Annotated in this window: 111 protein-coding genes and 1 pseudogene (2 of these 112 running past the window's edge); 79 read left to right on the top strand and 33 right to left on the bottom strand. The window is 65.1% G+C overall.

The features are described 5' to 3' along the window. The 18 genes from ACRARG_RS03820 to cysE all read left to right on the top strand — a co-directional run. A protein-coding gene (locus ACRARG_RS03820) for a hypothetical protein (protein WP_432688649.1) crosses the window boundary here: on the top strand, positions 1–92 show its 3' portion. The gene continues 361 nt to the left of window position 1, outside the view; the window shows 92 of its 453 coding nt (coding positions 362–453); its start codon lies off the left edge, out of view; the stop codon is at positions 90–92. Beyond that, complete coding sequence (locus tag ACRARG_RS03815) at positions 28–1,371, top strand: DNA-packaging protein (protein WP_432691313.1); 1,344 nt, start codon at positions 28–30, stop codon at positions 1,369–1,371. The genes ACRARG_RS03820 and ACRARG_RS03815 overlap by 65 nt, the downstream gene beginning before the upstream one ends. A 75-nt stretch (positions 1,372–1,446) precedes the next feature. Beyond that, a complete protein-coding gene (locus ACRARG_RS03810) occupies positions 1,447–2,616 on the top strand; it encodes a phage portal protein (protein WP_432688648.1) in 1,170 nt (389 codons plus the stop codon). Continuing rightward, the gene (locus tag ACRARG_RS03805) at positions 2,613–2,849 is read left to right on the top strand and encodes a GTA head formation protein, RCAP_rcc01685 family (RefSeq protein WP_432688647.1); all 237 of its coding nucleotides are present in this window, start codon (positions 2,613–2,615) and stop codon (positions 2,847–2,849) included. The genes ACRARG_RS03810 and ACRARG_RS03805 overlap by 4 nt, the downstream gene beginning before the upstream one ends. A 24-nt stretch (positions 2,850–2,873) precedes the next feature. Then, on the top strand, positions 2,874–3,410 hold the full coding sequence (locus tag ACRARG_RS03800) for an HK97 family phage prohead protease (protein ID WP_432688646.1): 537 nt from the start codon (positions 2,874–2,876) through the stop codon (positions 3,408–3,410). Positions 3,411–3,431: 21 nt separating this feature from the next. Beyond that, a complete protein-coding gene (locus tag ACRARG_RS03795) occupies positions 3,432–4,622 on the top strand; it encodes a phage major capsid protein (RefSeq protein ID WP_432688645.1) in 1,191 nt (396 codons plus the stop codon). Between the two features lie 125 nt (positions 4,623–4,747). Then, entirely contained in the window at positions 4,748–5,344 is a 597-nt protein-coding gene (locus tag ACRARG_RS03790; protein ID WP_432688644.1) for a head-tail connector protein, read from the top strand. Next, positions 5,344–5,676, top strand: a complete 333-nt coding sequence (locus ACRARG_RS03785; protein WP_432688643.1) for a head-tail adaptor protein — start codon at positions 5,344–5,346, stop codon at positions 5,674–5,676. The genes ACRARG_RS03790 and ACRARG_RS03785 overlap by 1 nt, the downstream gene beginning before the upstream one ends. Next, positions 5,673–6,086 (top strand): DUF3168 domain-containing protein, encoded by a 414-nt coding sequence (locus ACRARG_RS03780; RefSeq protein ID WP_432688642.1) that lies wholly within the window; start codon positions 5,673–5,675, stop codon positions 6,084–6,086. Before ACRARG_RS03785 ends, ACRARG_RS03780 begins: the two co-directional genes overlap by 4 nt. Before the next feature lie 17 nt (positions 6,087–6,103). Next, the gene (locus tag ACRARG_RS03775; protein ID WP_432688641.1) at positions 6,104–6,517 is read left to right on the top strand and encodes a phage major tail protein, TP901-1 family; all 414 of its coding nucleotides are present in this window, start codon (positions 6,104–6,106) and stop codon (positions 6,515–6,517) included. Between the two features lie 10 nt (positions 6,518–6,527). After that, positions 6,528–6,851, top strand: a complete 324-nt coding sequence (locus tag ACRARG_RS03770; RefSeq protein WP_432688640.1) for a GTA-gp10 family protein — start codon at positions 6,528–6,530, stop codon at positions 6,849–6,851. After that, entirely contained in the window at positions 6,848–7,060 is a 213-nt protein-coding gene (locus tag ACRARG_RS03765; RefSeq protein WP_432688639.1) for a rcc01693 family protein, read from the top strand. The genes ACRARG_RS03770 and ACRARG_RS03765 overlap by 4 nt, the downstream gene beginning before the upstream one ends. Further along, positions 7,047–7,703 carry an RcGTA-type gene transfer agent tail tape measure protein gene (locus ACRARG_RS03760; protein ID WP_432688638.1) on the top strand — a complete coding sequence of 219 codons (657 nt, stop codon included), beginning with the start codon at positions 7,047–7,049 and terminating at the stop codon, positions 7,701–7,703. The genes ACRARG_RS03765 and ACRARG_RS03760 overlap by 14 nt, the downstream gene beginning before the upstream one ends. A 19-nt stretch (positions 7,704–7,722) precedes the next feature. After that, on the top strand, positions 7,723–8,352 hold the full coding sequence (locus ACRARG_RS03755) for a phage distal tail protein, Rcc01695 family (RefSeq protein ID WP_432688637.1): 630 nt from the start codon (positions 7,723–7,725) through the stop codon (positions 8,350–8,352). Beyond that, entirely contained in the window at positions 8,349–9,227 is an 879-nt protein-coding gene (locus tag ACRARG_RS03750; RefSeq protein ID WP_432688636.1) for a phage/gene transfer agent baseplate hub protein, read from the top strand. The genes ACRARG_RS03755 and ACRARG_RS03750 overlap by 4 nt, the downstream gene beginning before the upstream one ends. Further along, on the top strand, positions 9,224–9,655 hold the full coding sequence (locus ACRARG_RS03745) for an NlpC/P60 family protein (RefSeq protein WP_432688635.1): 432 nt from the start codon (positions 9,224–9,226) through the stop codon (positions 9,653–9,655). The genes ACRARG_RS03750 and ACRARG_RS03745 overlap by 4 nt, the downstream gene beginning before the upstream one ends. A 4-nt stretch (positions 9,656–9,659) precedes the next feature. Continuing rightward, positions 9,660–13,538, top strand: coding sequence for a baseplate multidomain protein megatron (locus tag ACRARG_RS03740; protein WP_432688634.1), 3,879 nt, complete (start codon positions 9,660–9,662; stop codon positions 13,536–13,538). A 130-nt stretch (positions 13,539–13,668) separates the two neighbouring features. Next, the gene (cysE, locus tag ACRARG_RS03735) at positions 13,669–14,472 is read left to right on the top strand and encodes a serine O-acetyltransferase (RefSeq protein WP_432688633.1); all 804 of its coding nucleotides are present in this window, start codon (positions 13,669–13,671) and stop codon (positions 14,470–14,472) included. 136 nt (positions 14,473–14,608) lie between these two features. Here cysE and ACRARG_RS03730 read toward each other — a convergent pair whose 3' ends face one another. The 4 genes from ACRARG_RS03730 to ACRARG_RS03715 form a co-directional block, all read right to left on the bottom strand. After that, a complete protein-coding gene (locus ACRARG_RS03730) occupies positions 14,609–15,385 on the bottom strand; it encodes a transglutaminase-like domain-containing protein (protein ID WP_432688632.1) in 777 nt (258 codons plus the stop codon). A 255-nt stretch (positions 15,386–15,640) separates the two neighbouring features. Continuing rightward, positions 15,641–16,192 carry a peptidylprolyl isomerase gene (locus tag ACRARG_RS03725; RefSeq protein WP_432688631.1) on the bottom strand — a complete coding sequence of 184 codons (552 nt, stop codon included), beginning with the start codon at positions 16,190–16,192 and terminating at the stop codon, positions 15,641–15,643. Next, the gene (locus ACRARG_RS03720) at positions 16,185–16,691 is read right to left on the bottom strand and encodes a peptidylprolyl isomerase (protein ID WP_432688630.1); all 507 of its coding nucleotides are present in this window, start codon (positions 16,689–16,691) and stop codon (positions 16,185–16,187) included. Before ACRARG_RS03720 ends, ACRARG_RS03725 begins: the two co-directional genes overlap by 8 nt. Positions 16,692–16,838: 147 nt before the next feature. Then, positions 16,839–17,867: a trans-3-hydroxy-L-proline dehydratase gene (locus tag ACRARG_RS03715; protein ID WP_432688629.1), complete on the bottom strand. Its 1,029-nt coding sequence runs from the start codon at positions 17,865–17,867 to the stop codon at positions 16,839–16,841. Positions 17,868–18,022: 155 nt separating this feature from the next. Between ACRARG_RS03715 and ACRARG_RS03710 the strand changes: the two genes are divergently transcribed. From ACRARG_RS03710 to ACRARG_RS03680, 7 genes are all read left to right on the top strand, one after another. Further along, complete coding sequence (locus tag ACRARG_RS03710) at positions 18,023–19,210, top strand: phosphoglycerate kinase (RefSeq protein ID WP_432688628.1); 1,188 nt, start codon at positions 18,023–18,025, stop codon at positions 19,208–19,210. Between the two features lie 104 nt (positions 19,211–19,314). Further along, complete coding sequence (locus tag ACRARG_RS03705; protein ID WP_432688627.1) at positions 19,315–20,202, top strand: fructose bisphosphate aldolase; 888 nt, start codon at positions 19,315–19,317, stop codon at positions 20,200–20,202. Positions 20,203–20,489: 287 nt separating this feature from the next. Continuing rightward, positions 20,490–20,789 (top strand): FtsB family cell division protein, encoded by a 300-nt coding sequence (locus ACRARG_RS03700; RefSeq protein ID WP_432688626.1) that lies wholly within the window; start codon positions 20,490–20,492, stop codon positions 20,787–20,789. 214 nt (positions 20,790–21,003) lie between these two features. Further along, positions 21,004–22,032, top strand: a complete 1,029-nt coding sequence (pdhA, locus tag ACRARG_RS03695; protein WP_432688625.1) for a pyruvate dehydrogenase (acetyl-transferring) E1 component subunit alpha — start codon at positions 21,004–21,006, stop codon at positions 22,030–22,032. A 12-nt stretch (positions 22,033–22,044) separates the two neighbouring features. Beyond that, on the top strand, positions 22,045–23,424 hold the full coding sequence (locus tag ACRARG_RS03690) for a pyruvate dehydrogenase complex E1 component subunit beta (protein ID WP_432688624.1): 1,380 nt from the start codon (positions 22,045–22,047) through the stop codon (positions 23,422–23,424). Positions 23,425–23,550: 126 nt separating this feature from the next. Beyond that, positions 23,551–24,861, top strand: a complete 1,311-nt coding sequence (locus ACRARG_RS03685) for a pyruvate dehydrogenase complex dihydrolipoamide acetyltransferase (RefSeq protein WP_432688623.1) — start codon at positions 23,551–23,553, stop codon at positions 24,859–24,861. A gap of 272 nt (positions 24,862–25,133) precedes the next feature. Beyond that, positions 25,134–26,018: a sulfotransferase domain-containing protein gene (locus ACRARG_RS03680; RefSeq protein ID WP_432688622.1), complete on the top strand. Its 885-nt coding sequence runs from the start codon at positions 25,134–25,136 to the stop codon at positions 26,016–26,018. Between the two features lie 17 nt (positions 26,019–26,035). Here the strand turns inward: ACRARG_RS03680 and ACRARG_RS03675 are convergent, their stop codons facing one another. From ACRARG_RS03675 to ACRARG_RS03665, 3 genes are all read right to left on the bottom strand, one after another. Beyond that, positions 26,036–26,476 carry a DUF4174 domain-containing protein gene (locus tag ACRARG_RS03675; protein WP_432688621.1) on the bottom strand — a complete coding sequence of 147 codons (441 nt, stop codon included), beginning with the start codon at positions 26,474–26,476 and terminating at the stop codon, positions 26,036–26,038. Positions 26,477–26,650: 174 nt separating this feature from the next. Next, a complete protein-coding gene (locus ACRARG_RS03670; protein ID WP_432688620.1) occupies positions 26,651–27,466 on the bottom strand; it encodes an isocitrate lyase/PEP mutase family protein in 816 nt (271 codons plus the stop codon). A 157-nt stretch (positions 27,467–27,623) separates the two neighbouring features. Then, positions 27,624–27,974, bottom strand: coding sequence for an MmcQ/YjbR family DNA-binding protein (locus tag ACRARG_RS03665; RefSeq protein ID WP_432688619.1), 351 nt, complete (start codon positions 27,972–27,974; stop codon positions 27,624–27,626). 79 nt (positions 27,975–28,053) lie between these two features. Between ACRARG_RS03665 and ACRARG_RS03660 the strand changes: the two genes are divergently transcribed. From ACRARG_RS03660 to ACRARG_RS03645, 4 genes are all read left to right on the top strand, one after another. Beyond that, positions 28,054–28,788, top strand: a complete 735-nt coding sequence (locus ACRARG_RS03660; protein WP_432688618.1) for a metallophosphoesterase family protein — start codon at positions 28,054–28,056, stop codon at positions 28,786–28,788. A gap of 405 nt (positions 28,789–29,193) precedes the next feature. Then, complete coding sequence (gene cysS / locus ACRARG_RS03655) at positions 29,194–30,615, top strand: cysteine--tRNA ligase (protein ID WP_432688617.1); 1,422 nt, start codon at positions 29,194–29,196, stop codon at positions 30,613–30,615. A 400-nt stretch (positions 30,616–31,015) separates the two neighbouring features. Beyond that, positions 31,016–32,653: a citramalate synthase gene (cimA, locus tag ACRARG_RS03650; protein ID WP_432688616.1), complete on the top strand. Its 1,638-nt coding sequence runs from the start codon at positions 31,016–31,018 to the stop codon at positions 32,651–32,653. An 18-nt stretch (positions 32,654–32,671) separates the two neighbouring features. Next, positions 32,672–33,436, top strand: coding sequence for a squalene/phytoene synthase family protein (locus ACRARG_RS03645; RefSeq protein ID WP_432688615.1), 765 nt, complete (start codon positions 32,672–32,674; stop codon positions 33,434–33,436). A 4-nt stretch (positions 33,437–33,440) separates the two neighbouring features. Here ACRARG_RS03645 and ACRARG_RS03640 read toward each other — a convergent pair whose 3' ends face one another. From ACRARG_RS03640 to ACRARG_RS03585, 12 genes are all read right to left on the bottom strand, one after another. Next, complete coding sequence (locus ACRARG_RS03640) at positions 33,441–34,136, bottom strand: SDR family NAD(P)-dependent oxidoreductase (protein WP_432688614.1); 696 nt, start codon at positions 34,134–34,136, stop codon at positions 33,441–33,443. Between the two features lie 159 nt (positions 34,137–34,295). Further along, the gene (locus ACRARG_RS03635) at positions 34,296–35,315 is read right to left on the bottom strand and encodes an LLM class flavin-dependent oxidoreductase (protein WP_432688613.1); all 1,020 of its coding nucleotides are present in this window, start codon (positions 35,313–35,315) and stop codon (positions 34,296–34,298) included. A gap of 283 nt (positions 35,316–35,598) precedes the next feature. After that, the gene (locus ACRARG_RS03630) at positions 35,599–36,045 is read right to left on the bottom strand and encodes a MarR family winged helix-turn-helix transcriptional regulator (protein ID WP_432688612.1); all 447 of its coding nucleotides are present in this window, start codon (positions 36,043–36,045) and stop codon (positions 35,599–35,601) included. 31 nt (positions 36,046–36,076) lie between these two features. After that, positions 36,077–36,778, bottom strand: coding sequence for an ABC transporter ATP-binding protein (locus tag ACRARG_RS03625; protein WP_432688611.1), 702 nt, complete (start codon positions 36,776–36,778; stop codon positions 36,077–36,079). After that, positions 36,771–37,541 carry an ABC transporter ATP-binding protein gene (locus ACRARG_RS03620; protein WP_432688610.1) on the bottom strand — a complete coding sequence of 257 codons (771 nt, stop codon included), beginning with the start codon at positions 37,539–37,541 and terminating at the stop codon, positions 36,771–36,773. Before ACRARG_RS03620 ends, ACRARG_RS03625 begins: the two co-directional genes overlap by 8 nt. Then, entirely contained in the window at positions 37,538–39,400 is a 1,863-nt protein-coding gene (locus tag ACRARG_RS03615; protein ID WP_432688609.1) for an ABC transporter permease, read from the bottom strand. Before ACRARG_RS03615 ends, ACRARG_RS03620 begins: the two co-directional genes overlap by 4 nt. A gap of 184 nt (positions 39,401–39,584) precedes the next feature. Continuing rightward, a complete protein-coding gene (locus tag ACRARG_RS03610) occupies positions 39,585–40,793 on the bottom strand; it encodes an ABC transporter substrate-binding protein (RefSeq protein ID WP_432691312.1) in 1,209 nt (402 codons plus the stop codon). A 74-nt stretch (positions 40,794–40,867) separates the two neighbouring features. Beyond that, complete coding sequence (locus tag ACRARG_RS03605) at positions 40,868–41,941, bottom strand: aromatic ring-hydroxylating dioxygenase subunit alpha (RefSeq protein ID WP_432688608.1); 1,074 nt, start codon at positions 41,939–41,941, stop codon at positions 40,868–40,870. A 229-nt stretch (positions 41,942–42,170) separates the two neighbouring features. After that, positions 42,171–42,749 (bottom strand): amino acid synthesis family protein, encoded by a 579-nt coding sequence (locus ACRARG_RS03600; protein ID WP_432688607.1) that lies wholly within the window; start codon positions 42,747–42,749, stop codon positions 42,171–42,173. After that, complete coding sequence (locus ACRARG_RS03595; RefSeq protein ID WP_432688606.1) at positions 42,746–43,330, bottom strand: amino acid synthesis family protein; 585 nt, start codon at positions 43,328–43,330, stop codon at positions 42,746–42,748. The genes ACRARG_RS03600 and ACRARG_RS03595 overlap by 4 nt, the downstream gene beginning before the upstream one ends. Continuing rightward, complete coding sequence (locus tag ACRARG_RS03590) at positions 43,323–44,192, bottom strand: UPF0280 family protein (RefSeq protein WP_432688605.1); 870 nt, start codon at positions 44,190–44,192, stop codon at positions 43,323–43,325. The genes ACRARG_RS03595 and ACRARG_RS03590 overlap by 8 nt, the downstream gene beginning before the upstream one ends. Next, positions 44,189–45,634 (bottom strand): 6-hydroxynicotinate reductase, encoded by a 1,446-nt coding sequence (locus ACRARG_RS03585; protein WP_432691311.1) that lies wholly within the window; start codon positions 45,632–45,634, stop codon positions 44,189–44,191. Before ACRARG_RS03585 ends, ACRARG_RS03590 begins: the two co-directional genes overlap by 4 nt. Positions 45,635–46,173: 539 nt before the next feature. Here ACRARG_RS03585 and ACRARG_RS03580 point away from each other — a divergent pair. The 4 genes from ACRARG_RS03580 (at position 46,174) to ACRARG_RS03565 (ending at position 53,643) form a co-directional block, all read left to right on the top strand. Beyond that, positions 46,174–47,007: an FAD binding domain-containing protein gene (locus ACRARG_RS03580; protein ID WP_432688604.1), complete on the top strand. Its 834-nt coding sequence runs from the start codon at positions 46,174–46,176 to the stop codon at positions 47,005–47,007. After that, positions 46,997–49,717, top strand: a complete 2,721-nt coding sequence (locus ACRARG_RS03575; protein ID WP_432688603.1) for a molybdopterin-dependent oxidoreductase — start codon at positions 46,997–46,999, stop codon at positions 49,715–49,717. Before ACRARG_RS03580 ends, ACRARG_RS03575 begins: the two co-directional genes overlap by 11 nt. 2 nt (positions 49,718–49,719) lie before the next feature. Next, complete coding sequence (locus tag ACRARG_RS03570; protein ID WP_432688602.1) at positions 49,720–51,780, top strand: hydantoinase/oxoprolinase family protein; 2,061 nt, start codon at positions 49,720–49,722, stop codon at positions 51,778–51,780. Positions 51,781–51,954: 174 nt separating this feature from the next. Then, positions 51,955–53,643, top strand: coding sequence for a hydantoinase B/oxoprolinase family protein (locus tag ACRARG_RS03565; protein WP_432688601.1), 1,689 nt, complete (start codon positions 51,955–51,957; stop codon positions 53,641–53,643). 31 nt (positions 53,644–53,674) lie between these two features. On the opposite strand, the gene ACRARG_RS03560 is transcribed toward ACRARG_RS03565, so the two are convergent. Further along, positions 53,675–54,280, bottom strand: coding sequence for a TetR/AcrR family transcriptional regulator (locus ACRARG_RS03560; RefSeq protein WP_432688600.1), 606 nt, complete (start codon positions 54,278–54,280; stop codon positions 53,675–53,677). Further along, positions 54,268–54,798 (bottom strand): dihydrofolate reductase family protein, encoded by a 531-nt coding sequence (locus ACRARG_RS03555; RefSeq protein WP_432688599.1) that lies wholly within the window; start codon positions 54,796–54,798, stop codon positions 54,268–54,270. Before ACRARG_RS03555 ends, ACRARG_RS03560 begins: the two co-directional genes overlap by 13 nt. Before the next feature lie 254 nt (positions 54,799–55,052). Here ACRARG_RS03555 and ileS point away from each other — a divergent pair, with 254 nt between their 5' ends. Continuing rightward, positions 55,053–57,962 carry an isoleucine--tRNA ligase gene (ileS, locus tag ACRARG_RS03550; RefSeq protein ID WP_432688598.1) on the top strand — a complete coding sequence of 970 codons (2,910 nt, stop codon included), beginning with the start codon at positions 55,053–55,055 and terminating at the stop codon, positions 57,960–57,962. Between the two features lie 113 nt (positions 57,963–58,075). Here ileS and ACRARG_RS03545 read toward each other — a convergent pair whose 3' ends face one another. The 3 genes from ACRARG_RS03545 to ACRARG_RS03535 form a co-directional block, all read right to left on the bottom strand. Continuing rightward, positions 58,076–59,461, bottom strand: a complete 1,386-nt coding sequence (locus ACRARG_RS03545) for a calcium-binding protein (RefSeq protein ID WP_432688597.1) — start codon at positions 59,459–59,461, stop codon at positions 58,076–58,078. Between the two features lie 305 nt (positions 59,462–59,766). Next, positions 59,767–61,260, bottom strand: a complete 1,494-nt coding sequence (locus ACRARG_RS03540; RefSeq protein ID WP_432688596.1) for a calcium-binding protein — start codon at positions 61,258–61,260, stop codon at positions 59,767–59,769. 174 nt (positions 61,261–61,434) lie between these two features. Then, entirely contained in the window at positions 61,435–62,445 is a 1,011-nt protein-coding gene (locus ACRARG_RS03535) for a ketopantoate reductase family protein (RefSeq protein ID WP_432688595.1), read from the bottom strand. Between the two features lie 272 nt (positions 62,446–62,717). Here ACRARG_RS03535 and ACRARG_RS03530 point away from each other — a divergent pair, with 272 nt between their 5' ends. From ACRARG_RS03530 to preA, 5 genes are all read left to right on the top strand, one after another. Next, entirely contained in the window at positions 62,718–64,886 is a 2,169-nt protein-coding gene (locus tag ACRARG_RS03530; protein WP_432688594.1) for an anthranilate synthase component I, read from the top strand. Positions 64,887–65,079: 193 nt separating this feature from the next. Next, entirely contained in the window at positions 65,080–65,403 is a 324-nt protein-coding gene (locus ACRARG_RS03525; protein WP_432688593.1) for an H-NS histone family protein, read from the top strand. 276 nt (positions 65,404–65,679) lie between these two features. Next, the gene (locus ACRARG_RS03520) at positions 65,680–67,014 is read left to right on the top strand and encodes an NAD(P)-dependent oxidoreductase (RefSeq protein ID WP_432688592.1); all 1,335 of its coding nucleotides are present in this window, start codon (positions 65,680–65,682) and stop codon (positions 67,012–67,014) included. 4 nt (positions 67,015–67,018) lie between these two features. Next, the gene (locus ACRARG_RS03515; protein WP_432688591.1) at positions 67,019–67,405 is read left to right on the top strand and encodes a VOC family protein; all 387 of its coding nucleotides are present in this window, start codon (positions 67,019–67,021) and stop codon (positions 67,403–67,405) included. A 3-nt stretch (positions 67,406–67,408) separates the two neighbouring features. Further along, positions 67,409–68,713: an NAD-dependent dihydropyrimidine dehydrogenase subunit PreA gene (preA, locus tag ACRARG_RS03510; RefSeq protein ID WP_432688590.1), complete on the top strand. Its 1,305-nt coding sequence runs from the start codon at positions 67,409–67,411 to the stop codon at positions 68,711–68,713. Between the two features lie 157 nt (positions 68,714–68,870). On the opposite strand, the gene ACRARG_RS03505 is transcribed toward preA, so the two are convergent. Further along, complete coding sequence (locus tag ACRARG_RS03505) at positions 68,871–70,088, bottom strand: MFS transporter (RefSeq protein WP_432688589.1); 1,218 nt, start codon at positions 70,086–70,088, stop codon at positions 68,871–68,873. Between the two features lie 212 nt (positions 70,089–70,300). Beyond that, on the bottom strand, positions 70,301–70,921 hold the full coding sequence (locus tag ACRARG_RS03500; protein ID WP_432688588.1) for a TetR family transcriptional regulator C-terminal domain-containing protein: 621 nt from the start codon (positions 70,919–70,921) through the stop codon (positions 70,301–70,303). Between the two features lie 195 nt (positions 70,922–71,116). On the opposite strand from ACRARG_RS03500, the gene ACRARG_RS03495 reads away from it, so the two are divergent. The 34 genes and pseudogenes from ACRARG_RS03495 to ACRARG_RS03330 all read left to right on the top strand — a co-directional run bounded on the left by ACRARG_RS03495 (position 71,117) and on the right by ACRARG_RS03330 (position 100,962). Continuing rightward, positions 71,117–72,367, top strand: coding sequence for a Zn-dependent hydrolase (locus ACRARG_RS03495; protein WP_432688587.1), 1,251 nt, complete (start codon positions 71,117–71,119; stop codon positions 72,365–72,367). A 264-nt stretch (positions 72,368–72,631) separates the two neighbouring features. Next, entirely contained in the window at positions 72,632–74,566 is a 1,935-nt protein-coding gene (locus tag ACRARG_RS03490) for an ATP-binding protein (protein ID WP_432688586.1), read from the top strand. Continuing rightward, a complete protein-coding gene (locus tag ACRARG_RS03485; RefSeq protein ID WP_432688585.1) occupies positions 74,563–75,222 on the top strand; it encodes a glutathione S-transferase family protein in 660 nt (219 codons plus the stop codon). The genes ACRARG_RS03490 and ACRARG_RS03485 overlap by 4 nt, the downstream gene beginning before the upstream one ends. Continuing rightward, positions 75,219–75,884 (top strand): glutathione S-transferase family protein, encoded by a 666-nt coding sequence (locus tag ACRARG_RS03480; RefSeq protein WP_432688584.1) that lies wholly within the window; start codon positions 75,219–75,221, stop codon positions 75,882–75,884. Before ACRARG_RS03485 ends, ACRARG_RS03480 begins: the two co-directional genes overlap by 4 nt. A gap of 3 nt (positions 75,885–75,887) precedes the next feature. Beyond that, entirely contained in the window at positions 75,888–76,745 is an 858-nt protein-coding gene (locus ACRARG_RS03475; protein WP_432688583.1) for a hydroxymethylglutaryl-CoA lyase, read from the top strand. A gap of 24 nt (positions 76,746–76,769) precedes the next feature. Next, positions 76,770–77,555: a crotonase/enoyl-CoA hydratase family protein gene (locus tag ACRARG_RS03470; protein ID WP_432688582.1), complete on the top strand. Its 786-nt coding sequence runs from the start codon at positions 76,770–76,772 to the stop codon at positions 77,553–77,555. A gap of 233 nt (positions 77,556–77,788) precedes the next feature. Then, positions 77,789–78,154, top strand: coding sequence for an NADH-quinone oxidoreductase subunit A (locus tag ACRARG_RS03465; RefSeq protein ID WP_432688581.1), 366 nt, complete (start codon positions 77,789–77,791; stop codon positions 78,152–78,154). A 71-nt stretch (positions 78,155–78,225) separates the two neighbouring features. Continuing rightward, positions 78,226–78,747: a NuoB/complex I 20 kDa subunit family protein gene (locus ACRARG_RS03460; RefSeq protein ID WP_432691310.1), complete on the top strand. Its 522-nt coding sequence runs from the start codon at positions 78,226–78,228 to the stop codon at positions 78,745–78,747. Positions 78,748–78,757: 10 nt separating this feature from the next. Then, positions 78,758–79,366 (top strand): NADH-quinone oxidoreductase subunit C, encoded by a 609-nt coding sequence (locus ACRARG_RS03455; protein WP_432688580.1) that lies wholly within the window; start codon positions 78,758–78,760, stop codon positions 79,364–79,366. Next, entirely contained in the window at positions 79,366–80,586 is a 1,221-nt protein-coding gene (locus tag ACRARG_RS03450) for an NADH-quinone oxidoreductase subunit D (RefSeq protein ID WP_432691309.1), read from the top strand. Before ACRARG_RS03455 ends, ACRARG_RS03450 begins: the two co-directional genes overlap by 1 nt. Then, on the top strand, positions 80,583–80,870 hold the full coding sequence (locus tag ACRARG_RS03445; protein ID WP_432688579.1) for a hypothetical protein: 288 nt from the start codon (positions 80,583–80,585) through the stop codon (positions 80,868–80,870). The genes ACRARG_RS03450 and ACRARG_RS03445 overlap by 4 nt, the downstream gene beginning before the upstream one ends. 40 nt (positions 80,871–80,910) lie before the next feature. Next, the gene (locus ACRARG_RS03440) at positions 80,911–81,195 is read left to right on the top strand and encodes a hypothetical protein (RefSeq protein WP_432688578.1); all 285 of its coding nucleotides are present in this window, start codon (positions 80,911–80,913) and stop codon (positions 81,193–81,195) included. Further along, positions 81,195–82,424 (top strand): NADH-quinone oxidoreductase subunit E, encoded by a 1,230-nt coding sequence (locus ACRARG_RS03435; protein ID WP_432688577.1) that lies wholly within the window; start codon positions 81,195–81,197, stop codon positions 82,422–82,424. Before ACRARG_RS03440 ends, ACRARG_RS03435 begins: the two co-directional genes overlap by 1 nt. 24 nt (positions 82,425–82,448) lie before the next feature. Beyond that, complete coding sequence (locus ACRARG_RS03430; RefSeq protein WP_432688576.1) at positions 82,449–83,252, top strand: helix-hairpin-helix domain-containing protein; 804 nt, start codon at positions 82,449–82,451, stop codon at positions 83,250–83,252. A 10-nt stretch (positions 83,253–83,262) separates the two neighbouring features. Further along, positions 83,263–83,502 carry a DUF5337 domain-containing protein gene (locus ACRARG_RS03425; protein WP_432688575.1) on the top strand — a complete coding sequence of 80 codons (240 nt, stop codon included), beginning with the start codon at positions 83,263–83,265 and terminating at the stop codon, positions 83,500–83,502. 4 nt (positions 83,503–83,506) lie between these two features. Continuing rightward, positions 83,507–84,802, top strand: a complete 1,296-nt coding sequence (gene nuoF, locus ACRARG_RS03420; RefSeq protein WP_432691308.1) for an NADH-quinone oxidoreductase subunit NuoF — start codon at positions 83,507–83,509, stop codon at positions 84,800–84,802. Positions 84,803–84,805: 3 nt separating this feature from the next. Then, positions 84,806–85,279 carry a hypothetical protein gene (locus tag ACRARG_RS03415; RefSeq protein ID WP_432688574.1) on the top strand — a complete coding sequence of 158 codons (474 nt, stop codon included), beginning with the start codon at positions 84,806–84,808 and terminating at the stop codon, positions 85,277–85,279. Positions 85,280–85,299: 20 nt separating this feature from the next. Further along, a complete protein-coding gene (locus tag ACRARG_RS03410) occupies positions 85,300–85,671 on the top strand; it encodes a hypothetical protein (protein ID WP_432688573.1) in 372 nt (123 codons plus the stop codon). Continuing rightward, a pseudogene (locus ACRARG_RS03405) lies at positions 85,662–85,781 on the top strand (DUF3291 domain-containing protein); the annotation flags it as partial. The gene ACRARG_RS03410 and the pseudogene ACRARG_RS03405, both read left to right, overlap by 10 nt. A 166-nt stretch (positions 85,782–85,947) precedes the next feature. Then, a complete protein-coding gene (locus ACRARG_RS03400) occupies positions 85,948–86,349 on the top strand; it encodes a DUF5333 domain-containing protein (protein WP_432688572.1) in 402 nt (133 codons plus the stop codon). Positions 86,350–86,547: 198 nt separating this feature from the next. Further along, positions 86,548–88,578 (top strand): NADH-quinone oxidoreductase subunit NuoG, encoded by a 2,031-nt coding sequence (gene nuoG / locus ACRARG_RS03395; RefSeq protein ID WP_432688571.1) that lies wholly within the window; start codon positions 86,548–86,550, stop codon positions 88,576–88,578. Beyond that, entirely contained in the window at positions 88,575–88,997 is a 423-nt protein-coding gene (locus ACRARG_RS03390; protein WP_432688570.1) for a YNQ4 family lipoprotein, read from the top strand. Before nuoG ends, ACRARG_RS03390 begins: the two co-directional genes overlap by 4 nt. 6 nt (positions 88,998–89,003) lie before the next feature. After that, entirely contained in the window at positions 89,004–90,038 is a 1,035-nt protein-coding gene (gene nuoH / locus ACRARG_RS03385) for an NADH-quinone oxidoreductase subunit NuoH (protein ID WP_432688569.1), read from the top strand. A 7-nt stretch (positions 90,039–90,045) separates the two neighbouring features. After that, on the top strand, positions 90,046–90,540 hold the full coding sequence (gene nuoI, locus ACRARG_RS03380; RefSeq protein ID WP_432688568.1) for an NADH-quinone oxidoreductase subunit NuoI: 495 nt from the start codon (positions 90,046–90,048) through the stop codon (positions 90,538–90,540). A gap of 33 nt (positions 90,541–90,573) precedes the next feature. Next, a complete protein-coding gene (locus ACRARG_RS03375) occupies positions 90,574–90,996 on the top strand; it encodes a carboxymuconolactone decarboxylase family protein (protein WP_432688567.1) in 423 nt (140 codons plus the stop codon). Continuing rightward, positions 90,993–91,598, top strand: a complete 606-nt coding sequence (locus ACRARG_RS03370) for an NADH-quinone oxidoreductase subunit J (protein WP_432688566.1) — start codon at positions 90,993–90,995, stop codon at positions 91,596–91,598. The genes ACRARG_RS03375 and ACRARG_RS03370 overlap by 4 nt, the downstream gene beginning before the upstream one ends. Next, positions 91,595–92,119 (top strand): hypothetical protein, encoded by a 525-nt coding sequence (locus tag ACRARG_RS03365; protein ID WP_432688565.1) that lies wholly within the window; start codon positions 91,595–91,597, stop codon positions 92,117–92,119. The genes ACRARG_RS03370 and ACRARG_RS03365 overlap by 4 nt, the downstream gene beginning before the upstream one ends. A gap of 129 nt (positions 92,120–92,248) precedes the next feature. Beyond that, on the top strand, positions 92,249–92,554 hold the full coding sequence (nuoK, locus tag ACRARG_RS03360) for an NADH-quinone oxidoreductase subunit NuoK (protein ID WP_432688564.1): 306 nt from the start codon (positions 92,249–92,251) through the stop codon (positions 92,552–92,554). Between the two features lie 4 nt (positions 92,555–92,558). After that, a complete protein-coding gene (gene nuoL / locus ACRARG_RS03355; RefSeq protein WP_432688563.1) occupies positions 92,559–94,709 on the top strand; it encodes an NADH-quinone oxidoreductase subunit L in 2,151 nt (716 codons plus the stop codon). Further along, complete coding sequence (locus ACRARG_RS03350; RefSeq protein ID WP_432688562.1) at positions 94,709–96,265, top strand: NADH-quinone oxidoreductase subunit M; 1,557 nt, start codon at positions 94,709–94,711, stop codon at positions 96,263–96,265. Before nuoL ends, ACRARG_RS03350 begins: the two co-directional genes overlap by 1 nt. Before the next feature lie 11 nt (positions 96,266–96,276). Next, positions 96,277–97,713 (top strand): NADH-quinone oxidoreductase subunit NuoN, encoded by a 1,437-nt coding sequence (gene nuoN, locus ACRARG_RS03345; RefSeq protein ID WP_432688561.1) that lies wholly within the window; start codon positions 96,277–96,279, stop codon positions 97,711–97,713. Positions 97,714–97,717: 4 nt separating this feature from the next. Next, on the top strand, positions 97,718–98,479 hold the full coding sequence (locus ACRARG_RS03340) for a biotin--[acetyl-CoA-carboxylase] ligase (RefSeq protein WP_432688560.1): 762 nt from the start codon (positions 97,718–97,720) through the stop codon (positions 98,477–98,479). A gap of 33 nt (positions 98,480–98,512) precedes the next feature. Continuing rightward, positions 98,513–99,289 (top strand): type III pantothenate kinase, encoded by a 777-nt coding sequence (locus ACRARG_RS03335; RefSeq protein ID WP_432688559.1) that lies wholly within the window; start codon positions 98,513–98,515, stop codon positions 99,287–99,289. Then, positions 99,289–100,962, top strand: a complete 1,674-nt coding sequence (locus ACRARG_RS03330) for a ribonuclease J (RefSeq protein ID WP_432688558.1) — start codon at positions 99,289–99,291, stop codon at positions 100,960–100,962. The genes ACRARG_RS03335 and ACRARG_RS03330 overlap by 1 nt, the downstream gene beginning before the upstream one ends. On the opposite strand, the gene ACRARG_RS03325 is transcribed toward ACRARG_RS03330, so the two are convergent. From ACRARG_RS03325 to ACRARG_RS03295, 7 genes are all read right to left on the bottom strand, one after another. Further along, a complete protein-coding gene (locus ACRARG_RS03325; RefSeq protein WP_432688557.1) occupies positions 100,943–101,293 on the bottom strand; it encodes a PilZ domain-containing protein in 351 nt (116 codons plus the stop codon). The two genes, ACRARG_RS03330 and ACRARG_RS03325, sit on opposite strands and share 20 nt — an antisense overlap. A 57-nt stretch (positions 101,294–101,350) precedes the next feature. Further along, positions 101,351–102,820, bottom strand: a complete 1,470-nt coding sequence (locus ACRARG_RS03320) for a DEAD/DEAH box helicase (protein WP_432688556.1) — start codon at positions 102,818–102,820, stop codon at positions 101,351–101,353. A 148-nt stretch (positions 102,821–102,968) separates the two neighbouring features. Beyond that, positions 102,969–103,913, bottom strand: a complete 945-nt coding sequence (locus ACRARG_RS03315; RefSeq protein WP_432688555.1) for a glycosyltransferase family 2 protein — start codon at positions 103,911–103,913, stop codon at positions 102,969–102,971. Beyond that, positions 103,913–104,947: a glycosyltransferase family 2 protein gene (locus ACRARG_RS03310; RefSeq protein WP_432688554.1), complete on the bottom strand. Its 1,035-nt coding sequence runs from the start codon at positions 104,945–104,947 to the stop codon at positions 103,913–103,915. The genes ACRARG_RS03315 and ACRARG_RS03310 overlap by 1 nt, the downstream gene beginning before the upstream one ends. A 42-nt stretch (positions 104,948–104,989) precedes the next feature. Then, a complete protein-coding gene (locus tag ACRARG_RS03305; RefSeq protein ID WP_432688553.1) occupies positions 104,990–106,597 on the bottom strand; it encodes a peptide chain release factor 3 in 1,608 nt (535 codons plus the stop codon). A gap of 47 nt (positions 106,598–106,644) precedes the next feature. Continuing rightward, positions 106,645–107,076 (bottom strand): hypothetical protein, encoded by a 432-nt coding sequence (locus tag ACRARG_RS03300; protein ID WP_432688552.1) that lies wholly within the window; start codon positions 107,074–107,076, stop codon positions 106,645–106,647. Positions 107,077–107,157: 81 nt separating this feature from the next. After that, complete coding sequence (locus ACRARG_RS03295; protein ID WP_432688551.1) at positions 107,158–108,183, bottom strand: Hint domain-containing protein; 1,026 nt, start codon at positions 108,181–108,183, stop codon at positions 107,158–107,160. Between the two features lie 177 nt (positions 108,184–108,360). Here ACRARG_RS03295 and ACRARG_RS03290 point away from each other — a divergent pair, with 177 nt between their 5' ends. The 6 genes from ACRARG_RS03290 to tatC form a co-directional block, all read left to right on the top strand. Next, entirely contained in the window at positions 108,361–109,140 is a 780-nt protein-coding gene (locus ACRARG_RS03290; RefSeq protein WP_432688550.1) for an SDR family oxidoreductase, read from the top strand. A gap of 12 nt (positions 109,141–109,152) precedes the next feature. Beyond that, on the top strand, positions 109,153–110,271 hold the full coding sequence (locus tag ACRARG_RS03285; RefSeq protein ID WP_432688549.1) for a YhaZ family DNA alkylation repair protein: 1,119 nt from the start codon (positions 109,153–109,155) through the stop codon (positions 110,269–110,271). 81 nt (positions 110,272–110,352) lie between these two features. Beyond that, positions 110,353–111,435: an ABC transporter ATP-binding protein gene (locus ACRARG_RS03280; RefSeq protein ID WP_432688548.1), complete on the top strand. Its 1,083-nt coding sequence runs from the start codon at positions 110,353–110,355 to the stop codon at positions 111,433–111,435. Between the two features lie 282 nt (positions 111,436–111,717). Then, the gene (locus tag ACRARG_RS03275) at positions 111,718–111,930 is read left to right on the top strand and encodes a twin-arginine translocase TatA/TatE family subunit (RefSeq protein WP_432688547.1); all 213 of its coding nucleotides are present in this window, start codon (positions 111,718–111,720) and stop codon (positions 111,928–111,930) included. A 15-nt stretch (positions 111,931–111,945) separates the two neighbouring features. Further along, on the top strand, positions 111,946–112,569 hold the full coding sequence (gene tatB / locus ACRARG_RS03270; RefSeq protein WP_432688546.1) for a Sec-independent protein translocase protein TatB: 624 nt from the start codon (positions 111,946–111,948) through the stop codon (positions 112,567–112,569). Beyond that, positions 112,566–112,903: the 5' portion of a twin-arginine translocase subunit TatC gene (gene tatC, locus ACRARG_RS03265; protein WP_432688545.1), read on the top strand. 613 nt of this gene lie beyond the right edge of the window; only the first 338 of its 951 coding nucleotides appear in the window; it begins with the start codon at positions 112,566–112,568; its stop codon lies beyond the right edge, outside the window. The genes tatB and tatC overlap by 4 nt, the downstream gene beginning before the upstream one ends.

The following is a 112,903-nucleotide window of genomic DNA, read 5'->3' as shown; positions in this document are numbered from 1 at the left end:
TCGGATTCGACCTCGGCGCTGCCCGGGCTGAGATCGGGTGCAAGCTGGATCGCCTCAGAGGATGCTGTGGTGCAGGATCTGTTTCTGGATGATCTGACGGAGGGAGAGCTTCTGGCTCTCCCTTTTCTCTTTGAATTCTGGGCCATGCCGCATCAGCTGCCGCCAGAGGGGGACTGGCGCAGCTGGGTAATCCTCGGCGGGCGCGGCGCGGGCAAGACGCGCGCCGGGGCGGAATGGGTGCGGTCCATGGTCGAAGGCGACCGTCCGCTCGACCATGGGCACTGCCGCCGTGTCGCGCTGGTGGGGGAAACGATCGACCAGGTGCGGGAGGTGATGATCTTTGGTGACAGTGGCATCCTCGCCTGTTCGCCGCCCGACCGCCGCCCCGACTGGTCCGCCACCCGCAAGCAGCTGACATGGCCCAATGGCGCCGTGGCTCAGGCCTTCTCGGCGCATGAGCCGGAGGGGCTGCGCGGCCCGCAGTTCGACGCCGCCTGGGTCGATGAGCTGGCCAAGTGGAAAAAGGCGCGGGACACCTGGGACATGCTGCAATTCGCCCTGCGGCTGGGCGACGACCCGCGCTGCTGCGTCACCACCACGCCGCGCAACGTGGGGCTGTTGAAGGATCTGCTGCAGATGCCCTCCACCGTCACCACCCATGCGCCGACAGAGGCCAATCGCGCCAATCTGGCCGACAGTTTCCTGCGGGAGGTGCGCGCGCGGTATGCCGGGTCACGGCTGGCACGGCAGGAGCTGGACGGCGTGCTGCTCGACGATCTGGATGGAGCGTTCTGGACTTCGGACATGCTGGATGGCTGCCGGGTCGACTCTGTGCCCGCTTTGGACAGGATCGTGGTGGCCGTGGACCCGCCCGTGACCGGCCATTCTGGATCGGATGAATGCGGGATCGTCGTGGCGGGGGTCACCGGCGGCGCCACACCCGCCGACTGGCGCGCCTATGTGCTGGAGGATGCCTCCGTCACCGCCGCCTCCCCGGTGCAATGGGCGGAGGCCGCCGTGGCCGCCTTTGCCCGTCATAACGCGGATCGCATCGTGGCGGAGGTCAATCAGGGCGGCGATCTGGTAGAGACGGTGATCCGCCAGATCGACCCTCTGGTGCCGGTCAAACAGGTGCGCGCAACACAGGGCAAGGCCGCCCGGGCAGAGCCTGTCGCGGCGCTTTACGAACAGGGGCGGGTGTCGCATGCCGCCCCGATGCCTCTGCTGGAGGATCAGCTTTGTGCCATGACCACAAGGGGTTACGAGGGAAAGGCCAGCCCCGACAGGCTCGATGCACTGGTCTGGGCGCTGCATGAGCTGATGATTCTCCCGGGGGCGTTGCGTCGAAACCCGAGGGTGCGTTCGCTCTAGGAAGACCGTCTTAACCATTTGCGAACACATTGCCCTTCAAGCGCCGTGGGGGCGTGGAGTGGAAGGAGCGACAGGATGGGTGTCATCGACTATTTCCGGCGGGACACGCCCGTGGAGGAGGTCAAGGCCAGCGCCGCTGGGCCGGTGATCTCTTACCATTCGGCGGGGCGCGTGGTCTGGTCGCCGCGCGATATGGCCACGCTGACCCGGACCGGGTTCGCCGGCAATCCGGTGGGTTTCCGGGCGGTCAAGATGATCGCAGAGGCGGGCGCGGCCCTGCCTCTGGTCCTGCAGGATGCGGAGCGCCGCTATGAGGTGCATCCCGTCCTGTCGCTTCTGTCCCGTCCCAATGGCGCGCAGGGCCGGGCAGAGCTGCTGGAGGCGCTTTATGCCCAGCTTCTGCTGACCGGCAATGGCTATCTGGAGGCCGTGGCGGGCGAAGAGGGCGCGCCGGTGGAGCTGCATGTGCTGCGCTCCGACCGGATGGCGGTGGTGCCCGGGGCGGACGGCTGGCCGGTGGGCTATGACTATGCCGTGGGCGGGCGTAAGCATCGGTTCGATGCGACCGGGCCGCGCGCAAGTGTCTGTCATATCCGCAATTTCCATCCGCAGGACGATCATTACGGGCTGTCGGCGCTACAGGCCGCGGCGCAGGCGCTGGACGTGCATAATTCTGCCTCCGCCTGGTCCAAGGCGCTGCTGGACAATGCCGCGCGGCCTTCGGGTGCGATCGTCTATGGCGCCGCAGACGGGGCGGCGATGGCTGGCGATCAATATGACCGGCTGGTCAGCGAGCTGGAGGCGCATCACATGGGCGCGCGCAATGCGGGGCGGCCGATGCTGCTGGAAGGGGGGCTCGACTGGAAACCGATGGGGTTCAGCCCCTCGGACATGGAATTCCACGAGACCAAGCTCGCCGCCGCGCGCGACATCGCGCTGGCCTTCGGCGTGCCGCCCATGCTGCTCGGCATCCCCGGAGAGGCGACCTATGCGAACTATCAGGAGGCGCACCGGGCGTTCTTTCGCCTGACCGTGCTGCCGCTGGTCAGCCGGGTGACGGCCTCCATCTCCCACTGGCTGCAGGGGTTCACCGGCGATTCGGCGATGCTGAAGCCGGACCTCGATCAGGTGCCGGCGCTGGCCGCGGAACGCGACGCGCAATGGGCCCGTGTGGCCCGCGCCGACTTCCTGACCCGCGCCGAGAAACGCGCCCTGCTGGGCCTCCCGGCGGAGGAGGCGGAATGACCGATCACGCCCCCCGCCGCTACGGGTTTGAAAGCTTCGACTGCGCGCCGGCGCTGCGTCTGGAGGCGCATGAGCGGGTGTCGCGGCTGGAAAACGACCGCATCCACGACCAGCTGACCCGGCTTGAGGTGGTGATCGAACGGCTGGAACGACGGCTCTGGCTGACCGTCTACGGCGTGGTTGCGGTGATACTTGCAGAAGGCTTCCAGTCGATCTTAACCCGGCTGCCCTGACAGTGAAGGAAAAGGGATTAACCCATGGATATTGAATGTAAATTTCTGCCCATGACGACCGGCGTTTCGGTCACCGACGATTTCCGGATCACGGGCTATGCCAGCCGTTTCGGCGCCTCCGATCAGGGCGGCGATACGGTGGCGAAGGGGGCCTATGCGGCCTCTCTGGCGACCGGGCGCAAGGTGATGATGCTCTGGCAGCACGACCCCTCGCAACCCATCGGGATCTGGGAGGAAATCCGCGAGGATGACGCCGGGCTCTGGGTCAAGGGCCACCTGCTGGAAGGGGTCGAAAAGGCCCGCGAAGCAGCGGCGCTGATCCGGGCCGGCGCGATTGATGGCCTCTCCATCGGGTACCGTACGGTCCGGGCGGAGAAGGCTGCGGGGGGCGGCAGGCTCCTCACCGAACTGGAGCTCTGGGAGGTGTCGCTTGTCACTTTCCCGATGCTTCCCAGTGCGCGGGTTTCGGCCAAGGGCGACAGCCCCGACGACCCCCTGCGCGATGTGGCGGCGGCGCTGAATGCGGCGCGGCAGGAGATGGCGGGCCAGGCCCCGCGCTGAACCCTTCGAAGGGAAACGAAGATGACGACACCCGAGAGCACTTCTCGGCCCGGAGAGGCTTTGTCTCCGGCCGCCGAGGTGAAGACCGCAGTGGCGGGATTCGTGACGGAATTCAAAAGCTTCCGTGACGGGATCGAAACCAGATTGAAACAACAGGAAAGCCGTTTGACCATGCTTGACCGCAAGACAACCCTGGGCCAGCGCCCGGCGCTCGCGACGGAGGCCGATGCCGCCGCGCCCCATCTCAAGGCCTTTGGCGCCTATCTCCGCTCCGGCGACGATGACGGGCTGCGGGGGCTGGTGCTCGAAGGCAAGGCCATGAGCACGGCCATGGCGGCCGATGGCGGCTACCTTGTCGATCCGAAGACCTCTGAGACAGTGCAGAACGTCCTCTATTCCTCCGCCTCGCTGCGTCAGGTGGCCAATGTCGTGCAGGTGGAGGCGACCTCCTACGACGTGCTGGTCGACACGACCGACATCGGATCCGGCTGGGTGTCGGAGACGGGGTCGGTGTCGGAATCGACCACCTCCGTCTTCGACCGTATCTCCATCCCGCTTTATGAGCTTTCGGCGCTGCCCAAGGCCTCCCAGCGGCTGCTGGACGACGCGGCGTTCGATATGGAGGGCTGGCTGGCCGCGCGGATCGCCGACAAGTTCGCCCGCTCCGAGGCATCGGCGTTTGTCTCCGGCAATGGCACCGATAAACCCACGGGATTCCTCACGAAAACCAAGGTAGCCAATGCGTCCTGGGACTGGGATGAGCTGGGCTATATCGCCACCGGATCGGATGGCGCCTTTGACCCCAACGACCCGGCGGATGCGATTGTCGATCTGGTCTATGCGCTTGGCGCCCGCTACCGCGCCAATGGCACTTTCGTGATGAACTCCAAGACGGCGGGCGCAGTGCGCAAGCTCAAGGATGGCGACGGCCGGTTCCTCTGGTCCGACGGGCTGGCGGCGGGCGAACCGGCGCGGCTGATGGGCTATCCGGTGCTGGTGGCCGAGGATATGCCCGATATCGCCTCCGGCAGCTTCTCCATCGCCTTCGGGGATTTCCGGGCGGGCTACACGGTGGCCGAACGTCCCGATCTGCGGGTGCTGCGCGATCCCTTCTCCGCCAAGCCGCATGTGCTCTTCTACGCGACCAAACGCGTCGGCGGCGATGTGACCGATTTCGCGGCGATCAAGCTGCTGAAATTCGGCGTGTCCTAAGGCGCGCCGGGTCGCCGGGGGCCTTCGGGTCCCCGGTGTGGGCGCGGTCCTTTGCTGTCCAGCTGCTCCCTCCGTCCGCGGCAGCGGGGTGGCCGCGCCTGACGGATTTACGAAAGGGTTCGGGAATGTTGATCGAGGAAAACGAGGTTCCGCTGGCCGCGCTGCCGGTCGAGGCGCTGAAATCCCATCTCCGGCTGGGGACGGGCTTCACGGGGGCCAGCCTGCAGGACGAGGTGCTGGAGAGCTTTTTGCGCGCCGCGTTGGCGGCCGTGGAGGCGCGGACCGGCAAGGCATTGATTCAGCGTACGTTTCTTTGGACTTTGCCGCGCTGGCGCGACCCCCGGGCCCAGGTGATTCCCTTGGCGCCGGTGTCGGCCATACTGGAGGTCACCCGTCTGGATGCCGCGGGCGTCAGCGAGGTTGTGGATGCGGCGCGCTACCGGCTGGTGCCCGATGCCTTTGCCCCCATGCTGGAAGCGCGCGGTCCCGATCTGCCGCCGGTGCCGGAGGGCGGGTTGATGCAGGTGCGCATGACCGCCGGGTTCGGTCCGGACTGGGACGGGATTCCGGCCGATCTGGCACAGGCGGTGATGATGCTTGCCGCGCATTACTATGACAATCGCGATGCGATGGGGCTGGGACCGGGCTGCATGCCCTTTGGGGTCACGTCGCTGCTTCAGCGGCACCGGCCCTTGCGGCTGTTCAACGGGGGAGCGTGGTGATGGTCCGGCTCAACCGCAGGCTGATCCTTGAGGAATTCCTCCGTATGCCGGACGAGGCGGGCGGATTCACCGAAAAATGGGTGCCGCTGGGCCAGTGCTGGGCGGAGATCATGGCACGGACCGGCCGGGGGGCGGAGTTCGGAAATCTGCCGACGTCCCGGATGTCCTGGCGGATTGTGGTGCGCGGGACACCTGTGGGCGGCATCGAACGCCCCCGCGCCGGGCAGCGGTTCCGCGAGGAAGACCGGTTCTACCGAATCGAGGCCGTGGCAGAACGCGACCCGGAAGGCCGGTTCCTGACCTGCTTTGCGACAGAGGAGGTCGCGGCATGACTTATGCCCTGTCGGGGGCCTTGAAAAAGGCTGTATATCAGAGGCTTACGGGAAGTGATGCGCTGCAGCAGATGGTTGGCGACGCGATATTCGACGCGCCTCGGGTCGGGGCCATCCCGTCGCTTTATGTGAGCATCGGGCCGGAGGTGGTGCAGGCGCGTTCCGACCGGAGCGGCGCTGGTGCCCGGCATGACTTTACCGTGTCGGTCGTTACCGACAATGCCGGGTTCCAGCAGGCCAAGGCCGTTGCCGGGACCGTGACCGATGTGCTTTCCGGACCGATTGGTCCACTCGATCGCGGGCGGGTGGTCGCTTTGAATTTTCGTCGGGCCCGGGCCCGGCGTGACGAGGCCGGGCAACAGAGAAGGATCGATCTGATCTTTCGTGCCCTGCTGGATGATCAACCTTAAGGTGATTGGAGCCTGACATGGCAGTACAGAATGGCAAGGACCTGTTGGTCAAGGTGGATATGGCCGATGACGGTCAGTTCCAGACCCTCGCGGGGCTGCGCGCGACGCGCGTCTCCTTCAATGCAGAGACGGTGGATGTGACATCGCTGGAAAGCACGGGCGGCTGGCGGGAGCTGCTGGGCGGTGCTGGTGTCCGGTCGGCCTCGATTTCCGGGGCCGGGGTGTTCCGCGATGCCGGGTCGGACGAACGGGCGCGTCAGATCTTCTTTGACGGCGAGGTGCCGGATTTCCAGGTGGTGATACCGGACTTCGGCATTGTGGAAGGACCGTTCCAGGTCACCGGGCTGGAATATGCCGGGTCGCATGACGGGGAGGCGACATATGAGATGTCGATGGCCTCTGCCGGTGCGCTGACATTCACCGCGATCTGAGGAGGGCGACATGGTCAACCCCCATGCCGGAGAAGTCGCGCTGACCATCGATGGCGAGCGCTTTGTGATGCGGCTGACGCTGGGTGCCCTGGCGGAGCTTGAGGCAGCCATGGCGGCCGGGTCTCTGGTTGAGCTGGTGGAACGATTTGAAAAGTCGGGGTTTTCTACCCGGGACGTGTTGTCGCTGATCGTGGCGGGTTTGCGCGGTGGCGGCTGGAAAGGCGGGGCGGAGGACCTGCTTTGCGCGCAGATCGACGGCGGCCCGGTGGGGGCGTCGCGGGCCGCGGCAGAGCTGCTGACGCGGGCCTTTTCCCTGCCGGGAGAGCTGCGGTGAAAACCGACTGGGCGGGTCTGCTGCGGGCTGGACTGATCGGTCTGCGGCTCCGCCCGGCGGAGTTCTGGGCGCTGACCCCGGCCGAGCTGAGGATGATGCTGGGCGATGCGGGCGACCGCCCGCTGGATCGCCGGCGGCTGGATGAGCTGCTGGAGGCGTTTCCGGACGAGGTGATCTGGAAAGAAGGTGGAGAGAATGGACGAGATTGAGGGGTTCGGGGATCTGGGCACTCAGGTGGCCGCGCTGGAGCTGTCGCTGGGCGGGGCCACGGATATGGCCGCCGGATTTGAAAGCGAGCTGCGCCGCATGCGCACGGCTCTGGCCGAGACGGGCAAGGATATTTCCACCGTCGAGAGCGGGCTGAGCCGGGGGCTGCGGCGGGCGCTGGACGGTGTTGTGCTGGACGGGGCGAAGCTGTCGGATGCCCTGCAGGTGGTGGCGAATTCCATGGTGAATGCGGCCTATTCGGCGGCGGTCCGGCCGGTGACGGATCACTTTGGCGGGATGCTGGCGCGTGGGGTCGGGTCGTTATTTCAGGGGCTTATGCCTTTTGCCGAGGGTGCCGCGCTGTCGCAGGGGCGGGTGATGCCCTTTGCCAGCGGCGGCGTGGTGCGCAGCCCCGTGACCTTTCCGATGCGCGGCGCCACCGGGCTGATGGGCGAGGCCGGGCCGGAGGCGATCCTGCCGCTGTCACGCGGCACGGACGGGCGGCTTGGCGTGCGCAGCCAGGGCGGCGGCGTGACGGTCGTGATGAACGTCCAGACTCCCGATGTCGAAACATTCCGCCGGTCGCAGAGCCAGCTTGCCGCCCAGATGGGCCGCGCGCTGAGCCGCGGCCAGCGCAACCGCTGATTTCCTGAAGGAGGGCGCGATGTTCCACGAGGTCAGGTTTCCCCCGGCGCTGAGCCGCGGTTCCTCCGGCGGGCCGGAGCGGCGGACGGAGATCGTCACGCTTGCCAATGGCTATGAAGAGCGCAACGCGCCCTGGTCGCAGTCCCGCCGGCGCTATGACGCCGGGGTGGCGATGCGGTCGATGGACGATATCGAGGCGCTGATCGCCTTTTTCGAGGCAAGGCAGGGCCAGCTTTACGGGTTCCGCTGGAAGGACTGGGCCGATTACCGGAGCTGTGCGCCCTCGGGCGTGATTTCTGAGACGGATCAGGTGGTTGGTCTGGGCGACGGTGACAGCCTGACCTTTGGTCTGGCGAAGAATTACCGCTCCGGCGCCTATGTGCACCGGCGGGAGGTGACAAAGCCTGTGGCCGCGACGGTCAAGGTCGCTGTGGGCGGGGATCTGTTGAGCGAAGGGGTGGATTACACTCTGGACCTGACGACTGGACTGATCGTTCTGGTCAGCGCGCCGCCCGCGGGCATGGAGGTGACTGCGGGGTTCGAGTTCGACGTGCCGGTGCGGTTCGATACGGACCGGATCGCGGTCTCCGTCGCGTCGTTCCAGGCAGGCGATGTGCCCTCGGTGCCGGTGGTGGAGGTCAGGGTATGAGCTTTGACGCGGGTCTGAAGGCGCATCTGGCGGGCGGGGCGACCACGGTCTGTCACGCCTGGGCGATTGTACGGCGGGATGGCGGGACGCTTGGCTTCACCGATCACGACCGGGATTTGTCCTTTGATGGCCTGGAGTTCCGGGCGGACAGTGGGTTGTCGGCGCTGGCCTTGCAGCAGGGCACGGGGCTCTCGGTCGACAATTCGGAGGCTCTGGGGGCGCTGACCTCCGCCGCTTTGACGGAGGCGGAGATCGATGCGGGCCGGTTCGACGGGGCGGAGGTGCGGGCCTGGCTGGTCAACTGGGCCTCTGTTGGCGAACGCCAGCTGATGTTTCGCGGCACGATCGGAGAGATTACGCGGGCTGCAAATGGCTTCCGGGCGGAGCTGCGCGGGCTGGCGGAGGGGCTGAACCAGCCCTCCGGCCGGGTCTATCAGAAGGGCTGCGGTGCGGTGCTGGGGGATGCGGCCTGCGGGATCGATCTGAGCTTGCCGGAATATCTGGCGGAAGCGGCGGTCCTTGAGGTCGAGGGCGGGCGGCTGGTACTGCCCGCGCTGGCGCAGGCGGAGGGGTGGTTCGAACGCGGCAGACTGCTGGTTCTGGACGGGGCGGCCGAGGGGTTGGTCGGCGCGGTGAAACGCGATCTGGTGGTGGAGGCCGGGCGGGAGCTGCATCTGTGGCAGACCCTGCGCGCGCCTCTGGCCGTAGGGGACCGCGTGCGGGTGACGGCGGGCTGTGACCGGCGGTTCCACACCTGCGGGGTCAAGTTCCATAATGCGCTGAATTTTCAGGGTTTTCCGGATATTCCCGGCGATGACTGGATGACCGTTGTTCCGGCCGCCAGCGGGCAGAGCACCGGGGGGAGCCGGCGATGAACGACTATGTCACGGCAGCGCGCGGCTGGATCGGCACGCCCTATCTGCATCAGGCCTCTGCGCGCGGCGCGGGGACGGATTGTCTGGGCCTGATCCGGGGGATCTGGCGGGAGGTGCTGGGGGCGGAGCCCGTGGCGGTCCCGGCCTATACCCGCGACTGGTCGGAGGCGGGCGGGCAGGAGGCGCTCTGGCAGGCGGCGCTGACCCATCTGGAGGGCAAGGCGCTGACCGCGGCCGCGCCCGGCGATGTGCTGCTGTTCCGGATGCGCGACCGGGGCGTGGCCAAGCATCTGGGGGTGCAGGGGGAGGTCGGGGCCAGCCCCAGCTTCATCCATGCCTATTCCGGCCATGCGGTGGTCGAAAGCGCGCTGACGCCCCCCTGGGCGCGGCGCATCGTGGCGCGGTTTGCCTTTCCGGTGAAGGAGTAACCTCATGGCAACATTGCTTTTGTCGGCGGCGGGGGCGGCGATTGGCGGGTCCCTTGGCGGGACGGTTCTGGGGCTGTCCTCGGTCGTGGCGGGGCGGTTCGTCGGCGCCGTCCTGGGCCGGGCGATCGACCAGCGGCTGATGGGTCAGGGATCGGATACCGTGGAGACGGGGCGGGTCGAGCGGCTGCGTCTCATGGGCACGGGCGAGGGCGATCCGGTGGTGCGGGTGCACGGGCGGATGCGGGTCGCGGGCCAAGTGATCTGGGCCACCCAGTTCGAGGAGGTCGTGACGGAGACGGGGGGCGGCAAGGGCCTGCCTTCGCGGCCCACGGTGCGGGACTATTCCTACCGGGTAAGCCTGGCCATCGCGCTCTGCGAGGGGGAGATTTCCGGCGTGGGCCGGGTCTGGGCCGACGGGGCGGAGATTGCGACGGATGATCTGGGGATGACCGTCTACAGGGGCAGGATGGACCAGCCGCCCGATCCGAAGATGGAGGCGGTGGAGGGCACCGGCCTCGTGCCCGCCTATCGCGGCACGGCCTATGTGGTGCTGGAGGATCTGGACCTTGGCCGGTTCGGCAACCGGGTGCCGCAGTTTTCGTTCGAGGTGGCGCGGCCTGCGCCTGTGGAGATCGGGCCGGATGATCCGGCGCGGGCGGTGCGCGGCGTGGCGATGATCCCCGGCAGCGGCGAATATGCGCTGGCGACGACGCCGGTCACGGTCGATCTGGGGGCGGGCAATGTGCGGTTGGCCAATGTGCATGCGGCCTCGGGCAAGGCGGATTTGCCCACGGCGCTGGATCAGCTGGAGATGGAGCTGCCGGAGTGCCGCTCGGTCTCGCTCATCCTGTGCTGGTTTGGCGATGACCTGCGCTGTGACCGTTGTTTTATCCGCCCCTGCATTGAGTTTACGGAACAGGAAGGGGAGGAGATGCCCTGGTCCGTCGCGGGGCTGGACCGTGCCTCCGCCGAGCAGGTGCCGCTGGAGGAGGGGCGTCCGGTCTATGGCGGCACACCTGCCGATGCCTCTGTCGTGGAGGCGATCCGGGAGATGACTGCGCGCGGGCTGAAGGTGATGATCTACCCGTTCATCCTGATGGACCAGATGGCGGGCAATGTGCTGACCAACCCCTGGACCGGGGAGGCCGGCCAGCCGGTGCTGCCCTGGCGCGGGCGGATCACCGGGTCCGCTGCACCTGGTGTGGCGGGGTCGCCGGATGGGACGGCGGCGGCCGGAGTTGAGGTGGCGGCGTTCTTTGGCACCGCCGCTGCGGCGGATTTCACGGTGGGCGACGGGGTGGTGAGTTACGGCGGCCCTGATGAATGGCGATATAACCGGTTCATCCTGCATTGCGCGGCGCTGTCGGCTGCGGCGGGGGGCGTGGATGCCTTTTGCATCGGGTCGGAAATGCGCGGGTTGACGCAGCTGCGCGACGATCTGGGGTTTCCGGCGGTGGGGCAGATGCAGGCGCTGGCGGCGGAGGTTCGGGCGCTGCTGCCCGGGGCCAAGCTGGGCTATGCCGCTGACTGGTCGGAATATTTTGGCTACCAGCCGCAGGACGGGACGGGGGACCGGTATTTCCACCTCGACCCGCTCTGGGCCGATGCGAACTGCGATTTCATCGGGATCGACAATTACATGCCGCTGTCGGACTGGCGGGAGGGCGAGGCGCATCTGGATGCGCATTGGGGGGATATCTACGCGCTCGATTACCTTCGGTCCAATGTCGAAGGGGGCGAGGGGTATGACTGGTATTACCATTCGGCAGAGGCGCGGGCGGCGCAGATCCGCACCCCGATCACCGATAGCGAGGGGGAGCCGTGGATCTGGCGCTACAAGGACATCCGCAACTGGTGGCTCAACGCGCATTACGAACGGATCGGCGGTATCCGGCAGGCCGAACCCACGGCATGGGAGCCGCAGTCGAAACCGATCTGGTTCACGGAGCTGGGTTGCGCCGCCATGGACAAGGCGACGAACCAGCCGAACAAGTTCCTCGACCCGAAATCCTCGGAATCGGTGCCACCCTATCATTCGACCGGGGCGCGGGATGACCTGATCGCGATGCAGTACCTGCGGGCGATCTATTCCTATTGGGACGATGTGTCGAAGAACCCTCGGTCTGTCATCTATGACGGGCGGATGCTGGATATGGACCGCGCCCATGTCTGGGCCTGGGATTCGCGGCCTTTCCCGTGGTTCCCGGCCAATGAGGCGGTCTGGTCGGACGGGGCGAATTATGCGCGGGGGCATTGGCTGACGGGGCGGGCCTCGTCCCGCTCTCTGGCCTCGGTCGTGACGGATATCTGTGCTGCGTCAGGGGTTTACGAGATCGATACTTCGCGGCTCTGGGGTGTGGTCTGGGGCATGGAGGAGCCTTTGGGCGGCACGCCCCGGCAGGCGCTGCAGGCGCTGATGCTGCGCTTCGGCTTTGATGCGGTGGAGCGGGAGGGCGTCCTGCGGTTCCGGATGCGCGACGGGCGTGCGGACCGGGTGCTGGAGCCGGGGCGGCTGGCGCTGTCGGATGAGGTCGAGGGCGGGCTGGAGGAGGCGCGCGCGTCTGAGGCAGAGCTGGCGGGGCGGGTCCGCGTGCGGTTCGTGGAGGCGCATGGCGCCTTCGAGACGGTGGCGGAGGAGGCGTATCTGCCCGGGGCCGATACGGATGTGGTGGCGGGGCAGGAGCTGCGTCTGGTGATGCTGCGCGGCGAGGGGCGGCAGGTGGTCGAACGCTGGCTGATCGAGGCGCAGGTGTCGCGCGATACCGCGCGGCTGGCCCTGCCGCCGTCAGAGGGCGATCTGGGGCCGGGCGATGTGGTGGAGATCGCGGAGTCTGGCCTCTACCGGATCGACCGGGTGGAGCGCGCCGGGATGCTGCTGGCGGAGGCGGTGCGGGTCGATCCGGAAGCCTACCGGCCCGTCGTCGTCGACGGCGATGCGCTGCGCGCGCCTGAGTTCGTGCCGCCGGTGCCGGTGCTGCCGCTCTTCCTCGACTTGCCGCTGATGACGGGGGCGGAGGACCCGGTGGCGCCGCATCTGGCGGTGGTGGCCAACCCCTGGCCGGGGGATGTGGCGGTCTATTCCTCTGCCGTGGCCGGAGAGGGCTATGTCTTTGACCAGCTTGTGGAAAGCTGGTCCGTCATCGGGGTGACGGAGACCGCGTTGCAGGCCGCCGGACCGGGCCGGGTGGACCGGGGCGCGGCGCTGAGGGTTCGGCTGACGCGGGGGGCATTGGCGTCGATTTCGGACGCGGCGCTGCTGGCGGGTGGGAACCTGCTGGCGATTGGCGATGGCTCCCCGTCCGGGTGGGAGCTGATGCAGGTGCGCGATGTGGTGGCGCTTGGCGGTGGCGGGTTTGACCTCAGCTACCGGCTGCGGGGGCAACTGGGGACGGATGCGGGCATGCCTGCGGTCTGGCCCGCCGGGTCTTACGTCGTCGCGATGAACGGCCGGCCCGGGCAGATTGCCCTGACGCCGGCGCAGCGCGGCCAGACCCGGCATTTCCGCATCGGCCCGGCCTCGCGCGATCTGGGGGACAGCAGTTACCGGGCGGTGAGCCATGCGTTTCAGGGCAACGGGCTGAAACCGCTGAGCCCGGTGCATCTGCGGGTTTCCGGAACAGGCGATCTGGATGTGACATGGATCCGGCGCTCGCGGGTCGATGGCGATGGCTGGGACGTGCCGCTGGGCGAGGAGGCAGAGCGCTACAGGATCGAGGTCCGGGACGGCGCGACGCTGCTCCGCGAGGCGGAGGTGACGGCGCCGCAATGGCTCTATTCGGCGGCGATGCAGGCGGCGGATGGCGGCACGGCGGGGCGGGAGCTGCGGGTGGCGCAGATCTCGGCCAGTTTCGGGCCGGGGGATGCGGCGGTTGTGATGCTGTGATATCATCACAGATGGGAATGCATTCGGATCACAGCATTGCGTTTTCCAGCGGCGCGCCTATCTGCTAGGGTAATCCAGATCAAGGCCCGTCCGGCGGGCGCCCGATGCAACCCAATGCAAGGACCAAGCCATGGCCGAAACCCGTGCCCGCCTGACGCCTGTCGATCCCGTCTGGGACCGGATCACCCGCGAAGCCGAGGAGGCGATCGCGAAGGAGCCGATGCTGGGCGGTCTGATCCATTCCGTCATCCTGCACCACAAGTCGATCGAGAATGCGCTGAGCTACCGGATCGCGATGAAGCTGACCAATTCCGAGATGTCGGAGCAGCTGCTGCGCGAGATCTGTGACGAGGCGCATCAGGCCGATCCGTCGCTGGCGGCAGCCGCGCGGGCCGATGTCATGGCGGTCTATGACCGCGACCCGGCCTGCCACCGCTACCTGCAGCCCCTGATGTATTTCAAGGGCTTCCAGGCGGTTCAGGCCTATCGCGTGGCACATTGGCTGTGGACGGAGGGGCGCACGGATCTGGCCTATTTCTTCCAGATGCGGACGTCAGAGATGTTCGGCGTCGATATCCATCCGGCGGCGCGGATCGGGCAGGGGATCATGATCGACCACGCCCATTCCATTGTCATCGGGGAGACGGCGGTTGTCGGCAACAACGTGTCGATCCTGCATTCGGTGACGCTGGGTGGCACCGGGAAAGAGGATCAGGACCGGCATCCCAAGATCGAGGATGGCGTGCTGATCGGCGCCGGGGCCAAGGTGCTGGGCAATATCCGCATTGGCCATTGCTCCCGCATCGCGGCGGGGTCGGTCGTGCTGGACGAGGTGCCGCCGATGAAAACCGTCGCGGGCGTGCCGGCGCGGATCGTGGGGGAGGCGGGCTGCGCCCAGCCCTCGGTCAGCATGGACCATATGTTCGGCGGCTGAGCCCCGGACCCTATCTGTATGGAGCTGGACGGCCCTCGCAGAGATTTGCGGGGGCCTTTTGCGTTGAACGGCAGCTATGGCATCCCGTCCGTCGCTGTCCCCGTTGGGGTCCGGGCCCCGGGGATAGCACCCCCCGTTACAGCAGGGTGACGCGCACCTCCTGCCGGACCAGCTCTGCCGGCAGGTCGCTCTCCATGAAGGCGATGTCATAGGCGTCGCGCCCAACCGCGATGATCGTCAGGTCCTCCGGCCCGCCCATGCCGGTGCCATCCACAAGGTGCCATTCGCCGTCCAGCCAGACCTCGACCACGGCATGGAAATCCTGCGGCGCGACCCTTGGGCCATAGGCGGCGACGGCGCGCGCGGGGATCCGCGCCGCCCGGACCATGGCGCAGAGCAGATGGGCATAGTCGCGGCAGACCCCCTGACGGCTGGCAAAGGTCTCCAGCACATGGGTATCGGCGTCAGAGGCGCCGGGGACATAAGACAGCTCCCCCTCGATCCAGTCCCGCATCGCGGCCACCTTGGCGCCGCCCTGCAGATGGCTGAAATGCTTCTCCACATAGGCGGTGAACTTGTCGGACTGGCAGTAGCGCGACGGGCGGAGATAGGGCACCGCCTCTGCCGGTAAAGCATAAAGCGGATCGGCCCCGAGGCCCGCCAGCGGCGGCGCGGCGCGGGTGATCTCCACCTCCGCATGATACGCCAGACCCATCTCCTGGCCCTGCGGCCGGGCCCAGATACGGTCCCCGATCCCGCAATCGCCCGCCACGCGGTCGATCCTCGCCTCTCCCAGGTGCAGCGCGGCATTGCGGATGATCTGGCCCGGCATCTCTGCGGCCTCGACCGCGAGGAGGACCAGCGGCGGCTCCGCAAAGCGGTAGGTCATGCTGACGTCAATTGCATAGCGCATCAGAAGCCTTTCAGGCGAGAGAAGGACAGTCTCTCCCCTCAGATGCGCCCCTTTGCCGCCAGGGCAAGACATTGCGGCGGAATTCCCGCGGCAAAAGACGCTCAGACGACGCCCCGGGCCAGGTGCCAGCCCCGCCCCCTTCTCTGGTCCCAAAATATCCTGGGGGGAGGCGACGGGCGCGTTCCGCGCCTGTCGACGGGGGGCAACGCCCCCCACCACCGCCTGCGGGGCCGCAAGGCCGCGCAGGCAATCGCATTACGGGGTGACGGTGACCGTCACCATACGGTCGGGCTCGCCCACGACCGATCCGTTCTGGCCGGAACCGCGTTTGATCGCATCGACCACCTCCATGCCGGAGGTCACCTTGCCCACCACGGTGTACTGGCCGTTCAGAAACGGGCCGGGCGCAAACATGATGAAGAACTGCGAATTGGCGGAATTGGGGTTCTGCGACCGGGCCATGCCGACGACACCGCGGTCGAAGGGCAGGTCCGAGAATTCCGCCGGGATATCGGGGCGGGCGGAGCCGCCCATGCCGGCACGGCGCATATCGCCGCCTTCTTTCGCAAACTCCACATCGCCGGTCTGGGCCATGAAGCCGTCGATCACGCGGTGGAAATAGACGCCGTCATAGGCGCCTTCCTTGGCGATTGCGGTGATCTGCGCGACATGTTTGGGCGCCACATCGTCCAGCAGGTCGATATGGATCGTGCCATTGGCCTCGCCCGCGACCTCGATATCGAGGCCGGTGGCAAAGGCCGGGGCGGCGGCCAGCAGGGCCACCAGGGAGAGCGCGAGCTTACGCATCAGCGGCCACCTTGACAGAGATCATCCGGTCCGGCGTCGCGGGCGGCTCGCCGCGGGTGATCGCATCGACATGATCCATGCCGTCCACAACCCGGCCATAGACGGTGTACTGGCCGTTCAGGAAGTGGTTGTCCTTGAAGTTGATGAAAAACTGCGAATTGGCAGAATTCGGGTTCTGCGACCGTGCGGCGCCCAGCGTACCGCGGTCATGCGGCAGTTTGGAGAATTCGGCCGGCAGGTCGGGCAGGTCCGACCCGCCGGTGCCTGCCATGCGCAGGTTGAAATCGTTTTCCATATTGCCGTGCTTCACATCGCCGGTCTGGGCCATGAAGCCGTCGATGACGCGGTGGAAGGCCACGTTGTCATAGGCGCCGGCGCGGGCCAGTTCCTTCATGCGGTTGGAATGTTCGGGGGCCACGTCGGGCAGCAGCTCGATCGTGACGGTGCCGCCCTTGAGTTCCAGCAGGATGGTGTTTTCGGGGTCTTTGATGTCGGCCATGGGGGTCTCCTGAGTTCGTTGGGCGGAGATGTAGGGGGTCAGGGCGCGAAAGGGAAGGGCGGCTGTGCGTTGCGGTGTGGGCACCGGGGCGGCGGCGGGAGTGTCTCCGGCGCCTCCGGCGGGAGGATTTGGGGCAAGACGAGGGGCTCAGCGCGCGCCCCAGGTGTCGGTCAGTCGGTAGCCTTCGGGCCAGGGATCCGAAGGGTCCAGCATGTGCTGGTGGATGCCGGTGATCCAGCCGCGACCAGAAATTTCGGGTCGGATGGCGGTGATCCCGCCGAACGGGGTGGTTCCGAGGATTCGGCCCGTGAAGGTGGAGCCGATGAGGGAGGTGGTGGTCAGGCTCTGGCCCGGGGCGATCTGGCCACGGGCGTGCAGGAGGGCGAGGCGGGCCGAGAGCGCGGTCCCGGTCGGGGAACGGTCGACCTTGCCGGGCTGGATCGCCACGGCGGCGCGGGCGGCAAGGCCTTCGGTCGTTTCAGAGAGGGGGCCCGCGAAGAGGCAGAAGGAGATATGCCGCCAGTCCGGGTTGGTGGGATGGGTGAAGCCGAGCTGTTCTGTCGCCGCGCGGGCAAAGCGGGCGCCGAGGCGGGCGATGTCATGCGCTTCGTCCGGGGTCAGCGAGAGACCGAGGGCCGCCGCGTCCACCACCACGAAACTGTCGCCGCCAAAGGCCGTGTCGACGGTCAGGGGCGCGTGGCCTTCGGGTTCGAGCCGGGCGTCGAGCCTCTGGGCGAAGCTGGGGAGGTTCTGGACATGGATACGCTCTGCCTTGCCATCGCGGCAGTCGGCACGGACCCGGACAAGTCCGCCCGGCGCTTCCAGCGTGAATTCCGTCACTGGTTCCTGCATGGGGATCAGCCCGCCGTCGAGCAGCACGGTGGAGACGCAGATGGAATTGGAGCCGGACATTGGGGGCGTGTCCTCTGGCTCCATGATGATGAAGGCGGCGTCGGCTTCGGGATTTTTGGGCGGCACCAGCAGGTTCACGTGCCGGAAGACGCCGCCGCGTGGTTCGTTCAACACAAAATTGCGCAGGGTATTGTCGCGCGCGATCCAGCGGCTTTGGTCCCAGAGCGTGTCGCCCGGGGGTGGGGTGACGCCGCCGACGATGACGTCGCCGACCTCGCCTTCGGCATGGGCAGAGATGACGTGGATGGTTTTGGTGCTGCGCATGGGGACCTCTGGTTGATCGGGGAAGTGAACCGCACCGGGAGGCGCGCGGCAAGTGCCGCGTTCGGGGGAATGTCGGCCTGCGGGAGCGCTACCACAGTTGACGGCCCATGCTGCGCGCGCGAAAAGGCTGCGGAAACTGGAACGGGGAGCGCCACATGGGCTGGAAAACCATTGATGACATGGACCTTAAGGACAAGACGGTCCTGCTCAGGGTGGATATCAACGTGCCTGTGGAGAACGGCAAAGTCACCGATGCGACGCGGATCGAGCGGATCGTGCCGACGGTCGACGATATCCTCGCACGTGGTGGCAAGCCGCTGATCGTGGCCCATTTCGGCCGCCCCAAGGGTAAGGTCGTGCTGGAGATGTCGCTGCGGCAGGTGCTGCCGGCGCTCCGGGCCGCGCTTGGCCGCTCCGTCGTCTTTGTCGAGACGCTGGAGGGGGCCGAGAACCCGACCGAGGAAGAGCGGGAGGCCGAGGTTCTTTTGCTGGAAAACATTCGTTTCCATCCGGGCGAAGAGGCGAATGATCCGGAATTTGCCAAGCGTCTGGCCGGGCTGGGCGATGTCTTCTGCAACGATGCTTTCAGCGCGGCGCACCGGGCGCATGCCTCGACCGAGGGGGTGGCGCATCTGATGCCGTCCTGTGCGGGCCGTCTGATGCAGGCGGAGCTGGAGGCGTTGGAGGCCGCGCTTGGCCAGCCGGAGCGGCCTGTGCTGGCTGTTGTGGGGGGCGCGAAAGTGTCGACCAAGCTCGACCTGCTGGGCAACCTGGTGGAGAAGGTGGACATGCTGGTGATTGGCGGCGGGATGGCCAATACCTTCCTTGCCGCGCAGGGCGTGGATGTGGGCAAGTCGCTGTGCGAGCATGACATGACCGGCACCGCCAAAGAGATTGCCGAAAAGGCCGCCAAGGCGGGCTGTGAGCTGCTGTTGCCGCGCGACGTGGTGGTGGCGCGGGAGTTCAAGGCGGGCGCCGAGAATGAGGTCGTGGGCGCCGAGGACTGCCCCGAGGATGCGATGATCCTTGATGCCGGGCCGGAGAGTGTGGCGCATATCGAGATGGCCTTTGAGAAGGCCAAGACGCTGATCTGGAACGGGCCGCTGGGTGCCTTCGAGATCCCGCCCTTCGACATGGCGACCAATGCGGCGGCGAAGAAGGCGGCGGCGCTGACGAAGGCGGGCCGGCTGATCTCGGTCGCCGGGGGCGGCGATACGGTGGCGGCGCTGAACGTGTCGGGCGCGGCGGAGGCCTTTACATATATTTCGACGGCTGGCGGTGCCTTTCTGGAGTGGATGGAAGGCAAGGTGCTGCCCGGTGTCGCGGCGCTGGAGCGCGGCTGAGCCGGTTTTCATGCCGAGAGACTTTTCAAACCGGGCCGCAGCGGCCTAGACATGGATCAAGGCGCGGGGCGCGGACCCGCGGGATTACAACAGGGAAATTGATGATGAGCGACACCAAGCAGACCGAACAGATCGCGGCGGGTCAGGGCTTTATTGCGGCACTCGACCAGTCGGGCGGGTCGACGCCCAAGGCGCTGAAGCTCTACGGGATCGAGGAAGACGCCTATTCGGGCGATGAAGAGATGTTCGGCCTGATCCACGAGATGCGGGCGCGGATCATCAAATCCCCCGCCTTTACCGGCGACAAGGTGGTGGGCGCGATCCTGTTCGAGCGCACCATGGATGGCGAGATCGACGGTGTGCCGACCGCCCAGTACCTGTGGGAAAAGCGCAGCGTCGTGCCGTTTCTGAAGGTCGACAAGGGGCTGGCCGCCGAAGAGGGCGGCGTGCAGGTCATGAAGGACATGCCCGAGCTGGATGCTCTGCTGGAAAAGGCCGTGGCCAAGGGGATTTTCGGGACCAAGATGCGGTCGGTGATCTCGGCTGCGAACCCCGAGGGGATCAAGGCCGTGGTGGCGCAGCAATTTGCCATCGGCAAGCAGATCCTGGGCCATGGGCTGGTGCCGATCATTGAGCCCGAGGTGACGATTTCCATCGCCGACAAGGCGGAGGCCGAGGAGCTGCTGCGGGATGCGATCCTGGCGGAGCTGGAGGCGGTGGACGTGCCGGTGATGCTGAAGCTGACGCTGCCGGAGGTCGACAACCTCTACAAGGTGCTGGTGGATCATCCGAAGGTGCTGAAGGTGGTCGCGCTGTCGGGCGGCTATTCCCGCGAGGAGGCCAATGCGCGGCTGTCGAAACAGACCGGCATGATCGCGTCGTTTTCGCGCGCGCTGACCGAGGGTCTGTCGGCGCAGCAGTCGGATGCGGAGTTCGACGCGGTGCTGGCGGAGACGATCGACGGGATTTATCAGGCGTCGGTCGCGGGCTGAAATCATTTGAGTGCCGCCGGCTGGGCCGGCGGCGGCGGGAGGGGGCAGTCTGCCCCCTCTTGGCCCTTTGGGCCAATTCACCCCTGAGGATATTTCTGGCAAGAAAAAGCCTGGGGGGCGGCAATCATTAACGCTGGGTAAAATTGCGGGCCTGTGGCGGGTTTCGTAGGTGAATTTTGTGACAGTTTTGCTGGCTTTCCGGGCGGTTTCGACCGAATTGGGATTCACAGGCGGCGTGAGCTGTGCCATTGTCTGCATACCGCCCGGGAGAGGCGGAAGAGGCGATCATGAGCAATACCGGGCGTCCCGGAGTATCGGGGCTCATCTATTTTGCGGCGATTTTTTGTGCCGGTCTGTATTTCATCTTCTCTGCCGTTCAGGGAGAGATGGGGCTGTTTCGGCGTGCCGAAGTGGCGGCGGATCGCGATCAGCTGCGCGAACAGCTGGATGCGCTTGAAATCGAGGTGGCCCGGATGGAAAACCTCACCCATCGTCTGTCTGACGATTATCTCGACCTCGACCTGCTGGACCAGCAGGCGCGGGATGTTCTGGGCGCGATGCGCAGCGACGAAATGGTCGTGCGCTGAGCCGGGCCGGGCTTTTCTGAAGTTTCTGACGTGATGATCTGCCGGTGCGGCGGGGTGCGGCGGGGTGCGAGCCTGTGGGCCTGGGGCGTCCTGTGTCTTGCCGCCGGGCATATCTGTGGTGCGCCGGGCCGCGGCAATTTCCCCCTCGCATGCCGGGGCAAAATGCTTTATTGGATAGTTCAACGTTAAACTATCGGATGGGAGGAGGTCCGCGATGGCGACCCGGAAATCCGCTGCGAAGCCAAATGTTTCCGCAGACGAGTTGAAATCCTACTACCGCGACATGCTGCTGATCCGGCGCTTCGAAGAGAAGGCCGGTCAATTGTATGGCATGGGTCTGATCGGCGGCTTCTGTCACCTCTATATCGGCCAGGAGGCCGTTGTGGTGGGTCTGGAGGCGGCCGCCAGCGAAGGCGACAAGCGCGTCACCTCCTACCGCGACCATGGCCATATGCTGGCTTGCGGGATGAACCCCGATGGCGTGATGGCCGAGCTCACGGGCCGCGAGGGCGGCTATTCCAAGGGCAAGGGCGGGTCGATGCATATGTTCTCCCGCGAGAAGCATTTCTACGGTGGACATGGGATCGTTGGCGCGCAGGTGCCGATCGGGGCCGGGCTGGCCTTTGCCGACAAGTATCTGGGCAATGACCGGGTGACCTTTGCCTATTTCGGCGATGGCGCGGCCAACCAGGGCCAGGTCTATGAGACGTTCAACATGGCGGCGCTCTGGAAGCTGCCGGTGATCTTCGTGATCGAGAACAACCAGTATGCCATGGGGACGTCGCAGCAGCGCTCGACCTCCTCGCCCGATATCTACAAGCGGGGGGAGGCCTTTGGCATCCCCGGCCAGATGGTCGACGGAATGGATGTTCTGGCCGTCAAAGAGGCCGGAGAGAAGGCCGTGGCCCACTGCCGCAAGGGCGACGGGCCCTATATCCTTGAGGTGAAGACCTATCGCTATCGTGGCCATTCCATGTCGGACCCGGCGAAATACCGGACCCGCGAGGAAGTGCAGAAGATGCGCGAGGAAAAGGATGCGATCGAGCATGTGCGCGACCTGCTGCTGCAGGGCAAACATGCCTCCGAGGATGACCTGAAGGCCATCGACAAGGAGATCAAGGATATCGTGAACGCCTCGGCCGAATTCTCCAAGGAGAGCCCGGAGCCGGCGCCGGAGGAACTCTGGACCGATATCTATGCCACCGAGCTGCCGCAGGGCGCGGCCATAGAAGAAGACGCGTAAGGGAGAGCGGAGATGCCGACCGAAGTATTGATGCCGGCCCTGTCGCCGACGATGGAAGAGGGCACGCTGGCCAAATGGCTGGTCAAGGAGGGGGATAGTGTCTCCTCCGGTGATATCCTGGCGGAGATCGAGACCGACAAGGCGGTGATGGAATTCGAAGCCGTGGACGAGGGGGTGATCGGCAAGATCCTGATAGCAGAGGGCACCGAAGGGGTGAAGGTCAACACGCCGATTGCGGTGATGCTGGACGAGGGCGAAGAGGCCGGGGATATCGCCGCGACCTCGGCGCCCGCGCCCGCGCCCAAGGCCGAAGCCGCCCCGGCAGAGGCCAAGACCCCCGCTCAGGCCAAGGCCGAAGCGCCCGCCGCCCCCAAGCCAGACCAGTCGCCGGACTGGCCCGAGGGCACGGAGATGAAGACCCAAACCGTGCGCGAGGCGCTGCGCGACGCCATGGCCGAAGAGATGCGGTCCGACCCCAATGTCTTTGTCATGGGCGAGGAAGTGGCCGAATATCAGGGCGCCTATAAGGTGACCCAGGGCCTGCTCGATGAATTTGGCGCCAAGCGCGTCATCGACACGCCGATCACCGAACATGGCTTTGCCGGGATCGGGGTGGGCGCGGCCTTTGGCGGTCTGCGCCCCATCGTCGAATTCATGACCTTCAACTTCGCCATGCAGGCGATTGATCAGATCATTAACTCGGCGGCCAAGACGCTCTATATGTCGGGTGGCCAGATGGGCGCGCCGATGGTGTTCCGGGGCCCGAACGGTGCCGCCGCCCGCGTGGGCGCCCAGCATAGCCAGGATTACGGCGCCTGGTATGCGCATATTCCCGGCCTCAAGGTGGTGCAGCCCTACTCGGCGGCCGATGCCAAGGGCCTGCTGAAAACGGCGATCCGCGATCCGAACCCGGTGATCTTCCTTGAGAATGAGATCATGTATGGCAAAAGCTTCGATGTGCCGGTGCTCGATGATTTCACCGTGCCCTTCGGCAAGGCCAAGATCTGGCGCGAAGGCTCCGACGTGACCATCGTCAGCTGGGGCATCGGCATGACCTATGCTCTGGAGGCGGCTGAAAAGCTGGCCCAGGACGGGATCGAGGCAGAGGTGATCGACCTGCGCACCCTGCGGCCCATCGATTACGACACGGTCATCGCCTCGGTCATGAAGACCAACCGCTGCGTGACGGTGGAAGAGGGCTTCCCGGTGGCCTCCGTCGGCAACCATCTGTCCTCCTATATCATGGTGAATGCCTTCGATTACCTCGATGCGCCGGTGCTGAACGTGACCGGCAAGGATGTGCCCATGCCCTATGCGGCCAACCTGGAAAAGCTGGCGCTGGTCAATGCCGATGAGGTTGTCGCGGCCGTGCACAAGGTGACCTACCGATGAGCCGCGCCCTCTCTCACCCGGCGCCAGCCGCGCCCCTTTTTCTTGCCCCAAATATCCCGGGGAGCGCGAGGGGCCGCGCCCCTCGCTCCCGCCGCATCCGCCGCGCCGAAGACAGGAGCTGATCCCATGCCCACAGAAATCCTGATGCCCGCGCTCTCCCCCACGATGGAGGAAGGGACGCTTGCGAAATGGCTGGTCAAGGAGGGCGACACGGTCTCCTCCGGCGACCTGCTGGCAGAGATCGAGACCGACAAGGCCACGATGGAATTCGAAGCCGTGGACGAGGGCGTGATCGGCAAGATCCTCGTCTCCGAAGGCACCGAAGGGGTCAAGGTCAACACCGCCATCGCCGTGCTGCTGGAAGAGGGCGAGTCCGCCGACGATATCTCCGCCGCGACACCTGCGGCACAGGCGCCGGAGGCCGCCGCCAAGGCCGACGCGGGCGCGGAGGCGGCCCCCAAGGGGGGCTCCGAGGCGGTCGCAGTCCCTCCGCCAGCTCCCAAGGCCGCGGATGGCGGGCGTATCTTTGCCTCGCCGCTGGCCCGTCGGATCGCGGCGGATAAGGGGATCGACCTGGCCGCGCTGACCGGCTCCGGCCCGCATGGGCGGATCGTCAAGGCGGATGTGGAAGCTGCCAAGCCCGGGGCCAAGCCTGCGGCGGCCAGCGCTGCTGCAGAGGCACCCAAGGCCGCCTCCATGCCCGCAGGTCCATCGACCGATGCCGTGCTCAAGATGTACGAGGGCCGGGAGTACGAGGAGATCAAGCTCGACGGGATGCGCAAGACGATTGCCGCGCGTCTCACCGAGGCCAAGCAGACCATCCCGCATTTCTACCTGCGCCGTGACATCAAGCTGGACAAGCTGATGGCCTTCCGCGGTCAGCTGAACAAGCAGCTGGAAAAGCGGGGCGTGAAGCTCTCGGTCAATGATTTCATCATCAAGGCCTGTGCGCTGGCGCTGCAGCAGGTGCCTGCGGCCAATGCCGTCTGGGCCGGGGACCGCGTGCTGCAGCTGAAGCCTTCTGACGTGGCCGTGGCCGTGGCGATCGAGGGCGGGCTTTTCACGCCGGTGCTGAAGGATGCGGACAGCAAGTCGCTCTCGGCGCTCTCGGTGGAGATGAAGGATCTGGCCGGACGGGCGCGCGACCGCAAGCTGGCGCCGCATGAATATCAGGGCGGCTCTTTCGCCGTGTCCAACCTCGGCATGTTCGGGATCGACAATTTCGACGCGGTCATCAACCCGCCGCACGGGGCCATTCTGGCCGTGGGCGCCGGGGTGAAGAAGCCGGTCGTGGGCGAGGATGGCAGTATCGAGGTCGCCACGGTCATGTCGGTGACGCTGTCGGTCGATCACCGGGTCATCGACGGCGCGCTTGGCGCGGAGCTCTTGCAGGCGATTGTCGAGGGTCTGGAGAACCCGATGGCGATGCTGGCGTGACCTGATCGCCGGCGCTGCGCCTTCGGGCCCCGCGTTTGGGGGGGCAGGAGCGCGGCGCAGGGAGTTTGGGGCTGGGAGACTGGTGCCCCTGTCCGGGGGATGTACTGGATGGAGAGGGGGGACGGGGGGCGCTGCCCCCCGCGGCACGCCTCCGGAGTGCCTTCCCCCTGGGATATTTCCGGCAAGAAAAAGATCGGGCGTGGTTTTTTGGGGGGCTGGACTGGGTTCTGTTGGTGGAGAGCCGTGCAGTGGAGCCTTGGGGGGAGTGTATCATGGATATTCTGAGACCTGCGGCGCGGCGCTATTCCGGGGCCATCACCCGGCCTGATCGCTGGGCGACATGGGCGCCGCGCGACGGGGATATCCTTGTCTGTACACCTCCCAAAAGCGGCACGACCTGGACCCAGACCATGCTGGCGATGCTGGTGAACGGGGGGCCGGAGCTGCCTGCGCCCTTAGGCGCGATCTCGCCCTGGGTGGATGCCGATCTGGGGGTGGGGCCAGCGGAGGTGGCGCGGACGATAGAAGCACTGCCGGGGCGGCGGGTGCTCAAGACCCATACGCCTGCGGATGGATTTCCGGTCTGGGACGGGGTGACGGTGGTGGCCGTTTATCGGCATCCGCTGGATGTGTTCTTTTCCCTGCGCAAGCATATCGCCAACCGGCATGTGGGGGAGGATCATCCGATGAAGGGGCCGGTGTCGGAGGCGCTGGCGCGGTTTCTGGACGGGCCGATGGACCCGGAAGATCTGGACAATGATGCGCTGGCCATCGTGGTGCATCACTATCTGCAGACGGCGCGGTCGGGCCGGGTGCCGGGGCTGGTGCTGATGCATTATGCCGACATGATCCGCGATGCGGAGGGGACGCTGCGGCAGCTGGCCGGGGCGGCGGGAATCGCAGTGTCGGATGCCGCGATTGCCGCCATTGCGGAGGCCAGCGGCATCGATGCGATGCGCGGCAAGGCCGAGCTTTATGCGCCGGTCGGTGGCACCGGGTTCTGGAAAGAGGATGCGGCGTTCTTTGCCACCGGGGGCGCGGGCAACTGGCAGGGGCAGCTGACGGAGGCGGATTTGGCCGCTTACGAGGCGCGGATTACGGCGCTGATCCCCGATCCGGAGGCGCGGGGCTGGCTGGAGCGGGGCGCGGGCGGCTGAGCGCCGCCCGGCGACGCTCAGTCCTGCCGGACCTCGCGCTGGCGCATCGGCATGCGGTCGATGGTGGCAAAGAGGGTCTCGGGCGCGATCACCTCATCGGAGCGCGTCTTGACCCCGCCATCCTTGCCGACGAGCAGCATGGTAAAGCCTTCGGCGCCGAGGCCCTTGCGGATCGGGCTGGCGGTGTCGGGGCTGGTGTCGGTCAGCACCACGATATCGCGGTCGCGCAGGTCGGCGCGGGCGGTGTCGAGTCGGGCGATGGCGTCGCGATATGTCGGGTCATCGGTGGAGGGGGCGAAGATCAGCACCGGCCGGGCATCCCAGCGGTAGCTGTCCAGCGAACTGGACGTCGGGTCCAGCGGGCGGATCAGGTCATCGGTCGAGGCGAAGGCGGCGGTGGTCGCGGCGACGCCAGTCAGGACGAGGCCGGTGGCGAGGAGGGCGGCGGTGCGGAACATTGGTATCTCCCTGTCTGATGTCTCGGGGTCAACGGGGCCGGGGCGGGGCGGCTCCATCACGGTTCTGTCAGGGATACTGCTGGCGGGGCGGGGTGGATCAGTTTGGCCTGGAATCGCGTCGGGCGACGCGATGGCGCCGCCCGTTGGTGAGTGGGTCAGGAGCGAGAGGGGCGATCAGCCCATGAATTTCCGCAGCATCTCGTCGACCTCGGCGCCGGAGACGGTTTTCTTGAGGGAGGAGAAATCGCCGTCCTCCATGATCTCGCTGAAGATATCGATCAGGCGGCGTTGCGCGGCGCGGGCAAAGCCGGAGCCGAGCGAGATGCGGGCGACGCCGATGCGCGCGAAGTCGTCCTTGGAGTAGCTGGCGAAGGAGCCGGCGGCGAGGGCATTCACCGGCTTTTCGGTCGACTGGACGATGCGGGCGAGGTCATCCCATGTGGGCGGGATCGGGCCATAGATGCAATCCGCCCCGGCCTCGTCAAAGGCCTTGAGGCGGGCCAGCGCCTCCTCGATATCGTATTTGCCGTTGAGCATGCCGTCGGCCCGGGCCACCAGCACGAAATCGCGCGGCAGGGCGCGGGCGGCGGCGGCGGCGGCCTTGATACGTTCGGCGGCGAGCGCCCGGTCGTATGGGGTGCGGTCGGGTTTGTTATCCTCGATAGAGATGCCGGCCAGCCCGGCCTCGAAGGCCAGTTTCACCGTCTCCGCCACATCGTCGGGATCGTCGGCATAGCCGTTTTCGAAATCGCCGGAGACGGGCAGGGGCGTGGCTGCCACGATCTCTGCCGCATGGGTCAGGGCCTGTTCCAGCGTCAGAGAGCTGTCGGGCTGGCCGAGGGTAAAGGCATATCCGGCGGAGGAGGTGCCGATGGCCTGGGCACCAAGCGCCGCCAGCACGCGGGCAGAGCCCACATCCCAGCAATTGGCCAGCACAAAGGGATTGCCGGGGGCGTGCAGGGCGCGGAAGGCGGGGCCGGGATCATGCATGGCGTGTCTCCTCGATCTGGGATGGGCCGGGGGCCTGTCGCAGGCCCTGTCGTTTCGGGCGCAGGATCATCCGGCGGGCCGGGGTTGGCAAGGGCAAAAGGGGGTGGTTTTGGTATTGGCCGAAGTATTGGCCGCAAGATATTGGGGGCGCGGGGCTTTATAGCTCCGGACGTGGCGGCAGTGCCGCCTGTGCTTTTTTCGTCAGCCCGGCGCGGATGATATCGTAGGAGATGATCAGCCGGTCGCGCAGCAGGTCGTCGAGCGTGCCCCAGGGCAGGAAGACCCAGCTGGCGTGCATATGGGAAGCGCGGCGGGCATCGCCGGCCTCGATCATCATGCGGGCGAATTCGGGGTCTGACGTTTTGACCGAGACGCCGTCATATTCCGTTCCCATCACCGCGAACATCTTGCCGCCCACTTTCCAGACGTCATGGCCGCCGCCCCAGGGGTCGGTGAGCTCCGCCCCGGGGAGGGTTTCGCAGATTTTACGGACAAAGGCGCGGCTCATGGGCGGGAGGGTGTCCGGCGATTGTCCTCCGCGCAAGTCTGAACTTGCCGTGGCGGCGGGGGCGTGCAGAAGTCGGGCCATGGAAAGATTTGCCGTTATTGCCGACATTCATGGAAACGCGCTGGCGCTGGAGGCGGTGCTGGCCGATATCGCCCGGCTGGGGATCGCCCGGGTCGTGAACCTGGGCGATGTCTTCAGCGGGCCTTTGGACCCGGCGGGGGTCTGGGCGCAGCTTGAGCCGCTGGACCTGCTGACGGTGCGGGGCAACCATGACCGGGCCTTGGTGGACTATCCGCCGGAGGAGATGTGGGAGACGGACCGGGAGACCTTGCCGCTCTTGCCCGCCGCCGCGCTCGACTGGATCCGGGGGCTGCCGGTGGAGGCGCGGATAGGGGATGTCTACCTCTGCCATGCGACGCCCGGGGCGGATGAGGTCTACTGGGCCGAGGAGGTGGCGGATGGCGGCATGCGCATGGCCCCTCTGGCGCAGATCGAAGAATTTGCGGCGGGGGTGACGGAGAGCCTGATGCTCTGCGGGCATACACATATTCCCCGGGTGGTGCGGCTGTCTGACGGGCGGCTGCTGGTCAATCCGGGCTCGGTCGGCTGTCCGGGATATACCGACGACCGGGAACCGGCCCATGTGATGCAGACCGGCACGCCGCTGGCGAGCTATGCCGTGGTGGGTGGCGGCGCGGGGAGCTGGGTGGTGGAGCACCGGCAGGTGCCCTATGACTGGCGCGCGGCGGCGGATCAGGCGCGGGCCATGGGCCGGGCGGACTGGGCGAAGGTGGTGGAGACGGGGTTGCTGTAGGGGCTGGCGCAGAACTCTGGCTGGCGCATTGGAATTTTGGTGTCTGGGGCCGATAGATCGGATTGAACACCCGCCCGGCGGCACGCCGGGCAGCGGCCGACCGCCCCGTCGCACCAGAGGTGCGCCTGATAAAACTGGCATGCCACTGGCATACCGGCGGCCGCTTCGCAGCCACCCGCGGTCGGCCGCTGCCCTTTGCGACGACCTCACTGCTGACCTATTCCGGAAGCGAAACACGTAATCCCTTGGCAGGCGCTCCGCCGCGCGCTATGCAGGCCGCATGACGAAGAGCTGCATCATTATCTGCTGCATTATCACCTGCTGAGACATCTCGCGGGCCGCTTCTTCGTTTCCTCCTTTCAACGATCCTGCTAAGCCGCCCGCGGACAACCGTGAGGGACCGCCATGGTCGAGATACGCCTGACGAATTCCATGACCCGCCGGAAGGAGGTCTTTGACCCCATCGATGCCGGGAATGTGCGGATGTATGTCTGTGGGCCCACGGTCTATGACCGGGCGCATCTGGGCAATGCCCGGCCCGTGGTGGTCTTTGACCTGCTCTACCGGTTGCTGCGGCATGTCTATGGCGAGGCGGCGGTGACCTATGTGCGGAACTTCACTGATGTGGATGACAAGATCAACGCAACGGCGCTGGCGCGGAAAGAGGCCGGCGCGGCGGGGTCTTTGGAGGAGCTGATCCGCGAGCGGACAGAGGAGACGATCGGCTGGTATCATGCGGATATGGATGCGTTGGGGACTTTGCGCCCCTCCGCCGAGCCGCGCGCGACGCAGTTCATTCCGCAGATGGTGGCGATGATCGAGGGGCTGGTCGCCTCCGGTCATGCCTATGCGGCGGAGGGGCATGTGCTCTTCTCGGTCGGGTCTTACGACGGCTATGGCGCGCTCTCGGGCCGGTCGGTGGAGGACATGATCGCCGGCGCCCGGGTGGAGGTCGCGCCCTACAAGCGCGATCCGATGGATTTTGTGCTGTGGAAACCGTCGACGGATGATCTGCCGGGCTGGGGCAGTCCCTGGGGGCGCGGGCGGCCGGGCTGGCATATCGAATGCTCTGCCATGTCGGCGGAGCTGCTGGGGGATCGGTTCGACATCCATGGCGGCGGGATCGACCTGCAGTTCCCGCACCATGAGAACGAGATCGCCCAGAGCTGCTGCGCCCATCCCGGCGCGGGTTTTGCCAATCTCTGGCTGCATAACGAGATGCTGCAGGTCGAGGGCAAGAAGATGTCCAAGTCACTGGGCAACTTCTTTACCGTCCGGGATCTGCTGGATCAGGGCGTGCCGGGAGAGGTGATCCGGTTCGTCTTTCTGGGCACGCATTACCGCAAGCCGATGGACTGGACGGAGAAGAAGCGGGCGGAGGCGGAGGCCACTTTGCGCGACTGGCGGCGATTGCTGACAGATGCGGAAGAGGTCGGCGTCGATGCGGCCATGGTGGAGCTGCTGGCGGATGATCTGAACACCGCCGGAGCGCTGGCGCGGCTGCATGCCATGGCCAAGGAGATCGCGGGCAATCCGCAGAAGGACTGTTTCTATGAGAAGGGGGTCATGCTGGGCTCTGCCCGGATGCTGGGGCTGATGACCGAGGAGCTGGGCGGCTGGGCTGAGGCGGGCGTCGATCTGTCGGCCTATGAGACGGCGCTGGCCGGGGCGCGGGACGCGGCGATGGCATCCAAGGATTTCTCTGCCGTCGACGCGCTGAAGGCCGCGCTGGTGGCGGCTGGGGTCGAGGTGCGGATGTCGAAGGCCGGGGTGGAGCTGCTGCCGGGGCCTGGGTTCGATGCGTCGAAGCTGGAGGGGCTGGTGTGAACGGCTGTGTTTTGCGCAGAGGGCTGCGGCGGCGCGCGGTCGTGCGTGAAGCGATGGTTGCCATTGTCGCGCCGGAGGGGAGTGCCCGGCCGCGGGGGGGCGCTCTGTCTTGCGGGGTCGCCGCTTTATCAGGTCGTGGGAGCGGGTGGTTCAATCGCCGCGCACAGGTGGACGAAGCGCCCGCCCGGGGGGCGGTCCCCTTTCGGGCGATTGCTTCGCAATCCCCTACCGGGGCAAGGGGGCGCTGCCCGGGCCGCTGGCGCGGCCGTATCGGGCGGGGATGGGACATCTGGCATGGGTGCGTCTTGATGTCAGGCGTCGCCGGGGCTCTGCCCCGGACCCCGGAGTATTTTTGCCAAGATGAAGGGGCGGGGGCGGTTTTCGCGGGGAGGGTGGCGCGATGAAGGAGCGGTTGTATCTGTATGATACCACGCTGCGGGACGGGCAGCAGACGCAGGGGGTGCAGTTTTCGACCCCTGAGAAACACATGATCTGCGGCATGCTCGACCGGCTGGGGATCGATTATATCGAGGGCGGCTGGCCGGGGGCCAATCCGACGGATTCCGCGTTTTTCGAGAGCGCGCCGGAGGTGCAGGCGCGGATGGCGGCCTTTGGCATGACCAAGCGGGCCGGGCGGTCTGCGGCCAATGACGAGGTGCTGGCGGCGGTTGTCAATGCCGGGACGGAGGTGGTCTGTCTTGTCGGCAAGACGCATGATTTCCACGTGACGGCGGCGCTTGGTATCTCGCTGGAGGAGAATGTCGTCAATATCCGCGACTCGGTGGCGCATCTGGTGGCGCTTGGCCGGGAGGCGATCTTTGATGCGGAGCATTTCTTTGACGGCTGGATCGCGAACCGCACCTATGCTTTGGAGTGTCTTCGGGCGGCGCTGGAGGCGGGGGCGCGGTGGATCGTGCTTTGCGATACCAATGGCGGCACCTTGCCGGTGGAGATCGGGCGGATCGTGGGCGAGGTGATCGCGGCGGGCATCCCGGGCGAGAAGCTGGGGATCCATTGTCACAATGACACGGCCAATGCGGTGGCCGGATCGCTGGCCGCCGTCGATGCCGGGGTGCGCCAGATCCAGGGTACTCTCAACGGGCTGGGCGAGCGCTGCGGCAATGCCAATCTGATCACGTTGATCCCGGTTCTGATGCTGAAGGAGCCCTACCGGAGCCTTTATGACATCGGCGTCAGCGAGGCGGCGCTGAAGGGGCTGACCAAGGTGTCGCGGCAGCTGGACGATATCCTCAACCGGGTGCCGGTGAAGCAGGCGCCGTTTGTCGGCGCCTCGGCCTTTGCGCATAAGGCGGGGTTGCATGCCTCGGCCATCGTGAAGGACCCTGCGACCTATGAACATGTCGATCCGGGGCTGGTGGGGAACGAGCGGGTGATCCCGATGTCGAACCAGGCCGGGCAGTCGAACCTGATCCGGCGGCTGGCGGAGACGGGCGTGGTGCTGGAGAAGGGCGATCCGGCGCTGGCGCGGATTCTGGAGGAGGTGAAGGCGCGGGAGGATCGCGGCTATACCTATGACAGTGCGCAAGCGAGTTTCGAGCTGCTGGCGCGGGATGTCATGGGCCAGATGCCGGAGTTCTTCGAGGTGAAGCGCTACCGGGTGACGGTCGAGCGGCGCAAGAACAAGCGCGATGAGACGGTGTCGTTGTCGGAGGCGGTGGTTGTCGTGAAGGTCGACGGGGAGAAGCGGCTGTCGGTCTCGGAAAGTCTGGATGAGGCGGGCAGCGATCGGGGGCCGGTCAATGCGCTCTGGTCGGCTCTGGCCAAGGATTTGGGGAAATATCAGGAGGTTGTGGCCGATGTCCGGCTGGTCGACTTCAAGGTGCGGATCACCCAGGGCGGGACGGAGGCCGTGACCCGGGTCATCATCGACAGTGAGGATGGCACCGGGCGGCGCTGGTCGACCGTGGGTGTGTCGGCGAACATAGTCGATGCTTCCTTCGAGGCGCTGCTCGAGTCCGTACGCTGGCGTCTGTTGCAGGAGCAGATGGCCTCGGCGGAGCTGGCGGTGTCGGTGTGACCCGCGGCGGGGCTGCTCATGCTGGATGACGTGAACGCCTGCGCCGCGCTGGTGGAGCGGGGCGACCCGGCCCGGTTCCGGGCGGCGATGGCGGCGCCGGTGTCGGCGCGGGCGGTTCTGTTTCCGCTCTATGCCTTCAACCTGGAGGTGGCGCGGGCGCCCTGGGTCACGCAGGAGCCGATGATCGCCCGGATGCGACTGCAATGGTGGCGCGATGCGCTGGCTGAAATCGCCGAGGGGCGGATGGTGCGGCGGCATGAGGTGGTGACGCCGCTGGCGCTGGCCGTGGGGGCGGAGGGCGCGCTCCGGTTGCAGCGGCTGGTCGACGGGCGGGAGGCGGATGTGGAGCCGTCGGGCTTTGCCGATGCGGCGGCGCTCTGGTCCTATCTGGAGGCGACCTCTGCCCCGCTGATCGAGGTGGCGGCGCTTTCGCTGGGCGGCGGTGCGGCGCTGGCCGGACCGGCGGGACGGGCGCTCGGGCTGGTCAACTGGTTCGCGGCGATCCCGGCGCTGGAAGAGGCGGGGCAGCGGCCCCTGCCTGACGGGCGGGAGGAGGCCGTGGCAGAGCTGGCGCGGACGGCACTGGCCGATCTGGCGAAAGTCCGGCGTGGCTGGGGCGAGGTGCCGGCGGCAGCGCGTCCGGCCTATTTCCCGCTGGCGGGGATCGGATCTCTGCTGCGCCGTGTGGCGCGGCAGCCGGGGCTGGTTGCAGCGGGGCTCGTGCCGGGCGAGGGGGCGCGGCTGCGGCTGGCCCTGACGGCCGCGACCGGGCGCATGTTCTGAGCGTTCAGAGGCGGTAGCCGCCGGAGACGGTCAGCACCTCCCCCGTGATGAACCCGGCCGCGTCGCTGACAAGGAAGCGGGTGGCGCGGGCGATATCCTCGGGCCGGCCGATCCGTCCGAGGGCGGTTTCGGCAACAAAGGCCTGCGTCAACTCGGCATCGCGTGGCGCCTCTGGCGTATTGATCGCGCCCGGCGCCACGGCATTGACGCGGATGCCGCGTGGCCCCAGCTCCTTGGCCATGGCGCGGGTCCAGAGGTTCAGCGCCGCCTTGCTGGCCCCATAGGTGGCGGCGTCGCGGGGCGGCAGCACGGCATTGACCGAAGAGATATTCACGATGGCCGCCCCCGCCTGCAGATGCGGCAGGGCGGCGGCCAGCAGGGCCTGAGGCGCCAGCAGGTTGATGTCGAGCATATGCCGCTGCGCTTCAAGGTCGAAGCTCTCCTTGGGCGTCGTGGCAATCACGCCGGCATTGTTCACGATCACGTCGATCCGTCCGAACCGCGCCAGAACCTCTGCGATGACCCGCTCGGCAGCGCCCGCCACCGACAGATCGGCGGCAATGGCTAGCATGTCCTCCGGCAAGCCGTCCGGCGCGCTGCTATTGCAGGTGATCGCCACGTCATGATCGCGGGCAAGGTCCAGCGCAATCGCGCGCCCGATGCCGCGTGCGCCGCCCGTCACAAGGGCCGTTCTGGTCATCCGGTCCCTCCGGTCCAAGCGTTACCGGGCAAGCCTATCCGCCGCATCCGGCGGCCGCAATGACAGGCCACGCCCCTGGTTTCTCTGGTCCCGAAATATCCTGGGGGGAGGCTCGGAACGAGCCGGGGGGCAACGCCCCCCGACCCGGTCCTGTCACACTCACCGCCAGCCGAGGCCGGGCGCAACCTGGGTCAGAATGCTTTCGATCGCATGCAGGTTATAGTCCACCCCAAGGGAATTCGGGATGGTCAGCAATAGCGTATCCGCCTCCTGAATGGCCTCGTCGCCTTTCAGCTGCTCGATCAGACGGTCCGGCTCGTCGGCATAGGACCGGCCGAAGATCGAGCGCTGCTGTTCGATATGGCCGACACTGTCGCTTTCCTTGCCGCCGCGCCCGAAATACATCCGGTCGAGGTCATTGGTGATGGCAAAGATCGACCGGCTGACGGAGACGCGCGGGCTGCGGGCATGGCCCGCGGCTTTCCAGGCTTCGCGATAGGCGCGAATCTGGGCGGCCTGCTGGACGTGGAAGGGCTCTCCGGTCTCGTCATCCTTGAGGGTGGAGCTCTGCAGGTTCATGCCAAGTTTTGCGGCCCATTCGGCGGTCTTGTTCGATCCCGCGCCCCACCAGATCCGGTCGATCAGCCCGTCGGAATGCGGCTCCAGCCGCAGCCTGCCCGGCGGGTTGGGGAACATGGGCCGGGGGTTCGGCTCGGCAAAGCCCTCGCCGCGCAGCATCTGCAGAAAGACCTCGGTGTGGCGGCGCGCCATGTCGGCCTCGCTCTCGCCCTCTGCCGGGCCGTAGCCGAAATAGCGCCAGCCGTCGATCACCTGTTCCGGCGAGCCACGCGAGATACCAAGCTGCAGCCGGCCCTGCGAGATGAGGTCCGCCGCGCCGGCATCCTCGGCCATATAAAGCGGGTTCTCGTAGCGCATGTCGATCACGCCGGTGCCGATCTCGATCTTGCTGGTGCGGGCGCCGATGGCGGCCAGCAGCGGGAAGGGAGAGCTGTGCTGGCGCGCAAAGTGGTGCACGCGGAAATAGGCGCCGTCGAGGCCGAGCTCTTCGGCGCCCTGGGCGATGTCGATGGCCTGCAGCAGCGCCTCGCCCGCCGTGCGGGTGGCGGAGCCGCGCTGGTCGGACCAGTGGCCAAAGGACAGGAAGCCGAGGGTTTTCATGGGTCTACTCCTATTGGGCGCCGATGGGGCGCCGGGTTGTCAGAGACCTAGTCATTGCAGGGGGCGGATTGCAATGGGCCGGGCTGTTCGCGGGGGCGCAGGGTCTGTGTGCTGATGCAGGGCGTGCCGGACGCGGCGCGGCCCTTTGGGCGCGTGGTGGCGCGTGGAGGCGGGCCGGGGATGCGGGGCCTGTCGCGTGGTGTCACCCGACGGGAGGGCCCGGCGCTGCATGGGGCGATCCGGTGGTGCGGCCCGTCCGGGGGCCGGGGCCGGGGCGGTGGCGTCAGATGATCCGCGACAGAAGGCGCAGAAGCGTTTCCTTCTCCCGCTCTCTCAGCGGGGCGAGCGTGTCTGCCGTGACCTGTTTGGCCGCCTCGACCGCCTCGTCAATCAGCGCCACGCCTTCGGGGGTGAGCGAGACGAGATGCCGCCGCCGGTCGCCCGGGTCGCGCCGGGTGACCAGAAAGCCGCGCCCGATCAGGCGGTCGACAACGCCCTTTGTGGTGGCGCTGTCCATGGCGACGGACCGGCCCAGCTGGTTCTGCGAGACCGGACCGTCTTCGGCCAGCCGGTGCATGACCGAAAACTGCGTGGGTGTCAGATTGCCCGGGACGGTCGACTGGAAAATGGTCGAGTTGCGCTGATAGGCCTTGCGCAGCAGATAGCCGATCTGATCGTCGAGCAGGTAGCCATGCTCGGCGCTTGTGCGGGCTTTGAGCTCATCGGTCACGCGTGGGCCTTTCTTGGAACAGCTGCCGGGATCAGACGGAGAGATATGCATCGCGGATTTCCGGCTGGGCTTCAAGTTCGGCAAAGGTTCCGTCGAACTTCTTCTGCCCGCCTTCGATAATTATGGCACGGTCGGCCACGGCGCGGGCGAAATGCAGGTTCTGTTCGGAGATCATCACCGTCAGCCCCTCGGCCTTGAGCCTGAGGATGGTGCGGGCCATCTCCTCCACGATCACCGGCGCGATGCCTTCGGAGGGCTCGTCGAGCAGCAGCAGCATCGGATTGCCCATCAGCGTGCGGGCGATGGTCAGCATCTGCTGTTCGCCCCCCGACATATGCTTGCCCCGGTTGGCACGGCGTTCGCGCAGGTTGGGGAAGATGTCGAAAAGCTGCTCGACGCTCCAGTGCGGCGCGCCCTCGCGTTTCGGCTGGCGGCCCACTTCAAGGTTTTCCAGCACCGTGAGGTCAGAGAAGATGCGCCGGTCCTCCGGCACATAGCCGATGCCGCATTTGGCGACGCGGAAGGCCGGGTCGCCCACCAGATCGCGCCCCTCGAAGGTGACGCGGCCCTGCCGGGGGCGGACCAGCTGCATGACGGATTTCATCGTGGTGGACTTGCCCGCGCCATTGCGGCCCAGCAGTGCCACGACCTCGCCCCGATCCACGGAAAAGCTCAGCCCGTCCAGGATATGCGCCTTGCCGTAATAGCTGTGGATGCCCTCGACCTTAAGCATGTTCGGCCTCCTTGAAGAGGGTCCCGCCGCCCAGGTAGACCTCCTGCACCTGCGGGTTGTTGCGCACCTCCGTGGCGCTGCCATCGGCGATCAGCTCGCCCCGGTTCAACACCATGATGTGATGGGCATGGGCAAAGACCACGTCCATGTCATGTTCGGTAAAGAGCACCGAAACACCCTGATCGGCGACGATGTCGGCAACCAGCTGCATCAGCTCGACCCGGGCCGAGGGCGCCATGCCTGCGGTCGGCTCATCCATCAGCAGCAGGCGCGGGCGGTGGGTCAGGGCAATCGCCAGTTCCAGCCGCTTCAGGTCGCCATAGGCGAGGATGGAGCAGGGGCGGTCCGCCTGATCCTGCATGGACACGGTTTTCAGGAATTCAAACGCCTCATCCCGGTAGAGCTTCCAGGCGCGCGGGGCGAAGGAAAAGAGCCTGCGGTGATGGCTCATCAGCGCCATCTGCACATTCTCGATCACCGTCATGGACTGGTAGGTGCCGGTGATCTGGAAGGTCCGGCCAACCCCCTTGCGCCAGATGTCGCGGGGGCGCTGGCCGGTGATCTTCTTGCCTTCCAGAAAGACATCCCCGGCGGTCGGTTTCAGCTGCCCCATGAGCATGTTGAAACAGGTGGATTTGCCGGCGCCATTGGGGCCGATCAGCGCCTTGAGTTCTCCCTTGGCGACGGTGAAGGAGACGCCATTGACGGCCAGAAATCCGTCATAGCTTTTCTTGAGGGTCTCGACGCGCAGGATCTCACTCATCTCACGGCCTCCTCTTCATCGGTTCGCCGCAGCCGGTTCCAGGCGGTGCGGATCGACCCCACGATCCCCTCCGGCGCGATGATGACGACGGCGATGATCAGGAGGCCCAGCAGCAGGCGCCAGTATTCCAGCCGGGTCAGCCAGTCCTCGACCACGGTCATGAAGCCCGCGCCGACGACGCCCCCTGCCAGCGTTTTCACACCGCCCAGGAATACCACGATCAGCGCGTCAAACGAGGCCGCGATTTCCAGCTCAGTCGGGAAGACGGAGCCTTTGGAGAAGACAAAGATGCCGCCCGCCAGCCCCGCCATGACGCCTGCCAGTGCAAAGGCCACGAACTGGATGCGCTTGACGTTGATCCCCATCGCCTCTGCCTGCCGGGGGCTGTCGCGACCGGCGCGCAGGGCATAGCCGAAGGGGGCGTGGATGATATGGCGCAGGGTCAGGATGCCGCCGACGCCCAGCACCAGGGTGAAATGGTAATAGGGCGTGGTGCCCGACAGCCAGTCCGAGGGCCAGATATTCACGAGCCCGTCATCGCCCCGCGTCACGTCGCGCCATTGAAAGGCCAGCGACCAGACGAGCTGGGAAAAGGCCAGTGTCAGCATGGCGAAATAGACCCCGGTCAGCCGGATGCAGAACCAGCCGATGCCAAGCGCCAGCAGCCCGGCGGCGAGGGGCGCAAAGAGGAAGGCCAGCTCCATCGGCGTGCCGGTGTGGTAGACCAGCAGGGCCGCCGCATAGGCCCCGCCGCCGAAAAACGCCGCATGGCCAAAGCTGACAAGGCCGCCGGTGCCCAGGATGAAATGCAGGGAGGCCGCGAAGAGCGCAAAGACGATCATGTCGATCATCAGGATCAGGATGAAGCGGTCCGCCACCAGCGGCAGCAGCGCCAGCCCCAGCAAAAGCGCCGCGATCAGCGCCTGCCCGGTGCGGCCATAGGGGCGGATCGGTGTCTCCGGCGCGCCGACCTGGCCATGTTCGCCCGCCACCTCCTCGCGCCCCAGCAGGCCGTAGGGGCGGATGATCAGCACCACGGCCATGACGACGAACATCAGCACCAGCGTCGATTGCGGCAGATAGGTCACCCCCAGCACATTGAGCACCGAAATCAGCACAGCGGCGATAAAGGCGCCGGGCAGGGAGCCCATGCCGCCGATCACCACCACGACAAAGACCGCGCCGATGATGTTGAAATCCATCAGCAGGTCGGCGCCGCCTTTCGGCAGCTGCAGCGCGCCGCCCCAGCCCGCCAGCGCGCAGCCCAGGCCAAAAACCCCGGTAAAGAGCCAGGCCTGATTGACGCCAAGCGCGCCCACCATCTCCCGGTCCTGCGTTGCGGCGCGCACCAGCACGCCCACCCGCGTCTTCGCGATCAGATACCACAGGGCAAACAGAATAAAGGGCGTCATGGCGATGATGACGATGTCATATTTCGGCACCGGCTCGCCAAACACCCGCCAGACCCCGCGCAATCCGGGCGCCCGCGGCCCCAGCCGGTCCTCGGCCCCCCAGATCATCAGCGCCAGATCCTGGATGACCAGGATCACGCCAAAGGTCGCCACCAGCTGGAAGAGCTCCGGCGCCCGGTAGATCGGCCGCAGCACGACGATCTCCACCAGCGCCCCCAGCAGCCCGACGACGATCCCGGTGATCACGATCGCGCCCCAGAAGCCCACGGCGCCGGGCAGCACCTCCATCAGTGCGATGCCGATAAAGGCCCCCAGCATATAAAAGGAGCCGTGGGCAAAATTCACGATCCGCGTCACGCCAAAGATCAGCGACAGGCCAGAGGCCACCAGAAAGAGAGAGGAGGCATTGGCAAGTCCGGTCAGGAACTGCGCAAAAAGAAAGGCCATGAAAGGGGTCCTGTCTGTCGGATATTGCGGGACCGGCTCCGGCGCGCAGAGGGGCCCCCGTGTTTTTCTTGCTCAAAATATCCTCGGGGGGAGTCGCCGAAGGCGGCGGGGGGCAGACAGCCCCCCTGACCCGCTCCCCGCAGGGGCCGCGCCGTAGTTTCGGTGCGACCCCCGACGTGGCGGATCACTCCGCCGGACGCATCGCCTTGATCTCGTCATCAGACGGCATGTAGGCATCGGGGCCCTTGTAGCTCCAGTCCACCATCACGCCCTTGCCGTCTTCCAGCGCCAGCGTGCCGACATAGGCGCCCATGGTCGACTGGTTGTCGATGGCGCGGTACATCAGCGGCCCGATCGGCGTGTCGGGGATCTCCAGCCCCTTGAAGGCGGCGATCAGGCTTTCGGTATCCGTCGCCCCTGCCTTTTCGATGGCGGCCGCCACCGACAGAACGTCGAGATAGCCCACCAGCGACCCGATCTTCGGCGTCTCGCCCGTCTCGGCCACATAGGCATCGACAAAGGCTTTCTCGGGCGTGCCGTCTTCAAAGGCATACCAGGGGTAGCCGGTGACGAACCAGCCTTCGGGGGCCTCATCGCCCAGCGGCTCCAGGTATTCCGGCTCGCCGGTCAGCAGGCCATAGACGGGGCGGCCGTCAAAGAGGCCGCGGTCGGTGCCTTCGCGGACGAATTTGGCGAGGTCCGAGCCGAAGGTCACGTTGTAGATCGCATCGGGCTTGGCGCGTTCGATGGCCTGCACCTCGGCACCCGCATCGATCTTGAAGAGGGCGGGCCATTGCTCGGCCACGAATTCCACCTCGGGCTTCAGCCGCTTGAGGTTCTCCTTGAAGGCCGCGACCGCATCCTGCCCGTAGGCATAGTTCGGCGCGATGGTGGCATAGGTCACGGCATCGCTTTTGGCGGCTTCCTCGGCCAGCATGGCGGCCTGGATCCAGGTGGAGGCGCGCAGGCGGAAGGTGTTCTTGTTGCCCGAAGACCAGACAAGGCTGTCGGCCAGCGGTTCGGCGGCGAGGTAGATATAGCCCTTTTCGGCCGCGAAGGAGGAGAGCGCGAGGCCGACATGGCTGAGGATCGAGCCGGTGATCAGCACCGCGCCGTCGCGGGTCATCAGTTCCTCGGCGATCTTGACCGCCTCGGCCGGATCGCCCTGATCGTCGCGGTGGATATACTCCAGCGGCTTGCCCAGCACGCCGCCCTTGTCGTTGATCTCTTTCAGCGCGAGGTCGATCCCCAGCTTATAGGGGTCGGCGAAGGCGGCCATGCGCTTGTAATGGTTGATCTCGCCGATCTTGATCGTCTCCTGCGCCATGGCCGCCAGGGGCGTCATGGTCAGGGCGGCGGCAGCGGCGAGCATGGTGCGTCTCGTCAGGGTCATACGCGAAGTCATAGAGGGTCCTCTGTTGGCTGGGCTGCCGTTACGGCAACCGAGGTGATCCGGTCTTACGCCGGTTAATCGTGATACACAAATGCAGGGGAGGGGTCGGAGGCCAGATCCTCCGTCCGTTCCAGTTCCAGCAAGTCATTGATCCGCTTGCGATAGACCAGCGGCCCCTTGTCGATGGCGATGCGGATGGGGCGGCGTTTCTGCGGGCGCAGCTCCTCTTCCTGCACGGCTTCGAGGATTTCCTTATCCTCGTTAAAGGCCTTGCGGAACATGGTGTCCATCGTGGTCTCGGCCTCCGGATCGTCGAGCGCCGTGTTGCGGATATGGAGCCAGCGGTCGATCGTATAGGTTTCCGTCACCGGGGTCATGAAATGCAGCGCGAAGATGCGGACGCCTTGGTTGCGGTCCTCTTCGGCGATCTTGCGTTCCGTCTCGATGGAGCCGAAGTCGATCACGGCGGTGCAGGGGGTGTAGAGGTAGTAGTAATGCCAGCGGTCGACATGGCCGGTAAAGCCGCCGAAGCCCTTGAAGAAGCCCACGGGTTCGGCATCGCGGATCCAGCGCCATGCCACGATGGCCTCGCCGTCCGTCTTCACATGGACGGGCACGTTTTCGGAGGCCGCATTGCCCAGCGTCGTCGGGTGGACAAAGCTGACATGGGCCGGGTCGACGAGGTTTTCCGCGACGTTGAGGTAGTTCGATTTCAGGTGCAGCGCGTCGCCATGGTGCACGGCCCAGTTCGGATCGGTGAATTCGGGCATGTCAAAGACCTTGGCTGGATCGGCCTTGGCGGGATCGCCCATCCAGATCCAGAGGATGCCGTGGCGTTCCTCCGTCGGGTAACTTACAACGTAAGCCGAGTTCGGCAGGTTGGTCTGGCCGGGCACGCGGGTGCATTTGCCGGTGGTGCCGTCGAAGGTCAGCCCATGGTAGCCGCATTGTACCGTATCGCCGATCCGCTTGCCCTTCGATAGCGGCAGGAGGCGGTGCGGGCAGCGGTCCTCCAGCGCGGCGACGGTGCCGTCGGTCTTGCGGAAGATGACGATGTGATCGCCAAGGATGGTGAAGCGGCGGAGCTGGTCGTCGACCTCGGTGGACCAGGCGGCGACGTACCAGGCGTTGCGGACGAAGGTGGTCATGCGGCGTGCTCCTTTGGTGATGTCGTGGCTGTCTTGGCGAGGTCAGACTGGAGGGACGCGCCCGACCCTGGGTGGGCGCTTCGGTTCGCTTGTGGTCTGCGGTTTATCTCAAAAGCATGGGGCGACGGCTGTACGGCATCTGACATCGCCAATGCGCCCTCCCGGGGGGAGGGTCGGGCGCGGCCCGGGCTGGTCGCCCGTGCCAGGGTTGAACGGATAGCGTCACGCATCATCTCAACCCGTCCTCCCCGACCATCTCCTGATGTGTCAGCCCGCCGACGCGCGGCAGGGGGCGGCCCGCAACCTGCAGCGCCACGGCGACCACGATCTCCCCGGGACGGGGTGCGTCGGAAACACGCAGCCGCATCCCGTCGAAATGCGACCGCACATAGGCGGCGTCCTTGTGACCCAGCGGCACGTCGATCACGTCACCGGGGGTCCCCATGGCCTTGGAGGAGGGGACCAGAGCCTTGCCGCCGCCCAGCACCGCCCGCAGGGGCGCACCCAGTGAAGGATGCAGGAGGGCCGCGCCATGTTCCAGCTCTCCGGCCTCGCCGATCAGGGCGGCCTTGCCGTAGCCCTGTACCGCATCCGCCGCGCAACCGAGGGCGGCAAGGGCTTCGCGGCCCAGGATATCGCCCAGCTCCGCGCCGGTTTCGATCAGCTGGGACAGGTCCTCGGCATACACACCGGCGAAGGGATTGGCGATCACCGCCGCGGCCAGCGCCCGGCGGGAAGGGGGCAACACGGGGCGGCCCATCTCCGTCCGGGTTTCCTCGACCAGGGTGATGATCTTGCGCAGTTTCACCGCAGGCCGTCCTCGCCCTTGACGTCCTTCGCCGCCAGACCGCCGACGCGGGCATGCACGCGCGGGCCGGTGGTCATGACCAGAACCAGCAGGATCTCATCGGCCTTGGGACCGTCGGAGAGCCCGACCTCCATCGCATCGAAATGCGAACGGACGTAGGAGGCGTTGGTATGGGTCACCGGCACGTCGAGCCGGGTGCCCGGGCCGCCGATCTTCTTGGTCGAGGGCACGATGGCATTGGAGGCGGCGATCTTCTCGCGCATCGCATAGCCGCCGGGGACATGCCAGAGCGCGCCATGCTCCAGCTCTCCGTTCGTGCCGACGATGGCGCCTTTGCCGTAGCCTTCGATGAGGGTCGGGTCGCCGCCGAGGGCGTCGATCAGATCCTGCGCCATCTGGGCGCCCAGCGGCTTCAGGTCTTCCATGAAGCCCGCGATATCCTCCACATATTTACCCGCGAAGGGGTTCGCGATCACCGTCATGCAGGCGGCCCGGCGGAGCGGCGTGGCGGCGACGGGGCCGCCTTCGTGCCAGATGGTTTCGTTCAGGATCGCGGTCTTGCGGATCATCGGTTCAGGCATAGGTCAGGTCTTTCGTCAGGGTCGTGAGGGGGGCGCCCAGCAGGCGATGCTCCCCCTGGCAGGCGAGGCAGGCGGCGCGGATCAGCCCGCGTCCGAGGTAATCCTGCGCGACGGCGGCGCCCCGGTCCAGTGCCGTTGCGGTGTCGGCGGGCGTCAGCGGGCCGACATCGGTCGTGATCCGCCGGTCGCCCAGATCGCTGTCGGGGCTGAGACGGTAGGCAGGCTGACGTTTTACGGCCGGATGGCCCGGAAGGTCGACCGCATTGGCGATCAGCGTGGCGGCGGCATCGGCGGTGGCGGCATCACGGGCCAGCACGGTGACCGCATCGGCGACGCCCATGGACAGCGACCGACCGCGCCAGCCGGAGGTGGCGATGCCGCCAATCCCGTCGCCGGGCGCGATATGGGCGCGGGTGGCGATGTGGCCGGTCAGGGGATTGTCGCAGATGGCGGCGGTCAGCACCGGACCGGCGGTCCAGAGGGCGATATCGCCGCCATTGTTCACATGCAGACTGGTCAGGCCATGGCCGGGGATCAGCATGGCCGACAGCAGGTGATCGGCGACAGAGCCCGCAACGGCCGCCATGGGCGTGACGAAGGTCGGATAAAAAGGCGCCACGGCGCGGGCCATGCGACGGGCGACAGGCCCTTCGGGCGCCGCCCCATGGGGGGAGCGGAGGCGGGGCAGTTCCTGCACCAGCCGGGTCAGCACGGTCTGGAAGGCGCGATGCGCGCGTTCAAAGGCGCGCTGGACCGTGTCGGGCGTGCCCTCCGCCTTGATGATGACGTCAATGGGCCCGTGGGTCAGGCGCAGGCGGCCATCGGGCATCAGCCCGGCGGCGGGGGCCTCTGCCCAGCTCATTCCGCGCGCTCCGCTGGGCGGGGCAGCGGCCAGGGCTGTCCGGCGCGGGGCCGTTCGCTGCGCTGGCCGGACAGGCGATGGTCGTTCTGGCGGCCCTTCTGACCACGCAGCGCGTCTTCCAGCGGCATGACGTAGTCCATATGGCCGCCAAGGGCCGCGTAATCGGCGGCGGACATGGTAAATTCGATGGGGGCCACCAGCGCGGGGGTGGGGACATAGCCAAAGGCATTCTTCGGCATCTGGGTCACATCGGCCATGAAGGTGATGCCGCCGCCGGGCCACATGAAGACGGGCGCGCCGCCGCAGGTCACGCGGGTCAGCCGCGACTGGACGGAGCGGGTGAGGGAGACCGGGTTTTCGGTCACGCCCGAGCGCAGCGATCCACCAGCCCCGGCCATGAAGAGGACGGAGGCCATGGAGGGTTCGCAATTCTCCTCGATCCGCGCGACGGAGGGCAGGAGGCGGGCGGGCATCTCCTGTTGGACCGGGACGAGATCTTCGTTCAGCTCATAATAGGCGGCGTTTTCGCCTGTGGTGGAGACCATGAGCAGCGAGAGGCCCGGCCGCGCGCCCTTGGCCGCCTGCCAGCTGTCGAGGATGGTCAGAGGGTCGGTCAGGTCGGTGCCGCCCCAGCCGGTGCCGGGCTCTGCCACCTGGAAATAGCGGCCGGGGGTGGAGCGGCGGCCCTTGATGCGAATGCCCGACGGCTCCCACCCGATGACCCTGCCGGCCTGATGTTCGGACATGACGCCGGTGATATGGTCATCGACCACGACAACCTCATCGACCAGACCCTTCCACTGTGCGGCGAACATGCCGACGGTGGCAGAGCCGCAGCCGACGCGCATCCGTTCCTCCGGCTGGCCGTTCACGACGGGGGGCTGACCGGCAGTGATCTGCAGCTCCGCGCCCCTGTCGATGGTCAGCGCGACCTCCTCCCCATTGCAGAGGGCGAGCAGGGCGTTGCAGGTGGCGCGGCCCTCCTTTTTCGATCCGCCGGTGAGGTGGTTGACGCCGCCCAGCGACAGCATCTGCGATCCGTATTCGGAGGTGGTGACATGGCCGATCACCTCGCCCTCCGCCCGGACGGCGGCGCATTCGGAGCCGAGATGCCGGTCGGTGTCGATCTTCACCTTGGCGCCGCAGTAGGAAAAGATGCCTTCGGTCACCACGGTGATCATATCGGCATCGGCGACCTTGGAGGCCACGATGAACGGCGCGGGCTTGTAATCGGGATAGGTGGTGCCGGAGCCGATGGCGGTGATGAAGGTGTCCTCACCTGTCACGATCTCTCCGTCCCATTCGCGGTCGAGGAAGGGGACCAGCGGCGTGTCACCGGCGGCGTTTTCCAGAATCGTATGCGGGTCGAGGCGGACCAGCTCCCCGCCCTCGTTGGCGTAGCGGTCGCAGGCCCCGGCGCGGCCCTCGGCGATGTAGCACATGACGGGGCAGGCATCGCAGCGGATCTTCTCGGGCTGCTGGGCCTTGTCGCGCTTGGTCTCTCGCGTGTCGGGCAGATCGCTCACGGCTGAGGCTCCGGGGCTTTGATGCGGCGGGCTCGGCCGCAGCGTATCGGTGATATTTGTTTGTATACGAACGCATGGGCGCGGCGGGCCTGTCAATATCTTTGCGCGGGCCGCGCGGCGTCTGATTTTGTGCAGGCCGGGAGTCGCTGAGGAAAGCGGTACGGCGTGGGGAAAGGCCGTTACGGGTGGATTCGCATTGTAAACAAGGGGGCGGAGAGGGATGGGCTGGCCTGTGTGCTGTTCAGAGGTCTGCCGCAGCTGCTGAAAGATGAGTGCCAAAAATGCGGGCAAATCCGGCGCTGTATGTTTGTTTGTGTGCAAACAATAATCGTTTTTCAGGCGGTGCGGGCTGTCGCTGCGCATGGCGCGATTGACAGGGGATCGTGCACCTCCCTACCGTGGGGCAAGTATCGCTTGCATACATATGACTGCCCTTCACTGTTTATGAGGCCCGGATGACGCTGCATCGCCCGACAACGCTAGAGGATGCCCTTGGCCTGATCGGCGAGGGGGCGGTGGTGCTGGGCGGGGGCACAGATGTTTATCCGGCGCTGCGCGACGGGGTGCCGCCCGCGACCATGGTGGATGTGACGCGAATCGACGGGCTCAGGGGGGTGAGCCGGGTTGGGGCTGGCTGGCGCATTGGTGCGGCGACGACCTGGACCGATATCCTGCGGGCCGATCTGCCGCCTGCCTTTGATGGGCTGAAACTGGCCGCGCGGGAGGTCGGGTCGGTGCAGATCCAGAATGCCGGGACCGTGGCGGGGAATATCTGCAATGCCTCACCCGCCGCCGATGGCGTGCCTGCGCTGCTGGTGCTCGGGGCGGAGGTGGAGCTGGCGGGGCCCTCGGGTGTCCGGCAGCTGGCGCTGTCGGAGTTCATCCTTGGCCCGCGCCGGACCGCGCTGGAACCCGGAGAGCTGGTGGTGGCGCTGCATGTCCCCAATGTTGCGGGGCGCGGTGGCTTTCTGAAGCTGGGGGCGCGGAAATACCTCGTCATATCCATCGCCATGGTTGCGGTGGTGGTGGAGCTTGATGCCGGGCTGATCACCGGGGCGAAGATCGCCGTGGGTGCCTGTTCGCCGGTCGCCCTCCGTCTGCCCGGGCTGGAGGCAGCGCTGAAAGGCGCCGCGCCCGATGCCATCGCGGGGGTCGTCGCCGCGACCGACCTGCCGGGGCTGAGCCCCATCGATGATGTCCGCGCTTCTGCCGCCTACCGGCAGGACGCGGTGCGGACGCTGATCACACGAACCCTTCTTCAGGCACTGGAGCCCGCTGATGTCGCTTGATGAACCCGCCGGCCATATCTCCCTGACGCTGAACGGGGATGAGATCACCATTCCGGCCCGCGCCACCGACCGGCTGTCGGAGGTGCTGCGCGATGCCGCCGGGGCCAAGGACGTCAAGGTCGGCTGCAATGCCGGGGATTGCGGCGCCTGCACGGTGCTGATCGACGGCGCGCCGGTCTGTGCCTGCCTGACAGCGGCGGGACAGGCGCAGGGCCGGGTGGTGGAGACGCAGGCGGGGCTGGTCACGGGCGATGCGGTGGCCGAAAAGCTGGCGCAGTCCTTCCAGCGCCATCAGGCGGCGCAATGCGGGATATGCACGCCGGGCATGATGGTGTCGGCGGTGGCGCTGCTGCGGTCGGGCGTGGCGCTGGACGAGGAGGCCGTGGCGGATGCGCTTGGCGGCGTGCTCTGCCGGTGCACGGGCTATCGCAAGATCATCGATGCGGTGCTGGATGCGGGCGGCGACGCGGTGCCGCTGGCCGAGGGTGGCGTGGGTGCGCGTGTGGCACGGCTCGACGGCTGGCCCAAGGTGTCGGGGACGGAGCGGTTCGGCGATGACGTGGCCCCGGCGGACGCGCTGGTCGTGCGGGTGATCCGCTCGCCCTACCACCGGGCGCGGTTCCGGTTTGGCGATCTGGAGAGCTATGCGCAGGAGAACGGGCTGGCGCTGGTGATGACCGCGGCGGATGTGCCCGGCGCAAACCTCTTTGGTGTGATCCCCGGCTTCATCGACCAGCCGGTCTTTGCCGAGAGAGAGGCGCTCTACAAGGGAGAGCCTGTCGCGGCTGTGGTGGGCGCGGCCGATGTGTTGGACACGCTGCCCGATTTCCCCGTGGTCTGGGAAGAGCTCCCCGCGAACCTGACGCCCGAAGGCGCGGCGGGGTCAGACCTGCTGCACCGGGACCGGGCGGAGAATGTGATGTGCCGGGGCTATGTGGCGCGGGGCGATGCCCGGGGCGCGATGGAGGACGCGGCGCATGTCGTCTCCGGCGCCTTCTCAACCGGGTTCATCGAACATGCCTATATCGAGCCGGAGGCCGCCTGGGCCCGCCGTGTCGGCGACCGGATGGAGCTGACCTGCTGCACTCAGGCCCCCTATATGAACCGCGACGGGGTGGCTGGGGTGCTGGGCCTGCCGGTGACGGATGTGCGGATCATCCCGACCGCGACGGGCGGCGGATTTGGATCAAAGCTCGACATGTCGACGCATCCCTTTGTGGCCATGGCCGCATGGCTGCTGAACCGGCCCGTGCGCATGACCTATACCCGCAGCGAGAGCATCGCGACGACCACCAAACGGCACCCCTCTGAGGTGCAGATGGAGATCGGCACCGATGCCACCGGCCGGATCGTGGCGACGCGTTTTGAGGGCCGGTTCAACACCGGGGCCTATTCCAGCTGGGGGCCGACGGTGGCGAACCGGGTGCCGATCCATGCCTCCGGCCCCTATCTGACGCCGAATTACGAGGCGAAGAGCGCGGGCATCCATACCAATACCGTCTCTGCCGGGGCGTTCCGGGGTTTTGGCGTGCCGCAGTCGGCTGTAGCGCAGGAGCAGCTCTTCGACATGCTGGCGGGTGAGCTGGGGATGGACCGGCTGGAGATCCGCCGCCGCAATGCCCTGCGCAATGGCGATCCGACCGTGACCGGGCAGGTGTTCGACACCGGCATGGGCATTGCGGAGTGTTTCGACGCGCTGGAGCCCGCCTGGAACCGGGCGGTCGCAGAGGCTGCGGCCTTCAATGCCGGGTCGGATGTGGTGAAACGCGGCGTCGGGATCGCCGGTGGCTGGTATGGCTGCGGCAATACGTCGATGTCCAACCCCTCCACCATCCGGGCGGGAGTGACAGCGGCCGGAGAGGTCATGCTGCATCAGGGGGCTGTCGATATCGGGCAGGGCTCGAACACGGTGATCACCCAGATTTTCGCGACCGCGCTTGGTGTGCCGGTGTCGCAGATCACGCTGGTTTCGGCCGATACGGATCTGACGCCGGATGCGGGCAAGACCTCGGCCTCCCGCCAGACCTTCATCACCGGCAATGCCGCCCGGCTGGCCGGGGAGGCTTTGCGGGCGCAGCTGCTGCGGCTGGGCAATATGGGGGCGGAGGCTGAGATCACTCTGACCGGCGACGGCATCGCGCTGACCGAGGACGGGGTGACGCAGCGCGTCGTGCTGCCGGAGGCGGAGGGCGATTACGCGCTGGAGGTGGTGGAAAGCTACGACCCGCCGACGCTGCCGCTGGATCAGAACGGGCAGGGCGCGCCCTATGCCGTCTTCGGCACGGCGGCGCAGATGGTGGAGCTGGAGGTGGATACCGCTCTGGGCACGGTGAAGCTGCTGAAATTCACCGCCGCCCATGATGTCGGCAAGGCGATCAACCCGCTTCTGGTCGAGGGCCAGATCGAGGGCGGGATCGCCCAGGGCCTTGGCCTCGCGCTGATGGAGGAATTCATCCCCGGCCGGACGGAGAACCTGCACGATTACCTGATCCCGACCATCGGCGACGTCCCCCCGATCGAGAGCCATATCATTGAGACGGGCGATGCCCATGGTCCCTATGGCGCCAAGGGGCTGGGGGAGCATTGCCTGATCCCCACCGCGCCCGCGATCCTCAACGCCATTGCCGATGCTTCCGGCGCGCGGGTGCATCACCTGCCTGCCACGCCCGACCGCGTCCGCGCCGCAATCCTCGCCGCGAAAGGCGCCTGAGAATGAGCAGAGAAGACCTGACCGGCAGCTTCGCCGGGATCGACGTGGGCGGGACCTTTACCGACCTCGTGCATTACGACAGCCGGGCGGGGCGGGTGAGCCTCGCCAAGGTGCCGACAACACTGGACAATCAGGCGGGCGGTGTGCTGGCGGCGCTGGATGCGGCGGGCGTGGATGCCGCGGCGCTGGACCTGATCGTGCATGGCACGACAACCACGACCAATGCCGTGCTGGAACGGCAGCTCTGCAAGACCGGGCTGGTGACGACGGCGGGCTTCCGCGATGTGCTGGAGCTGGGCCGGCGTACGCGTCCACAGGCCTACGGCATGAAGGGCCAGTTCCGCCCCCTGATCCCGCGCGACCTGCGGCTGGAGGTGCCGGAACGGATGCTGGCAGATGGCTCCGTCTACCTGCCGCTCGACGAAGACGCCCTGCGTGGCGCCTTGCGCGCGCTGGTGGCGACAGGCTGCGAGGCGCTGGTGATCCATTTCCTGCATTCCTACGCCAATCCGGCCCATGAACAGCACGCCGGAGAGATCGCGCGGGAGGAATGGCCCAATGGCAATATTACCCTCGGCTCGGCGCTCCTGTCGGAAAGCCGGGAGTTCGAGCGCGGGGTGACGGCGGCGGTCAATGCCTCCGTCCAGCCGCTGCTGCGCCGCTACGTGGAGCGGCTGGCCGACCGGCTGTCGGACCGCGGCTATGCGCGCGACCTGCTGGTGATGAACGGCAATGGCGGCATGGTGTCGGCCCGGATCGTGGCGGATGAGGCGGCCAAGACGGTGATGTCGGGCCCGGCCTCCGGCGTGATGGCGGCGGCCTATACCGGGCGGCGTGCTGGCATCCCCGATCTGCTGACTTATGACATGGGCGGGACCTCCACCGACGTGGCGATGATCCGGGGGGCGGAGCCTGCGGTGAGTCATGAGATCGAGGTGGAATATGCCATGCCGATCCACGTTCCTATGGTGGATGTGCGCACCGTGGGGGCCGGCGGCGGGTCTATCGCGCGGGTCAATGCGGCGGGTCTGCTGCAGGTGGGGCCGGAGAGCGCGGGTTCGACCCCCGGGCCGATCTGTTACGGCAAGGGCGGGACCGAGCCCACGATTTCCGACGCCAATATGCTGCTGGGCCGGATGAACCCGGACCGGCTGAACACCGGCGCGGGCGGCGTATCGCTTGAGGTGATCCGGGATGCCTTTGCCGAGAGGATCGGCGCGCGGCTGGGTCTGGATGCGGTCGAGGCGGCCTCTGCCGTGCTACGGATCGCCACGGCCAAGATGGCGGATGCGGTGCGCATGGTGTCGATCTCGCTGGGCGAGGATCCGCGCGACTTTGCGCTCTTTGCCTTCGGTGGCGCCGGGCCGCTGCATGCCTGCGCCATTGCGCGCGAGCTTGGGGTGCCCAAGGTGCTGGTGCCGGCGCGGCCGGGGATTACCAATGCACTCGGCTGTATCGTTGCCGACCTGCGGCATGATTTTGTCCAGACGGTGAACCGGCCGCTCGATGCGGTGGAACTGGACGCCCTGCATGCGGGATTTGCGGCACAGGTCGCCGAGGGCCGCGCCGCCATTGCCCGCGAGCGTGTCGAGATCGCGGAGGAGCGCATCGCCCATTCGGTCGATATGCAGTTCATCGGCCAGACCCACCTGCTGCGAGTGCCGCTGCCGGGGCCGACGCCCGCCCGGGAAGAGCTTCAGGCGCTCTTCGAAGAGGCCTATTTCCGCCGTTTCCAGGTCAAACTGCCGGAGATCCGGGCGGCGGTGGTCAATCTGAACACATCTGTGGTCGGACGCCGGGCGGAGGTGGATCTGTCGCTGCTGATCAATGCCTCCGAACGCCGCGCGACCCTGGCCGAGGCACAGAGCGGCACGCGTGCGGTCTGGTTCGACGGATGGGTCGACACGCCGGTCTACTGGCGCGATCACCTGCCCGGGGATGCCGTGATCCGTGGCCCCGCGATTGTCGAACAGATGGACTGCACGCTGGTGATGGAGCCCGGCGACCGCGCCGAACAGGATGCCGATGGCAATCTGATCGTGACCGTCGGGGCCCGGACATGAGCCGTAGCACCTGTGCCGGCTTCGGGAGCGAGGGGCCAGCCTCTCGCGCTCCCCGGGATATTTCCGGCAAGAAAAAGGGGCAGGGCGCGCCCCGGTCTTTTTCTTGCTTAAAATATCCCCGCCGGAGGCATTCTGCCTTCGCCACTTTAGAGACGCCGGGACCGGAGAGCCAAGATGACCATTGATCCCATTACCCTCACCGTCATTCAGTCTGGATTGCAGCAGGTCTGTGACGAGATGGATCTGAGCTTTTCGCGCGCGGCATTCTCGCCCGTGATTGCAGAGGCAAACGACCGGTCGGACGGGATTTATTCCGCCGCGGACGGGAGCCTCATTGCGCAGGGCTCGCAGGGGCTGCCGGTCTTTGTGGGGACGATGCAGTTTTCGACCCGGACGCTGATCGAGATGATCGGGCAGGGGCGGGCGGCGGCCCCGAAGCCCGGGGATATCTATATCGTCAACGATCCCTATCTGGGCGGCACGCATCTGATGGATGTGCGCTTTGCCATGCCGGTGTATCGGGGGGGCGAGATTTTCTGCTGGCTCAGCAATACCGGGCACTGGCCCGATACGGGTGGCGCGGTGCCCGGGGGCTTTTCGGCCTCTGCCACGGCGGTGGAGCAGGAGGGGCTGCGGCTGCCTCCGGTGCGGCTTTTCAAGGAAGGGGAGCTCGACGCCGAAATCTATGCGATCATCTGTTCCAATATTCGGGTCGCCGATCAGCGGATCGGCGATGTGAAGGCGCAGGCGGCGGCGCTGTATGTCGGGCAGGCGCGGCTGTTCCGGCTTTTGGACCGCTATGGCGATGCGGTGGTGCAGGAGGCGATCGCGGAGCTGAGGACCCGGGCGGCGCAGCAGATGCGGGCCAATATCGCGGCCATTCCGGAGGGGCGTTACGAGGCCGTTGCCTATGTGGACAGCGACGGCGTGGTCAATGAGCCTTTGGAGATCCGGCTGGCGGTGACGGCGGCGGCGGGGCGTCTGACCTTTGATTTCAGCGGCTCCTCGGCGCCCTGCCGGGGGCCGATGAATTCCGTTTGGGCCACCACGCAGAGCTCTGTCTACCTCGCCATGCGACACATATTCCCGGATTTGCCGATCAGTGCCGGGGCGTTTGAGCCGCTCAATATCATCCGGCCGGAGGGGACCTTCCTCGATGCGCGCTATCCGCGGCCGGTGTCGGGCTGTGCGGCGGAGGTGAGCCAGCGGATCGCGGAGGCGGTCTTTGCCGCGCTGGTGGGGCCTTTGCCGGAGGTGGTGACGGCGGCGCCTGCGGGCTCATCAGGGAATTTCGCTTTGGGAGGCGAGGTGCCGGAGGAGGGGCGGTCCTATGTGATGTACCAGATCTCGGGCGGCGGCTATGGCGGCTATGCCGGGGGCGACGGGATCGCCAATGGCTGTTCGACCATCGGCATTTCCAAGGCGCCGCCGGTGGAGATCATGGAGCAGCAGTTTCCGGTCCTCTATCACCGCTATGCATTGCATGAAGGCTCCGGCGGGGCGGGGCGGCATCGGGGCGGTTTTGGCCTGGATTACGAGGTCGAGCTGCGCAAGGGCACGGCGCGGGCCAGTTTCGTGATGGATCACGGGCGGTTTGGGCCGCAGGGCGTGCTGGGTGGCCGGGACGGCGGGGTGAACCGGGTTCTGGTGACGCAGGGCGGCCGGGACTTCGTGCCGGAACATCTGTCCAAGGCGCAGGATATCGCCCTGTCGGCCGGGGACCGGGTGCGGGTGCGCACGCCGGGCGGTGGCGGCTATGGCGCGCCGGAGGAACGTGATCCGGCGCTGGTGGCCGAGGATGTCTGGCTGGGGCGGTATTCGGCGGAAGAGGCGCGGGCGCTTTATGGGTGGAGCGGGGGCTGAAGGGCGGCGGCTTACGGTGTAAGTTCGGGGTTCAGGCTGTGTCGGAATCTGGGGCAGGTTGCCCGCAGTCCCGGGCCAGATGCGAGAGCAATCGGGACAGATTGGCGTGATAGCCGGGCAAGGCACCTTTCGGATCGTGCTGCATCGCGTCCGACAGGATAAAGCCATGGGCGTGATCGATCAGGAGGTCACGCCACTGGATGTGCAGCGGGTCCGGCAGGTCCATGTCGCGGAGCGTCTCGGTAAGGGTCTGCGTGATCTCCCGCAGAGGGCCGGTGAGCGCCGAGGGCGTTCGGAAGACAAGCAGCAAGAGGGCCGGATGGGCCGTGGCGCGGGTGACGTAGCCGGACATGATCCGCGCGATCCGGTCCAAATGCGGCGCGTCGTGCTGCCACCAGCCCTCGGGCGTTCCAAAGACCTGTTGCACCAGCAGGCCGGTCAGCTGGTCCCGCGATCCGACATGGTGGTAAAGCGCCATGGGGGTCACGCCAAGCGAGGTGGCCAGTGCGCGCATCGTCAGGGCCGGTTCGCCGCCCGTATCCAGCAGGGTCAGGGCGGCGGCGATTACGTCGTGTTGCGTCAGCGCGGCCTTGCCGGATTTCGGGCGGCCGGGGCGGCGCGGGGTCACGGGGCGCATCTGTAGTGGCTCTGGATCAGGCCGGAGGGGAAGCTGCGGGTGTCCTGATGGTGCAGCGGCAGATCGGCACCGAGCGGGCCGAAGAGCGGGATGCCCTGACCCAGCAGGACGGGCAGGCGGGTCAGGATCATGTCGTCGATCAGCCCTGCACGCAGGAAGTCCTGAATGACGCGGCCACCGTCGATATAGAGGCGGGTCCAACCCTTCGCGGCGCAGAAGGCGGTGACCTCCTCCGGCGGGGCGGAGAGGATCGTGACATCCGGGGGCAGCTGGTCGGGCGGGGTTTCGGTGAGGCTCTGCGACAGGACGACGACGGGCAGGCTGTAGGGCCAGCTGTCGAAGGTGAGCACCTTGTCGAAACTGCCGCGCCCCATGACGATGCAGTCGATCCCCGCGATGAAGTCGGAATATCCGTGGTCCTCGCCCGCCATACCGGGCCGCTCCAGCCAGTCGAGCGCGCCATCGGGGCGGGCGATGAACCCGTCGAGGCTGGTGGCGATGAAGATATGGCAGGGCATGGAACCTCTCCAATAATTATACGTCGTATAATTTAAGTCAGAACAGGGGGGCAGGCAAGTGGTCAGCAGGTGCTGTGCTTTCGCCGCTTTACCCTCCTTCTGGCCCGGCCTATAAGGCGGGCGATATGAGGATACTGGCGATCATCATTCGAATTATTTGCCCGGCGCTCTGAGCAGAGACGCCGGGACAAGGCGCATGGACGCCCGCGCCGACCAAATCCCTGAAGATGATCCAAAAAAACGGACCGCAAGATATGTGCGCCGAGACGCCCGACTATAAAGACACGCTGAACCTTCCCAAGACCGATTTCCCGATGCGCGCGGGCCTGCCCAAGCGCGAACCCGCCTGGCTGGCCCGGTGGGAGGAGATCGGCGTTTACGACCGCCTGCGGGAGAAAGAGGGGCGGGAGCCCTTCATCCTGCATGATGGCCCTCCTTACGCAAACGGGAACCTCCATATCGGCCATGCGCTGAACAAGATCCTGAAGGACATGATCGTGCGCTCGCAGCAGATGATGGGCCGGGATGCGCGCTATGTGCCGGGCTGGGACTGTCACGGCCTGCCCATCGAATGGAAGATCGAGGAGCAGTACCGCAAGAAGGGCAAGAACAAGGACGAAGTGCCGGTGGTCGATTTCCGGCAGGAATGCCGGGCCTTTGCGGACAGCTGGATCGACGTGCAGCGGACGGAATTCAAACGTCTGGGCGTGACCGGAAACTGGGCCGATCCCTACCTGACGATGGATTACCATGCGGAACGGGTGATCGCCGAGGAGTTCATGAAGTTCCTCATGAACGGGTCTCTGTATCAGGGGTCGAAGCCGGTGATGTGGTCGCCGGTCGAGAAGACGGCGCTGGCGGAGGCGGAGGTCGAGTACCACGACAAGGAAAGCTTTACCGTCTGGGTGAAGTTCAAGGTTGTGGGCACCGGCGATGCGACGCTGGATTCGGCGCAGGTCGTCATCTGGACGACAACACCCTGGACCTTGCCGTCGAACAAGGCGGTCGTTTACGGCGAGGCGATCTCCTATGGCCTGTATGAGGTGACGGGGCGACCCGAGGAATGCTGGGCCACGATCGGCGACCGGTACATCTTGGCGGACGACCGGGCGGCGGATGTGTTCGCACGGGCGCGGCTTGACGATAGCATGTACCGTCGTCTGTGCGATATCACGCCGGAGGATCTGGCGAAGATCTCGCTGGAGCATCCTTTGAAGGGCGCCGAGGGCTCCGGCGGCGAATGGGACGATATCCGTGATTTCCGCGCCGCCGATTTCGTGACCGATTCCGAGGGAACCGGGTTCGTGCATTGCGCCCCGTCGCACGGGATGGAGGAATACGAGCTTTACCGCGATCTGGGCATGCTGGAACAGGTCATCACCTATAACGTGATGGACGACGGGTCGTTCCGTGCCGATCTGCCGTTCTTTGGCGGCAAGTACATCCTCAACCGCAAGGGCGGAGAGGGCGATGCCAATAAGGCGGTGATCGACAAGCTGGTCGAGGTTGGCGGGCTGCTGGCGCGGGGCAAGATCAAGCACTCCTACCCGCATTCCTGGCGGTCCAAGGCGCCGGTGATCTACCGCAACACGCCGCAGTGGTTTGCCGCCATCGACCGGCCCGTGGGCGGCGATGACACCTATGGCAAGACGATCCGGGAACGCGCGCTGACCTCGATCGACCAGCTGGTGAAGTGGTGGCCCAAGACCGGGCGGAACCGCCTGTATTCGATGATCGAATCCCGGCCGGACTGGGTGCTGTCACGGCAGCGCGCCTGGGGTGTTCCGCTGACCTGCTTCGTCAAGAATGGGGCGCTGCCGACCGATCCGGATTACCTGCTGCGCGATGCCGCCGTGAACGCCCGGATCGCCGAGGCGTTCGAGGTGGAGGGTGCGGATTGCTGGTATTTCGAGGGCGCGAAAGAGCGCTTTATCGGGGATGCGGCGGATCCGGAGGCCTATATCCAGGTGTTCGACGTTCTGGACGTCTGGTTCGATTCTGGCTCCACCCATGCCTTTGTGTTGCGCGACCGCGCCGACGGGGCGCCGGACGGCATCGCCGATGTCTATCTTGAGGGCACCGACCAGCATCGCGGGTGGTTCCATTCCTCGATGCTGCAGGCCTGCGGGACGAAGGGGCGCGCGCCTTATCGCAACGTGGTGACGCATGGCTTCACGCTGGACGAGAAGGGCAACAAGATGTCCAAATCGCTCGGCAATACCATCGTGCCGGAGGAGGTCGTCAAGCAGTACGGCGCGGATATCCTGCGGCTCTGGGTGGCGCAGGTCGACTATTCCGCCGATCAGCGGATCGGGCCGGAGATCCTGAAGGGCGTCGCGGACAGCTATCGCCGTCTGCGCAACACATTGCGCTTCATGCTGGGGTCGCTGGGTGATTTCCGCGAGGAGGACCGTGTGGATCCGGCGGATATGCCGGAGCTGGAACGCTGGGTTCTGCACCGCATGGCGGAGCTGGATGAGGTGGTTCGCAAGGGCTATGCCGAATTCGATTTCCAGTCGATGTTCCAGGCGGTGTTCAACTTTGCCACGGTCGATCTGTCGGCCTTCTACTTCGATATCCGCAAGGATGCGCTCTATTGCGATGGCGATACCGCGCGGGCGAAGGCCGCGCGCACGGTTCTGGACCTGCTCTATCACCGGCTGGTGACGTGGCTGGCGCCGATCCTGACCTTCACGATGGAAGAGGTCTGGCTGGAACGCTTCCCGGGCGATCTCTCCTCGGTGCATCTGGTGGATTTCCCGGAGACGCCGGCGGACTGGCGCGATGCGGAACTGGCCGGGAAATGGGCCAAGGTCCGGGCCGCACGACGCGTTGTGACCGCCGCGCTTGAGGTGCAGCGGACGAACAAGGTGATCGGCGCCTCGCTGGAGGCCGCGCCGGTTGTGCATGTCGAGGATGCGGCGGTTCTGGAGGCGCTGAAATCGGTGGCCTTTGAGGATATCTGCATCACCTCCGCCATTGCGCTGACCGGCGATCCGGCTCCGGCGGAGGCATTCCGCCTGCCCGAAGGGCCGGGCGTTGCCGTGGTGTTCGAAATGGCGGAGGGCGAGAAATGTCAGCGCTGCTGGAAGATCCTGCCGGATGTCGGCACGCATGCCCATGCGGGCGTCTGCGGCCGCTGTGACGCGGCGCTGACGTCGTAAACGCGGGTCCGGTACTTGCAATGGCAAAGGGCAGCCAGATTGGCTGCCCTTTTGGTCTCTGATCTGTCGGGCCTTTCCTCACGGCTCCGCATGCGCGCGCCCGTGAGCCCGCCTTACAGCCAGGGCCCGATGTCAAACCCGTTGGAGGTAATCTCCATGAACAGGCTTTCGGTGGCTGAAACGCCATCCATCCTGACCAGCAGGCGGTCGGAGGCAAAGAAGGCAGCATCGCCCGATTCGTACAGGAATTCGGTCCACCAGTCCGCATCGGCATTGTTCTGCGCCGCGCGGTAGCCCGCGTGCAGTTCATCCAGATGTCTGGTTTCGATATACAGCGTATCGGCAGGCCAGAGGTCTTCGATCACGACCCACATGAAGCGGTCGCCTTCGACCTCGGGATCGTAATAGATTTCGACCCGGTCGGCGCCCCAGCCGGTCGAGATCCTGTCATGTCCGGAGGTCGACAGGATCGTGTCGCTGCCCGGTCCGCCGGTCATGACATCGTCGCTGCGCCCGGGATCGCTGTCGCCGTCGCTATCGACAATGCGGTCATTGCCGAACCAGCCATCGATCGTGTCATTGCCTTCGTTGCCATAGAGGGTGTCATGGCCACCGCCGCCGTCGATCCGGTCATTGCCGATATTGCCATATGCGATGTCGTTGCCCTGATGCATGCGGAGTATATCGTTGCCGACGCCGCCCTCTGCCAGGTCATTGCCATGCCAGCCAATGATCAGGTCATTGCCGAAACCACCATAGATCTGGTCGTTCATATGTCCGGCATCCAGCGTGTCATTGCCGAAATTGCCATTCAGGACATCTTCGCCAAACCCGCCATAGAGCTTGTCCGAGCCATTGCCGCCGTGAAGCCAGTCAAAGCCAAATCCGCCGGAAAGGGTATCATTGCCATTGTCCCCTTTCAGCGTGTCATTGCCGCCCTCGCCAAAGACCCGGTCATTGCCATTGCCGAATTCGAAATATTCGCCCCGGCCGGACATGGTCATGTTGTAGACGACGTCATCGCTCCACGGGAGTTTCGTGTTGAGCTCCGGGTGGTTGGGGCCAAAGGCATCCGGCTGGCCCTCGTTGACGAAATCGGCCGAGCGATAGGTGATCCCCTGGTTCCAGAGCAGGTTGAACAGGGCGCTTTCGTCGCTGGTGTCCTGATCACCAAAGTTCGCGTTGTCGACTGTCCGCGATGCGGCGACCACATCGGCCAGCGACAGGTTCATCTGGTCGAAGGTGGCGGCCAGGGTGCCGCTTTCCGTATCAAAGATATTGATGGTGTCGATGATGCCCCGGGCTGTGCCGGCACTTTCGTTGACCGCGAAATTCCGCCCCAGCAAAACGATATTCAGGTTCAGAGCTGCGTAATTGAGCACAATCCGGGTTGATGTGATCGACTCCGGGTCGCCTTCGTAGAGGCCGTCGTGGAGGGCCACCATGGCATCGACAAATCCAACTTCGCGGCGGGCTTCTCCGAATAGTCTAATTCGCATGGGACGGCTCCGGGACTACAAAATGGAGGACTGGCAAATGCCCTGACAGATTAAGTTCGGTTTGACGTCCGATCAAATGATAAGTCTTTGCGTCATGAAATTTTAATGCTTGGGAGAGGCTGCCCGGACCTGTGCCGGAGCGGTGCAGAGACCGAGCTATGGGGGCGGCTGCGGTCGCACCGGTTTCGGGTGCCGGGGGGCTGCGGTGACCCGGTCCCGGCCCTGTCGCCGGGCCGGGATCGTCTGCTTGCGCGAGGGCCCGTCAGAGACCGGCCCTCTGTCCTTGAGGCCCGGGCGAGGGGCCGTCAGTAGACGTAGAAGGGGAAGAGCTCTTCAAAGAAGGCTTCGGTGGCGACCCGCCCCTCGATGACCACGGTCAGGCGGTCACTGTCGAAAATTGCGGTCGGCCCGTTCTCGTCCGTCACCGTATAGAAAAAGTCCTGCCACCAGGTATCGGTTGTCGCCGGGTCCCATCCGGCATCGATATAGGCGTCCTCGAAATCGGTGGAGAGGTTGAGCGAAATGATAAGCGTGTCAGCCTCGGACAGGTCGGTGATGCGTACGTGCTGGTGCCGGTCGTTGGCATTGGACTGCGGGTCATGATAGACGGTGACGGTATCCTGCCCCGCGCCGGTGGTCACAACGTCGTAGCCGGAGGCGAGGCGGATTTCATCGTTGCCCGCCCCGGCATTGATCACGTCGGCGCTTGGCCCGTAGATATCTTCGCCAAAGACGCCGTCCCAGATGACGTCATTGCCAAAGCCGCCATTGATTGTGTCATGACCGACGCCGCCGTACAGGGTGTCATTGCCCCAGCCGCCGGTCAGCAGGTCATTGCCAAACGCCCCGTCGACAACGTCATGGCCCGCCTCACCATGCAGGCGGTCATTGCCCGGGCCGCCATACATATTGTCATTGCCGATCCCGCCGTAGCCGACATCATTGCCCCAGCCGCCATAAAGATAGTCATCGTTGGCGCCGCCATAGAGCGTGTCATTGCCGGCCTGACCGTCCAGATTGTCATTGCCGTATTGCGCGTTCAGGAAATCGTTGCCATTGCCGCCTTTGATGGTGTCCGCGTGGGTTCCGCCAACCAGCGTGTCATTGCCAAAGCCGCCGTCGATGTAGTCGCTGCCCCAGGACCCGACCAGACGGTCATTGCCGAACTGGCCCCAGAGCCAGTCATCCCCGGCGCCGCCATTCAGCGTATCGTTGCCGGCCAGACCGAAAAGTTCGTCAATACCACCCAGGGCGCGCACATTGTCCGCGCGCAGGCCCAGCGTCAGGCGTTCGTCGAAATTGGAGAGGGTGACATTGTAGAATGTATTCACCGCAAAGGGCAGGACCGTCTGGATCGAATCGACATACTGACCTTCGCCGGTGAATTGTGATTCTGCATTGAAGCCGGGAGAGACGTAATTCACCCCCTGCGCCCAGATCACCGACCAGAGCGCCGTTTCATCGTCGGGGTTATTGTCGTTGAAGTTCGCATTCTCCACGATGTCGATTGCTTCGATCACGGCAGAGACGGAGATATTGGCCCAGTCCACCACCGCCAGAAGCCTGTTGGTTTCGTCGTCGAACACGTTGATCCTGCGGACAGTGCCGCCGGGCGTGTTGTCGATATCGATGCCATTGCCGATCATGACGACGCGGGTGTCGGTTTCGTCGCTGGTCCCGACCAGCCGGGTCGGGCTGATCGAGGTTACGTCCAGATCGTAGAAGATGTCGTGCAAATCGGCCATCAGGCCAAACAGGTTGACCTGATCGACGACGTCGTTGAATACGCGAATTCTCATAATCTTTGCCTTGTCTTCAAAGTTTTTTAATCTGCTTCTGCCGCTGTCATCGCGACAGTTTGCCCCCAAAGATACAACTAGCAGTGATCGCGGCCCGACGATACCCAAATGTGGTATCAGCCGGGTTTGCAAGATGCGCGGCTGCCAGCCGGGACTGGCCCGGCTGTCCGGCGGTTATTGCAGTGCCCGGTCGATGTGCCGCAGAATTTCCGTGGCCAGATCCAGCATCGGGCAGGGCACGCCACGGGCATGGCCTACAGCGGCGGCGGCGGCAAAGATCGGCTCGATCTCCATCGGGCGGCCCTTTTCCAGATCCTGCAGGGTCGAAGTTTTGAAATCGTTGCGCCGGGCCAGTTCCAGCCGCTTTTCCGTGGTCATTGCGATTGTGGCGCCTTCGGCGGCGGCAATGGCGCGGACCTCTTCCATAATAGCAGCGGTAAAGTCGTAGATCGGTGCGGCGGCCAGTCCCGTCGCATTGGCGGTGCGGGTGATGGCTGAAACGGAATTGAGCGCGCAGTTCGACATCATCTTGGTCCAGAGCGCATCCTGAAACGGCTCTGTTTCGCGGATGGCCCAGCCAGTGCCGCGCAGCAGAGCGGCCACGCGCGCGACATCGTCACGCGGCGCGCCGGACAGACGGCCCAGGTCCAGATAGCCTTCGATATCGTAAGAGATCAGCCCCGGCTCCGGCACGGAGGCGCCGAGATAGGCGATGGAGCCGATGGCGCGCTCCGGTCCGATCACGCGCCAGAGCACGCCCTGCGGATCGACCTCCTCGACACCTTTGGTGCCGCCTTTGCCGTCAGGGACGGGGTACCACCAGGGCACGCCGTTCACCACCGGCAGGATTCGCCCGTGATCGGGCAGAAGTGCGGCCAGCGTATCGGCCAGCGGCGGGATCTGATGCCCCTTGAGCGCGGTGATCACCAGATCCTGTTCTGGCAGGGTGGCGGGGTCGTCGGTGACGGTCACCGGGATTGTGTCCTGCGTGCCGTCCGGCAGGCGCAGCCGGAGGCCGCCGGATTTCAGCGCCTCGAACTGGGCGCCCCGCGCGATCAGGGTCACACGGCCGATATCGCCCTGGTTCTGGCATTTCGCCAGACGCGCGGCGATAACGCCGCCGATGGCGCCGGCGCCGTAGATGCAGATGTCGAGCGAACGGTCGGGAAGGGGGGGAAGGGTCATGCGCGCCTCTTTCAGATGTCCGGTGCGACGGTAGGACAGGCCGCGCCCGGGGTCGAGAGCGCCTTGGCCCCCGAATTCCCCCTGTGATGAGGGCATTTACAACCTGCGGCACGATTGCTAAGCCAACGGCGTTGGAACTGAGGGACCGAAATGACCGGCATCCTGTGGCAGGGCAATCTGATCGAAGGGCGATGGCGCGGCGCGCGGCTGTGCTGACCCTTTGATGTTTTTTCCGGCGGGCCATGCGCCTGCCGTCCGACGCGAGATCCGACATGACTGACCTGACCTACAGGACCGATGGGGGCCTGAGTGTGAGCCGGAGCGAAATTCCGGCCGATTACCATAATGACAGCGACCGGCTGGCGGCCGATCTGGACAGCCACCGGGGGGCGCTGTTTTCCTCCAATTACGAATATCCCGGGCGCTATACCCGGTGGGAATTCGGCTTTAGCCGCCCGCCCGTTATGGTCGAGGCGCGGGGCCGCGATATGCGCATCGCCGCGCTGAATGCGCGCGGGCAGGTTCTGCTGGCGATGATGCAGCCCGCCGTGGAGACCCTGCCGGAGGTGTTGGCGTTTTCGGCCTCCGACAGCGAAATACGCCTGACGATCCGGACGCCGGACCGGCTCTACGATGAGGAAGAGCGGTCGCGGATGCCGTCGGTTTTTTCCGTGCTGCGGGCCATCGTGGCGCTGTTCAAATCGCCTGACGACGGGCATCTCGGGCTCTATGGTGCCTTTGGCTACGATCTGGCCTTTCAGTTCGAACCTATTGAATTCCATCTGGAACGTCCCGCAGATCAACGCGATCTGGTGTTGTTTCTGGCCGATGACATTCTGGTTGCCGATCACTATTCCACCAGCGCCGTGCGCTATCGGTACGAGTTCAGCAAGGACGGGCTGAGCACGCAGGGGCTGACCGGTGGCGGCACGGAAGAGCCGTTTGTGCTGGGCCCGCAGGACGTGCCCCGCGGCGATCACAAGCCGGGTGAATATGCCGAATTGGTGCGTCAGGCCAAACAGAGCTTCCGGCGTGGCGATCTGTTCGAAGTGGTGCCGGGGCAGGTGTTTTACGAACCCTGCAAGGACAGCCCTTCGGCCATTTTCAACCGCCTCAAACGGATCAATCCGGCGCCCTTCGGCTTTATTATGAACCTGGGCGAACAGGAATATCTGGTGGGCGCCTCGCCGGAGATGTTCGTGCGTGTGACGGGGCGGCGGGTCGAGACCTGCCCGATCTCGGGCACGATCAAACGCGGCGCCGATGCGATCGAGGACAGCGAGCAGATCCTGAAGCTGCTGCAATCCAAGAAAGACGAAAGCGAACTGACCATGTGTTCTGACGTCGATCGCAACGACAAAAGCCGGGTCTGCGATCCGGGGTCGGTGCGCGTGATCGGACGCCGGCAGATCGAGATGTATTCGCGGCTGATCCACACTGTCGATCACATTGAAGGCCGGCTGCGCGCCGGCATGGATGCTTTTGACGCCTTCCTGAGCCACGCCTGGGCGGTCACGGTGACGGGCGCGCCCAAGCTCTGGGCGATGCGGTTCATCGAAAAGCACGAGAAATCAACGCGGTTCTGGTATGGCGGCGCCGTGGGGGCCATGGGCTTTAACGGTGACATGAATACAGGTCTGACGCTGCGCACGATCCGCATCAAGAATGGTGTTGCAGAGGTCCGTGCCGGGGCGACTTTGCTCAACGACAGCGATCCTGATGAAGAAGAGGCCGAAACCGAATTAAAAGCCTCTGCCATGCGGGCGGCCGTTCGGGGCGACACGATTGTAAACGAAGGCGGCGGAGATGGCTGGAGGCTGCCGAAAGGGCAGGGACGGCGCATTCTTCTGGTCGATCACGAAGATAGCTTTGTCCATACGCTGGCGAATTATTTTCGCCAGACTGGCGCAGAGGTTCTGACCACGCGGACACCGCTGCGGTCCGAGACCTTTGACAGGTTTAAGCCCGATCTGGTCGTGCTTTCGCCCGGGCCGGGCAATCCGGGTGATTTCGATTGTGCCGGAACAATTCAGGCCGCGCTGGATCGCGATTTGCCGGTTTTTGGTGTGTGTCTGGGTTTGCAGGCGATTGCCGAATATTTCGGATCCGAGCTGGCGCAGCTGGACGTCCCGATGCATGGCAAGCCGTCTCGGGTCGAGGTGACGGACCCGGGGATCGTTTTTGCGGGGCTTCCGGATCAGGTCACAATCGGCCGATACCATTCGTTGCATGTGCCCGAGAAAAGGCTGTCGCCGGAACTGCGGGTAACGGCGCGCACGGGTGACGGCATTGTCATGGGGCTGGAGCATGCATTCCTGCCGATTGCCGCCGTGCAATTCCATCCCGAGTCGATCATGTCGCTGGGACAGGATGCCGGGCAACGTATGATCGACAATGTCGTCAGCGCCTTGGTGGCCCGTAAACAGCTCGTTTCTAATTGAATAGTTTGCGGCACCTATTTTCTGCTGAGTGTCGGGTTTTCTAAATAAGCGGCGGATTTCTGCCGCTTATTTGGATATTTTTAATGCCTGTCACAAAATGTGCCATTGCTAACCTCAAGGTATGAGGAATAAGCCTCGAATAATGGCGCCGGATATCGGGCGTTGTGGAAACGGGCATGAATAAGAGGATTTGATGGCTGACATCGATTTGAACAACATGGCTTTGGACGAGCTGAAGAAGCTTCGCAAGGATGTTGAAAATGCGATCAAGAGTTTTGAAGATCGCAAGAAAAAAGCCGCGCTGGCGGAACTCGAAGCGAAGGCTGCCGAACTTGGGTTCAGCCTGAACGATCTTACCGGGGGCACGACGCGCAGCAGAAAGCTCAATCCGCCGAAATACCGTCATCCTGAAAATCCGGAATTGACCTGGTCGGGACGTGGCCGTCAGCCGGAATGGTTCAAGGAACTGGTTGCGGACGGCGCAGATACCGACAGCCTGCTGATCGTCAAAGCCTGACCGCATTAAGCGTCATTTGCATCCAGCACTGGTCCTGACCCGGTGCCGGATGCAGATTGCGCCCGGGCCCGGCCAGGGCATTGGCCCGTCCGGGCGAATATGGATGAATGACACAGACCGCCCCAATATCCGGGGCGGTTTTTTGCTGAAAATTTTTGCGGCTACCCGGGGCGGAGCGCCCGAGAACCGGCCCGACAGCCGCTTTCGAAAATTTACCATTTGATAAAAAATTTTTCCGTGGCACGCTGACCTCTATCGACACCGACGGAGACCGCCATGACCAACAGCTCTCGTACCGCCGGAACCGTGCCCGGACGCCTGCCTGCAGCCGAGCTCGAACGGAATTTCTCCGATCTGCATCCGGCTCTGGGTCCGCATGAGGCGCAGGTGGCCGCGGATCGCTGCTATTTTTGCCATGATGCGCCCTGCATGACGGCCTGCCCGACCTCGATCGATATCCCTCTGTTTATCCGTCAAATCGCGACGGAGACGCCGGAAGCCGCGGGCAAAACGATTTTCGAACAGAATATTCTGGGCGGCATGTGCGCCCGGGTCTGCCCGACAGAGACGCTGTGCGAAGAGGCCTGCGTCCGGGAGGCGGCCGAGGGCAAGCCGGTGGAGATCGGCCGCCTGCAACGTTTTGCGACCGACCGTGTGATGTCGAAGAACGAGCATCCCTTTGACCGGGCGGCGGCGACGGGCAAAAAGATCGCGGTTGTCGGGGCCGGGCCGGCGGGGCTGTCCTGTGCCCACCGGCTGGCCATGAAGGGCCATGACGTGGTGATCTTTGACGCGCGGCCCAAACCCGGCGGGCTAAACGAATATGGCATTGCCAGCTATAAATCGACGGAGAATTTCGCCCAGGCCGAGGTGAGCTGGCTGATGCGGATCGGCGGCATCACCCTGGAGGCCGGCAAGGCTCTGGGGCAGGATGTGACGCTGGAGGCGCTGAAGGCCGATTATGACGCGGTTTTCCTCGGCATGGGGCTGGGCGCGGTGAACACGCTGGGTGTGCCGGGCGATGACAAGGATGGCGCGCTGGATGCGGTCGATTTCATCGCCGATCTGCGTCAGTCCACCGATCTTTCAACGCTGCCCGTGGGGCGCAATGTCGTGGTCATTGGCGGCGGCATGACGGCGGTGGATGCCGCCGTGCAGTCGCGCCTGCTGGGGGCGGAGGCGGTGACTATCGCCTATCGGCGCGGTCAGGACCGCATGGCGGCCTCCGTCTTTGAGCAGGAGCTGGCGACGGCCAAGGGCGTGCATATCCTGACCCATGTGCAGCCCGTCGCCGTGCATGGCAATGGCGCCGTGCGGGAGGTCGAGTTCGAATATACGGCAGACAAGGACGGCAAGCTGGTGGGGACCGGAGAGACGATCCGCATCCCCGCAGACCAGTGTTTCCGCGCCATTGGCCAGACGCTCTCCGGCGCGCCGGAGGGGCTGGAGCTCTCGGGCGGCAAAATTGCCGTGACAGACGGGGGCCGCACCTCTGTGGCCGGTGTCTGGGCCGGGGGCGACTGTGCCTCGGGCGGTGACGACCTGACCGTGACGGCGGTGGCCGAGGGCCGTGATGCGGCCGAGGATATTCACACCACGCTGATGGGGTAGCGACATGCTGAACCGGATCAATTTCCTGTCGCTGGCCGTCGATGACTTTGCCCGGGCGCGCGACTTCTATCGCGATGTCTTGGGGATGACGGTGCAGACCGATGCAGACTACGGGCCCGGCGGGCGCTGGATCTTCATGGCGATCCCGGGTGCGGATACCATGCTGCATTTCTGCGCCCGGGACGAGGTCACGGTGAAATCCGGCACGCCCGCGCTCTGTCTCGTCTGCGACGATGCGGATAAGGAGGCGGCGCGGCTGCGCGAGGCCGGTATTACGATCCACTCCGGCCCCGATACGGCGCCCTGGGACCCGACCGTCCGCTGGGTGATGATCCAGGACAGCGAAAGCAACCTCATTCTGCTGCAATCCAGTCAAACCGAAGGAGCCTGAGCCATGGCCGATCTGACGACCGACTTCCTGGGCATCAAGAGCCCCAACCCCTTCTGGCTGGCCTCCGCCCCGCCAACGGACAAGGAATACAACGTCCGCCGCGCGTTTGAGGCCGGCTGGGGCGGCGTGGTCTGGAAGACGCTGGGCTCCGAAGGGCCGCCGGTGGTGAACGTCAACGGGCCGCGCTACGGGGCGATCTGGGGGGCGGACCGGCGCTTGCTTGGCCTCAACAATATCGAGCTGATCACCGACCGCGACCTCTTCAAGAACCTCGAAGAGATCACCCGCGTCAAGAAAGACTATCCCGACCGCGCCCTCATCGTGTCGATCATGGTCCCCTGTGACGAGGAAAGCTGGAAGGCCATCCTGCCGCTGGTGGAGGAGACCGGCGCCGACGGGATCGAGCTCAACTTCGGCTGCCCGCATGGCATGGCCGAACGTGGCATGGGATCGGCCGTGGGGCAGGTGCCGGAATATATCCAGATGGTGACGGAGTGGTGCAAAAAGTACTACTCCAAACCCGTCATCGTAAAACTCACGCCCAATATCACCGATATCCGCAAACCGGCGCAGGCGGCCAAGGCCGGCGGGGCCGATGCGGTCTCTCTCATCAACACGATCAACTCCATCACCTCGGTCAATCTCGACCTGATGTCGCCGGAGCCGATGATCGACGGCAAGGGCACCCATGGCGGCTATTGCGGCCCGGCGGTGAAACCCATCGCGATGAACATGGTGGCCGAGATTGCCCGCGATCCCGACACCCACGGGTTGCCGATCTCCGGCATCGGCGGCATCACCACCTGGCGCGATGCGGCGGAATTCATGGTGCTGGGGGCTGGCAATGTGCAGGTCTGCACGGCGGCCATGACCTATGGCTTCAAGGTCGTGCAGGAGATGATCTCCGGCCTCAGCCAATGGATGGACGAAAAGGGCTACAGCGCCACGGATCAGTTCATCGGCAAGGCCGTCCCCAATGTCACCGATTGGCAGTACCTGAACCTCAACTATGTGACCAAGGCCAGGATCGACCAGGATGCCTGCATCAAATGCGGCCGCTGCTATGCCGCCTGCGAGGATACCTCACATCAGGCCATCGCCATGAAGCCGGGCCGGGTGTTCGAGGTCATGGATGACGAATGCGTCGCCTGCAATCTCTGCGTCAACGTCTGCCCGGTTGAGGATTGCATCACCATGGTGGAGATGGACAAGGGCACAATCGATCCCCGGACCGGCCGCGAAGTCGGCGATTATGCCAACTGGACCACGCATCCGAACAATCCGGGCGCGGTGGAGGCCGCAGAATAAACCCGGCCCCCCTTCATCTTGGTCCAAATACTCCGGGGGTGAATTGGGCCGCAGGCGCAAGAGGGGGCAGCGCCCCCTTCCACCAAAAACATCATGTGCGCCCCGTCAGGGGCGCTCCGCTGGATCGGTCGCACCGGATGGCACCGGATGGCGCCGGTTATTCGATCCCGGCCCGGCGCGCATCCCAGAGCGTCACGAAATAGAGCAGCAGCCCGGCAAGGCTCAGCGCTGCACCCACATAGCCGGAGGCCGGAAAGCCATAGCCCGCCTCGACCACCCGCGCGGCCAGGAAGGGGCCGGCGGCATTGGCCGTGTTGAACGCGGCATGGTGCAGGGCCGCGGCCAGCTGCTGGGCATCGCCCGCCACATTCATCAGCCGGGTCTGCATCACCGTCGACACGCCGCCCAGCAGGCACATGGCAAAGACGGCAACACCCATGGTCCAGTAGCCGCCCGCAACCGCCGAAGGATAGATCAGCAGCACCGCCGTGCCACCGACAAAGGCCGCGATGGCGGTGCCGTTCAGGCTCCGGTCCGCCAGGCTGCCCATGATCAGGGTAAAGACCGTCATGCCCAGCCCGGCGATCATCAGCATCAGCGCCACGCCCGCCTCGGACCCGCCCAGGGTCGTCTGAACGGTGGAGGCGATATAGGTATAGACGGCAAAGAAGCCGCCAAAGCCGATGGCCCCGGTGGCCAGCGTCAGCCAGACCTGCCGGTTCTTCAGCGCGCCCAGCTCGCGCAGCGGATTGGCGTCGGGATCGGCCGGGGTGCGCGGAGCCTTAAGGTAGGCCGCCGCAGCAGTGGCCAGCGCCAGCACGCCGACGATGATATAGCCTGACCGCCAGCCGATCATATCGCTCAGCACCGCCGCCGCAGGCACACCCAGCGTGGTCGCGATGGTCAGGCCCAGAAAAACCCGGGAGATTGCCGTGGCACGTTTGTTGCGCGGCACGACAGAGGCCGCGACCAGCGCTGCCACACCGAAATAGGCGCCATGCGGCAGACCGGAGAGGAACCGGCTGGCGGTGAACAGGGCGAAATTCGGCGCCAGCGCCGACAGGGAATTGAACACCGCGAAGGCAAGCATCAGCAGGATCAGCAAAAGCCGTTTGCGCAGCCTGGCCCCAGCCACCGCCAGCACCGGTGCGCCGATGACCACACCCACGGCATAGGCCGAGATCGCATCGGCCGCGCGGGCTTCGCTCACGCCGTAATCGGCGGCAAAATCGGGCAGCAGCGCCATCGAGGCAAACTCGGTCGTGCCAATGGCAAAGGCGCCGATCGCCAGGGCAAAGATCACGGCCCCGGCCGAGGTATCGGTTTTGGCGAGGGGGGCGGCGGCCCCGGGGGCGGCCGCAGTATGCTCGGTCATCAGGACCTGCCTTTCACTGGATGGGCAGAGGCGATCCGCTGCGATCACCCTCTTCGCCCCAGCTAACGCTGCGCTGCGGCATTGGCAAGAGCCGGGCCCGATGGGGCGGGCATGCAGGAATCGGGTGGCTCGGGCCGCCGGTGAGGCCGGGTCGCGGTGACAGAGCCAGAGGCGGCTGGTCCGACCCGGCCGCAAACACCGGTGGCGTGATGTCAGGCCGGGGTGAGCATCCGGGTGAAAAGTGCGACAAGGTATTCTTCGGCGGCCGGGAAGGGGTCGGTGACCTCGGGGCCCAGCACAGCCCGGACCTGCACGTCGAAATCGGCGTAATGCTGGGTCAGGGACCAGATCGAAAAGATCAGGTGATGCGGGTCGGAGGGCGCAATATGCCCGGCCTCCATCCAGCCGCGGATCGTGGCTGCCGTGCTGTCGACCAGGGGCTTGAGCACGGCCGACAGATCCGCACCGACATGGGGCGCGCCCTGCAGGATCTCATTGGCGAAGAGCCGGCTTTCCTGAGGCATGTCGCGGCTCATGGCCAGCTTGCGGCGGACATAGGTCAGCAGCTCTTCCAGCGGGGGGCCATCGGGGTCGATCTGGCGCATCGGATCCAGCCAGGTGTCCAGCAGATCGTTCAGCAGATCATTGTGGATCGCTTCCTTGGAGGGGAAATAATACAGCAGGTTCGGTTTGGACAGTTTGGCCGCCTTGGCAATCTGATCCAACGTGGCGCCCCGGAAGCCGTAGCTGGAAAAAACCTCCAGCGCGGCGGCGCGGATCGTCGCTGTCTTGTTTCTCTGGATACGTGTGCGCCCGTTCGGGTTGTCTTTCACGGCCCTGCCTCTAACAGATTAAACAAATTATCGAATTTTCCTTGGATTTTCCGGACTTGTCCACCCTGACCAAAAATTCACCAGCGGCCTGCGGCGGTGACGTGCCGGAATGGGCGAAAATCTTGACTGCCGGGGCGCCTCTGTTAGCCTCGCCTTTGACCGATTGGTCAAAATAACGGCAGTGCGGAGACAATCATGGCGGCGCCCGGCGAAAACCTGAGAATCAATGGCGACCGGCTGTGGGACAGCCTGATGGAGATGGCCAAGGTCGGCCCCGGTGTGGCGGGTGGCAACAACCGCCAGACCCTGACCGATGCGGATGCCGAGGGGCGGGCGCTATTCAAAAGCTGGTGCGAGGCGGCGGGCTGCGAGATGGGGCTCGACACGATGGGCAATATGTTTGCCATGCGCCCCGGGACCGATCCGGAGGCGCTGCCGGTCTATGTCGGCTCGCATCTGGATACCCAGCCGACGGGCGGGAAATATGACGGCGTGCTGGGCGTGCTTGGCGGTCTTGAGGTCGTGCGGACGCTGAACGATCTGGATGTGAAGACCAAACATCCGATCGTGGTGACCAACTGGACGAATGAAGAGGGCACGCGCTATGCGCCCGCCATGCTGTCCTCGGGCGTCTTTGCCGGCATTCACACCGAGGATTGGGCCAAATCCCGCGTCGATGCCGAGGGCAAGGCCTTTGGCGACGAGCTGAAGCGGATCGGCTGGGAAGGCGAGGAGCCGGTGGGCGCGCGCAAGATGCATGCGATGTTCGAGCTGCATATCGAACAGGGCCCGATCCTGGAGGCCGAGGGCAAGGATATCGGGATTGTCACCCATGGGCAGGGGCTCTGGTGGCTGGAGGTCACGCTGACCGGCAAGGATGCGCATACCGGATCGACGCCGATGGCGATGCGGGTGAATGCGGGGCTGGGCATGGCGCGGATCACGGAGCTGGTGCATACCATCGCGATGGAGAACCAGCCGGATGCCGTGGGCGCGATCGGGCAGGCCAATGTCTACCCGAATTCGCGCAATGTCATTCCGGGCAAGGCGGTGTTTACTGTCGATTTCCGCTCGCCCGAGCAGGCGAAGCTCGACGGGATGCGGGCGCGGCTGGAGGCGGAGGCGCCGAAGATCGCTGAAGAGCTGGGGCTGGGGATTGCCATCGAGGCGGTGGGGCATTTCGATCCGGTGACCTTTGATGCGGGCTGCGTCGGCGCGCTGCGGTCGGCGGCGGAACGGCTGGGCTATTCGCATCGCGACATCGTCTCTGGCGCCGGGCATGATGCCTGCTGGATCAATCAGGTGGCGCCGACGGCGATGGTGATGTGTCCCTGTGTCGACGGGCTGTCGCATAATGAGGCGGAAGAGATTTCGAAAGACTGGGCGGCGGCGGGCACGGATGTGCTGCTGCATGCGGTGGTCGAGACGGCCGTGGTGGTCGAGTGATATTTCGCCATCCGCTGGCGCGGGTGGCGACCGGGGGGGGGGGGGGGGGGGGGGGGGGGGGGGGGGGGGGGGGGGGGGGGGGGGGGGGGGGGGGGGGGGGGGGGGGGGGGGGGGGGGGGGGGTGGGGGGGGGGGGGGGGGGGGGGGCCCCCCCCCCCCCCCGTCCGGGCCTGCGGCCCTGCCGTCTCCCCCCGGAGTATTTCGGCCAAGATGAAGAGGGAAAGAGGGCGCGTGACGGCAGGGGCTGCCGGGAAGGGAAGAGCGAATGTTCGACACGATCCTGATTGCGAACCGGGGCGAGATCGCCTGCCGGATCATCGCCACAGCGCGGACCATGGGGCTGCGCTCTGTGGCGGTTTATTCCGATGCTGACCGGGGCGCGCGCCATGTGGAGATGGCCGATCTGGCGGTGCATATCGGCGGCAGTGCCCCGGCGGAGAGCTATCTGCGGGGCGACCGGATCATTGCCGCCGCGCAGGAGAGCGGCGCGCAGGCGATCCATCCGGGCTATGGCTTTCTGTCGGAGAACCCGGAGTTCGTCGAGGCCGTGGAGACGGCGGGGCTGGTCTTTGTCGGCCCCTCGGCCCGGGCCATCCGGGCGATGGGGCTGAAGGATGCCGCCAAGGCGCTGATGGCGGAGGCGGGGGTGCCGGTTGTGCCGGGTTATCATGGCGCCGATCAGTCCCCTGACGTGTTGAGCGCGGCGGCGGCGGAGATCGGCTATCCCGTGCTGATCAAGGCCGTGGCGGGGGGCGGCGGCAAGGGCATGCGGCTGGTCGAGCGCGCGGCGGATTTTGCGGGCGCGCTGGAAAGCGCCCGGTCCGAGGCGCGCACCGCCTTTGGCAATCCCGATGTGCTGGTGGAGAAATTTGTCGAACAGCCGCGCCATATCGAGGTGCAGGTTTTTGGCGACGGCACCCGGGCCATCCACCTCTTCGAACGCGACTGTTCCCTGCAGCGTCGCCATCAGAAGGTGATCGAAGAGGCGCCCGCCCCGGGTATGACTGAGGAGATGCGCGCGGCCATGGGCGCCGCCGCCGTGCGCGCGGCGGAGGCCATCGGCTACAGCGGGGCGGGGACGATCGAGTTCATCGTCGACGGCTCTGACGGGCTCCGGCCCGACGGGTTCTGGTTCATGGAGATGAACACGCGCCTGCAGGTCGAACATCCGGTGACGGAGGCGATCACCGGTGTCGATCTGGTGGAATGGCAGCTTCGTGTGGCCGCGGGCGAGCCCTTGCCTGCCCGGCAGGAAGAGCTGGTGATCAGAGGCCATGCCTTTGAGGCGCGGCTCTATGCCGAGGATGTGCCTGCCGGGTTTCTGCCGGCTACCGGGCGTCTGACCGCACTGGATTTCCCGGCGGGCGCGCGGGCGGATACCGGGGTGCGGGCCGGCGATGTGATCTCTCCCTTCTACGACCCGATGATTGCGAAGATCATAACGCATGGGCCGACGCGGGAGATCGCGCTGGCCAAGCTTGGCGCGGCGGTGCGGGACACCAGGGTGGCGGGCACGGTGACCAACCTGGCCTTTCTGGGCGCGCTTGCCGGGCATCCGGGCTTTGCGGCGGGGGAGGTCGATACCGGGCTGATCGGCCGCGATATCGAAGGCCTCAGCACGCCCCCGCAGGCGGAGGCCGGGACCATCGCCTGGGCCGGTCTCGTGCTTCTGGGGCTGGATGCGGTGCCGGGGCCGCTGACCGGGTTCACCCTCTGGGGCGGGCTCAGGCGCGATATTCAGATGCGGCAAGGCGAGGCGGAGATCACCCTGAGTGTCGAGACGGTAACCGGCCCGGAACATCGTGTGACGCTGCCCGACGGCACGGTCGTTAAGGCCCAGTATGCGGGCGGCTGGCGGCTGAACGGCCAGGCCGCCCCGGCGCATCAGCTGAGCGGCCAGACCGTGACGGTCTTCGACGGCTATGGGCAGGCTTTCACCGCCATGGACCCGCTCGACCGGGCCACCGTCGCGGCGGGCGGTAATCTGATCGAGGCGCCGATGCCGGGGCTGGTCAAGGTGCTGACCGCCGCGCCGGGTCAGACGGTCAGCGCCGGGGATCGCCTCGCCGTGCTGGAGGCGATGAAGATGGAGCATGGGCTCACGGCCCCCAGAGACGGGGTTGTGGCCGAGGTTCTGGTATCCGAAGGTGCGCAGGTGGAGGCGGGCGCGCCGCTGATCAGGCTGGAGGACGAGGAATGAGCATCACGCTGCACCATATCGCCGGGTCGCGGTCCTTTCGCATCCTCTGGCTGCTGCAGGAAATGGGGATCACGCCGGAGCTGAAATCCTACTGGATCACCGACGGTTCCCTGCGCCAGCCGGAGTATCTGGAACACTCCCCGGCCGGTCGCGTGCCCGCGCTGGAGATCGACGGTCAGACGATCTATGAAAGCGGCGCGATCACCGAATACCTGTGTGAGACGCGGCCCCGGCACGGGCTGGGCCGTGCCCCCGGCGATCCGGAGCGGGTGGCCTTTCTGGAGATGGTCCATTACGCTGAAACCGTGGCCCATATCCTCGCCAATCTGAACCTGCAGTGGCTTTTCCTGCGCAGCCCTGACGACCGCTCGCCCACCGTGCTGAAGATCGAGGCGCGGCGGCTGATGGCGGTTCTGGCGCCGCTGGAGGCGCGGCTGAAGGGGCAGGATCACATGCTGGCCTCCGGCTTTTCCGCCGCCGATACGATGAACGGGTTCAATATGGACGCGGCCCGGCGCTACGTCGATTTCGCGAACTTCCCCAATCTGACCGCCTATGCCGCCCGCATGGCCGAACGTCCCGCCTACAAGGCCGCGCAGGCGCTGGAAGGCGAACAGCAGTTCTACAAACAGGATTTCTACGAGGTCTCCGCTTGATCACGCTCCACCACAGCCCCGAGACGCGGTCGATGCGCATCCTCTGGCTGCTGAAGGAGCTGGAGGCACCTTTTCAGGTCATCCCTCATCCGTTCGACAAATCACTGAGATCGCCGGAATACCTGACGATTTCCCCGGCTGGCCGAGTGCCTGCCATCGAAATGGATGGAGAGAGCTACCACGAAAGCGGCGCGATCACCGAGATCCTCTGCGAACGCTATCCGGAGCGCGGGCTGGGGCGGCTCATCGGCGATCTCGACCGGCCCGACTGGCTGGTCTGGCTGCATTTCGCGGAAACCATCACCCAACACGCTGCCGCACTGACCCAGCAACATGTGGCCCTGCGCGACCCGGCCACCAGATCGCCCATCGTGACGCGGCTGGAGGCGGCGCGGCTGGCCAAATGCTATGCCGCGATCGAGGGGCGCCTGTCGACCCCGGTCGAAAATCGCGATTACCTGCTGACCTCCGGCTTTTCCGCCGCCGATATCGCAGTGGGGCAGGCGGTCTATCTGGGGCGGTTCTTCGCCCGGCTCGACGAGTTCCCGGAGACGGCGAAATGGTATCAGCGCATCACCGAACGCCCCGCCTTTGCCGAGGCGCTGCCGCTGCCGGGCACCGGGCTCTATGCGCAGGACTTTTACCCGGCAGTTGAGGGCTGACAGATGGCCGCGACGGTCGAGATCTTCGAAGTGGGCCCGCGCGACGGGCTGCAGAATGAAAAGGGCGAGATCACCGTCGCCGACAAGATCGCGCTGGTGGATCTGCTGGCGACCGCCGGGTTCCGCCGTATCGAATGCGCTAGTTTTGTCAGCCCGAAATGGGTGCCGCAGATGGCGGGCTCTGCCGAGGTGCTGCAGGGGATTGCCCGGCCAAAGGGTGTGCGCTTTGCCGCGCTGACCCCCAATATGCGCGGGTTTGACGATGCGGTGGCGGCGGGCGCGGACGAGGTGGCGATCTTCGGCTCTGCCTCCGAAGGGTTTTCCAAGGCCAATATCAACGCCTCCATCGCCGAAAGCCTGGAACGTTTCGCCCCCGTCGCTCAGGCCGCGATGGAGGAGGGGCTGCCCGTGCGCGGCTATATCTCCTGCGTGACGGACTGCCCTTATGACGGCCCGACGCCGCCGGGGGCCGTGGCCCGCGTGGCCGCCGCCCTGCGCGACATGGGCTGTTACGAGATCAGCCTGGGCGACACGATCGGGCAGGCCACGCCCGAAAGCATCGGCACCATGCTGGATGTGGTGCTGGAGGAGATCCCGGCGGCCCGTCTGGCGGGCCATTACCACGACACGGCTGGCCGGGCGCTCGCCAATATCGAAGTGTCGCTGGAAAAGGGGCTGCGGGTGTTCGACGCGGCAGTGGGCGGGCTGGGCGGCTGCCCCTATGCACCGGGCGCTGCCGGCAATGTGGCGACCGAAGCCGTGCACGACCGGCTGGTATCGCTAGGCTATGACACCGGGCTGGACCGCGCGGTCCTGCTGGCCGCCGCCGGCATGGCCCGGGCCATGCGCAGCCCATCTTAAACCCGTCGCCGGTAGGAGGTCCCCATGAGCTATGACACCATCACCACGGCCACGGATGCGCGCGGCGTCGCCACGCTGACCCTCAACCGCGCCGACAAACACAATGCGATGAACGCGCAGATGATCGCGGAGATTCATGCTGCGGCAGAGGCGCTTGGCGCCGATCCGGCGGTCCGCGTCGTGATCCTCGCCGCAGAAGGCCGGACATTCTGCGCCGGGGGCGACCTTGGCTGGATGCGCGACCAGTTCGACGCGCCGCCCGCTGAACGCGGCCGTCAGGCGGGGGCGCTGGCCTATATGCTGCAGGCGCTCAACCTGATGCCGAAACCGCTGATCGGGCGGCTTCAGGGCAATGCCTTTGGCGGCGGCGTCGGCATGGCGGCGGTCTGCGATATGTGTATCGCCGCCGATACGGTGCAGATGGCCCTGACCGAAACGCGGCTTGGCCTGATCCCGGCGACCATCGGCCCCTATGTCGCCGCCCGCATGGGCGAGGGCAGGGCGCGCCGCGTCTTCATGTCCGGCCGCCGCTTTGACGCGGCCGAGGCGATGGAGCTGGGGCTGGTGTCAAAGGTCGTCCCCGCCGAGGCGCTGGACGAGGCGGTCGAGGCCGAAGTCGCCCCCTATCTTGACACCGCGCCCGGTGCCGTCGCCCGCGCCAAGGCGCTGCTGCGTCACCTCGGCCCCCCGATCACGCCGGAGATCATCGAACATTCGATCGGAGAGCTGGTCGCCTGCTGGGAAGGGACAGAGGCGCCGGAGGGGATCGGCGCCTTCTTCGCCAGGGAGAAACCCTCCTGGCAGCGCTGACGCCGCGGGGTGCCGCGACGTCCGGATTTCCGAGTCTTTTTCTCGGGTAACGAGCCGTGAACCCCTTGTATCTAAATGTTTGCTGCGGCTGCACGCTTCCCCGCATCCGCAGCATAATATTTTTTGAATGTGAGGCGCTTTGGTTGACCATGACATGGGTCGGGAGTAAACCGCACATAGCCCGGTCAGGTGCTTAGACGCCTCACCCGCCCACATCGAAAGGAGCCATCCACGTGGAAGAGATGCTCAGGGAATACCTTCCCATTATCGTTTTCCTCGCAGTTGCAATTGGATTGGGCCTTGTTTTCATTGTTGCCGCCCTGATCATCGCGGTCCGCAACCCGGATCCGGAAAAGGTGTCGGCCTATGAATGCGGCTTCAACGCCTTCGACGACGCCCGGATGAAATTCGACGTCCGCTTCTACCTCGTCTCGATCCTCTTCATCATTTTCGACCTCGAAATTGCGATGCTCTTCCCCTGGGCGGTGGCCTTCAAGGACATTTCCATGGTGGGCTTCTGGTCCATGATGGTCTTCCTCGGCGTTCTGACGATCGGCTTCGCCTACGAATGGAAGAAAGGGGCGCTGGAATGGCAGTGAACCAGAAGGAAGTGACGCCGGTTCAGGGTGACTTCACCCAGACACCGCGTGTGAAATCCGGCCCGTCGGCAATGGCCGTGAACGACGCCGGCGCGGACAAGGATTACGCCACCGCCGCGCTGAACCGCGAATTGCAGGACAAAGGTTTCCTGCTGACCTCGACCGAGGATCTGATCAACTGGGCGCGCACCGGCTCGCTGCACTGGATGACCTTCGGTCTGGCCTGCTGCGCGGTGGAGATGATGCACACCTCCATGCCACGCTACGACGCCGAACGCTTTGGCATCGCGCCCCGCGCCTCCCCGCGCCAGTCGGACGTGATGATCGTCGCCGGCACGCTGACCAACAAGATGGCCCCCGCGCTGCGCAAGGTCTACGACCAAATGCCGGAGCCGCGCTACGTCATCTCCATGGGCTCCTGCGCCAATGGCGGCGGCTATTATCACTACAGCTATTCCGTGGTGCGTGGCTGCGACCGGATCGTGCCCGTGGACATCTACGTCCCCGGCTGCCCCCCGACCGCCGAGGCGCTGCTGTATGGGATCATGCAGCTGGCCCGCAAAATCCGCCGTACCGGCACGATCACCCGCTAAGAGGTCAGCGATGAGCGAAGCCCTGAAGGAACTCGGCGCCCATATCGAAATGAAGCGCCCGGACTGCGTCCTGGGATGGGATGTGAAGCTGGACGAGCTGACCGTCGAGGTTACGCCGGCCAATATCGTGGGTCTTGTGGAATTCCTGAAGACCGACACGACCTGCCGCTTCTCCACCCTCGTGGATATCACGGCGGTCGATCACCCCGAACGGCCCAAGCGGTTCGACGTGGTCTACCACTTCCTGTCGATGTATCAGAACCACCGCATCCGCCTGAAGGTGGCGCTGCGCGAAGACGAGATGATCTCCACGATCACCACCGTCCATCCCGGCGCCAACTGGTTCGAGCGGGAGGTGTTCGACATGTTCGGCATCATCTTCTCCGGCCATCCCGACATGCGCCGCCTGCTGACCGACTACGGGTTCCGCGGCTACCCGCTGCGCAAGGATTTCCCGACCACCGGCTATACCGAGGTCCGCTATGACGAAGTGCAGAAACGCGTCGTCTATGAGCCGGTGAAGCTGGTGCAGGAATACCGCCAGTTCGATTTCATGTCCCCCTGGGAAGGCGCGAAATACGTGCTGCCGGGCGATGAGAAGAAGGAGGAGGCGAAATGATGGACGGCTCCAACCAGTTCGGCGACGCCCAGACGGGCGAGCAGAAGATCCGCAACTTCAACCTCAACTTCGGGCCTCAGCACCCGGCGGCTCACGGCGTGCTGCGTCTTGTGCTTGAGCTGGACGGCGAGATCGTGGAGCGCTGCGACCCGCATGTCGGCCTCCTGCACCGCGGCACCGAAAAGCTGATGGAAAGCCGGACCTACCTGCAGAACCTGCCCTATCTCGACCGCCTCGATTACGTGGCGCCGATGAACCAGGAACATGCCTGGTGTCTGGCCATCGAAAAGCTCTGCGGCATCGAGGTGCCGCGCCGCGCGTCCCTGATCCGGGTGCTGTTTTCGGAAATCGGCCGCATCCTGAACCACCTGATGAACGTCACCACGCAGGCGATGGACGTCGGCGCCCTGACCCCGCCGCTCTGGGGGTTCGAGCAGCGCGAAGATCTGATGATCTTCTACGAACGTGCCTGCGGTGCCCGCCTTCACGCGGCCTATTTCCGCCCCGGCGGCGTGCATCAGGACCTGCCGCCCAAGCTGATCGACGATATCGAAGCCTGGCTGCCGCAGTTCCACGACTTCATCGACGACCTGAACAACCTGCTGACGGAAAACCGCATCTTCAAACAGCGCAACGTCGATATCGGCATCGTGACCGAGGAAGACATCCAGAACTACGGCTTCTCCGGCGTCATGGTGCGCGGCTCGGGCTTTGCCTGGGATCTGCGGCGTGCCCAGCCCTATGAATGCTACGACGAGTTCGACTTCCAGATCCCCGTCGGCAAGAACGGCGACTGCTACGACCGCTACCTCTGCCGGGTCGAAGAGATGCGCCAGTCCGCCGCGATCATGACGCAGTGCATCGCCAAGCTGCGCGAACCCGAAGGGCAGGGCGACGTGCTGGCCCGCGGCAAGTTCACGCCGCCCAAGCGCGGTGAGATGAAGACCTCGATGGAGGCGCTCATCCACCATTTCAAACTCTATACCGAAGGCTTCAAGGTTCCGGCCGGCGAAGTCTACGCGGCCGTGGAAGCCCCGAAGGGGGAATTCGGCGTCTACATGGTCTCCGATGGGACCAACAAACCCTACCGCGCCAAGCTGCGCGCACCGGGCTATCCGCATCTGGCCGCGATGGATCACATCGCCAAGGGCCACCAGCTGGCGGATGTGGCGGCGATCATCGGCACGCTGGATATTGTGTTTGGGGAGATTGACCGGTGAACCGGAGCGTGCCGGTCTTTTTGCTGGCCCTCGGCGCGGCAAGCCCGGCTTTTGCCGACTGGCTCGGCTCGCAGCCGAAATCCAGCCCGCTGCATGCCGTGGTGAAGGCCGTCGCGCAGCTGGGCTGTACAGTCTCGGCTGCGGACTGGGACAAGATTTATGCCGCGCACGGCGGCACGGAGCGGGCAGGGGATTACGACCTCCTCCAGCTCTATTCCGATGGTAAGGTCCGCTCTAAGGATGCGGGCGGTCATGTAACCCTGGTCGGAACCCCCGGCTGCTGAAAAGCCGGATGGATGCCGGTCCAGACGTAGGAGAGCGTTTATGGGGTTAGCAAATCAAGTCTTTGCAGGGATAGCGGTGCTGTCTCTGGCCGCCTGTGCGATGCCGCCGCAGGGCGTGCCTCAGGATGCGGTGACGGCCTATGACGATGCGGTCGCGTCGATCGGTTGCAACCTGCGGTCGGACAAAGATTATCTGCCGGTGGAAATTCAGACCGGCATGACCCGTGAACAGGTGCTTGAGATGACCGCCTACAAGCTGGGCGTTCAGCAGGCCGTCAAACTGGAGGATGGGTCTGTGCAACTGAAAACGGGGGCCTGTGCCTGATGCTGCGTCGTCTTTACAAGGATCAGCCCGAAAGCTTCGCCTTCACGCCCGCCAATCAGGCATGGGCCGAAGCGCAGATCACCAAATACCCCGAAGGCCGTCAGCAGAGCGCGATCATCCCGCTGCTCTGGCGCGCGCAGGAACAGGAAGGCTGGCTGACCCGGCCGGCGATCGAACATATCGCGGCGATGCTGGGCATGGCCTATATCCGCGCCCTTGAGGTCGCGACTTTCTACTTCATGTTCCAGCTGCAACCCGTTGGGTCTGTTGCACATGTTCAGATTTGCGGCACGACGTCCTGCATGATCTGCGGGGCAGAGGACCTGATCGGCGTCTGCAAGGAAATGATTGCCGACAAGGCGCATGCGCTGTCCGAGGATGGCAAGTTCTCCTGGGAAGAGGTCGAATGCCTCGGTGCCTGTGCCAATGCGCCCATGGCACAGATCGGCAAAGATTATTACGAAGACCTGACCGCCGACAAACTGCGCGACATCCTGACCCGGCTGGGTCAGGGCGAGGTGCCGGTTCCGGGCCCGCAGAACGGCCGCTATGCCGCCGAGCCGCTCAAGGGCCTGACTTCGCTGCAGGACTATGACAGCGGCCGGACGCAGTATAACGCCTCCGCCGCGCTGGCGACGGATATCGGCGATACGGTCAAGCGGATCGACGGCACCGAAGTGCCGCTCCTGACGCCCTGGCAGACGGGCTCCGGCGCCAAATCCGCCAACAAGACCAGAGAACCGCGCCCCGCGGCTGGAAAAAGCGCTGACAAGACCGGCGTGACAGAGCAGGAGGCACCCGCCACCTCCACCGCCAAGCCGCAGTCCAAGGAAGAGCCGAAGGGCACCCAGGCCGATGCCGGCAAGGCCGGCGACAAGGAAGGCGCACTGGCCGCCGCCGCCGCTGGCAAGCCCAGCGTCACCGCTGCGACGGGCGAGGGGGCCAAGCCCACCGGCCTTGACGCCGCGCGCGACGGCGGGGCGGATGACCTCAAGCAGATCAAGGGCGTCGGCCCTGCACTTGAGGACCTGCTGCACAGCCTCGGTATCTTCCACTTCGATCAGATCGCCGCCTGGGGCGGGGAAGAACTGGCCTGGATCGACCAGAACCTGAAAGGGTTCAAGGGCCGTGCCAGCCGCGACAACTGGATTGACCAGGCCGCCATCCTGGCCTCCGGCGGGACGACGGAATTCGCCGCCCGGGTCAAGAAGGGCGACGTGTACGAGTAAGAGTAACGACGGGGAACGGACGCAATGGGACAGAACTGCAAGCTTGTATGTTGGATTCTGGCGGTGATCGCCGGGCTGGTTGGCTATTGGCTGATGCGTCCGGGGCTGGCCATTCTGCTGGCGTTGATCCTTGCCGTGATCATTGCGCTTGTTGTGGGCTACCTACTGCTGAAATTCCTCTGCTCTGCCGGGGCCGAAACGGCCGAAACGCCGTCGGTGACACCTGCGGATCAATCCAGAGACGCGGTCACCGCGCCACCTGCCGCGCCCATGTCTTCCGCCGCGCCCAACGATGTCCCGGCCGCAGCGCCGCAGGCGACCGCCGCCGCCTCCGAACCTGCCGCAGAGCCGCTGTCGGCGCCCCAGGCTGAACCGACGCCGGACACGACTGAAATACCTGCTGATACGCCATCGCCTGTTGCCGAAGACGTTGTGACAGATGAGGCCACCCCGGCGGGCGAAAACCCGGTCGCACCGGAGGAAACCCCCGCGCCGCGCCCAGTGACGGCGGATGCTACGGCCTCCACCGCCATCGGCGAAGCTGCCAAGCCCGAGGGCCTGAGCGCGCCGCGCGACACCGGCGCGGATGATCTGAAGCGCATCAAAGGCGTTGGCCCCAAGCTGGAGCAGATGCTGAACGGTCTGGGCTATTACCATTTTGACCAGATCGCCGCCTGGACGCCGGAACAGGTCGCCTGGGTCGACCAGAACCTGAAGGGCTTCAAGGGCCGGGTCAGCCGCGACAACTGGCTGGATCAGGCCAAAACCCTCGCCGCCGGCGGGGATACGGAATTTTCCAAACGCGTCGACAAGGGCGGCGTGTACTGAGGACGAATGAATGAACCGCGCGCAGACCGAACAGGCCTATGCCCGCAAAAGCCGGATTGTCGGGCTGGCCATCGCGGCCACCGTAGTCGTCTGGTATCTGGGCACCACGCTGGTGGCCGGCATGGGTGGTCAGGCGCGGTTTGTTTTCCTGATCGATCTGGCTGCACTGGCAGCCTTCGTCTGGATTTTCGTGAACATCTGGCGACTGCTGCAATTGCGGCGTGCCCTGAATTCGGAAGAGCTGAGGTAGCATGATGCTCAATGACAAGGACCGCATCTTTACCAATATCTACGGCATGCATGACCGTACCCTGAAGGGTGCGCAGGCCCGTGGGCATTGGGATGGCACAGCGGGCATCATCCAGAAGGGACGCGACTGGATCATCGACCAGATGAAGGCCTCCGGCCTGCGCGGCCGGGGCGGGGCGGGTTTCCCCACCGGCCTGAAATGGTCCTTCATGCCCAAGGAATCCGATGGCCGCCCCGCCTATCTGGTGGTGAATGCCGACGAATCCGAACCCGGCACCTGCAAGGACCGGGAGATCATGCGCCACGATCCGCATACGCTGATCGAAGGCTGCCTGATCGCCTCTTTCGCGATGAATGCCCATGCTTGCTACATCTACATCCGCGGTGAATATATCCGCGAGCGGGAGGCGCTGCAGGCCGCCATCGACGAATGCTACGACGCAGGCCTTCTGGGCAAGAACGCCGCCAAATCCGGCTGGGATTTCGACCTCTACCTGCATCACGGGGCAGGGGCCTATATCTGCGGTGAAGAAACCGCGCTGCTGGAGAGCCTTGAAGGCAAGAAGGGCATGCCCCGGATGAAGCCGCCGTTCCCCGCCGGTGCGGGCCTTTACGGCTGCCCGACCACGGTAAACAACGTCGAGTCGATCGCCGTCGCGCCGACCATTCTGCGCCGTGGCCCCGAGTGGTTCGCTGGCTTCGGGCGGGAGAATAACGCGGGCACCAAGCTGTTTGCCATCTCCGGCCATGTCAACAACCCCTGCGTTGTTGAAGAGGCCATGTCGATCTCCTTCCAGGAGCTGATCGAGAAGCATTGCGGCGGCATCCGCGGCGGCTGGGACAACCTTCTGGCGGTCATCCCCGGCGGCTCCTCCGTGCCCTGCGTGCGCGGGGAGAAGATGAAAGACGCCATCATGGATTTCGACTACCTGCGGGGCGAGCTGGGCTCTGGCCTGGGCACCGCGGCGGTCATCGTGATGGACAAGCAAACCGACATCATCAAGGCAATCTGGCGGCTGTCGAAATTCTACAAGCACGAGAGCTGTGGCCAGTGCACCCCCTGCCGCGAAGGCACCGGCTGGATGATGCGCGTGATGGAACGGCTGATGAAGGGCGAGGCTTCGGTGGAAGAGGTCGATATGCTCTGGGATGTGACCAAGCAGGTCGAGGGCCACACGATCTGTGCGCTTGGCGACGCCGCCGCCTGGCCGATCCAGGGCCTGATCCGCAACTTCCGCGACGTGATCGAGGACCGGATCAAGATCAAGCGCGACGGCACCGCCGTTCTGGCGGCGGAGTAAGGCTTGAGCCTGCACCGCACATATCTCTGCGCCACATTCGGCGCCGCTGTTATCGCCCTGTCCGGCTGTGCCGTCAGGGATCAGATGCGCGATAACTGGATCAACCGGTCTGCCGGGACGACCCGCGTCTATATCGATGAGGGCGATTATGACGTTAGCTTCCTGCCGCTGGCCTCCCCGCCGGGGCGGGCTGCGGATGCTTGGGTTCTGGGCCCGCGCGTCTCCGCCCCCTTCACCATCGAAGGCGGCGGCGCGCCGGCGCTGCGGATCTCCCGCGCTGATGGCATCCCGATGACGGAGGCCGATCATGAGAACGCCGTTGCGGCGGCCTCTGCCGGCTGCGTCGACCGGCCCGGCTGGACCCCGGCCAAGGCCACGGCGCTGGCCCGTCCCATCGCCCGCGTCGACAGCACGAAATATTTCGGCGCCGGATACCTCACGCAGGGCGCCTGGACCCTGATGGGGGTCTGCAAATGACCGCGCGCAAGGATCGCCCGATGAAGACTGTCCGTACCGTTACCCTGCTGGCCGCCGCCTCGCTTGCGCTCACGGCCTGCAGCGGCGTTCGCGATTTTGGCAAGAAGGGCTTCTGGGGTAATCGTCCGGCCTTTGACGGTCAGTATTACCGGGTGAAACTGGCCTCCGATAAGGAAAACCGCGAGCGGTTCTCCGTGACCGTGACGGATGCGACCAAAAGCCTGACCGGCGCCCGCGAAGCCGCGCGTCACCGGGCCAATGAATATTGCATCGAACAGTTCGGCCTGTCCGAAAAAGACTGGGATGTCAGTCCGGATGTCGATGACGCGGCCCTGCCGCTGACACCCAAGGGCGATCTGGTCCTGAGCGGGGAGTGCAAGGGATGGCTGTGAAACCCGGACATCATCTGGCGGAGCTGAATGTCGGGCGTGGGATCGCGCCGACCGATGATCCGCGCGTGCCTGAGTTCATCGGCGCGCCCGACCGGATCAATGGTTTGGGGCTCTGGCAGCAGCACAATTTCCGGGTGGCGACAGAGTGAGATTTTCGGGCGTCATATCAGGGCGTTGGGCCGGTTGTTATTGCATAACTTCCACCCCCGCACCCATCTGCGCAGCAGATGGGAGGCCAGCACGGCCTCCTCTGCATGCAAGGAAGGGAGCAACCCCATGCATCTGAAGACCATGATCGCCACCACCGCCCTTGTCGCGCTGACAGCGGGCGCCGCCCTGGCCAAGATCCCGCTGCGTGACGTGGCGGAGATTGACCGCCCCATGTTCTCTGTCGCCATGGCGATCGAGATCAGCGACAAATGCGACGACATTGGCCGCCGCACCCTGAAAGGTCTGGCCTTCCTGAATGATCTGCGGATCAAGGCGAAGGACATGGGCTACACCGATGACGAGATCAAAGCCTACGTCAGAAGCGATGACGAAAAGGCCCGGATGCGCGCCATGGGCGAGGCCTATATGCGCCAGAAGGGGCTCGACCCCGAGGTAGAGGCCAACCTCTGCGTTCTGGGCAAACAGGAAATCGCGGCCAACAGCCAGATCGGGGCCTTTCTGAAGTGACCGGTCGCGCTGTCATATCCCCTGCTGCCGGGCTTCGGCCCGGCTGCGCCGCATCCGTCACGGATTGGCCCTTGAACTGGGCCCCGTCGCGGGATTACGGGCAGGCGCGGGGACAGGCCCGTGGACAGGCCGGCGGACTGGCCGCAACGCATACTCCGGCCCCGTGCCGGGACCAATACGAGAGCAAAGTGAGAGACCATGTCTGACCTTCGCAAGATCATCATCGATGGCAAAGAGGTCGAGGTTGACCCCCGGCTGACCCTGATTCAGGCCTGCGAAGAGGCCGGAATTGAGGTGCCGCGCTTCTGCTATCACGAACGGCTTTCCATCGCCGGGAATTGCCGGATGTGTCTGGTCGAGGTCGTGGGCGGCCCGCCGAAACCCGCCGCCTCCTGCGCCATGCAGGTCAAGGATCTGCGCCCCGGGCCGGAAGGTGCCCCGCCGGTCATCAAGACCAATTCGCCCATGGTGAAGAAGGCCCGCGAAGGGGTGATGGAGTTCCTGCTCATCAACCACCCGCTCGATTGTCCGATCTGCGATCAGGGCGGCGAATGCGACCTGCAGGATCAGGCGATGGCCTATGGCGTCGACTTCTCCCGCTACCGCGAACCCAAGCGCGCCTCGGACGATCTGGACCTCGGCCCGCTGGTCGAAACCCACATGACGCGCTGTATCTCCTGCACCCGCTGCGTGCGCTTCACGACCGAGGTCGCGGGCATCCACCAGATGGGCCAGACCGGGCGTGGCGAGGATGCGGAGATCACCTCCTACCTCAACCAGACGCTCGACTCGAATATGCAGGGCAATATCATCGACCTCTGCCCGGTGGGCGCGCTGGTGTCGAAACCCTACGCCTTTACCGCCCGCCCGTGGGAGCTGACCAAGACCGAGACGATCGACGTCATGGACGCGCTCGGGTCGAACATCCGGGTCGATACTAAGGGCCGCGAAGTGATGCGCATCCTGCCCCGCAACCATGACGGGGTGAATGAGGAATGGATTTCCGACAAGACCCGCTTCGTCTGGGACGGCCTGCGCCGCCAGCGGCTGGACAAGCCCTATATCCGTGAGAACGGCAAGCTGCGCCCGGCCTCCTGGCCGGAGGCGCTGACGGCTGCCGCCGCCGCGATGAAGGGCAAGAAGGTTGCCGGTCTGATCGGCGATCTGGCCCCGGTCGAGGCGATCTTTGCGCTGAAAACGCTGATCACGTCGCTGGGCGGTACGGTCGAATCCCGGACCGACGGGGCCAAGCTGCCCGCTGGCAACCGCTCCGCCTATGTCGGGACCGCGACGATCGAGGATATCGAGGACGCCTCGATGATCATGCTGATCGGCACCAACCCGCGGACCGAGGCCCCCGTGCTGAACGCCCGCATCCGTAAGGCTTGGATCAACGGTGCGCTGGTCGGGAATATCGGTCCCGCAGTCGACCTGACCTACGACTACGACCAGATCGGAACTGACCGCGCCGCGTTGCAGATGGTGCTGGACAAGGATCGCGATCCGAACCACCCGAACGCTGCCAAGCCCAAGGTCTTTATCGTGGGGCAGGGCGCGTTGCAGGAAGCAGATGGCGAGGCCGTGCTGGCCGCTGTCATGGCGCTTGTCGACAAGACCGAGAACGCGAAGCTTCTGGTTCTGCACACGGCCGCGTCGCGCGTTGGTGCGATGGATGTCGGGGCCGTGACGGAAGGTGGCCTTTCTGCCGCGCTCGAAGGCGCAGAGGTGATCTACAACCTCGGCGCCGATGAGGTGGACATCGCCCCCGGTGCGACGGTCATCTATCAGGGCTCCCACGGCGACCGCGGCGCGCATCGCGCGGATATCATCCTGCCGGGCGCTGCCTATACCGAAGAAAACGGGCTCTTCGTCAACACCGAAGGCCGGCCCCAGCTGGCGCTGCGCGCCGGGTTCGCCCCGGGCGAGGCCAAGGAAAACTGGGCGATCCTGCGGGCCCTGTCTGCCGAACTGGACAAGACACTGCCCTTTGACAGCCTAGCGCAGCTGCGTAAGGCGCTGATCGCAGAGGTCCCGCATCTCAAGGGCATCGACATGGTGCCGGAGAACGGCTGGACCCCGCTGGAAACCGGAAAACTTGGCGACGCGACCTTCGTCAGCGCCGTCAAGGATCACTACCTGACCAACCCCATCGCCCGCGCCTCTGCCCTGATGGCAGAGCTCTCGGCGGGCGTCGCGGCGCGGCTCAAGCAGCCGGTGGCGGCGGAGTGATCCGCAGCGCCCTCATATCCTTGGGCCCGATGCTGGCAATGATGCTGGCAGGCTGCACCGGCGCGGAGGAGGTCTCGCGCGCGGCGCCTATCCGTCCGGCAACGGCGGAACCGCGCAGCTACGGTGCGGTCGAAACCCGGCTGCTGGCCGACGATCTGGTGGCGTTTCACGTCAATATGCGGGGGGCAGGCTCCGAACAGGATGTCATCGGCTATGCCGATTGCGCCGCCGCCCAGTATGCGCTGATCCGGGGCTTTGGATTCGCGCGACATCTGCGCACAAAAACTGCCGAAGTGGCTGGCACTTGGCAGGCAGATGCGATTTATACCATCTCGGCGGCGATCCCCGCCGGGACCCGCACGATCGACGCGGAAGTGACGGTCGCGGACTGCAAGGCAAACGGAATACCGACGGTGTGAGGACCTATGGCTGATTTCTTTACCACGCACCCCCTGGGCATCCTGCTCCTGACCCTCGGTCAGGTCCTGCTGCTGGTGGTGCCGCTGCTGATCGCACTGGCCTTCCTGCTTTATGCGGACCGGAAAATCTGGGCTGCGGTGCAGCTGCGCAAGGGGCCGAACGTTGTGGGCGCCTTTGGCCTGCTGCAGTCCTTCGCGGATTTCGGCAAATACATCACCAAAGAGGTGATCGTGCCCGCCGGCGCCGACAAGTTCGTCTTCTTCCTGGCACCGATGCTGTCCTTCACCCTGGCGCTGATCGCCTGGGCCGTGATCCCGTTCAACCCGGGCTGGGTCGTGTCGGATATCAACGTGGCCATCCTCTATGTCTTCGCCGTCTCCTCGCTTGAGGTCTACGGCGTGATCATGGGCGGCTGGGCGTCGAACTCCAAATACCCCTTCCTCGGATCGCTCCGCTCCGCCGCGCAGATGATCTCCTACGAGGTGTCGCTGGGTCTGATCATCATCGGCGTGATCATCTCCACCGGCTCTATGAACTTCGGCGATATCGTGGCCGCACAGGACGGGCGCTTTGGCCTCTTCTCCTGGTACTGGCTGCCGCATTTCCCGATGCTGTTCCTCTTCATCATTTCGGCGCTGGCCGAGACGAACCGCCCGCCCTTCGACCTACCGGAGGCGGAATCGGAACTGGTGGCGGGCTATCAGGTGGAATATTCTTCCACGCCCTTCCTGCTCTTCATGATTGGCGAATATTTCGCCATCGTGCTGATGTGTGCGCTGGTGTCGCTGCTCTTCTTCGGCGGCTGGCTCTCGCCGATCCCGGGCCTGCCGGACGGCATCCTGTGGTTCCTGCTCAAGATGCTCGCGGTCTTCTTCATCTTCGCCCTCGTGAAGGCAGTGGTGCCGCGCTACCGCTACGACCAGCTGATGCGCATCGGCTGGAAGGTCTTCCTGCCCATGTCGCTTGTCTGGGTGGTGATCGTCGCCTTCCTCGCCAAATTCGAACTCTTCGGCGGCGCCTATGCCCGCTGGATGATGTGAGGTTAACATGACCCAGATCGACTATACCCGCGCCGCCAAATACTTCCTGCTGATGGACGTCTGGCAGGGGTTCAAGATGGGGCTGAAGTACTTCTTCAAACCCAAAGGCACGCTGAACTACCCGCATGAGAAGGGGCCGCTGTCGCCCCGCTTCCGTGGCGAACACGCGCTGCGCCGCTATCCCAACGGGGAAGAGCGCTGCATCGCCTGCAAGCTCTGCGAAGCGATCTGCCCGGCCCAGGCCATCACAATCGACGCCGAACCGCGGGAGGACGGCTCCCGCCGGACCACGCGCTACGACATCGACATGACGAAATGCATCTACTGCGGCTTCTGTCAGGAAGCCTGCCCGGTGGACGCCATCGTCGAAGGCCCGAACTTCGAATTCGCGACCGAAACCCGCGAGGAACTCTTCTACGACAAGGCCAAGCTGCTCGCCAATGGCGAACGCTGGGAGGCCGAGATCGCCCGCAACCTAGAGATCGACGCGCCCTACCGATGATCCGTACCCCGCATAACCGTGCCGGAGGGGCCTATGTCTGACGCCAAAACCCCGTTCGAGCTGATGATGTCCCAGGCCCAGGAGATGGTGAAAGCCATGAACCCGGCGCTGGAGACATTCACGCCCAAGGGGTTCGACAGCCTCTGGCCGACCATGCCCAAGGAATGGATGGAAATGGCCTTTGGCAATGCGTTCAACACCGGCGGGCTGGATGCCAAGACGCGGCTCTACCTGACGCTGGCGGGTCTGACGATGCAGGGCGCGCAGGCCGAGGCGCAGATCCGCATGACCGTCCGCCACCTGCTGGAACTGGGCGCGACGAAACAGGAAATCGGTGAATGCATCGCCCAGATGTCGATGTTCGCCGGGCTGCCCGCCATGACCAAGGCAGGCGAAATCGCGAATGACGTGATCAAGGATCACGAGGCCGCGCAGACCGATGAGGAAGAAGAATGACCTTCGCAGCACTGGCGTTCTACCTGTTCGCCCTGTCGACACTGATCGGCGGGCTTTTCACCGTTGTCAGCCGGAACCCGGTGCATTCGGTGCTCTGGCTGATCCTGGCCTTCCTCTCCTCCGCCGGGCTGTTTGTCCTGCTGGGGGCGGAATTCGTCGCCATGCTGCTGATCATCGTCTACGTGGGCGCGGTGGCCGTGCTCTTCCTCTTCGTGGTCATGATGCTGGACGTCGATTTTGCCGCGCTCAAGGCGGAGATGGCGAAATACATGCCGCTGGCGCTGCTGATCGGGGTGATCCTGCTGATGCAGTTCGGCCTGGCCTATGGCTCCTGGCAGGCGTCGGATATGGCAGAGGCGAACCGCCTCGCCATCGCACCGGAGGGGCAGAATACTCAGGGCCTCGGTCTGCTGATCTATGAACAGTATTTCCTGCTGTTCCAGCTGGCGGGCCTCGTGCTGCTGGTCGCCATGATCGGCGCTATCGTCCTGACCCTGCGCCATCGCGACGACGTCAAGCGCCAGAACGTGCTGGCCCAGATGTGGCGCGACCCGGCCAAGTCGATGGAACTCAAAGACGTCAAGCCGGGGCAGGGTCTGTGAGAACACGCGTCGCCCTTCCCATGGTCCTGCTGGCCGGTCCCGCCTTCGGGCTGGAATTGCCACCGCTCTGCCACCAGACGGCCGAGTCGGGCATGGAGATCATCCTGAGCAATACGCTGGGCGACGACATGGCCTCTGGCATCATGGTGGAAGATTACATGGATGCGCGCGACTGGCGCGGGCGGAACGACGTGCCGCCGGTGCGGGCACCCATGAAGAAACTGGAAGGCTTTGACGGAATTCGCATTGTTCATTGCGCCAGCGGGCGGTTCATGGCCGCCCCGGACCAGCGCGGCGATTATGCCGCCCCGGCGCTGGCGGCGACCGAATTCCTCCGCCCCAAACTCAAGGCCGGCAAGGCGCCCACCTTTGCGGATGTCCGCAATGCGGTGAAGGCGCTCTATCCCGGCGCAATGGAATTCCGCGAAACCGCGGAGACCTGTGGCTGTAACGCGATGTTCCCCGGGCTGCGCCCGGCGGAGCTGACGCCCTTTGAAGAACGGACCGATGTGGATCATTGAAACCGTGCAGACGCATATCGGTTCTGTCAGCCTGGGCACTTTCGCAGTGCTCTGGGGCGTCAAGGCTGTTGTCGGCTACGGGGCGCTCAGATTGTGGCGCCTCCGGACTGCAAGAATAAAGGTGAAGGCATGATTGGGATCGAACATTACCTGACGGTGGCCGCCGCGCTCTTCGTCATCGGCATCTTCGGGCTCTTCCTCAACCGGAAGAACGTGATCATCCTGCTGATGAGCATCGAACTGATGCTGCTGGCGGTGAACATCAACCTCGTCGCCTTCTCGGCCTTCCTGGGCGATCTGGCGGGGCAGGTCTTCACCCTCTTCGTGCTGACGGTTGCCGCGGCAGAGGCCGCCATCGGCCTCGCGATCCTCGTCTGCTTCTTCCGCAACCGCGGCACGATCGCGGTCGAAGACGTCAACGTGATGAAAGGCTGAGCCGATGCTGCAGATCATTCTCTTCGGACCGCTCCTCGGCGCCATCATCGCGGGCTTTGGCTGGCGGATCGTGTCGATCCGGGGCGCCCAGTGGATCACCACGGGCCTGCTGTTCCTGGCCTGCTTCCTGTCGTGGGTGACCTTCTTCTCCACCCCGGCGGAAACCCAGCATATCGAGCTGCTGCGCTGGATCGAAAGCGGCACGCTCAGCACCTCCTGGGGCATCCGGCTCGACCGTCTGACCTCCATCATGCTGATCGTCGTCACCACGGTCTCGGCGCTCGTCCACCTCTATAGCTTCGGCTACATGGCGCATGACGAGAATTTCAAAGAGGGGGAGGAGAGCTATCGCGCGCGCTTCTTCGCCTACCTGTCCTTCTTCACCTTCGCCATGCTCATGCTGGTCACCTCCGACAACCTCGTCCAGATGTTCTTCGGCTGGGAAGGTGTGGGTGTCGCCTCCTACCTGCTGATCGGCTTCTACTACCGCAAGCCCTCGGCCAATGCGGCGGCGATGAAGGCCTTCGTGGTCAACCGGGTCGGCGATTTCGGCTTCGCGCTTGGCATCTTTGGCCTTTACTACATGACCGACAGCATCATGCTGGACGACATCTTTGCCGATGCGTCGCGCCTTGCCGGGCTGAACCTGCATTTCCTCAGCTGGTCCTTTGACGCGACCGAAATTCTGGCGCTGCTGCTCTTTGTCGGGGCCATGGGCAAATCGGCGCAGCTGCTGCTGCACACCTGGCTGCCGGACGCTATGGAAGGCCCGACCCCGGTGTCGGCCCTGATCCACGCCGCAACCATGGTGACGGCGGGTGTCTTCCTCGTCTGCCGCATGTCGCCGCTGATGGAATATGCGCCCGACGCCATGTCGATCGTGACCTTCCTCGGCGCCTCCACCGCCTTCTTCGCCGCGACCGTCGGCCTCGTTCAGAACGACATCAAGCGCGTGATCGCCTATTCGACCTGTTCGCAGCTGGGCTATATGTTCGTGGCGGCCGGCGTCGGCGTCTATTCGGCGGCCATGTTCCACCTCTTCACGCACGCCTTCTTCAAGGCGATGCTTTTCCTCGGGGCAGGCTCCGTCATCCATGCGATGCACCACGAACAGGACATGCGGAACTATGGCGGGTTGCGGAAGAAGATCCCGCTGACCTTCTGGGCGATGATGATCGGCACGCTGGCCATCACCGGCGTTGGCATTCCGCTGACCCATATCGGCTTTGCCGGGTTCCTGTCCAAGGATGCGATCATCGAAAGCGCTTACGCGGGCACCATGGGCGGCTATGCCTTCTGGATGCTGGTGATCGCGGCGCTTTTCACCTCCTTCTACTCCTGGCGGCTGATCTTCCTGACCTTCTACGGCACGCCGCGCGGCGACAAACACGCCCATGACCATGCCCATGAAAGCCCCACCGTCATGCTGATCCCGCTGGGTGTGCTGGCGCTTGGCGCGATCTTCTCCGGCATGCTGTGGTACGGCTCCTTCTTCGGCGACCATAACAAGGTCAACGCCTTCTTCGGCATCCCGGCCCATCACGAGGCCACCGCAGAGGAAGGCCATGCCGAAGAGGCCGCAGAGACCGCCGCGGCCCATGGCACGACCGAAGAAGCCCATGGCACCGAAGAAACCCACGCCACCGAAGCCCCGGCCGAGGGGCATGGTGAGGCGCATGGCGCGGATCATGCTGGCATGGCCCCGCAGGGCGCGATCTTCATGGCCCCCGAAAACCACGTCATGGACGAGGCGCACCACGCCCCGGTCTGGGTCAAGATCAGCCCCTTCATCGCCATGACCATCGGGTTTGTCATCGCGCTGTGGTTCTACATCCTGAACCCGGCCATGCCCGCCCAGACGGCCCAGGCCTTCCAGCCGCTCTACCTCTTCCTGCTGAACAAGTGGTACTTTGACGAGCTCTACAATTTCATCTTCGTCAAACCCGCCTTCTGGATCGGCAAGACCCTGTGGAAGCGTGGCGATACCGGCACGATCGACGGCGGCATCAACGGCCTCGCCATGGGGATCATCCCCTTCTTCACCCGGCTCGCGGGCCGGGCGCAGAGCGGCTACATCTTCACCTATGCATTTGCCATGGTCATCGGCATCGCGGTCTTCGTGACCTGGATGACGATGCTCGGAGGGGCGGAATAATGAGCAACCTTCTCTCGATCGTCACCTTCCTTCCGGCGATTGCAGCCCTGATCCTCGCCATCTTCCTGAGAGGAGAGGACGCGGCCGGCCAGCGCAATGCCAAATGGGTGGCGCTGATCGCGACCACGATCACCTTCCTCGTCTCGCTTTTCATCCTGGCGGGCTTCGACGCCTCCGACACGGGCTTCCAGTTCGTGGAGGAGCGTGAGTGGCTCATGGGCCTGAAGTACAAGATGGGCGTCGACGGCATCTCCGTCCTCTTCGTCCTGCTGACCACCTTCATGATGCCGCTGACCATCGCGGCGTCCTGGAACGTGGAGACGCGGGTCAAGGAATACATGATCGCCTTCCTGATGCTGGAGACGCTGATGCTCGGCGTTTTCATGGCGCTGGACCTCGTGCTCTTCTACCTCTTTTTCGAGGCCGGGCTGATCCCGATGTTCCTGATCATCGGCATCTGGGGCGGGGCCAACCGAATTTACGCCTCGTTCAAATTCTTCCTCTACACCTTCTTCGGCTCCCTGCTGATGCTGGTGGCCATCGTCGCCATGTATGCCGACGCGGGCACCATGGATATCCCGACGCTGCTGACGCATGACTTCTCGTCAGAGACGCTCAGCATCTTCGGCATGCCCATCGTCGGCGGCATGCAGACGCTGATGTTCCTGGCCTTCTTCGCCTCCTTCGCGGTGAAGATGCCGATGTGGCCGGTGCATACCTGGCTGCCGGATGCCCACGTGCAGGCCCCCACGGCGGGGTCGGTCGTGCTGGCGGCGATCCTGCTCAAGATGGGTGGCTACGGCTTCCTCCGCTTTTCGCTGCCGATGTTCCCGGTGGGCGCGGATGTGCTGACGCCGCTGGTCTTCTGGATGTCGGCCATTGCCATCGTCTACACCTCGCTCGTCGCGCTGGTGCAGGAAGACATGAAGAAGCTCATCGCCTATTCGTCGGTCGCCCATATGGGCTACGTGACCATGGGCATCTTCGCGATGAACCAGCAGGGCGTGGACGGCGCGATCTTCCAGATGATCTCCCACGGGTTCATCTCCGGCGCGCTCTTCCTCTGCGTTGGGGTGATCTACGACCGCATGCATACCCGCGACATCGACGCCTATGGCGGGCTGGTGAACCGGATGCCGGTCTACGCGATGCTCTTCATGCTCTTCACCATGGCAAACGTCGGCCTGCCGGGCACCTCCGGCTTCATCGGCGAATTCCTGACCCTGATGGGCATCTTCCAGGTCAACACCTGGGTGGCGCTGGTCGCGACCTCCGGCGTGATCTTCTCCGCCTGCTACGGGCTTTACCTCTACCGCCGGGTCGTCATGGGCGACCTGATCAAGGAGAGCCTGAAGACGATCAAGGACATGACCGCGCGGGAGAAGTGGATCTTCGCCCCGCTCGTCATCATGACCATCTGGCTGGGCGTCTATCCCAGCCTCGTCACCGATATCACCGGCCCCTCTGTCGAGGCGCTGATTTCCGACCACAATACGGCGCTGGCCGCCGCGGATCGCCTGGGCGAGACGCAGACGGCCTCCGCGGCCTCGCACTGAGGGAGAGCTGAATGTCGGCTGATCTGAACACCATCCTGCCCGAGATCCTCCTCGCGCTCTTTGCCATGCTGGCGCTGCTCGCGGCGGTCTACACGGCCAAGGACAAGCTCGCCCCGGCGCTGACCTGGCTGACCGCCATCGTCATGGCGCTGCTGGGCCTCTGGATCGCGCTGACGGGGGAGGGGACCAACCCGGCCTTCGGCGGCATGTTCGTCGACGATGCCTTTGCCCGCTTTGCCAAGGTGACGATCCTCTTCTCCGCCGCCCTCGTGCTGATCATGGGGCAGGAATATATGGAGCGGCGCGGCATCCTGCGGTTTGAATACCCGGTGCTGGTGGCGCTTTCGGCGGTCGGCATGATGACCATGGTCTCTGCCGGTGATCTGATGACGCTCTACATGGGGCTCGAACTGCAATCGCTGGCGCTTTATGTCGTGGCCTCCCTGCGGCGTGACTCCGTACGCTCCACCGAAGCGGGCCTTAAGTATTTCGTGCTGGGCGCGCTGTCCTCGGGCATGCTGCTCTACGGGGCTTCGCTGGTCTACGGCTTCTCCGGCACCACGCTCTTTTCGGGCATCATCGCCGCGGCGGGCGAGGGCCATGCGCCGCTGGGCCTGCTCTTCGGTGTGGTCTTCATGCTGGCGGGCCTGTCCTTCAAGGTCTCTGCCGTGCCCTTCCACATGTGGACGCCGGACGTCTACGAAGGTGCGCCGACCCCGATCACCGCTTTCTTTGCCACCGCCCCCAAGGTCGCCGCCATGGGCCTGTTCGCCCGGGTCATGATGGATGCCTTCGGCGGCGTCGTCGGCGACTGGCAGCAGATCGTCGCCTTCATCGCGGTGCTCTCGATGTTCCTCGGCGGGATCGCCGCCATCGGCCAGACCAATATCAAGCGCCTGATGGCATACTCCTCGATTGCCCATATGGGCTACGCGCTGATCGGCCTCGCCGCCGGGACGGAGCAGGGCATCTCCGCCATGCTGACCTACATGGCGATCTACGTGACGATGAACGTCGGCACCTTCGCCTTCATCCTGTCGATGCAGCGCGACGGGGAGCCGGTCACCGATATCGCCTCCCTCAACCTCTATGCCAAGGCGGAACCGGGCCGGGCGCTGGCCATGCTGATCCTGCTCTTCTCCCTCGCGGGGGTGCCGCCGATGCTGGGCTTCTTCGCCAAGCTGGGCGTCTGGCAGGCGGGCATCGCGGCAGACCTCGTCTGGCTGGTGACGCTTTCGGCCATCGCTTCGGCCATTGGCGCCTATTACTACCTGCGTATCGTCTTCTTCATGTACTTCGGCTCCGAAGGCGCACAGGTCGACAGCGCGAAATCCCCGGTGCTCTGGGCGCTGCTCATGGGCTCCGCCGCCGTGATGATCCTCGGCGTGGTCAACCTCTTCGGCGTTGACGGCATGGCGCAGGCCGCCGCCGCATCGCTGGTGAACTGACGCGATGACCGCCTTTCCGTCATGGCCTCCGGGCCATGACCGCATCGTCCTCGACGCCGTGGACAGCACCCTGAGCGAGGCGCAGCGCCGCTTCGCCGCCGGCGTGACGCAGCCCATCTGGATCCTCGCCCTGCATCAGACCGCCGCGCGCGGGCGGCGGGGCCGGGCCTGGGCCATGCCGCCGGGCAATTTCGCCGCCAATCTCGTCCTGCCGCTTTCCGATACGCCCGACCGGATTGCTTTGCGCAGCTTCACTGCCGCGCTGGCCCTGCGGGACGCCACCGCCATGGCCACCGGCCGGGCCGAGGGGCTGAGCCTCAAATGGCCCAATGACGTGCTGCTGAACGGTGGCAAGATGGCGGGCATCCTGCTTGAAACCTTGCAATCCGGGGGCCGCGTCGCCGGTGTCTCCATCGGGATCGGCGTCAACCTCGCGGGCGCGCCCGATGCCTCCGAAGTCGAGGCGCGCGCCCTGCGCCCCGTCTCCCTCCTGGCCGAGACCGGCGCGCGCGTCACGCCGGAGGAGTTCCTGGACCTCCTCGCCCCCGCCTTCGCCCGTTACGAAACGCAGCTGACGACCTACGGCTTCGCGCCCATCCGCACCGAATGGCTGAAAGACGCGGCCTTTCTGGGGCAGGAGATCACCGCCCGCACCGGTCAGGCAGAGACCACCGGCCGGTTCGAAACCATCGACGATCAGGGCCAGCTGATCCTCACCACCGATCAGGGCCGCCAGACCGTGGCCGCCGCCGACATCTATTTCTGACACCCCAAGGGGACGACATTAGGGAGGGTCGACATGCTTCTCGCCATCGACTGTGGCAATACCAACACCGTGTTTGCGATCTGGGACGGGGACAAGTTCCTCTGCACCCTGCGCACCTCGACCGAACATCAGCGCACGGCGGACCAGTATTACGTCTGGATCTCCACGCTGCTGAACCATCACAACATCCCGATGGATATCGACGCGGTGATCATCTCCTCCACCGTGCCGCGCGTGGTGTTCAACCTGCGTGTCCTGTCGGACCGCTATTTCAACTGCCGTCCCTATGTCGTGGGCAAGCCCGAATGCCTGCTGCCGATCCCGCCGCGTGTGGATGAGGGCACGGTCGTGGGCCCCGACCGACTGGTCAACTCCGCCGCCGCCTATGAGCGTTACGGCGGTGACTGCATCGTCGTCGATTTCGGCACCGCCACCACCTTTGACGTCGTTTCCGACGATGGCGCCTATGTCGGCGGCGTGATCGCGCCCGGCGTCAACCTCTCTCTCCAGGCGCTGCATGACATGGCCGCCGCCCTGCCGCATGTGGATGTCACGAAACCTCAACGGGTGATCGGTACAAATACCGTCGCCTGTATGCAGTCGGGCGTCTTCTGGGGCTATGTCGGCCTTGTCCGGGGCATATGCGAAAGGATCAAAGGCGAGTATGACAAACCGATGCGGGTTATTTCGACCGGAGGCCTTGCGCCGCTCTTCGGTCAGGGCGATACCCTCTACGATCATTTCGACGAGGATCTGACCATTCACGGGCTGCGGATCATCTACGACTATAACAAAGAACAGGGTAACTGATGACCACGGACCGCCTTATCTATCTGCCCCTCGGCGGTGCCGGGGAAATCGGCATGAACGCCTATGTCTATGGCTACGGCAAGCCGGGAGAGGAAAGGCTGATCCTTGTCGACATCGGCGTGGCCTTTCCGGACATGGACACGACGCCGGGCGTTGACCTGATCTTTGCCGATATCACCTGGCTGGAGGAACGCCGCGACCGGCTGGAAGCGGTCTTCATCACCCATGCGCATGAGGATCATATCGGCGCGGTTGGGCACCTTTATGAACGGCTGGGCGCGCCCAAGATCTACGCCCGCGCTTTCACCGGCAACCTCGCCCGCCAGAAGATCGCCGAATACGGGGTCGGGGACAGCGCCGTCTCGGTCGTCTCCCCCTGGGCCGAACAGGTCACGGCCGGGCCTTTCCGCGTCGGCTTCCTGCCGATTTCGCATTCCATTCCCGAAAGCTCCGCGCTGGTCATCGACAGCCCCGAGGGCCGAGTAATCCATACCGGCGACTTCAAGCTCGACGTGACCCCGCTGGTTGGCGAAGCATTTGACGAGGACCTCTGGCGGGAGGTCGCAGCCCCCGGCGTGCGCGCCCTGATCTGCGATTCCACCAATGTGTTTTCCCATCACGAAGGCCGGTCAGAGGCCTCCGTCGGGCCGGAGATCACCAAGCTTGTCGCGCGTTCCTCCGGCATGTTCGTCGCCACGACCTTTGCGTCGAACGTCGCGCGGGTCAAAACCCTGGCCGATGCGGGTGTGGCTGCGGGCCGGTCGGTCTGCCTGTTGGGCCGCGCCATGCGCCGCATGATCGAGGCCGCGATCAAGACCGGCGTCCTGTCCGATTTCCCCAGTGTTATCAGCCCCGAAGACGCCAAGGACATCCCGCGCGAAAACCTCATGCTGATCGTCACCGGGTCGCAGGGCGAACGGCGCGCGGCCTCTGCCCAGTTGGCGCGGGGCAAGCATATGGGGCTGACGATGAAGGAGGGCGATACCTTCCTCTTCTCGTCGAAAACCATTCCGGGCAATGAAAAGGGCGTCATCCACATCATCAACTCCTTCTCGGAGATGGGCGTGGATGTGGTCGACGATACGTCGGGCCTCTACCACGTCTCGGGCCACGCCAACCGCCCCGACCTGCTGCGCCTGCATGAGGTGGTGAACCCCCAGATCGTCATCCCGATGCACGGCGAACACCGGCACCTGCGCGAACATACCAAGCTGGCGGAAGAGAACCGTCGCAAGGGTGTTCTGGCCGTCAACGGCACCATGGTCTCGCTCTCCGGAAATGCACCGGAGATCGTGGAATATGTCGAAACCGGAAGGACTTACCTGGATGGCTCCGTCCAGATCGGCGCGCTGGACGGCATCGTGCGGGATCGGATCCGCATGGCGCTGAACGGCCATGTCACCGTGACCGTGGTCATGGATGAAGAGGACGAGCCGCTGGGCGATCCCTGGTGTGATGTCATGGGCCTGCCGGAAACCGGCCGCTCCCGCGCGCCGCTGCAGGAGGTGCTGGAGGAAGACCTGTCGCAATTCCTCAACCGGGCCGGGCAGGCGACCCTGTCCGACGATGACAAGATCGAGGAAGCCCTGCGCCGGGTTGTCCGCCAGTCTGCCCAGGACGAGATCGGCAAGAAACCCGAAGTGACCGTAGTCGTCAGCCGGCTGTCCGCCTGACGGCCTGATCGGCCTGATCGGCCAGCGTCGCCAGAAGGGGACGGAGCGCCGCGGCCGCCTGTGGCTGATCGCGGAATTCCACCCCGACCTGACGGTCCCGTGACCAGCGGCGCCGGCATTTCAGAAACGCCACGCCCGGCAGCCGCAGCGCCTCCAGCTCCGCCCCATAGGCGGGCAGGGGGAGGGGCAGGATCAACCCCGCACCGCCCAGCGACAGATCGACAATCTTGACGGAGGTCTGGCCAGAGGTGAAATGCGCCTCCCCCTCCAGGCTCACGTCAAAACGTTCAAACTGACGCCGGTTGTCCCCGGTCAGAAAATGCCCCTGCATCGCCCCGCCCCTCTGATGGGGGGAGCATGCAGGAAAACCATTTCGAAAAGCTGAAGATCAGCCCGCGCGGCGCTCGTCAAAACTCAGCGCGATGAAGCTGGGCATGTGATCGCCCATGCCGACAACCTTGTTGTCGTCGCGACGATCGCGGTCGCGGCCACGTCCACGCGAGGAACGCTCAGAAGACCGCTCGTTCTTAGCATTATCACGCGGCGCCTCTGCGGGGGCTGCCGCCTCGGCAGAGGTCTCAACCGTGACCTCCTCCGTCTTGGCTTCCGTGTCAGACGATTTGCGCGACCGGCTGCGGCTGCGGGACCGGCTGGGCTTGCTGTCAGAGGATGCCTCGGCCGGGGTGTCGTCCCCTGCCGCGCTGGCGAACCCCTCAGGCAGCGCCATCCGGGGAATTTCCTTTTCCACCAGACGTTCGATATCCGCGAGGTTCTTCTCATCCCGCGGCACGCAGATCATCACGGCCTTGCCCAGACGCCCGGCACGACCCGTCCGGCCGATCCGGTGCACGTAATCCTCCGCATGGGAGGGCACGTCGAAGTTGAACACATGGCTCACGTTCGGAATATCCAGCCCGCGCGCCGCCACGTCGGAGGCCACGAGGAACCGCAGCGAACCGTCGCGGAACCCGTCCAGCGTCCGCATCCGGTGCGCCTGGTCCAGATCGCCATGGATCGGCGCCGCATCCAGCCCGTATTTCTGCAACGATTTCGCGGTGATATCCACATCCGTCTTGCGGTTGCAGAAGATGATCGCATTCCGGCATTCCGCCCCTTCGGCCGCGATCAGGTCGCGCAGCAGCCGCCGCTTTTCCGACCCTTCGCGGTCCTTGCGGGACCCTTTGAACATCACCACGCCCTGGGTGATCGTCTCCGACGTCGTCGCCTGGCGGGCCACCTCGATCCGGGCCGGGGCCGACAGGAAGGTATTGGTGATCCGCTCAATCTCCGGCGCCATGGTGGCAGAGAAGAAGAGCGTCTGGCGGGTAAACGGCGTCAGGCTGAAAATCTTTTCGATATCAGGGATGAAGCCCATGTCGAGCATGCGGTCGGCCTCGTCCACCACCATGATCTGAACGCCGGTCAGCAGCAGCTTGCCGCGCTCAAAATGGTCCAGCAGACGGCCGGGCGTCGCGATCAGCACGTCAACGCCACGGTCGATCAGCGCATCCTGCTCCTTGAATGACACGCCGCCGATCAGCAGCGCCTTCGTCAGTTTCATATGCTTGGTATAGGTGTCGAAATTCTCCGCCACCTGCGCCGCCAGCTCCCGCGTCGGGCAGAGCACGAGGCTCCGCGGCATCCGCGCCCGCGCCCGGCCTTTGCCCAGCAGCGTGATCATCGGCAGCGTGAAGGAGGCGGTTTTGCCGGTGCCGGTCTGGGCGATACCCAGCACATCCTTGCCTTCCAGCGCCGGGGGAATCGCGCCCGCCTGGATTGGCGTCGGCGATTCGTAGCCTGCTTCGGCAATGGCTTTCAGGACCTTCGGGTCCAGATTGAGATCGGTAAATTTTGTCATGCGTATCCGTGGTTTGCGGACACGTCTTGGCCCGCGCGTCTGACTGGGCAGCCTGCCCGGACAGGCCGACAGGTGTTGCCAGCGCTGTTTCGATTTTGCGAGGTAAACGAAAAACCCTATTTCGTCAATCTTTTACACGGATATCCTGTCACGCGATGCCCGGAAACACTGTTTCCCTGACCTCGGCAAGCGGCAGATGCAGGGCCCTGTGCAACCCGGCGGCCTGCAGCCGCGCGATGTGCTCAGGCGTGGCGGCGCAGACTTCGTCGAAGAAGGCTTTCAGCCCGGCATCGCCCTGCTCCTGCTCCAGATGCGCAAAGAGGTCGTGCAGCGTCATCCCGCCGCGCTCCCGCGGCTGCGCCGGCTTCAACTCCGAGCGATACGACCCCTTGTCATGCCGGAACCGGTACTGGCGCAGCCAGCTTTCCCAGTTTTCGTAGTGCAGATGGGCAAGTGCAACCTCTTGCAACTCGACCTGGCTGGGGTTCTCCTGCCCCGCCGTGCGAAAGTTGTGAATGCGGAATTCGGGCTCGGGAAGGCTGGTCCGCACGAAAATCTTGCCGGCCACATGGCTCAGAAATCCGCCGTTCAGATAGGGGCCGAATGTCGGCCAGACCTGTGTCGACAACCGCCGTCTCTCCGGCAGAGACATGTTGAGAAGCTTGAAGTCGACCGGCCCGGATGTATCCAGCGGCGCCAGATTTTCCATCGGTCGCATCCGTGCCACCTGAGTCGACCGGGGCAGGGCGTCGAGGGTCTCGCTCAGGGGCTTGTCCGGGATCAGGAATTCATCGACATCAATATGGGCGAGCCAGTCCACCTCGTCCCGCCGCGCATAGACCCTGCTGGCATTTACGGTCTGGCGGACCTGATGTTTGGCCGGCCGCGCCCGTCCCAGACGTTTCCAGTATTCGGGCCCCGTGACGACCGGACGGATGCGGGGATGCGCCGACAGGATCTCCATCGCGCGGTCATCCGGCACGTCGAGATGCAGGTAGATCCGATGCGCACCGAGATGCAGATGCCAGGCCGCGAAATTCAATATGTCAGGAAGCTCGGCCTTGATCGTGCTGACGATACCCCATGTCGCCATCAGAACCGGTCCGGATACCAGCGTTGCAGAGCCGCCGCGCGATCAAGCGCATAGGTAAACAACATGTTTCGCTCCCTGAGGCGTTGCAGCAAGGCTGGTGAGGCTTCGCAAACCTCTCTGAATAAACTCTCAATGCCAGCGTCGCCTTCGTTCTTGTCAAGAAAATCAAGAAGTTCGGCCAGGCGAAACCCCGATTGCTCAAGGTTTCGATACGATCCCTTAGAACGTCTGAACGAAAGGTGTTTCTGGAATTTCTGCCAATCCGGCGCATGGGCATGGCCTAAAGGCAGATCCGCCAGATGCACGCTATTGCTGATGACGGCACCCTCAAAAAAAGCCCTATGGATCCCAAACCGGACCGGCGCCTGTGGCACGCCCATGCCAGCGCGCAGGAAAATCTTGCCTTCGAGATGGGACAGGAAGCCGCCACGAAGATAGGCACCAAAGGTGGGGTAGACCTCCTCCAGAACTGATTTGTGTTGTCCCGCAGCCCGGGCCGTCCGTTTGAACATCCCCTCTGCGCCGCTCAACTGCTCGACCGGAGGCAGATGCACGACGGCACAGCCCTCCGGAACAAGGGCGAGGCAATCCGTAACGGGCGCGGGCGGCAAAAGGAACTCGTCCATGTCGATATGCAGCAGCCAGTCCGTCTCTGCCTGGCGCCAGCCTTCGGTGGCATTGCGGATCTGGCGCGTCTGATGCGCCGGCGGGCGCTTCCCCCGGCGCGCCCAGAACGCAGTATCGCAGATGTGGATTGTGACCTCCGGCCGGGCCAGAACCTCTGCCTGCCCGGGCTCCGGATCGTCAAGAAAGAGCGTCACGCGACGTGCGCCGAGGTCCAGATGCCAGGCCACAAATTGCGCGATATCGCGGCTGTCGCCGCGCACCGTCGACACAACGCTCCAGTCATGGCGCCGCGCTGGCGGCACAGGCCAGGGTGTGTTGTCCCAGCTCGCGGCCCGGATCGCCCTGACGGGCATTTCGTGGGACGCAGCCGCGGCACCGGGCGCTTTCGAAGGATCAATCTGGCTCATGCGCGGAGCATAGGCAACCGCCTCGGCAGGGCAAGTCCGCGGTCAGACCATCATCTCTTTGGTGGCCGACAGCGTGACCTCCGGATAATCGCGCGCCACGCGGTCGATATCCCATTGTAGCCGGGTCAGGTAAACGACATCGCCATCATGGTCGGTGGCGATATGCTGTTTGTTCGCATCGGCAAACTTTTCAACGGCCTGCCTGTCACCCTTCACCCAGCGGGCCGAGGTAAACTGCGAGGCGTCAAACCGGACGGGCAGACCATATTCCAGTTCGATCCGGCTGCCCAGAACCTCGAACTGGAGCGCCCCGACCACCCCGACAATGAAGCCTGAGCCGAAGGTCGGTTTGAACACCTTGGCCGCACCCTCTTCGGCAAATTGCATCAGGGCTTTTTCCAGATGTTTGGCTTTCATCGGGTCGCCGGCACGGACCGACTGAAGCAGTTCCGGCGCGAAGGAGGGGATGCCGGTCACGCGCAGTGCCTCGCCCTCCGTCAGCGTGTCGCCGATGCGCAGCTGGCCGTGATTGGGAATGCCGATAATATCGCCGGCCCAGGCCTCTTCGGCCAGCTCGCGGTCGGCGGCCAGAAACATCACCGGGTTGGAGATGGTCATCGGCTTTTTGGTCCGCACATGGGTCAGTTTCATGCCGCGTTCAAAATGCCCGGACGCCATCCGCACAAAGGCGACGCGGTCGCGATGCTTGGGGTCCATATTGGCCTGCACCTTGAACACAAAGCCCGCGACCTTGGGTTCTTCCGGCGCGATCTGGCGCGGCTCGGCGCTCTGCACCTGCGGCTCCGGCCCATAGGTGGCGATGCCGTCCATCAGCTCTTTCACGCCGAATGAATTGATCGCGGAGCCGAACCAGATCGGGGTCATATGCCCCTCCAGAACGGACTGGGGATCGAGCGCGGGCAGCAGTTCCCGCGCCATTTCCACCTCTTCCCTGAGCTTCTCAAGAAGATGTGCCGGGACGTGTTTTTCCAGCAGCGGATCGTCGAGCCCCTGGATCTCGATGCTTTCTGCGACCCGGTTCCGGTCGGCCCGGTCCATCAGCTCCAGCCGGTCGCGCAGCATGTCGTAACATCCCAGAAAATCCGATCCGACCCCGATCGGCCAGGAGGCCGGAGTCACGTCGATCGCCAGATTTTCCTGGATTTCGTCAATAATGTCGAAAGTATCTCGGCTTTCGCGGTCCATCTTGTTGCAAAAGGTCAAGATCGGCAGGTCCCGCAAGCGGCAGACTTCGAACAGTTTCTGGGTCTGGCTCTCCACCCCTTTGGCACCGTCGATCACCATGATGGCCGCGTCCACCGCAGTAAGCGTTCGGTAAGTATCCTCACTGAAATCCGAATGGCCGGGCGTGTCGACAAGATTGAACCGGAAGGTTCTGAAATCAAAAGACATTGCCGATGCGGAGACAGAGATGCCCCGGTCCTTCTCCATCTGCATGAAGTCAGACCGCGTGCGCCGTGCCTCACCCTTGGCCCGGACCTGCCCGGCCATCTGGATCGCGCCCCCAAACAGCAGAAACTTTTCCGTCAGAGTCGTCTTGCCGGCATCGGGATGCGAGATGATCGCAAATGTCCGGCGTCGGGCAATCTCGGGCGGCAGGGCGGGGCGGTTATGAGGCGTGTCGAGCATGGCGCGGATATATCAGGCGCCGGGAAAACGGCAAGCGCCCCCACACATCAGTTCTCGATCGCGAAATTATGGGTGCTTTCCCCGGTCGGGCAGCACCTCGGGTCGCCGTCGAGCAGTTCGTAGATCACCAGCCGGAGGGTCGGGCGGTCCAGCTCGACCCGTTTGATCGAGCGGAAGAAATTCAGATCAACATGGCTGGCATACCCGGTATCCGCCCCGTCAAAGAGGAACGTCCTGACAGAGACCGAATTTCCCCCCGTCCAATACGCCGGCTGAACCAGCCATTCCGTCGTCCCGTCGCCTTCCAGATCAAGCTCGTAGCCGCCAATCCCGTCAACCTGCGCCCCGGACTGGCGCGCGTCTTCCGCCACCTGCGCGGCGATCGGACCGGGCACCTCGGATTGTTCGATGACCTGCGCATGGGCGAACCCGGAAAGGCCCGCGGCCACAAGACCGGACATAAGCGTGAGTTTCAGCATGGCAGCGCTCCTTTGCCCGATCAGGCTAGAGCGGGGCCGGGCCCGCGTCAAACACGACAGATGCCGCAATGCGGGGCGGGGTCAGTGGCGCGAGATCCGGCCCGAGGCCGCGCGCAGCAGCTCAGCCGCATCGGGCTTGTCCAGCAGCGTCTTCTGAACTTCGAGGTCGATCAACATACGGTCCCCCGACTGCGGCAGAGCACGGGCAAGCACCTCGTCCAGCTCTGGCGGCAGCGCGGCACGGGTGCGGGTGTCCACAAGCAGCGTCTCGGCCGCGATCCCCTCCGCGTAGATGATCTCGTGCCGGTCGAAAAGTAGTTGAAAATACTCAACAAAGCCGCCGTCCTGCTGTACGATCGTTGTACCGTTCACCAGATGCCGCGCCTTGACCAGCACCTCGCGCCGGCCGGCGCCGATCGTATCCTGCCTCTGATAGATGAACAGCCGGTGATCCGGGCTGACGATCAGGTCATTGTCGTTGTTCAATACGCCTTTGGCGATGGCAATCGGGGCAAATTCGCCAACGGCGCGGACGGTCGAATGTCCGATCCAGCGCACCTGCTGCACGCCGTTGTCGCGGGTCAGAACCCGGTCGCCGACCGACAGGTTTTCGATGGCCCGCTGCGCCCCGGAGGCCAGCGTGATCTTGGTGCCCCGGGTGAAGGAGACGCAGGCAACTTCTGCGAATTTGCGCGGGGCATCCTCGATATCGATGCCAACCAGCGTGTAATCGGTCCTGGCAGCCAGCGGCGCCAGCGGCAGCAGATAGACACAGGCCGCATCGCCGAACATATCCACCTCGACCAGCAGCAGCACCTCGGTCGTGTCGCCGGTCGGCGACATGAAGGTCAGGCAGCTGTCCAGGTGCAGGCTGGCGCCGGGGGTGCCGACGCCGGTATCCTCGTCGATGGTAATCTCGCCCTGATCCTCCGAGGCGATGCCCAGCCGCTGCAATTCGGCTGTTTCGCTGAACCAGTAGGTGTCGTCCAGCGACAGCTCCGTGGCAAAGGCCAGCTCGTCCCCTTCATTCGCGCCGTTCACGCAGATCATCATCCGGGCGGGGAACACCGGAATAGAGGCTGCGGGTTTGGCGATCGCGGAGATCATAACGTCGGGTCTTTCCTTGGCTGCCGGGCTGCGGCATAGCTAGGTGTAGGATCAGATTGTGGCGGCTTGCGGGCAAGTCCCGGGTGATTTGCCGTCATTGTTGCGGTTGACGTCCCAAATAGGGGCCGCCGGTAAAGAAACAGATGTGACAGGGGCTTGGCCCGGAGGAGAGATTACATGGATTTAGGTATCGCGGGCAAGCGGGCGCTGGTTTGCGCATCGTCCAAGGGGCTGGGCAGAGGCTGTGCGCTGGCGCTGGCAGATGCCGGCGTCGAGCTGGTGCTGAACGCCCGCGGTGCCGAGGCGCTGGAGGCAACGGCGCAGGAAATCCGCGACACATATGGTGTCCCCGTGACCGCCGTGGCCGCCGATATCACCTCCGAAGAGGGCCGGGCGCAGGTGCTCGAACAGGCCGGCCAGATTGACATTCTGGTGAATAACGCAGGCGGCCCGCCCCCGGGCTTCTGGTCCGACTGGGACCGCGCCGATTTTATCAAGGCGCTGGATTCCAACATGCTGACACCCATTGCGCTGATGAAGGCGCTGCTGCCGGGCATGATCGACCGCGGCTGGGGCAGGGTGGTCAATATCACCTCCGCCTCGGTCAAATCGCCGATCTCCCAGCTTGGCCTGTCGAATTCGGCCCGCGCCGGGCTGACGGGCTATGTTGCCGGCACCTCCCGTCAGGTCGCCAAACATGGTGTGATCATCAACAATCTGCTGCCCGGGTCTCATGACACCGACCGGATCCGGACCATGATCCAGCAAACCGCCGATCGCACGGGAACGAGCTACGAGGAAGCCGCAAAGGAACGTGACGAGGCCTGCCCGACCGGCCGGATCGGCACGGCCGAAGATTTCGGGGCGACCTGCGCCTTTATGTGTTCGCAATATGTGGCCTTCATGGTGGGGCAGAATATCCTGCTCGATGGTGGCTCCTTCAATTCGACCTTCTAGGACGAGGCCGCCATGGCGCAGGGCTATTCCCTCAAGGACCAGCTCTTCAATGCAGAGAAGGTCGGCTATCTGGCCGGCCTTTTCCGGCAGGTCGATCCCGGCTTTGATCCGCAGTTCGAAGCCCGGTGCCTGTCGCGCTTTCCGGAGCTTGAGCTCAAGGCGCGCATCGCCTGGATCGCGGACTGTCTCATTCCCGCCCTGCCAGAGCATTTCCCGGCGGCCGCCGACCTGATCGAGGCGGCACTGCCGCCCCCGCTGGACCCGTCTCTGAAAGACGATGATTTTGGCGATTTCATTTTCTGCTCGCTTGGCGATTACGCCGTCCTGCGCGGGCTGGAGCAGCATCGCGACCGCGCCCTCGACCTGCTGGAGGCGCTGACCCAGCGGTTCAGCATGGAATATGCCATCCGGTTCTTCATCAACCGCTGGCCCGGGGAGAGCTTTGCGCGGCTGGAGCAATGGGCCGGTCATGACAGCTACCACGTCCGCCGGCTGGTCAGCGAAGGGACGCGGCCCAAACTGCCCTGGGGGCAGGGGATCGCGACCGCCCCGGACCTGCCGTTGCCGCTTCTGGACCGGCTGCATGCCGATGGCACCCGGTTTGTGACCCGCTCTGTCGCCAATCACCTGAACGACATCACGAAATCCGACCCCGATACCGTGCTCGACCGGCTTTCCGCCTGGCAGGGCGAGGGGCGGCAAACCCCGGCAGAGCTGGAATGGATGACCCGCCACGCCCTGCGCGGTCTTGTCAAAGCGGGCGATCCCCGCGCCCTCGCGCTGCTGGGTTATCGCGCCGATGCGCCCCTCACGGCCAGCCTGCGCCTTGCCGCGGAAACCGTCGCCATCGGGCAAGTGCTTGAGGTGAAGGCGGAAATCTCCAGCCCCGAAGACCTGCCGGTGATCGTCGATTATGTGCTGACCTTTCATCGCCCCACGGGCCGGCCCGGACGGAAGGTGTTCAAACTGAAACAGACCGCTGTCTCTGCGGGCAGGGCGCTGAAACTGGCCAAACGGCATCCGCTCAAGGGCGATGCCACGACCTTCCGCCTGCATCCCGGCCCGCACCGGGTCGAATTGCAGGTCAACGGCCGTATCTGCGCCAGCGCCGATTTCAACCTGACGGGCTAGCGGTTCAGGGCCAATCCCCTTGCTGCCTGTGGCGTCAGCTGATACCCCGCCCCAAGCCCGAGTAAATTCATCGGAAGTTCTGTGCCTGCCACCCCCCGACTGGAAATTCGCAACCTGACCCGGCGTTTCGATGGCCGTCCGGTTGTCGACGATGTCAGCCTTTCGGTGATGCCGGGGCAAGTGACCTGCCTCCTTGGTCCCTCCGGCTGCGGCAAATCGACCACCCTGCGCATGATCGCCGGTGTCGAACGGCAGGATGAAGGCAGCATCTGGATCGACGGGGAGCTGATCTGCGACACGGTGGTGCACGTGCCCGCCGAACAGCGCCGCACCGGTCTCATGTTTCAGGATTTTGCGCTTTTTCCCCATCTTTCGGTGGCCGGGAACGTGGGCTTTGGCCTGACCGGCCCGGCGCCGGCCCGACGCGACCGCATCGGGGAAATGCTGGAGCGGGTCGACATGCTGCGCTTTATCGACGCCTGGCCGCATGAGCTCTCGGGTGGGGAGCAGCAGCGGGTTGCGCTGGCCCGGGCGCTGGCCCCCAACCCGCGCATCATGCTGATGGACGAACCTTTTTCCGGCCTCGACAACCGGCTGCGCGACGACATCCGCGACACGACGCTTGCAATCCTGCGCGATGCCGATGCCGCCGTCCTGCTTGTCACGCATGAACCGGAAGAGGCCATGCGCATGTCCGACGACATCGCCCTCATGCGCCATGGCAGGGTGGTGCAGCAGGGCGCGCCCTACAATATTTACAATGCCCCCCGCGACAAGGCGGCCGTGTCATTTTTCAGTGATATCAACGTAATAAGAGGCGTGGTTCGCAATGCGCTGACGGAAACGCCCTTCGGCCAGTTCCTCGCCCCCGGTGTGCCCGACGGTCAGGAGGTGGAAATCGTGATCCGCCCCCAGCACCTCAAGATCGATTTCGACCGCAACGGCTCCGGCCCGCTGCCAACCGCACAGGACGGGACGCCCGCGCGCGGCATTGTGACCCGGGCCCGCTTTATGGGATCCGAAAGCCTTGTCGAATTCCGCATGGATCATGACGGCTCCATCCTCAAGGCAACTGTCCCAAATGTGTTCCTGCCCAGCCCGGGCAAACCGCTCTGGCTGACCATCCGCCGCGACCGCTGCTTTGTCTTTCCGGTTCCTGCCTGACAGCCCGGTCAGGCACCGCGGCCTCCGGTCCTCATGGCCGAAAAATCCGGGGAAGAGTTTCACCGGGACCGGCGTCACGATCGATGGTCCGCACCCTTCCTCCGCGCCAGGAAATTTCCGGGCCGGTCAGGCCGAATCCCGGAACCGTCAACCGGTGCGCCCGCCCATTCAAATTATTGCAAATCCCCTGAATTCCACCTTCCCCTTCCGGCCCTGAACCATTAGATACGACAGGACTTTCGTGCCACCCCCGGTTTGCGGCGCGATACAAGGGAGACTGACATGCTCAACAATATTGGCCTTCCCGGCCTTCTGCTGATCGCCGTTGTGGTTCTGGTCCTCTTCGGCCGCGGCAAGATTTCGTCGCTCATGGGTGAGGTCGGCAAAGGCATCACCGCCTTCAAGAAAGGTGTCAGCGACGGCACCAAGGAGCTTGAGGAAGACGACGCCGCCCAGGCCCGCGACGTGACTCCGGAAGAAAAAGACAAGGCCTGATATCCCATGTTCGGAATGGGCTGGACCGAGCTGATGCTCATCGGGGTCGTCGCGCTGATCGTGGTCGGCCCCAAGGATCTGCCTGTTCTTTTCCGGAATGTCGGCCAGTTTGTCGGCAAGGCCCGGGGCATGGCGCGTGAATTCACCCGCGCCATGGAAGAGGCCGCCGATCAGTCCGGCGTCAAAGAGGCATCGGATGCCTTAAAAGGCCTGTCCAACCCCAAGAAATACGGGCTGGACAAGGTGAAGGAAGCCACCGACTTCACCAAGTGGGAGCCCGGGTCGAACACGGCCAAACTGGCCGAGGACCGCGCCGAGGCCGCCAAGAAGATCCACGCCGCCACCGCCGAACGCGCCACCCAGCGGAAAGAGGCCGAAGCCGCCGCCGCGAAAGAGGCCGCCGCGGCCGATGCGGCACCCGCGCCCGCCGAGGCCACTGCGCCCAAACCCAAGGCGCCCCGCGCCAAGGCCCCTGCTAAAGCCAAGGCGACGACCGCCAAAAGCACGACGGCCGCCACGAAGACCGCAACCAAGACAGCTGCGAAGCCGGCCGCCAAACCCGCCGCCAAACCCAAGGCAGCCAAGGCAGCCGCCAAGCCCAAGACCCCGAAACCGGCCTCCGGGACAACAGAGACATGAGCACCCGCGACCAAGCCGACGAGATCGACGAGTCTTCCGCCCCGCTGATCGAACATCTGGCCGAACTCCGCACCCGGCTGATCCACTCCGCCGTGGCCTTCATCATCGGCATGGTGATCTGTTTCACCGTCTGGAACCCGATCTTCAACTTCCTGACCCAGCCGCTCTGCGATGCCATGGCAGCGCGCGGTCAGTCCGGCGACTGCGGCCTGATCCTGATCAAGCTGCAGGAAGGCTTCTTCGTCGCCATCTCGATCTCGCTGTTGGGCGGCCTCTGCCTCTCCTTCCCCTATATCGCCTACCAGATGTGGCGGTTCGTGGCCCCGGGCCTTTA

The sequence above is a fragment of the Pseudooceanicola profundi genome (genome assembly GCF_050897955.1).
Taxonomy (GTDB): domain Bacteria; phylum Pseudomonadota; class Alphaproteobacteria; order Rhodobacterales; family Rhodobacteraceae; genus Pseudooceanicola.
Note: the sequence above shows the minus strand (reverse complement) of the source record. Positions and strands in the feature narration are given on the sequence as shown.

Bases quoted from the DNA above. Each gene is read 5' to 3' on its own strand.
- ACRARG_RS03485 (WP_432688585.1), top strand. From the start codon at position 74,563: ATGAGCATCACGCTGCACCATATCGCCGGGTCGCGGTCCTTTCGCATC.
- preA (WP_432688590.1), top strand. From the start codon at position 67,409: ATGGCCGATCTGACGACCGACTTCCTGGGCATCAAGAGCCCCAACCCC.
- ACRARG_RS03535 (WP_432688595.1), bottom strand. From the start codon at position 62,445: ATGACCCTTCCCCCCCTTCCCGACCGTTCGCTCGACATCTGCATCTAC.
- ACRARG_RS03350 (WP_432688562.1), top strand. From the start codon at position 94,709: ATGAGCAACCTTCTCTCGATCGTCACCTTCCTTCCGGCGATTGCAGCC.
- ACRARG_RS03475 (WP_432688583.1), top strand. From the start codon at position 75,888: ATGGCCGCGACGGTCGAGATCTTCGAAGTGGGCCCGCGCGACGGGCTG.
- nuoG (WP_432688571.1), top strand. From the start codon at position 86,548: ATGTCTGACCTTCGCAAGATCATCATCGATGGCAAAGAGGTCGAGGTT.
- nuoL (WP_432688563.1), top strand. From the start codon at position 92,559: ATGCTGCAGATCATTCTCTTCGGACCGCTCCTCGGCGCCATCATCGCG.
- ACRARG_RS03435 (WP_432688577.1), top strand. From the start codon at position 81,195: ATGCTGCGTCGTCTTTACAAGGATCAGCCCGAAAGCTTCGCCTTCACG.
- ACRARG_RS03740 (WP_432688634.1), top strand. From the start codon at position 9,660: ATGGCAACATTGCTTTTGTCGGCGGCGGGGGCGGCGATTGGCGGGTCC.
- ACRARG_RS03340 (WP_432688560.1), top strand. From the start codon at position 97,718: ATGACCGCCTTTCCGTCATGGCCTCCGGGCCATGACCGCATCGTCCTC.
- ACRARG_RS03605 (WP_432688608.1), bottom strand. From the start codon at position 41,941: ATGACCACCTTCGTCCGCAACGCCTGGTACGTCGCCGCCTGGTCCACC.
- ACRARG_RS03710 (WP_432688628.1), top strand. From the start codon at position 18,023: ATGGGCTGGAAAACCATTGATGACATGGACCTTAAGGACAAGACGGTC.
- ACRARG_RS03335 (WP_432688559.1), top strand. From the start codon at position 98,513: ATGCTTCTCGCCATCGACTGTGGCAATACCAACACCGTGTTTGCGATC.
- ACRARG_RS03315 (WP_432688555.1), bottom strand. From the start codon at position 103,913: ATGGCGACATGGGGTATCGTCAGCACGATCAAGGCCGAGCTTCCTGAC.
- ACRARG_RS03610 (WP_432691312.1), bottom strand. From the start codon at position 40,793: ATGACCCTGACGAGACGCACCATGCTCGCCGCTGCCGCCGCCCTGACC.
- ACRARG_RS03800 (WP_432688646.1), top strand. From the start codon at position 2,874: ATGGATATTGAATGTAAATTTCTGCCCATGACGACCGGCGTTTCGGTC.
- ACRARG_RS03750 (WP_432688636.1), top strand. From the start codon at position 8,349: ATGAGCTTTGACGCGGGTCTGAAGGCGCATCTGGCGGGCGGGGCGACC.
- ACRARG_RS03490 (WP_432688586.1), top strand. From the start codon at position 72,632: ATGTTCGACACGATCCTGATTGCGAACCGGGGCGAGATCGCCTGCCGG.
- ACRARG_RS03310 (WP_432688554.1), bottom strand. From the start codon at position 104,947: ATGAGCCAGATTGATCCTTCGAAAGCGCCCGGTGCCGCGGCTGCGTCC.
- ACRARG_RS03705 (WP_432688627.1), top strand. From the start codon at position 19,315: ATGAGCGACACCAAGCAGACCGAACAGATCGCGGCGGGTCAGGGCTTT.
- nuoI (WP_432688568.1), top strand. From the start codon at position 90,046: ATGACCCAGATCGACTATACCCGCGCCGCCAAATACTTCCTGCTGATG.
- ACRARG_RS03675 (WP_432688621.1), bottom strand. From the start codon at position 26,476: ATGTTCCGCACCGCCGCCCTCCTCGCCACCGGCCTCGTCCTGACTGGC.
- ACRARG_RS03585 (WP_432691311.1), bottom strand. From the start codon at position 45,634: ATGTGCTACATCGCCGAGGGCCGCGCCGGGGCCTGCGACCGCTACGCC.
- ACRARG_RS03440 (WP_432688578.1), top strand. From the start codon at position 80,911: ATGGGGTTAGCAAATCAAGTCTTTGCAGGGATAGCGGTGCTGTCTCTG.
- ACRARG_RS03275 (WP_432688547.1), top strand. From the start codon at position 111,718: ATGCTCAACAATATTGGCCTTCCCGGCCTTCTGCTGATCGCCGTTGTG.
- ACRARG_RS03545 (WP_432688597.1), bottom strand. From the start codon at position 59,461: ATGCGAATTAGACTATTCGGAGAAGCCCGCCGCGAAGTTGGATTTGTC.
- ACRARG_RS03515 (WP_432688591.1), top strand. From the start codon at position 67,019: ATGCTGAACCGGATCAATTTCCTGTCGCTGGCCGTCGATGACTTTGCC.
- ACRARG_RS03620 (WP_432688610.1), bottom strand. From the start codon at position 37,541: ATGAGTGAGATCCTGCGCGTCGAGACCCTCAAGAAAAGCTATGACGGA.
- ACRARG_RS03645 (WP_432688615.1), top strand. From the start codon at position 32,672: ATGCTGGATGACGTGAACGCCTGCGCCGCGCTGGTGGAGCGGGGCGAC.
- ACRARG_RS03430 (WP_432688576.1), top strand. From the start codon at position 82,449: ATGGGACAGAACTGCAAGCTTGTATGTTGGATTCTGGCGGTGATCGCC.
- cysE (WP_432688633.1), top strand. From the start codon at position 13,669: ATGGCCGAAACCCGTGCCCGCCTGACGCCTGTCGATCCCGTCTGGGAC.
- ACRARG_RS03625 (WP_432688611.1), bottom strand. From the start codon at position 36,778: ATGCTTAAGGTCGAGGGCATCCACAGCTATTACGGCAAGGCGCATATC.
- ACRARG_RS03505 (WP_432688589.1), bottom strand. From the start codon at position 70,088: ATGACCGAGCATACTGCGGCCGCCCCCGGGGCCGCCGCCCCCCTCGCC.
- ACRARG_RS03775 (WP_432688641.1), top strand. From the start codon at position 6,104: ATGGCAGTACAGAATGGCAAGGACCTGTTGGTCAAGGTGGATATGGCC.
- nuoN (WP_432688561.1), top strand. From the start codon at position 96,277: ATGTCGGCTGATCTGAACACCATCCTGCCCGAGATCCTCCTCGCGCTC.
- ACRARG_RS03555 (WP_432688599.1), bottom strand. From the start codon at position 54,798: ATGCCCTGCCATATCTTCATCGCCACCAGCCTCGACGGGTTCATCGCC.
- ACRARG_RS03370 (WP_432688566.1), top strand. From the start codon at position 90,993: ATGACCTTCGCAGCACTGGCGTTCTACCTGTTCGCCCTGTCGACACTG.
- ACRARG_RS03565 (WP_432688601.1), top strand. From the start codon at position 51,955: ATGACCATTGATCCCATTACCCTCACCGTCATTCAGTCTGGATTGCAG.
- ACRARG_RS03635 (WP_432688613.1), bottom strand. From the start codon at position 35,315: ATGAAAACCCTCGGCTTCCTGTCCTTTGGCCACTGGTCCGACCAGCGC.
- pdhA (WP_432688625.1), top strand. From the start codon at position 21,004: ATGGCGACCCGGAAATCCGCTGCGAAGCCAAATGTTTCCGCAGACGAG.
- ACRARG_RS03720 (WP_432688630.1), bottom strand. From the start codon at position 16,691: ATGGCCGACATCAAAGACCCCGAAAACACCATCCTGCTGGAACTCAAG.
- ACRARG_RS03330 (WP_432688558.1), top strand. From the start codon at position 99,289: ATGACCACGGACCGCCTTATCTATCTGCCCCTCGGCGGTGCCGGGGAA.
- ACRARG_RS03410 (WP_432688573.1), top strand. From the start codon at position 85,300: ATGAAGACTGTCCGTACCGTTACCCTGCTGGCCGCCGCCTCGCTTGCG.
- ACRARG_RS03300 (WP_432688552.1), bottom strand. From the start codon at position 107,076: ATGCTGAAACTCACGCTTATGTCCGGTCTTGTGGCCGCGGGCCTTTCC.
- ACRARG_RS03795 (WP_432688645.1), top strand. From the start codon at position 3,432: ATGACGACACCCGAGAGCACTTCTCGGCCCGGAGAGGCTTTGTCTCCG.
- ACRARG_RS03560 (WP_432688600.1), bottom strand. From the start codon at position 54,280: ATGCGCCCCGTGACCCCGCGCCGCCCCGGCCGCCCGAAATCCGGCAAG.
- ACRARG_RS03700 (WP_432688626.1), top strand. From the start codon at position 20,490: ATGAGCAATACCGGGCGTCCCGGAGTATCGGGGCTCATCTATTTTGCG.
- ACRARG_RS03290 (WP_432688550.1), top strand. From the start codon at position 108,361: ATGGATTTAGGTATCGCGGGCAAGCGGGCGCTGGTTTGCGCATCGTCC.
- ACRARG_RS03495 (WP_432688587.1), top strand. From the start codon at position 71,117: ATGGCGGCGCCCGGCGAAAACCTGAGAATCAATGGCGACCGGCTGTGG.
- ACRARG_RS03745 (WP_432688635.1), top strand. From the start codon at position 9,224: ATGAACGACTATGTCACGGCAGCGCGCGGCTGGATCGGCACGCCCTAT.
- ACRARG_RS03715 (WP_432688629.1), bottom strand. From the start codon at position 17,867: ATGCGCAGCACCAAAACCATCCACGTCATCTCTGCCCATGCCGAAGGC.
- ACRARG_RS03670 (WP_432688620.1), bottom strand. From the start codon at position 27,466: ATGCATGATCCCGGCCCCGCCTTCCGCGCCCTGCACGCCCCCGGCAAT.
- ACRARG_RS03595 (WP_432688606.1), bottom strand. From the start codon at position 43,330: ATGCCTGAACCGATGATCCGCAAGACCGCGATCCTGAACGAAACCATC.
- ACRARG_RS03680 (WP_432688622.1), top strand. From the start codon at position 25,134: ATGGATATTCTGAGACCTGCGGCGCGGCGCTATTCCGGGGCCATCACC.
- ACRARG_RS03540 (WP_432688596.1), bottom strand. From the start codon at position 61,260: ATGAGAATTCGCGTATTCAACGACGTCGTCGATCAGGTCAACCTGTTT.
- ACRARG_RS03590 (WP_432688605.1), bottom strand. From the start codon at position 44,192: ATGAGCTGGGCAGAGGCCCCCGCCGCCGGGCTGATGCCCGATGGCCGC.
- ACRARG_RS03665 (WP_432688619.1), bottom strand. From the start codon at position 27,974: ATGAGCCGCGCCTTTGTCCGTAAAATCTGCGAAACCCTCCCCGGGGCG.
- ACRARG_RS03285 (WP_432688549.1), top strand. From the start codon at position 109,153: ATGGCGCAGGGCTATTCCCTCAAGGACCAGCTCTTCAATGCAGAGAAG.
- ACRARG_RS03460 (WP_432691310.1), top strand. From the start codon at position 78,226: ATGGCCGTGAACGACGCCGGCGCGGACAAGGATTACGCCACCGCCGCG.
- ACRARG_RS03570 (WP_432688602.1), top strand. From the start codon at position 49,720: ATGAGCAGAGAAGACCTGACCGGCAGCTTCGCCGGGATCGACGTGGGC.
- ACRARG_RS03375 (WP_432688567.1), top strand. From the start codon at position 90,574: ATGTCTGACGCCAAAACCCCGTTCGAGCTGATGATGTCCCAGGCCCAG.
- ACRARG_RS03520 (WP_432688592.1), top strand. From the start codon at position 65,680: ATGACCAACAGCTCTCGTACCGCCGGAACCGTGCCCGGACGCCTGCCT.
- nuoF (WP_432691308.1), top strand. From the start codon at position 83,507: ATGCTCAATGACAAGGACCGCATCTTTACCAATATCTACGGCATGCAT.
- ACRARG_RS03685 (WP_432688623.1), top strand. From the start codon at position 23,551: ATGCCCACAGAAATCCTGATGCCCGCGCTCTCCCCCACGATGGAGGAA.
- ACRARG_RS03780 (WP_432688642.1), top strand. From the start codon at position 5,673: ATGACTTATGCCCTGTCGGGGGCCTTGAAAAAGGCTGTATATCAGAGG.
- ACRARG_RS03755 (WP_432688637.1), top strand. From the start codon at position 7,723: ATGTTCCACGAGGTCAGGTTTCCCCCGGCGCTGAGCCGCGGTTCCTCC.
- ACRARG_RS03400 (WP_432688572.1), top strand. From the start codon at position 85,948: ATGCATCTGAAGACCATGATCGCCACCACCGCCCTTGTCGCGCTGACA.
- ACRARG_RS03305 (WP_432688553.1), bottom strand. From the start codon at position 106,597: ATGCTCGACACGCCTCATAACCGCCCCGCCCTGCCGCCCGAGATTGCC.
- tatB (WP_432688546.1), top strand. From the start codon at position 111,946: ATGGGCTGGACCGAGCTGATGCTCATCGGGGTCGTCGCGCTGATCGTG.
- ACRARG_RS03575 (WP_432688603.1), top strand. From the start codon at position 46,997: ATGTCGCTTGATGAACCCGCCGGCCATATCTCCCTGACGCTGAACGGG.
- ACRARG_RS03730 (WP_432688632.1), bottom strand. From the start codon at position 15,385: ATGCGCTATGCAATTGACGTCAGCATGACCTACCGCTTTGCGGAGCCG.
- ACRARG_RS03805 (WP_432688647.1), top strand. From the start codon at position 2,613: ATGACCGATCACGCCCCCCGCCGCTACGGGTTTGAAAGCTTCGACTGC.
- ACRARG_RS03325 (WP_432688557.1), bottom strand. From the start codon at position 101,293: ATGCAGGGGCATTTTCTGACCGGGGACAACCGGCGTCAGTTTGAACGT.
- ACRARG_RS03690 (WP_432688624.1), top strand. From the start codon at position 22,045: ATGCCGACCGAAGTATTGATGCCGGCCCTGTCGCCGACGATGGAAGAG.
- ACRARG_RS03530 (WP_432688594.1), top strand. From the start codon at position 62,718: ATGACTGACCTGACCTACAGGACCGATGGGGGCCTGAGTGTGAGCCGG.
- ACRARG_RS03790 (WP_432688644.1), top strand. From the start codon at position 4,748: ATGTTGATCGAGGAAAACGAGGTTCCGCTGGCCGCGCTGCCGGTCGAG.
- ACRARG_RS03320 (WP_432688556.1), bottom strand. From the start codon at position 102,820: ATGACAAAATTTACCGATCTCAATCTGGACCCGAAGGTCCTGAAAGCC.
- nuoH (WP_432688569.1), top strand. From the start codon at position 89,004: ATGGCTGATTTCTTTACCACGCACCCCCTGGGCATCCTGCTCCTGACC.
- cimA (WP_432688616.1), top strand. From the start codon at position 31,016: ATGAAGGAGCGGTTGTATCTGTATGATACCACGCTGCGGGACGGGCAG.
- ACRARG_RS03450 (WP_432691309.1), top strand. From the start codon at position 79,366: ATGGACGGCTCCAACCAGTTCGGCGACGCCCAGACGGGCGAGCAGAAG.
- ACRARG_RS03295 (WP_432688551.1), bottom strand. From the start codon at position 108,183: ATGATCTCCGCGATCGCCAAACCCGCAGCCTCTATTCCGGTGTTCCCC.
- cysS (WP_432688617.1), top strand. From the start codon at position 29,194: ATGGTCGAGATACGCCTGACGAATTCCATGACCCGCCGGAAGGAGGTC.
- ACRARG_RS03580 (WP_432688604.1), top strand. From the start codon at position 46,174: ATGACGCTGCATCGCCCGACAACGCTAGAGGATGCCCTTGGCCTGATC.
- ACRARG_RS03525 (WP_432688593.1), top strand. From the start codon at position 65,080: ATGGCTGACATCGATTTGAACAACATGGCTTTGGACGAGCTGAAGAAG.
- ACRARG_RS03760 (WP_432688638.1), top strand. From the start codon at position 7,047: ATGGACGAGATTGAGGGGTTCGGGGATCTGGGCACTCAGGTGGCCGCG.
- ACRARG_RS03455 (WP_432688580.1), top strand. From the start codon at position 78,758: ATGAGCGAAGCCCTGAAGGAACTCGGCGCCCATATCGAAATGAAGCGC.
- ACRARG_RS03640 (WP_432688614.1), bottom strand. From the start codon at position 34,136: ATGACCAGAACGGCCCTTGTGACGGGCGGCGCACGCGGCATCGGGCGC.
- nuoK (WP_432688564.1), top strand. From the start codon at position 92,249: ATGATTGGGATCGAACATTACCTGACGGTGGCCGCCGCGCTCTTCGTC.
- ileS (WP_432688598.1), top strand. From the start codon at position 55,053: ATGTGCGCCGAGACGCCCGACTATAAAGACACGCTGAACCTTCCCAAG.
- ACRARG_RS03615 (WP_432688609.1), bottom strand. From the start codon at position 39,400: ATGGCCTTTCTTTTTGCGCAGTTCCTGACCGGACTTGCCAATGCCTCC.
- ACRARG_RS03810 (WP_432688648.1), top strand. From the start codon at position 1,447: ATGGGTGTCATCGACTATTTCCGGCGGGACACGCCCGTGGAGGAGGTC.
- ACRARG_RS03660 (WP_432688618.1), top strand. From the start codon at position 28,054: ATGGAAAGATTTGCCGTTATTGCCGACATTCATGGAAACGCGCTGGCG.
- ACRARG_RS03785 (WP_432688643.1), top strand. From the start codon at position 5,344: ATGGTCCGGCTCAACCGCAGGCTGATCCTTGAGGAATTCCTCCGTATG.
- ACRARG_RS03470 (WP_432688582.1), top strand. From the start codon at position 76,770: ATGAGCTATGACACCATCACCACGGCCACGGATGCGCGCGGCGTCGCC.
- ACRARG_RS03725 (WP_432688631.1), bottom strand. From the start codon at position 16,192: ATGCGTAAGCTCGCGCTCTCCCTGGTGGCCCTGCTGGCCGCCGCCCCG.
- ACRARG_RS03770 (WP_432688640.1), top strand. From the start codon at position 6,528: ATGGTCAACCCCCATGCCGGAGAAGTCGCGCTGACCATCGATGGCGAG.
- ACRARG_RS03425 (WP_432688575.1), top strand. From the start codon at position 83,263: ATGAACCGCGCGCAGACCGAACAGGCCTATGCCCGCAAAAGCCGGATT.